Genomic DNA, 115,343 nt, shown 5'->3' on the forward strand with positions numbered 1-115,343 from the left:
CTGATCGTGACGGTTAGCCGTGAGTTTGATGAAACTCCTGTAGCCTTGACTCCGATCGATGACTACATGTTAGAGGATTGTAATGCTGAATGGCCTGCAACTCTGACCACTAGCTGGACAGACAATTGCGGTGTAGGCGGAATGACCAGTGGAAACCTTGACTCCGATGGTGGAGGCGAAGTAACCACCGATGGCTGTATCCAAAGAAGGGATTACACTTTTAGTGTCACCGATGACTGCGGAAATTACTCAGAACTGATCGTGACAGTAAGCCGTGAGTTTGATGAAACTCCTGTAGCCTTAACTCCGATCGACGACTACATGTTAGAGGATTGTAACGCTGAATGGCCTGCAAACCTGACCACTAGCTGGACAGACAATTGCGGTGTAGGCGGACAAACCAGTGGAAACCTTGACTCCGATGGTGGAGGCGAAGTAACCACCGATGGCTGTATCCAAAGCAGGGATTACACCTTTAGTGTCACCGATGACTGCGGTAATTACTCAGAAATGGTTGTGACTGTTAGCCGTGAGTTTGATGAGACTCCTGTAGCCTTAACTCCGATCGACGACTACATGTTAGAGGATTGTAATGCTGAATGGCCTGCAAATCTGACCACTAGCTGGACAGACAATTGCGGTGTAGGCGGACAAACCAGTGGAAACCTTGACTCCGATGGTGGAGGCGAAGTAAGTACCGATGGTTGTATCCAAAGCAGGGATTACACCTTTAGTGTAACCGATGACTGCGGAAATTACTCAGAAATGGTTGTGACAGTAAGCCGTGAGTTTGATGAGACTCCTGTAGCCTTGACTCCGATCGACGACTACATGTTAGAGGATTGTAATGCTGAATGGCCTGCAAATCTGACCACTAGCTGGACAGACAATTGCGGTGTAGGCGGACAAACCAGTGGAAACCTTGACTCCGATGGTGGAGGCGAAGTAAGTACCGATGGTTGTATCCAAAGCAGGGATTACACCTTTAGTGTAACCGATGACTGCGGAAATTACTCAGAAATGGTTGTGACAGTAAGCCGTGAGTTTGATGAGACTCCTGTAGCCTTGACTCCTATCGACGACTACATGTTAGAGGATTGTAATGCTGAATGGCCTGCAAACCTGACCACTAGCTGGACAGACAATTGCGGTGTAGGCGGACAAACCAGTGGAAACCTTGACTCCGATGGTGGAGGCGAAGTAAGTACTGATGGTTGTATCCAAAGCAGAGATTACACCTTTAGTGTAACCGATGACTGCGGAAATTACTCAGAAATGGTTGTGACTGTTAGCCGTGAGTTTGATGAGACTCCTGTAGCCTTGACTCCGATCGACGACTACATGTTAGAGGATTGTAATGCTGAATGGCCTGAAAATCTGACCACTAGCTGGACAGACAATTGCGGTGTTGGCGGAATGACCAGTGGAAACCTTAACTCCGATGGTGGAGGCGAAGTAAGTACCGATGGTTGTATCCAAAGCAGAGATTACACCTTTAGTGTAACCGATGACTGCGGAAATTACTCAGAACTGATCGTGACGGTAAGTCGTGAGTTTGATGAAACTCCACCCGTCATTATTCCTCCTATGATTGAAACCGTCTGTGAATCTGAAGTACCGGAAAGCCTGACTGCTTCCTGGACAGACAATTGTTCAGATGGCGGAGATGACCTGATTGCTTACCCGGTAATGGTAGGATCAGATGAATGTTCCGAGTCTTATGAATATACGTTCTCTGTAACCGATGACTGTGGTAATTCAGCGGAAGAGACCATCACTGTAGTTCGCGAATTCGAACTGCTTGGTGAGTGTGAAACTATCTTCGGTTATGATGAAGATTCAGCCACTTGCTTCTCCGAATACGGATTCAGTCGTTGGGGTTGGACTCATTTGATCGCTGAAAATAGTGGATCAACTACATTCGACCTGTATGCGGGCGCCGCACAATGTATGATTGGTAAAGGTTCATTTGCCGGAACGGCGACCATTACCTATGAAGACGGTTATGTAACCGTTGAATACAACATGGCATCTAATTACGTATTGAATGAAGCTCATGTGTATATTGGTTGCGAGCCTGTTCCTTCCTTGAAAAATGGAAAAGAAACGGTAGCTCCGGGTCAGTATCCATTCAATCCTGATCTCGGTGGTGGTGTTCACAACTACACAGTTGGTCCTGTTGCTGCAGAAGGCGATGTTTACGTCATCGTGCACGGGGTAGCATGCGAAGTGCTATGTCAATGCACTGATGGTGGAACTATCTTCAATGGTAACGACGGAGGTCAATCCTTCGACGGAGCAGAGTTTGAATGTGATGATAGTGAAACTGTTTCTAATGGAAATAACGGAAATGGAAACAATGGTAAGAACAATACGAAAGTTGCCTCTGCCAAAGTGAAAACATTCCCGGTTCCGTTCAAGGAAACCGTAAATCTGCAATATGATTTCGATTATACTTCAGATGTTACTATCGAGGTGTTCAATATGAGAGGAAATCACCTAAGAACCTATACCGACAGAAATGTCACAAAAGGTTCTGTGACCAAACTTCAGGTAGACTTCGCGATGAAAGCGAATCAAATGTATATCCTGAAAGTAACTACAGATAGAGAAACGTTTGTTGAACAAATTGTCTCCTCTAAAAAGTAGGATTTTAACTAACCACTAAAAAAGAAAGCAGCCTGAAAAGGCTGCTTTTTTAGTTCCTCAAGAAGTTAGTATCTAAAACTTTTTAGGCTTCCGGCAGGTCTCCATCACCTTTGGTAGGCAGTTCGGTAGATCCCATCAGGTATTCATCTACACTCCTTGCGGCCTCGCGCCCTTCAGATATCGCCCACACTATTAGCGATTGTCCGCGCCGCATATCACCGGCCGTAAAGATATTAGGGACATTGGTCTGGTAATTATTTTTAGCTTTAATATTAGTCCTTTCATCTACCTCTAATCCTAATTTTTCGCTCAACGTTTTTTCTGGACCCGTAAAACCTAGCGCTAAAAGTGCGAGATCACATGGCCACTCTTTCTCGGTACCAGCAATTTCTTGCAAACGAGGTCTTCCTTCTTCCTGGATCCACTCGACTTCAATGGTTTTCAAAGCCTTCAGGTTTCCTTCATTATCTGTAATAAATTCTTTTGTTGAAATGCTCCAGTTTCGTTCTACACCTTCTTCATGAGAAGAAGTTGTCTTTAGAGTGAATGGCCAGTAAGGCCAGGGACTTGCGTCTGTTCGGGTTTCCGAGGGCATGGGCATGATCTCAAAATTTGTGACAGATTTTGCCCCGTGTCTGTTGGAAGTACCCACACAGTCAGATCCAGTGTCTCCGCCTCCTATCACGATCACATGCTTATCCCTGGCATTTAAATCAGCAACAGGCTCCGCGAGTCCGTCAACTATCTGGTTATTTCTTTTAAGGAAATCCATAGCCTGTACGACCCCATTATTTTCAGCTCCGGGAATCGGGAGTTCTCTTTTCCTGGTTGCTCCGCCACAAAGCACTACGGCATCAAAATTCTTCAGTTTTTCAACCTCATAATTCACTCCTACGTTTACATTTGTCTTAAACTCTATGCCTTCTTCTTCCAGAATTTCCAGTCTGCGATCGATCACGCGTTTCTCCATTTTAAAATCGGGTATACCGTAACGCAATAAGCCTCCTATTTTTTGATCTCTTTCAAAAACGGTGACAGTATGTCCGGCTCGGTTGAGTTGTTGAGCCGCGGCGAGTCCCGCAGGGCCCGATCCTACCACGGCGACTTTTTTGCCGGTCCGGGTTTTCGGGGGGGTAGGTGTGATCCATCCTTCCTTAAATCCGCGTTCAGGAATATATTTTTCGATGAGTTCAATGGCCACAGGAGGTTTTATGATTCCCAAGACACAGGCAGATTCACAAGGTGCGGGGCAAAGTCTCCCGGTAAACTCCGGAAAATTATTGGTGGAATGCAAAATATCCAGCGCTTTCTTCCAGTCGTTCTTGTAAACGGCATTATTAAAATCGGGAATAAGATTGCCTAACGGGCAACCGCTATGGCAAAAAGGTATTCCGCAGTCCATACAACGGGCTCCCTGCTCCTGTAGCTCTTCCTTTGACATTTCCTGGGTAAACTCTTTGTAATCATTTAGCCTTTTTGAAACCGGTTCAGTCTTTTCTTCTTTCCGTTTATATTTTATAAATCCTTTTAACTTGTCCATTCTTACGCTGTTTTTAATTCCATTTCTTCATTGCTCCTTTTTTCTTCCTCCAGCATCTTCAGGGCCTTCTTGTATTCCACAGGCATTACTTTTACGAATTTTGAAGATTTGCTCTCCCAGTCGTTAAGTATCTCTTTTGCAATGTCACTGTTGGTGTATTTTTGATGTCTTTTAACGAGGCTTTTTAGTTCATGCAGATCTTCTGCGGAAGGTTTTTCAAGTTCGATCATTTCCATATTGAAATTGCGATCGTCCAGTTCATTGTTGGAGTTGTAGATATAAGCGATTCCGCCGCTCATTCCTGCACCGAAGTTGCGACCGATCTTTCCGAGGATTACGGCAATACCACCCGTCATATATTCACAGCCGTGATCTCCAATTCCTTCTATGACGGCCTTGGCTCCGGAATTACGGACGCAAAAGCGCTCTCCACCGATTCCGTTTATGAAGGCTTCTCCGTTTGTAGCACCATAAAGAGCCACATTCCCGATGATGATATTTTCATTGGATCTGAAAGTCGCTGTTTCCGGTTTCCTGACTGAAAGAGTTGCGCCGCTTAATCCTTTTCCAAAATAATCATTGGTGGTTCCTACCACATTCAGGGTGAGGCCTTTTGTTGAAAACGCACCGAAGCTTTGTCCTGCGGCCCCGGTAAAATTCAAAGTGAGTGTGTTTTCCGGAAGGCCTTTAGCGCCGTGGATCTTTGAGATCTCGTTGCTTATCACGGCACCGGTAGTTCGATTCACATTCGAAATTGGAAAATCCAGGCTCATTTGCTGTTTTCGATAGATGGCCGGATGGGCCACTTTCAGGATCTTAAAATCCAGCACATCGTCCAGGCGATGATTCTGTGCGGTGGTATTATACAGGGGCATGTCTTTCGCTACTTTTGGTCGATACAGGATGTTTGAAAGATCAATGCCCTGTGCTTTGTAATGATCAATAGCACGGTTCATGTTGAGTTTCTGGCTTTGACCTACCATTTCATCGACCGATCGGAAACCAAGATCTGCCATGATCTGCCTCAATTCCTGGGCAACGAAATACATGAAGTTGATCACGTGTTCGGGAGTACCCTTGAAATTTTTCCGCAGTTCGGGGTCCTGGGTGGCGATTCCTACCGGACAGGTATTGAGATGGCATGCGCGCATCATAATACATCCTGAGGCTACAAGCGGAGCAGTTGAAAAACCAAATTCTTCAGCACCCAGCAGACAGGCGATCGCAACATCGCGTCCTGTTTTTAGCTGTCCATCGCACTCTACAACGATCCTGTTCCTAAGATCATTCAGCAATAAAGTTTGTTGTACTTCGGCTATTCCAAGTTCCCAGGGCAGTCCTGCATGCCGTAAGGAGGTGAGGGGAGAAGCTCCTGTTCCGCCGTCATAACCTGAGACCAGTACTACATCGGCTTTAGCTTTCGCAACCCCGGCGGCAATGGTGCCAACTCCAATCTTGGAAACCAGCTTCACGTTGATGCGGGCTTCCCTGTTGGCATTTTTAAGGTCGAAGATAAGTTGGGCAAGATCTTCAATGGAGTAAATATCGTGATGCGGAGGAGGGGAGATCAATCCTACATAAGGCGTAGAATTACGGGTTTTCGCGATCTCCGGATTTACTTTTGAACCAGGTAGTTGCCCACCTTCGCCCGGTTTTGCACCCTGGGCCATCTTTATCTGTATCTCCTGCGCATTTGTCAAATAGTCTATAGATACCCCAAACCTTCCGGAGGCCACTTGTTTTATTGCCGAGTTCCTCCAGTTCCCGTCTGAACTTTTGTGGAAACGATCGGGGTCTTCGCCGCCTTCTCCGGAGTTGCTTTTCCCTTTCATCCGATTCATCGCAATTGCCAGATTTTCATGAGCCTCTCTGCTAATAGAGCCAAACGACATGGCGCCGGTTTTAAACCTTTTTACGATCTCGGTCCAGGGTTCCACTTCTTCTAAAGGAACCGGGTCAAGGTTCTGAAACTTGAACATCCCCCTTAGCGTCATCAGGTTTTCACTTTGCTCATTGATGAGCTTAGAATACTCCTGATATGATTTCAAATTGTTCTGCTTTACCGCCTGCTGAAGTTTAGCAACGGTGCCGGGATTGAACATATGCCGTTCCCCGTTTCTCCTCCAGCGATAATCACCACCGGTTTCAAGGTCAAGACCTGTAACTTCTTCAGAAGTTTTAAAGGCTTTTTTATATCTCTTTTGTATTTCTTTCTCTATTTCATAAAGACCAATTCCTTCAATCCTGGTGGGCGTACCGGTGAAATATTTTTCCACGAATTTCTTATTGAGCCCCAGGATCTCAAAGATCTGTGAACCGCGGTAAGAGTGGAGCGTTGAAATTCCGATCTTGTTCATGATCTTAAGGATTCCCTTTCCAATGGCAGTATTAAAGTTCTGCACGGCCTCTTCCGGGTCTTTGAATTCAAGTTCTTTTTTATCAACCAGGTCATAAATGATCTCATTGACCATGTATGGGTTGATTGCGCTTGCTCCATAGCCAAAAAGGAGAGCAAAATGGTGAGGTTCCCTGGGTTCTGCAGATTCAACTACAATATCAAAGGATGACCTGCGCTTTTGCTTACTCATGGTGTGATGCACAAAGCTGCAAGCGAGAACGGAAGGAATGGGAGCTAATTTGGAATTAATATTCCTGTCTGAAAGGATAATAACGTTACAAGCATCATCAATTGCTTTGTTGATCTCGGTTATCATTGCTTCGAGGCGCTCTTCCAAACCGTTCACTCCTTTTTCGGCTTCGTAAAGCATTGAAATACTAACCGATTTAAACCCCGGCTTGTCAATATATTTGATCTTGTCAAGATCCTCGTTAGAAATAACCGGATTCTGTATCAATAACCGCTTGCTATGCTCAGGGGTGATTGTGAAAAGATTTCTGTCCTCCCCAAGGGAAAGGCTGATATCGGTAACGATTTCCTCTCGAATCCCATCAAGTGGGGGGTTGGTTACCTGCGCGAACAATTGTTTGAAGTAATTAAAAAGTAACTGTGGCCTGTCTGATAGTACTGCCAGAGGAATATCCGCGCCCATAGAGCCGATAGCTTCCTTAGCCTGGGAAGCCATTGGGCTTATGATCGTGCTGATATCTTCAAGGGTATATCCAAATAATTTTTGCCGGGTCTTGAAGTCTACTTTTTCCACAGGGGTCTTGTTTCCTGTATAGGAAACATCTGCCAGAGGAAGTAAATTTTTATCAAGCCATTTTTTATAAGGTCTTTCTGAAACTATTTTGTTTTTAACTTCCTTGTCTTCTATGATCCTTCCCTCGTTCATATCTACAAGGAACATTCTTCCCGGTTCCAGCCGCCCGTGTCTCTCTACATTTTCGGGCGCTATCTCAACGACTCCGGTTTCCGAAGCCATCACCACGTATCCGTCCTTGGTAACCGTATACCTGGAAGGGCGCAGACCATTCCGGTCCAAAAGGGCCCCTATGTAATGCCCGTCTGTAAAAGGTATAGAGGCAGGTCCATCCCACGGCTCCATGATACAGGAGTTATATTCATAAAAGGCCTTTTTGTCTTCAGGCATCAAGGGGTTCTTCTCCCAGGCCTCAGGCACCATCATCATGATAGCCTCCGGAAGTGAGCGTCCGGTATGAAGCAGTAGTTCCAGGACAATATCCATAGAAGCGGAATCTGATTTTCCTTCCGCTGCAATAGGAAGAAGTTCTTCCATGAAGTCTCCAAAAAGTTCACTTTTAAAGAGTTCCTCTCTAGCCTTCATTCTGCTTAGATTTCCTCGAAGTGTATTGATCTCTCCATTATGACACATATATCTGAAGGGTTGGGCGAGATCCCAGCTTGGAAAGGTATTGGTTGAAAATCGCTGATGTACCAGGGCAAGCTTGGTAACCAGTTCCGGGTCATTCAGGTCTAGATAATACTTGTTGATGTCTTCGGGCATCAGAAGCCCTTTATAGATAAGAGTGGTAGTTGATAAGCTGGGAACATAAAAGGAATTAGCTTCCGAAAGTTCCGATCTCCTGATCTTATGTTCTGCGATCTTTCTTGCGGCAAATAGACGGGCATTGAATTCTTTTTCAGAAATATTTTCCCCTTTGCCAATAAAGATCTGTTGTACGTTTGGTTCACTGCGAGCGGCGACACTTCCCAGGCAGGAATCCTCAGTGGGAACCTCTCTCCAACCCAATATTTCCAACCCTTGCCTCAGAATCTGTTTTTCAAATTCCTGCTGTATAAGTTGCCGTTGATTCATGGAAGGAGGCAGAAAAATCATTCCTACGGCATATTCTTTGGGCGCGGGAATATTAAAACCACATTTCTTTTTAAAAAAGGCGTGAGGAATTTCAATTAAAATACCTGCTCCATCTCCGGTTCTTCCATCGGCACTTACTGCTCCCCTGTGCTCTAATCTCACAAGGATATCAAGTGCCTTGTGAATTATATCATTTGTTCTTTTACCTTTTAAATTGCAAATAAATCCTGCGCCACAATTATCACGTTCAAATTCGGGATGGTAAAGCCCCTGTTGTTTTTTCGGCATATTTCACTTTAATTATTCATTCTTATTGCTGGTAAAATAGCCTTTTTGATGATTAAATAGAAGTGAAATAGCTGTTTTTATGCAAAAAATTCAATAATATGATTTAAAACTGATATAATTTTCAATTTGATATTTTTACTGCTTAATACTGGGAATTTTACAATTCCAAAAAACAGGAGAAATAAAAAAGTCCGACTTGTTAAAGCCGGACTTTCTGAAAGTATTTTTTCTGAAAAATTAGTCTCTCAATATACTTCTGGAGATAACGATCTTTTGGATCTCTGAAGTTCCTTCGTATATCTGGGTGATCTTCGCGTCTCTCATCAATCGCTCAACATGGTACTCTTTTACATATCCGTTTCCACCATGTACCTGTACTGCTTCAACAGTGACATCCATAGCGGTTTGAGAAGCGAACAGTTTCGCCATTGCCCCTGAAAGGTCGTAGTTCTCACCATTGTCCTTGTCACAGGCAGCTTTCATTACAAGGTGTCTTGAAGCTTCAATAGAAGTGTGCATATCTGCCAGTTTAAAAGCGATAGCCTGGTGGTTCATGATCTCTGTACCGAAAGCTTTTCTCACCTTAGAGTATTCTTTGGCCAGTTCATAAGCTCCGGCAGCGATTCCAAGTGCCTGGGCTGCGATCCCGATACGTCCTCCTGAAAGGGTCTTCATGGCGAACTTGAATCCGAAACCGTCTTCCCCGATCCTGTTCTCCTTTGGAACTTTTACATCGTTGAAGTTCAAAGAATGTGTATCACTACCGCGGATTCCAAGTTTTTGCTCTTTTGGTCCGATCTCAAAGCCTTCCCATCCTTTTTCAACGATAAAAGCGTTGATGCCTTTATGTTTTTTCTCCCTGTCTGTCTGAGCGATCACAAGGTAGAAATCTGCAGTGCTTCCATTGGTGATCCAGTTTTTGGTTCCATTAAGAACGTAGTGGTCATCCTTCTCAATAGCGGTTGTCTTTTGAGAGGTTGCGTCACTTCCTGCTTCCGGTTCAGAAAGACAAAAAGCACCTATAGATTCACCGGTAGCCAGTTTGGTAAGGTATTTTTGTTTTTGTTCTTCAGTTCCGAATTTCTCAAGTCCCCAGCATACCAATGAATTGTTCACAGACATCACAACAGAAGCCGAAGCATCTATTTTTGAGATCTCTTCCATGGCCAGTACATAAGAAACGGTATCCATTCCGCCACCACCGTACTCGGGTGAAACCATCATTCCAAGGAAACCAAGTTCGCCCATCTTTTTGATCTGCTCCTTTGGAAATTCCTGTTTTTCGTCTCTTTCTATTACGCCGGGAAGTAATTCATTTTTTGCGAAGTCACGTGCCGCGTCACGTATCATTATATGCTCCTCTGTTAGCTTAAAATCCATTCGGTATGTTAGTTTAAAAAATATTCAATTTTCGTGTGCAAATATACCGTTTTGAGGCCAATTTTTCAATTAAGTAACTTATTTTTACCGTGATGATTAAAAATTACTACAACGTTTTAGGAGTAATGTCTGGAACCTCGCTGGATGGTATCGATTTGGTACATGTAAAATTTCAGAAAGATGATAATTGGACTTATGAGATTTTAGTAGGGGAAACCATTGAATATGAGACTGAATGGCAAAAAAGGCTTTCAGAAGCACTTCATTATAATGATCTGCGATTGCTGGATTTTAACGAAGACTACACCTCATATTTGGCCGATGTGATCTATAGCTTTCTTCGGAAGCATGAGATTACTGAACTGGATGCCGTCTGCAGTCATGGACATACGATCAAGCATGAACCTGAAAACGGATTCACCTTACAGATCGGAAATCTTCCGAAGCTGGCAAAATTGTTAGGGCAAACTGTGGTTTGTGACTTCAGGGTTCAGGATGTTCAGTTAGGCGGGCAAGGCGCTCCTTTGGTACCTATAGGTGATGAATTGTTATTTTCGGAATATGATTACTGCCTGAATTTGGGCGGGTTCGCCAATGTTTCTACTAATAGAGATGGAAAGCGGCTGGCTTATGATATCTGCGCTGTGAATACGGTTATGAATTATCTGTCGGCCAAACTTGAACTGCCTTATGACAAGGGTGGTCAGATTGCTGCTTCGGGAAAAGTGGAGACCGGACTCCTGGAAAAGCTGAATTCTTTGCCTTTTTACGATCAGGCACCTCCCAAATCCCTGGGGATAGAATGGGTAAATAAGAACATACTTCCCTTTTTTGAAGATGTCGCATCTGTAGCTTCGGCTTTACGCACGTATACAGAACATGCCGCCATGCAAATTGCCAGGGAGCTAAAAGGAGATGCTTCGGCAAAAGTGTTGGTCACCGGCGGAGGCGCTTTCAATGATTTTCTGATCAATGAGATAGAAAAGAGGACTAAGGTCGAGGTGGTAATTCCTTCCGTAGAAGTTATCGATTTTAAAGAAGCCCTGATTTTCGCATTTTTGGGAGTGCTGAAATTAAGAGGGGAAAATAATGTTTTGAGCTCTGTGACAGGAGCTTCAAAAGATCATTCCTCGGGAGTGGTTTTTAATCCTTAAATCATGATCAAAATCAAGTTTTACGAAGTTTAGTTTTTTATATTTGTATCAATTTTTAATAGTATTATGAAAGATTTATTGAATTTATATCAAAATAAGGCCCCTGAAATTGTATTTAATTGGAAAGATCCTGAAACTGATGCGGAAGGGTGGACAGTAATTAATTCCCTTCGAGGAGGTGCTGCCGGGGGTGGTACCAGAATGAGAAAAGGTCTGGATATGAACGAAGTACTTTCACTGGCCAAAACCATGGAAGTGAAGTTTACTGTTTCGGGTCCTGCCATTGGAGGAGCGAAATCTGGAATTAACTTCGATCCTAATGACCCTCGTAAAAAAGGCGTTTTGGAACGTTGGTATAAAGCCGTTTCCCCACTTCTGAAAAGTTACTACGGAACAGGTGGAGACCTGAACGTTGATGAGATCCATGAAGTAATTCCTATTACTGAAGATTCCGGAGTATGGCATCCGCAGGAAGGTGTCTTTAACGGTCATTTCAAACCAACCGAAGCAGATAAGATCAACAGAATTGGTCAGCTGAGACAGGGCGTTATAAAGGTGCTTGAAAACAGTACTTTCTCGCCTGATGTTTCCAGAAAATATACCGTTGCCGATATGATCACCGGGTATGGAGTAGCGGAAGCTGTAAGACATTATTATGATATCTACGGCGGTGATGTAAAAGGTAAAAGAGCCATCGTGCAAGGTTTTGGAAATGTTGGTTCTGCTGCAGCTTATTACCTGGCTCAAATGGGAGCCAAGGTTGTTGGTATTATTGACAGGGATGGCGGACTTATCAATAAAGACGGTTTTTCTTTTGAAGAAATCAGAGACCTGTTCCTTAATAAGGATGGGAATACTTTAGTGAGTGATAAAATGATCCCTTTTGATGAGATCAATGAAAAGATATGGGAACTGGAAGCGGAGATCTTCGCTCCTTGTGCCGCTTCAAGATTGATCACCAAAGACCAGATCACTAGAATGATCGAAACTAAACTGGAAGTGATCTCTTGCGGGGCAAACGTTCCGTTTGCTGATAAAGAGATCTTCTTCGGGCCGATCATGGAATATACAGATGAGCGGGTAAGCCTTATCCCTGATTTTATATCTAACTGCGGAATGGCCCGTGTATTCGCGTACTTCATGGAGCGCAGAGTACAAATGACAGACGAGGCTATTTTTAAGGATACTTCAGAGATCATTAAAAAGGCGATTGAGAATGTGCATGACAGGAACAGCGATAAGACGAACATTAGCCGAACAGCTTTTGAAATAGCACTAAAAAAACTAGTGTAAAATGAATCTGTCATGATCCCCATCATCATAGTTACCTTTTTCCTGGGGTATCTGTTGATAACCCTGGAGCACCCTTTAAAACTTGATAAAGCGGTATCAGCACTTTTAATGGCCACGATTATGTGGGCCTTTCTTTCTTACGGATTTCACCAGGGCTGGCTTTCAGTCATGAACACCCACGGGGATATCTTCAATATTAATGGCGAAAACCCGGCTATACAACAGCTGGGTTTTAAAGCCAATCTCATGCATCATTTCAGCAGTATCAGTGAGATCCTTTTTTTTCTTATTGGAGCCATGACTATAGTGGAGATCGTAGATCTTCATCGCGGTTTCGGGATCCTGAAAAAGGCAATTACTACCACTAATAAAGTAAAATTACTCTGGATACTGGGCTTACTGGCTTTTGTGCTGTCAGCGATCATAGATAATTTGACCGCAACCATTATTCTGGTAACCTTGTTGAGAAAATTGGTTCCAAAAAGAGATTATAGGGTTTGGTTTGCCGCTATGATAGTTATCGCTGCTAATGCCGGGGGTGCCTGGTCCCCTATTGGTGATGTGACCACCACCATGCTTTGGATCAATAACAAGGTGACAACTTCCGGCCTTTCTGAACATGTAATTCTTCCGGCTGTCATTTGTTTTGTGATACCATTTGTATTAGGCTCCCGATTAAAAGCCTTCAGAGGAGAAACTGTATTGAAAACTAAGGTTTTACTGGATGATGAGACTCAGCGATTATTGAGCAGTAAAAAAATGCTGTATACAGGGCTTGGCGCTATTTTGTTTGTACCTGTATTCAAGGTGGTAACAGGTTTGCCTCCTTATGTTGGAATGTTGTTCAGTTTAGGTTTTGTTTGGCTGGTTTCAGAATATGTTAGACCGGTAAAGAACTTAAGTACGAATGATAAATATCTGTATTCCACGACAAAAGCCCTTTCAAAAATTGAATTTTCAAGTATCCTGTTTTTCCTCGGAATATTGCTGGCGGTAGCTGCCCTGGAAAGCATGGTGGTAGGATCTATTGCAGGGCAGCAATCAGGTGCTTTACTATATGCCGCTCACTCTCTGTCACTGGCCATTCCAAATATGGACTTGATCGTCGTTATCCTTGGGATCTTATCTGCGGTTGTTGATAATGTGCCGTTGGTTGCGGCTGCCATGGGAATGTATGACTTCCCGGTAGATAACCATATATGGCATTTTATTGCCTATAGTGCAGGAACTGGAGGTAGTCTCCTGGTAATTGGATCGGCCGCTGGCGTGGCTGCCATGGGTATGGAAAAGATCAAATTCATGTGGTATCTTAAGAATATCGGACCATTGGCAATGATAGGTTTTCTGTCGGGAGCCATTAGCTTCATGCTGAACGTTTTCTTTTTTCAGTAACCGCAATTTATTCTCCCTGATTAATTGGATAATTTCCAGGCCTGAGTATCTTTACAATTATATTCGTAATCTTGCGTTACATTAAAAAACCTAAATCGAACACATGCTATACTTTTTTCAGGAAGATGGTCTTGCTCAGGCAGCACAGGATGCAGAACCTATAGTGGAAGAAAAAACCCTTTCTTTATTTGATTTGTTTCTCAGCGGCGGAGTCGGTGGGCAAATTATAATCGGAATTTTATTCATTTTACTTTTTGCGGCGGTCTATATTTACTTCGAAAGGCTTTTTGCCATTAAAGCTGCTTCGGAAACTGATAGTAATTTCATGAATCAGATCAAGGATAGCGTCGTAAACGGAAATATCGAATCTGCGCGTATTCGTTGCGCACAGGCAAATTCTCCTGTAGCCAGGCTAACCGCGAAAGGTCTTGACCGAATAGGGAGTCCTCTTGAAGATATTAATACGGCTATCGAGAACGCCGGCCGTCTGGAAGTATATAAACTTGAAAAGAATGTAAGTATCCTTGCTACAATTGCAGGAGCTGCCCCAATGATCGGGTTCCTTGGAACGGTGATCGGGATGGTGATCGCATTCCATGAACTGGCTACGAGTAGTGGACAGGCAGAAATGGGAGCTTTGGCTGAAGGTATCTATACGGCTATGACAACTACGGTTGCCGGGTTGATCGTGGGTATAATCGCTTATATTGGCTATAACCACCTGGTGGTGAAAACAGATAAGGTCGTACACCAGATGGAGGCGACCGCTGTAGATTTCCTTGATCTTCTAAACGAACCTGCATAATATGAATTTAAGAGGTAGAAATAAGATCAGTCCGGAATTCAGCATGAGTTCCATGACCGATATTGTATTCCTTCTATTGATCTTCTTTATGCTTACTTCTCCGGCGATCACCCCGGAAGCTTTAGATCTTATCCTCCCAAAGGCGAAAGGTAAGACCACCACAAAGCAGAATATTTCAGTAAGCATAACCAAAGACCTGCAGATCTATATTAACAAGGAACGAGTGAGCAATAGCGCCCTGGAAAGAAGGCTGAAAGCCGAATTATCGGGCGTGGAAGATCCTACGATCATTCTCAGAGCTGAAGAAGGCGTGCCAATTGAAAAGGCCGTGAATGTGATGGATATTGCCAACCGAAACAAGTACAAGATCGTTCTGGCGGTAAAGCCCGAATAATTTGCCCTTTTAGACGTCACTGCTAAAAGTGGAACCAAGTTTGCTACTACAACTTTAGAAAATCAATCAGGTGAAATTACTGGAAACAAAGCATGAGAAAAAGTCTTTCGCAATAACTGTGGTCATCCACGTATTGCTGATACTTCTATTGCTATTCTTCGGGTTCACCTATCTGGATCCGCCACCAGAAAGCGGGATCGCCATTAATTTCGGTACATCAGATGTTGGTTCAGGCGTAGAACAGCCTGTCGAGAAGATAAAAGCCGCTCCTCAAAAGACCAGTTCTGAAGTAACGCCTGTTGAAACAGCGATCAAAGAGGAAGTGGTAACTCAGGAGGTGGAAGAGGCTCCGGTGGTTGAAAAGAAAAAGGAAGACCCGGTAGTTCAGAAAACTGAGAAACCGGTAAAGAAGATCGAGGAACCTGCTAAAAAGCCTGATCCAAAACCAGACAAATCCACTACCGATGCTTTAAGTAGTATCTTAAACGGTCCTGAGAGTGACGGGAAAGCATCCGGCGGGGAAGGAGATGATCAACTGGCAGGTGATAAAGGAAGTCCCGATGGTGATCCTAATGCCAAATCTTATTACGGGTCTGGTATGGGAATTGACGGTGACGGTAACTACAGGCTGGGAGGAAGAAAGGCCCTGAATAAAGAGAAATTCGTGCAGGATTGTAATGAGGCCGGGGTAGTGGTGGTTCAAATTGAAGTTGACCGCTCCGGACGAGTCGTGCGCGCTGTACCCGGAGTAAAGGGTACTAACAATAATGCCGCCTGTTTAATGGATCCTGCAAAAAGAGCCGCCCTGGCTACCCGTTTCAACAGCGATGCTAATGCTCCTGCAAAACAGGTAGGAACCATTATCTATAATTTTAAACTTTCAGAATAACTTGATGAACTATCAGGAAACTGTTGACTGGATGTTCCGGCAGTTACCCATGTACCAACAGGTGGGTAGCAAGGCCTACAAGGTCGATCTTTCAAATATTAAAAAACTATCTGCTCATCTACAGGAGCCACAGCATAATTTTAAGACTATTCATGTTGCCGGTACTAACGGTAAGGGCTCTGTTTCTCATATGCTGGCTTCTGTTCTTCAGGAAAGCGGTTACAAAGTGGGATTATACACTTCACCGCATTTGAAGGATTTCAGGGAACGGATCAAGATCAACGGCAAGGAGATCGGTGAGAATTCTGTCGTTAAGTTTATCGCTGATAATAAAACTTTTTTTGAAGCCAACCAGTTATCCTTTTTTGAAATGACAGTAGGTATGGCCTTCCAGTATTTTTCTGAAGAGCAGGTTGATATAGCGGTTATTGAAGTGGGGTTGGGCGGCCGACTTGATTCTACTAATATCATTACTCCGGAAATTTCTGTGATCACCAATATTGGTTTAGACCACACTGCAATTCTTGGAAATTCGCTTGAGGTCATCGCTTCGGAAAAAGGCGGGATCATTAAAAAAGAAGTTCCTGTGGTCATAGGAGAATACCAGGAGGAGACATGCCCGGTTTTTGATAAGATTGCAAAAGATCTTGGTGCTCCTTTATTTCTGGCTGAAGATTACACCGGAAGGTTATTTCAAACAGATCTTAAGGGAGCGTATCAGCAAAAGAATGTCAGGACTGTTTCATCTGCCTTAGAAGTTCTCCGGAACCTTAATTGGAATTTACCCGAAGAGAAAGTAGAACTGGGGCTCAAAAATGTAGTTGAGAATACCGGTTTAAGAGGCCGTTGGGAAGTTTTGAGAGATAACCCCAAAGTAATATGTGATACGGCCCATAATAAAGAAGGATTGCACTATGCCATGGCGCAATTGCTTCAGGAATCTTACAGGCAGCTTTTCCTGGTTCTTGGGGTTGTTAATGACAAAGATCTGGACGCGGTTTTACCACTTTTCCCTAAAAATGCTAAATATTTCTTCTGTCGGCCTAATATTCCAAGAGGTTTGGAAGCAGGCATTTTGAAAGAGAAAGCCGAAGATTGTGGTCTTTTTGGTCGAGCATATGATTCGGTTTCAGATGCTTATGAAGCCGCGTTAGGTCTGGCATCGCAAGGTGATGTGATCTATGTTGGAGGTAGTACTTTTACGGTGGCAGAAATTATTTGATTTTTTTGATTTTATTCTTTGCAGAAATGAAAATGTAGTCTATATTTGCATCCGCATTCAGAGAGAGACATTCTCTCAAAAAATGCGAAAGTTCAAAAATTTAATGTAGGGCAATTAGCTCAGTTGGTTCAGAGCACCTCGTTTACACCGAGGGGGTCGGGGGTTCGAATCCCTCATTGCCCACAAAAAAAGGCTTCCTTTCTGGAGGCCTTTTTTGATTAAATTTTTAGTACATAACCTTAGAAGGGCAATTAGCTCAGTTGGTTCAGAGCACCTCGTTTACACCGAGGGGGTCGGGGGTTCGAATCCCTCATTGCCCACAAAAATTAAGACTTCCCTTTCAGGAGGTCTTTTTTGATTAAATTTGCGATATTTGATTTTTAGAGGGTGATTAGCTCAGCTGGTTCAGAGCACTACCTCGACAAGGTAGGGGTCACTGGTTCGAACCCAGTATCACCCACAAAAAAGCCTCCAATTTGGAGGCTTTTTTATTGTATTCTATTAGTGGTCACTAATTCTCCCGATAACTATCGGACAGTATCACCCACAAATTAATTTTATAAAGTCTTGTAAGTATTCATCTTATAGGGCTTTTTTGGTTTTAGAGGTGTAATAAGGGGCGGGATAAGTTTATTGGTGATTCCTGAAAAATGTTGTCCAGAATTTCTTCATAAGGGCAGGTGAGCCCAAAATACACTTCATTCTTATTTATAAATTCATACTGACAAAAAGAATAGAATACTGTCATCTGTCAGAAAAATCTTAACATATACTGACAGGATTTAAAGTTTCTATAACATACAGGTAGGAAAAACCAAAAAAAAGCCAAAATGGCAGTTTCACCAATTTGGCATACATGTAGCGTTACCAGCTATAGTTTTTTGACAAAAGAGTATTAGTCGTAATCTTTTACGGAGGCTTACAATCTTTTTAAAATAGCGGTATTTTGCTCTTAATGTATTTTTTCGTCGATAACAATGGGACGTTTATCTGGCGACAAATGTAAAAATAATTTGTATAAAAAAATGTTAAAATAAATAAAAACTTAAAGTTCAAGAGCTGTAGACAAAAACTGAATATCTAGAAATAAATGTAAGACATAAGGGCTTACGTAGAATAATAATAATTTTAAAAAATACAGAAATATGAACTTTTCAAGTTTTTATAATATCGGTAATCAACAGCCGAATTTAGAATTTGTTGATGTAAGGTTGAATCGAGATAACATGTTATTTCTTGATCCCAGATTAATTGAATTACATAATGATCCCTTCTCGAAGAGGATGCAGGAAAGAATTGCAGTATTCTGGGGAGAATTTATTAAAGCAGTAAAGGCTAAAAATAGAAAAAAAACCTATGAGATTTTAGGAGGTTTAAAAGAGCCGGCTGAAACTAGATTGGGTTATGCCAATGACAATAGTAGAGGGAATGCGGTGGCGAGGAAACTCAAGCCCAAGATGATAAAAGCCATAGAGCAGAATAAAGCTGTTATGAGTGGAGTTCTCAAACACTTTTGTGATATTGAGTTGTTTATTGAAGACGTGAGTTCTGACAGAATCTCTGATATAACCACCAAGATTATTAAGGATGTATTGATCGAATTTACTCAAGAACAATGTAAGCTTTATAACATCCCTATGAAGTCGGTGTGGCAAGAGGATATTTTTGATCATAACAAGGTTGAATGGGTGAAACGAAAAGTTTTATTGCCAATTTACTTTGGAAAACCTGTTATTCTTGTTCCTAAAAACATAGTGCGTCTTGAAGGTGTTGCCGGTCAGAACTTCAAATGTTTTTATAGGTTTGCAGTACGGAATTTTATTCAGTATGACCATTCAATGCTGGAAGATGTAAGTGGCACAGGTAGAGGTGGTAAAATTCTTCTTAGGGATGTTCAGTTGGAGCATCCAATATCCAAAGAATCCCTTTCCAATTGGGTTCTAAAATACGGAAAGCTTTTGGTCGACTATAAGTCAGATATTTTGACCGATCGATTAAGAGTTTTAAGTGACCGGGAAATTATGAACATAGTCTATTCCGAAGATTTGTTCCAAGCAGGTTAAGCTAAGCAGTGATTCTAGAAAAGGCAGGCAAATCGATGTCTGCCTTTTTTATTTAATTCCTGTAACTATTTTTATTATCCAATCTTTCATATAGTTTAAGAGTTTGCCTGTTAAGATCAATCATTTTCACATTCAGAAATGGTCTTTCAATATAATCTTTTCCTTCAAATTCCTTAAGAACTGCATTTAAACGTTTGAATTGATCTGTAAACTCCGTAGTAGTATAAAAGTCTGTGTATAGCTCAGAAACGCGTTTAGAGCAGTTCCAGACCTGACATTTAAACTCTGGATTACATTTTCAAGTTCCCTGAAAAGGCCTTTTAAAAAGCTTTTCAGTTTACAAAAATTCCAGGGTGCGTTCCAGGGCCATGCCTCGTGAGCCTTTAATCAGGATGATCGCATTGTCGAGTTGCCAGGGCTTGAAACCTGCGCTGAAATCCTCGAAGGTCCTGAACTTGGTTATGTCGTTTGAAGTTGAGGTCCTGTAAAAATTCTCTCCAACAAGGAAGATCCGGTGAATATTAGACCTCTCCAGTTTATCGGCAATTGCCTGGTGTTCTTTTTCCGCTTCGGGTCCCATCTCGAACATATCCCCCAAAATGGCCACTTTATTAGTGGTGTCCATGCTCTCCAGGTTCTCAATAGCCGCTGCCATGCTGGTTGGATTCGCGTTGTAGGCATCCATTATGATCTGGTAGTTTTCTTTCGAAATGATCTGGGATCGGTTATTTCCAGGAATGTAATTTTCCAGCCCTTCCCTGATCAGTTTTTGTTCTACCTCAAAAAAGGTGGCGATGGTATAGGCGGCTGCCATGTTCTTGGCGTTATAACTTCCGGTAAGTTTACTTTGAACATGCAGACCATTCACTTTTATGCCGGCGAAGGAGCCATTTTGGGTATAGGCAACTTCTACATCTGCTTCAGAAGATTCCCCGAAAGTAAACACTTTTGAATAGCTGGTTTCCTTTTGTTGAATGGGATCATCGATATTCAAAAAGATTGTTTTTTCATTCTTTTTCAAATATTGATATAGTTCGCTTTTACCTTTTATCACCCCCTCGATGCCTCCAAAGCCTTCCAGGTGGGCTTTTCCGAAGTTTGTGATATAGCCATAATTGGGTTTGGCGATGCCGCACAGGAACTCTATTTCCTTTTGATGATTGGCTCCCATTTCTACTATTCCTATCTCTGTTTCCCTGTTCATTGAAAGCAGGGTTAGGGGAACCCCAATATGATTGTTTAGGTTTCCGAAGGTTGCTTTGGTTTTGTATTTTTTGGATAGTACTGAATTAATAAGTTCCTTACTCGTGGTTTTTCCATTACTTCCAGTTAGACCTATTATAGTTAGTCCTAATTTTTCACGATGATACGTGGCTAGGTCCTGTAGGGTACTTAGAACATCATCAACTTTTAGAAACCTTTCATTAGGTGTTTCAGGATCTTCGTCAATAACAGCGTATTTAGCTCCTTTTTTCAGTGCTTCAACGGCAAAAGTATTTGCATTAAAATTCTCGCCTTTTAAGGCAAAAAACATACTGTTTTCTGTTATTTTTCGGGTGTCTGTGCTTACTCCTGAACACTCCAGGAAAAGCGGATAAATTTCTTCTTTCTTCATGCTTTAAAGCTATAAAAAAAGCCCTAACAGAATTAGGGCTTTGTGATATTATATAGCGCAGGGTCTAATTACCTGCTGACTTGTTTTTTTGAAGGGATTTTGAACCTACTCGAGACATTGCATTTCTAAACCCAATATAATCTGTTGCCATATCTTCTGGGAAATATCTTCTTTGAGCCGGATCAAGCCAGTAAGCTCGGTCTCTCCATGAACCTCCTTTATAAACTCTTACGTGGTCGTCAATAAGGGTTGTTCTTGGAGCCTTGTCATATTCCAGCTTGCTTTCTCCTTCCTCACTGATAGTCGCTGTGTGAATAGGAGAGTTATACATTCTCTTATTAGGATCTTCATTTTCCTCAAACTGATTGTAGTAACGAGAGGAACTTTTGTCTCCATCACGGAAGTTTCTGTTGTCACTTTTATTGAAGTTAGGTCTTAAATAAGTGTCTTCTTCGGTAAGTGGAACGGTCGCTATTTCTCCCGGAAGATTTCTTGCTACGATCTTTCCGTTGCTTAGAGTGTCATATTTGATTTCATCAACTCCAAGAACTTCTACTGTTCCGTCTTCTGAAATTGCGTTTCTGGTATAAACATTTCCTCTATAGTAGTTGAGGTCGTTAAATTCATCATCAACTATAGGGCGGTAAACATCGGCTACCCATTCTGCAACGTTTCCGGCCATATCGTACAGTCCGAAATCGTTTGGTGCATAAGATTTAACTTCAGCTGTAATATCAGCTCCATCATCACTCCATCCGGCGATACCACCGTAATCTCCGTCTCCTTGTTTGAAATTGGCCATTTGATCTCCTCGAGCTTTAGCATCAGAAGATCTGGTGTATTGGCTGTCCCACGGATATTTTTTTCTTCCGCGGTAAGCATTGTAGCTTCTTAACTCAACAAGGGCAAGTGCAGCATATTCCCATTCCGCTTCAGTTGGAAGTCGGTATTCAGGTAAAAGCACTCCGTGCTTGCGTTGTACATAAAGGTTAGTACTGTCTTTGGTGATGAAGCGGTCTGCTTTATTTCCTCCACGGATTAAACTATCCTTACCGCCATACACTTTGCTTGGCGCATTCAGGTAAGTTTCTGTGTTAAATGATTCACCCGGGGTGGCCGCGTAGCGGGCGCCCTCAAGAGTGAAGCCTTCTTTTTCAAGGCGGGCCTCATTTACTCTATCTGTTCTCCATTTACTGAATTCCACTGCCTGGATCCAGCTAACTCCAACTACGGGATAATTCGCGTAGGCAGGGTGGCGCAGGTAGTTTCGTACCATTGTTTCGTTGTAACCCAGGCGGTTTCTCCAAACAAGAGTATCAGGTAAAGCACCTGTATATATGTTTCGGTATCTTTCTTCGCTAGGAGGGTATACACGTTTTAGATAATCAAGGTACTCAAGATACATAAGGTTGGTTACCTCGGTCTCGTCCATGTAAAAAGATTGAACGTGCTGCTGAGTTGGTGTGTTGTTCCAGTCGTGCATCACGTCATCCTGTACGCGACCCATTGTGAAAGTACCACCTTCTACAAATACTAGTCCCGGACCGGTATCCTGCTCATCAAAATCTGAGTTGTAGTTAAAACCTCCTTCTTTGGAATCAATATCCCAGCCGGTGGCACGGGAGTTATTTTTGTAATTATCAGATTTATTACAACTGAATAATCCAATACTTACAGCGATGACGAAAAACGCTTTAACAGCAACGGTATTTCTCATATTCTCACTTTCTTTTGTAGCAATTCTGGCTTTGCAATATAATAATTAACGTAAAACTTTCAAGTTTATTTTAACAGCAACAGGTTGTTGTAGTTACCTATAAAACCTGAAAGTGTCACCGCTTAATTTCTTTAAATTCAATGATGGATCCTTCAAAAATGTTCCTGAAGTTCAACCATACATAAGAAACAAAAGTAATTGTTTTTTCTAACTTACTCATATTTCTTTAAAAACGAAAGATAATAGGCTGGTCATTATATGTTTGTGAATAAAAATTTTTAATTTAAAGTGAGGGAACGTGATTTTTATTTTCGAAATCTGTATGATAATCCTTTACAGATAATTGATTTTGAGGATTTTTGTCGTGTTTAATGGCCTTTTGAAAGAATTTACTGATTAAATTATAAGCTTATGCTAAATTTTGCGTTATCTAGAAGTAAAGCCAGAAATTGCAATAATTGATTAATTTGTAGATGGAATTCAGGTATATTTGTTAATTGTTAAATACTCCTATGAAAAAATTATCACTCTTTTTAATAAGTGCAGTTTTTCTTTTTAACACTAAATCTTTTGCACAGGAAGAGCAGGATCGTGTGATCACAACCGCAGTTCCATTTCTGCTAATCGCTGCTGATGCCCGAGGGGCAGGTATGGGAGATCAGGGAGTGGCTACCAGGGTAGATGCCTTTTCTCAACAATGGAATCCTGCTAAATACGTTTTTGCAGAAAGTCAGCAAGGTTTTGGTGTGACCTACACTCCTTATTTAAGTGAGCTGGTAAGTGATATATTTCTTGGTAACATTACCTATTATAATAGGATAAATGAGCGCAGTGCTTTTGGTGCCAGTTTTAAATATTTCAGCCTTGGAAATATAGAGGCGAGAGAAAATCCCGAAGATCTGCCTTTAATCTTGAGTCCTAATGAATTTACACTGGACCTTTCTTATGCTTTGCGTTTAAGTGATCATTTTTCCATGGCTGTAGCCGGTCGTTATTTAAGGTCAGATCTAAAGTTGGCTCCGGTTGATCCTGATGCAACTGCGGCGAGTACTTTTGGAGTTGATGTAGCTGCTTTTTATCAAAGTATGCCTATAGACTTCACTAAATTTGACGGGCGCTGGAGAGCGGGATTGAACATCTCTAACATAGGTCCGAAAATTAAATACGACGAGGGAGGTCAGGAAAACTTTATTCCAACCAATCTAAAATTAGGAGGAGGTTTTGATTTTATCCTTGATCCATCAAATACTGTGGGGGCTTACCTTGAATTCAATAAATTACTGGTTCCTACTCCTCAAGATTTTGATAATGATGGGGATATAGATTCTGAAGATAATGAAGAGTATAATTCCATTGGTGCAGTAGAAGGAATTTTCAAGTCATTTGGGGATGCTCCTGATGGTTTTAGTGAAGAACTTAAAGAAATTACCTGGGCTTTTGGAGCCGAATATTTATACGAAGATATTTTCGCTCTCAGAACCGGATATTTCCATGAAAGCCCTGAAAAAGGGTCGCGTGAATTTATCTCCTTTGGAGCCGGATTCCGGTATACCGTTGTAAATATTGATATTTCCTATTTATTCTCTACTTCTGAAGTGGTTAGTCCTTTAGAAGGGACCCTGCGCTTTGGTCTCACCTTTAATTTTGGTAGAGAATACAATGAAATTAATTAGCCGGCAGAAACTAATATGTAATTCTTTCAATATTAGTTAACTTTGCTTCCGCTAAAAAGCAGATAATACTCCCGGGCTTCTAAAGTTTCGGGATCTTTTATCTTCAGAAACTAATAAAATGAAAAAAATCACTGTAAGTGCAGATCTTGAGTTATATGACTCGGTAAATGAATTACCGAAGGATGTTCAGGATCTTATGGAGCTGGCTATCGAGGCTAGAGAGCATTCTTATTCTCCATATTCCCAATTTAAAGTGGGGGCTGCAATTTATCTTGAGAACGGAGAGGTGATCTCCGGGAGTAATCAGGAAAATGCTTCTTATCCGGCAGGGCTATGTGCTGAGAGGACAGCTATCTTTTATGCTGGCGCAAAATATCCGGATGTGAAGATGATTAAAATGGCACTTTCTGCCAGATCTGCCACTCACGAAGTAACTACGCCCACCCCTCCGTGTGGTTCTTGTAGGCAGGCAATTGCTGAATATGAGGTGAAGCAAGATCAACCTATAGAGATCTACTTTATGGGAGAAAAAGGAAAGGTGGTGAAAGCCAATTCGATTTCAGATTTATTGCCGCTTATTTTCGATAGTTCCTATCTTAAGAAATAAGTGAAATTTTTTAGAGAAGAAACTGTTTTCCATTCCTTTTGAAAATAGTATTTTTGTGGTTCGCTTGGAGCAAGCATAGGCTTGCATTAAAAATTAGTTGTTAATGAAGAAAATTACAAAAGCCACTTACCTGAAGTGGTACGAAGACATGCTGTTCTGGCGTAAGTTTGAAGATAAACTTGCGCAGGTTTATATTCAGCAGAAAGTTAGAGGTTTCTTACACTTATATAATGGACAGGAAGCTATTCTTGCTGGTGCATTACACGCGATGGACCTGAATAAAGACCGAATGATCACTGCTTATCGAAACCACGTGCAACCTATTGGTATGGGTGTTGACCCGCGCAGGGTGATGGCAGAGATGTATGGAAAAAAGACGGGTACTTCTCAGGGAATGGGAGGTTCCATGCATATTTTTTCTAAAGAGCACCGTTTTTATGGTGGTCACGGTATTGTAGGAGGACAGATTCCTTTAGGAGCCGGCCTTGCGTTTGCCGATAAATATTTTAAAAGAGATGCGGTTACCCTTACCTTTTTAGGAGATGGTGCTGCACGTCAGGGATCCCTACACGAAACCTTCACCATGGCTGTTAACTGGAACCTTCCAGTTGTATTCTGTGTTGAGAATAACGGTTATGCGATGGGGACATCTGTGGCGCGTACCTCTAAAAGTACAGAGATATATAAACTGGGATTAGGATATGATATGCCTTGTGCGCCTGTTGATGCTATGAATCCTGTAAAAGTTGCTGAAGCTCTTGATGAAGCGATTACCAGAGCCAGAAAAGGCGAAGGGCCAACTTTCCTTGAGTTGAAAACGTACCGTTACCGTGGACATTCCATGAGTGATGCTCAAAAGTACCGTACCAAAGAAGAGGTGGCTGAATATCAAAAGATCGACCCTATCACTCAGGTGAAGGATGTCATTAAAGAGAAAAAGTACGCTACAGAAAAAGAGATCAAGGAAATTGATAAGAGAGTAAAAGATCTTGTTGCGGAATGTGAAAAATTTGCTGAAGAGTCTGAATTCCCTGATATCCAGACAATGTACGATGTAGTGTACGAACAAAAAGATTATCCGTTTTTACCCCATAAATTAGATTAAATTATGGCTGAAGTAATAAATATGCCACGTTTGAGCGACACCATGGAAGAAGGTGTTGTTGCAAAATGGTTAAAACATAAGGGAGACAAAGTTGAAGAAGGAGATATCCTTGCTGAGATCGAAACCGATAAGGCGACCATGGAATTTGAGTCCTTTTACGAAGGAACATTGCTCCATATTGGTATTGAAGAAGGAGAAACTGCTCCGGTAGACACGCTTTTAGCTATCATTGGAGAAGAAGGGGAAGATATTTCCGGGCTTCTTAATGGTGGAGGTACAGCTTCCGATTCTGCTGAAAATTCTTCTGAAGCAAGAGAAGAGACTGCTGAAGAGAAATCATCTCAGGAAGAAGAGAATTCTGAAGCAGGTGAAATTCCTGAAGGTGTTGAGGTTGTGAAAATGCCACGTTTGAGTGACACTATGGAGGAAGGAACGGTTGCTTCCTGGTTAAAGAAAAAAGGTGATAATGTAGAAGAAGGAGAGATCCTTGCCGAGATCGAAACCGATAAGGCTACCATGGAATTCGAATCTTTCTATGACGGTACCTTATTGTATATTGGTGTTCAGGAAGGGGAAACAGCTCCGGTCGATAGCATTTTAGCGATCATAGGACCTGAAGGAACAGATGTTTCTGCTATCCTTGAGGGCGGTGGAACTAAAGCTAAAACTGCTGCGCCTAAAAAAGCTGAAAAAGAAGAATCTGAAACTAAGGAAGAGACTAAAACTTCTGAAACCACAAAAACTACCCAGGATGGAGGGCGCATATTTGCTTCTCCTTTAGCTAAGAAAATGGCTGAAGATTTGGGTATCGATCTTTCAGATGTTAAAGGATCAGGAGAAAATAATAGGATCGTTAAAAAGGATATTGAGACTTATAAGCCTTCTGAAAAAGCTGAAGCTAAACAAGCTGCCCCTGCCGAAACCAAAGAGGCTCCTGCAGCAGCTCCTCAGGCATATGTTCCTGCAGGGGAGGAGAGCTTTGAAGAGGTTAAGAACTCTCAAATGCGTAAGACCATCGCGAGAAGGCTTGCCGAATCTAAGTATAATGCGCCTCACTATTACCTGACCATCGAGGTTGATATGGCAAATGCCATGACAAACCGTAAGCAGATCAATGAACTGCCAGATGTAAAGGTTTCCTTTAATGATATCGTGATCAAAGCTACCGCAATGGCCTTGAGAAAACACCCTAAAGTGAATTCTCAATGGACTGGAGATACGACCAAGATCGCTAAGCACATTCATATGGGTGTTGCTGTAGCAGTAGATGAAGGTCTTGTAGTTCCTGTACTTCCTTTTGCTGACCAAATGAGTATGACTCAAATTGGAGCTAATGTGAAAGAATTGGCGGGAAAAGCGAGAAATAAAAAGTTACAGCCTCAGGAAATGGAAGGAAGTACCTTTACTGTTTCTAACCTGGGAATGTTTGGGATCACTGAATTTACAAGTATTATAAATCAGCCAAACTCTGCAATTCTTTCTGTTGGAGCTATCGTTGAAAAACCGGTGGTTAGAAATGGACAGATCGTAGTAGGAAACACCATGAAGTTAACATTGGCCTGTGATCACAGGACTGTTGATGGTGCTACCGGAGCTGCATTCTTAGAGACACTTAAGAAATATCTTGAGAATCCGGTGACCATGCTTGCATAAGTAACGGACTTACCGATATATAAATAGAAAATCCCGCCTTTAGCGGGATTTTTTTATCTTTAGGCGCAGGAGAAAATCTCTTCATGTCGGTGGATTTAGGTCTTTTAGACCTTTTTTAAAACCTTGACATGAATGCTTTCTTTTAATTTTTAAATCATCCAAATGAAAAATATAGTGATAACCGGAACCAGCAGGGGAATTGGCCTTGAAATGGTCAAAATACTTTCTGATGCCGGGCATAGAGTCCTTGCTCTTTCCAGAAATGAAAAACCGGTAAATGACCTTGAGCTTGAGAATGTACATGCATTTTCATTTGATATCACTTCAGAAAAACAGCTGTCACAGGTTTCAGATTATATAAAGAAAAATTGGGTAGGAGTGGATATTTTGATCCACAATGCCGGTGCGATCATCAATAAACCTTTTGAGGAGATCACTTCCGAAGAATTTGAAAGGGTCTATAAGATCAATGTTTTTGGAGTGGCAGCCCTTACCAAAAGTGTTCTTCCCTTTATGAACAATCAGGGTCATGTCGTGACCGTTAGCAGCATGGGCGGTGTGCAGGGAAGTATGAAGTTTCCGGGACTGTCAGCCTACAGTTCCAGTAAAGGAGCAGTGATCACGTTAACTGAACTTCTGGCTGAAGAATATAAAGGAAACGGACCTTCTTTTAATGTTTTGGCTTTGGGAGCGGTGCAAACTGAAATGCTGGAGGAAGCCTTTCCGGGCTATAAAGCTCCTTTGCAACCTGATGAGATGGCAAAGTACATTTCTGATTTTGCCCTCACCGGAAATAAATTTTACAACGGAAAATTACTTCAGGTTTCAAACAGTACGCCGTAATAGTATGAAGCATATTCTTGAAAAGTATATTCCAAGCCATTCCGTTGAACCTATTTTCGGACTAATTGAAGCAAATCAAATTCACCTGAAGATCGTAAATGAGCGCAAGACTCGGCACGGTGACTACAGGAGAATGCCTCACGGAGGGCATCAAATTACCGTAAACGCGAGTCTTAATAAATATCGCTTTTTGATCACTCTGGTGCATGAGATAGCTCATTTGATCGCTTTTGAAAGATTCGGAAGGCAGATCAAGCCACATGGAATTGAGTGGAAAAGTACCTTTCAAAAACTGATGCTGCCCTTTATAAGACCGGAGATCTTTCCTGCGGAATTACTTCCGATTATCGCGAAGCATTTCAGAAATCCAACCGCCAGTAGCGATACCGATGCGAGACTAGCCGTGGCTCTAAAGAGTTACGATGAAGGGACCGACAAAAATTATGTTTTTGAGGTGCCTCACGGAAGCATATTCAGGATCTATAACGGAAAGGTCTTTAAAAAAGGAGAGCGAAAGATCAAACGCTATGAATGTGTGGAGGTGAAGACAGGCAGGATTTACCTTTTTCAGCCAAATGCTGAAGTTGAACTATTGAAAACGGCAAACTGACCGTTTAAAAATGAAAAAAATGAACAAGAATAATTTTGCCATTTTGATGGCGGGGGGAGTAGGATCTAGATTCTGGCCGGTAAGTACGGCAAGGCAACCTAAACAATTTCGTGACCTTTTAGGATCAGGAGAAACTTTGATTCAGACCACCTTCAGGAGACTTACTAACCTGGTGCCTGCAGAGAATATTTATATCCTGACTAATGAAAGTTATGATGGGCTAGTAAAGGAGCAACTTCCACAGGTTGCCAATGAACAGATAGTTTTGGAGCCTGTAATGCGTAATACGGCACCGGCCGTATTGTTAGCTGCTTTAAAAATTCAGAAGAAAAATAAGAACGCGGTGATGATCATGGCGCCCAGTGATCATTGGATAGAAGATGAAGCAGCTTTTACAGAAGATATTAAGGTAGCTTTTGAAGCCTGCCGGAATGAGGATAAAATAATAACTCTGGGGATTAAGCCCAGCTTTCCGAATACCGGATACGGATATATTCAGTTTGACGCTACTGATGCCGGGAAGATCAAGAAAGTTGAAAAATTTACCGAAAAACCGTCTTTTGAAAAGGCTAAGGAATTTTTAAAGCAGGGAAATTATCTCTGGAATGCCGGGATCTTTATTTGGAATATTGATTTTATTACAAGGTCTTTTCAAAGAAACCTTTCTGGCATGTATGAACTCTTTCTTAAAGGGAATGACATTCTGAATACTTCTGAGGAAATGGATTTCATTAAGGAAAACTATCCCGCGGCTTCAGACATTTCAATTGATTATGGAATTCTTGAAAAAGAAAATAATATTAACGTTATTCCAGCTACTTTTGACTGGAATGATCTGGGAACCTGGGGATCTCTTTATAATGAGGTTGAAAAAGATGAAAATGAGAATGCAGTATTGAATGCACGGGTAGTGGCAAGAAATGCAAAAGGAAATATTCTCAGTTCTAATTCCAACAAGGTGATTGTCGTTGATGGTTTGAAAGATCACATTGTCGTAGATGAAGAAGAAGTGTTGATCATTGTTCCAAAGGAAAAAGAACAGGAGATAAAGCAGATCAGACAAGAAGTTCAGGATAAATTCGGAAATAATTTAGGATAAAGAATGGATAACAATACAAGTACCGGTTCTTCTATGCCGGGTTCGGAAGCCAGTGGCAAGTCGATCCTGAGAGAGATTAAGAAATTTCTCCTGGAGCTGCTTGACATACATGAGGATACAGACCGTGATACTACCATGGAAGTGGTGAAACGAGATATTTCCTTTAAAGGCCATAACGCATGGATCCTTGTATTTTCCATTTTTGTAGCCTCCATTGGGCTGAACGTTAGTAGTACGGCGGTTGTTATTGGTGCCATGTTGATCTCACCGCTGATGGGGCCTATCGTAGGTATAGGTTTCTCAGTAGCTATAAATGACGTTGATACTTTAAAAAGATCATTGGTAAACCTTGGAGTGATGGTGGGGTTAAGTGTGCTAACTGCTTATCTCTACTTCCTGGTCTCCCCTATAAAAGAAGCAACTCCAGAACTTATAGCCCGTACGTATCCTACAATACTTGATGTTTTGGTTGCTATTTTTGGTGGTGCTGCCCTTATCATTGCCAAAACTAAAAAGGGAGCGATCGCTAGTGTTATTATGGGTGTTGCAATTGCTACAGCTCTTATGCCTCCTTTATGCACAGTGGGATATGGACTCGCAATTAGAAACTGGGAATTTGCCGGGGGAGCTCTTTATTTGTTTTCCATAAATTCTGTTTTCATAGCGCTTTCCACTTTCGTGATTTCCAAGTTGCTGAATTTTCCATTAGTGAAATATGCCAATAGTCGCCGCAGAAAAAATACTGCTCGTTTGGCTTCCCTGATCGCCATTCTTGTGATGATCCCAAGTATTATTTTGTTTGTAAATCTTTTACGGGAGCAGGTATTTCTTAGTAAAACCAAGGAATTTGTTCAAAATGTGATCAAATATCCAGGCGCAGAAGTTGTAAAATACAATCAGGATTACAAATCAAAAGTGGTGGATATTTATTTGATAGGTAAACCGGTTCCTTCCGCTGAAATAGAACTTTGGGCAAGCCAACTGAAGGAGATCCCTGAGTTGAAAAATACTGAGCTCGAAGTGCACCAGGGAAGTGATCAGAGTTCAGAAATGGCCGAAAGACTTTCAAGTGAGGTGAAGGCCGGGATCTTAGAGGATCTATACTTGAACAACCAAAAATTGGTCGAGGACAAGGATGCGCGAATTAGATTACTGGAACAGGAGCTTTTGAAATATCGTACCAGCGGGATACCATTTGAAACCATCAGTAAGGAAGCTAAGATCAATTATAAGAGCCTGCAGGAGCTTAGTTATGCGAATAATCTGGTAACCAATTTTTCGAAGATAGACACCGTTCCTACCTTCAATGTGCGTTGGGATAATTCACTTTCCAGTGCTTCGCGGAAAAATGAGATGAATAAACTACGCCAGTGGTTGGAAGTTAGACTGGCTCTGGATACTCTTTCAGTTCTATCTCTCAATTAAGCTTAAAGGCCTTGAAGTTGAGCTTTTCTAACTTTTCGGAAAAGATCTGAAGAGTACACAAATTCGGTTACCGCTTTATTGTCGGTCTTAAAAATGACATTTTTGTCACCTTCCCATTCCAGACGGCCGTTCTGCAGGAAAACGATCTTTTCCCCAATCTCAAGAACAGAGTTCATGTCATGGGTGTTAATTACCGTGGTAATGTCATACTCGCGGGTGATCTCGAGAATAAGGTTGTCAATTACGGTTGCGGTTTGAGGATCCAATCCTGAGTTAGGTTCATCACAGAACAAATACTTTGGACGGTTTACAATTGCTCTCGCAATCGCTACCCTTTTCTGCATTCCTCCACTGATTTCTACAGGATATTTTTTCTGTTGGGCTTCAGCAAGATTCACGCGGTCTAAAACCTCTTTTACACGCCTCATCATTGACAAACGGCTTTGTTTTGTGAACATCTGAAGAGGAAACATGACATTTTCTTCTACCGTCATGGAGTCAAACAATGCTCCACCCTGAAAGACCATTCCCATTTGACGTCTTAATTCCCTTTGTTTCTCATCTGAAAGTGAAGAATAAGGGTCATTGTCATAAAGGATCTTTCCGCTGTCTGGTCTGAATAAACCCAGTAAACACTTTAAAAATACCGTTTTACCGGCTCCGGACTGACCTATGATGAGGTTGGTCTGCCCTTTAGGAAAAACCGTACTTATACCCTTTAGAATTTCTTCCCCTTCAAACGCCTTCTTAATATTCTGAACTTCTATCATGAGCTAAGTAATAATTGGGTTACTACATAATTTGCAATAATGATGACCACACTCGTCCAAACGAAAGAGGTAGTACTGGCCTGACCAACCTCAAGAGCTCCTCCTTTCATGTAATATCCATGGTAAGAAGGAATGGTAGCCAGCAAAAGACCGAATAAGAATGTTTTTACGAATGCATAAACCAAATGAAATGCAATGAAATCATCCTGCAGACCTCTTATAAAGTCCTGTGAGGTTACAAACCCTCCCAATGTTCCGGCCATGTAAGCCCCGAAAATTCCGAGGAACATAGAAATCGCGATCACGAACGGATAGGTTAGCATTGCAATGATCTTTGGGAATACCAGGTAATTAAGAGAGTTGATCCCCATTACCTCCAGCGCGTCAATTTGCTGTGTTACCCTCATGGTTCCAATACTTGAAGTGATATATGACCCAACTTTTCCGGCCATAATGATCGAAATAAAAGTTGGGGCAAATTCCAGGATCACAGATTGCCTTGCGGCAAAAGCGATCAGCGTTCTGGGAATAAGGGGGTTGTTGAGGTTAAGTGCTGTTTGAATTGCTACCACACCACCTATAAAGAAAGAAATGAAAGAAACGATTCCCAGGGATCCGATTATCAAATCATCTATTTCTTTAAAAATGAGGTTGGTTAAGACTGATCTTTTAGTCATTCGGCCGAAAACGCCCTTAATCATTAAAAAATACTCGCCAATAGATTGCAGGTAGCCCATTTGAAAATTTTGTAACCGCTAAAATACTAATTTTTTCAAGCAAAGTATTTAAGCTTGGCTTAATCTTTAAACTTCAGGATAATTGTATTTTTGAGGTCATAAAACATTTTCTAATGAATCATTTTTTTAAATTTTTATTAAGCGTTTTTATTGTGCAGGGTCTTTCCGCACAGAATGTCAATCAGAATAGCTTCGAGGTAGAAAATGATCTTCGGGTTCAGCCTAAATTGGTGGTGGGGATCGTGGTAGATCAAATGCGATATGATTACCTCACCCGCTTTTGGGATAAATTTGGTGAAGGAGGCTTTAAAGAACTGGTTTCTGAAGGCTTCAATTGCCGGAACAACCACTTTAATTACGTCCCAACTTATACCGGCCCCGGTCATGCTTCGGTATTTACCGGTTCGGCACCCGAATCTCACGGAATTATTTCTAATAACTGGTTCAATAAGTTCGAAGATGAAATGGTCTATTGCGTGGGTGATCCCGATGCTGATCCTATAGGAACAAAATCAAATGCCGGAAAAATGTCACCGCACAGACTTATTACTACCAGTGTTGCCGATGAAAACCGGTTGCATACTCAAATGAGAGGGAAAACAATCGGTATTGCTTTAAAAGACCGTGGTGCGATCCTTCCGGCAGGACATACTGCCAATGCTGCTTATTGGTTCCATGGGCAGGATGAAGGGAAATGGATCACCAGTTCCTTTTATGCAATAGAACTTCCCGCCTGGGTTCAGAAATTCAACGACTCCAAAATGGCTGAATCATACTTGAGAACCTGGAACACCCTTCAGGATGTAAATACATATGTTGAAAGTGGAATCGATATCAATGAGTTCGAAGGTGGTTTTGATGGAAAGAAAGGTACAGGTTTTCCTTATGATCTTGCCAAACTTCAAAAATTGAATGGTGGCTTTGATCTTTTAAAAGCGACTCCTTTTGGGAACAGCCTTACTGCTGATTTCGCTATTGCAGCTATCGATGGAGAGAACCTGGGGAAAGATGAGATCACAGATTTTCTAACGGTTAGTTTTTCTTCTACAGATTATGTAGGCCACAATTTTGGAGTGAATTCAAAAGAGATCCAGGATACATATCTTAGACTCGATCAAGATCTAAAGAGATTTTTGGAGGCTTTGAATGATAAAGTAGGAGAGGGGAATTATACGCTTTTCCTCACTTCAGATCACGGGGGAGTTCATGTGCCATCTTATTTGGAGTCAGTTAAAATTCCTGCCGGTTATTTTGATAATCAGCAATTCAAGGCTTCTTTAAACGATTATTTAAAGCAGGTAACCGGTTCTGATGAGCTCATAAGCAACATTTCAAATAACCAGATTTTCTTTAACTATATAAAAGTTGGAAAGAATAATCTTGACAGGGCGTCTCTACAAGACGCAATTGCGCATTTTGCCTTGCAATATGACCAGGTGCACCAGGTTTATACACGGGAGCAGTTGGAGGCTACAAGTTATACTGAGGGTATGGCGTCTGCCATAGATCATGGTTTTAACCAAAAACGAAGTGGTGATGTGGTATTGGTTTTGAATCCTTCTGTGATTTCCTATTCCCGTACAGGTTCAACACACGGAAGTGGTAATAATTATGATACGCACGCTCCTCTTATCTTCTACGGAAAAGGGATCAAAAAAGGGAATACTCTGGAAAGAACTGAGATCGTTGATATAGCTCCTACTATTTCTGCATTGTTGGGAATTTCATTTCCTAACGGCTCAACTGGAAGCCCTATTCTTCAGGTTTTGGAAGAGTAGGTTAGAACAGCTTAGCGAACATTCTTTTATATCGGAGCCTTCTTATGAAGGCTCCTTCTTTTTTGGTTACCAGGAAAGGTGTTTTTTCTTTTCGGGCTTTAAAAAAACCGTGGAGGTAATCTCTGAACAGTAGCAAATTTCCTTTTTTTAATGCAAGTTTTGCTGAAGCTATAAAAGTTATAATGAAGCCATATCTCAACTTGTAAAAAGCTGCCCCTTGTTTAAGCTTTGCTTTTTTATTGTACGTAAAGCCGGTGGGACGAAGATGTTTCACTTTCAGGTTCTCGTCTGTTACTATCTTCCATCCGTGGTACCGGGCCAGCAGTTCATCTACCGTATCCCAGCCCATCGAAGGCTTCAGGCCACCAATGTCTTTAAAGCATTCCTTCCTGTAGGCTTTTAAAGCCCCTCGAATGTGATCCTTGTCGGTTAGGCTTTCCAGTGCCCAATCCCCGTTTTTCTGAATGTAACAAAATCCGCCAGCCATTCCTGTTTTGGAGTCAGCCTCAAAAATTCTATGGATGGTTTCCAGGTAATTTTTCGGGAAGATAAGATCAGCGTCGAATTTACAAATGATGTCAAAATCAGTTACCCGGTCCAGGCCCTTTTGAAATGCATTGATCACTTTGCTTCCCGGAAGATGCGCTTCGGAAGAATTGGTTTTCACCAAACTTATAAAAGAATGCTTTTCAGCGAAATCTGCGGCTACGGTCGCAGTTGAGTCAGAGGACTGATCATCAACCACAACGATCTTTTCCGGAAGCAGGGTCTGTTCAGCAAGAGATTGAAGAGTCTTTCCGAGGAAAGTTTCTTCATTATGCGCCGGAATAACGATACAGATCTTCAAAAGATATTTTTTGAGTTGCGGCTAAATTACAAATTTCCTTTTTCAGAAGATTACTGGAAATTTTAGGCAGATTACTTTTTTCGCTCGGCGTAAACGGCGTAGTAGCGAGGTGTGAAAAGCCTCAAAAAGGGCCTTATTCCCAACTTTTTCACGGGGTTGGTCCACTTATGTCTTTTTTTGATCTCCCATCCCGCTTTTTCAAGAAGCCAGTCAAACTGCCAATCTTCAAATTCATGGTAGTGACGGTCCCATTTATCGGTTTTGCTGCGATAGGCAGGGGAGAACCAGAGTCTTAAAGGTACGCTGGCAACCAGCTTTTCTGCCTGAATGTCTCTGAGTATATTAAAAGGTGAAACCAGGTGTTCAAATATTTCAAAAGCGGTTACAACTTCTGCATCGCTTTTTTGAACACTCTCAGTATTGAGATCCAGGTCTTCGCCGTTAGTATTGGAAACCTCATAACCGTGTTTTTCCATAAGTTCTGAAAAAGGGTTTTTTACACCCAGATCCAGGACTGTGGTTTTGACAGGAACAACTTTTTCTAAGAATTCAATGGTTTCCTTATATCTTCTATTCGGAAATGTCTTTTCGTACATCTTAGAATTGATAGACGATCGCATTGATGTTCATGCCCGCTCCAACGCTGGCTAAAATGATCACATCTCCTTTGTTGATCTCCTGGCCCTCCATTTTTCCTTTTACGATAAGATCAAGAAGAGTAGGAACGGTTGCAACGCTACTATTCCCCAGTTTGTTTATGCTCATTGGCATAATTCCTTTAGGGGCAGTCATGTCAAAAAGTTTGTAGAATCTTTTAATGATCGCCTCGTCCATTTTTTCATTAGCCTGATGTATAAGGATCTTCTTGACATCTGTAATAGATTTCCCGCTTTTATCAAGACAAACCTTCATGGCTTCAGGAACATGGCTTAACGCGAATTCGTAGATCTTTCTTCCATGCATTTTGATATAACGACGCTCTTCTTTAGCATTAAGGTTATTTGATTTTCCGAAGAAAATAAAATTGGCTTCTTCAAAAGAATAGGTAGCGCTTTCATGTGCCAGGATACCTCCCTCGTCTTCTGAAGCTTCTACAACAGTAGCTCCTGCGCCATCAGAATAGATCATGGAATCACGATCGTGCTTATCAACAACCCTGGAAAGTGTTTCAGAACCAACCACGAGACATTTTTTAGCCATCCCGCTTTTAATGAAAGCTTTAGCCTGGATCATGGCTTCCACCCATCCCGGGCATCCAAAAAGAATGTCATAAGCTACACATTTCGGGTTTTTTATCCTGAGTTTATGCTTTACTCTTGTCGCTATGCTTGGAACCGTATCGCTTTGAACATCATTATGTAATACATCCCCGTAGTTGTGAGCCACAATAATATAATCCAGAGTTTCAGGATCTATTTTTGCATCTTCGATTGCTTTGTTGGCCGCCAGATAAGCTATATCAGAATTATTAAGTTCCTGGTGAATGTATCTTCTTTCATGAATTCCTGTGATCGCTTTGAATTTTTCGATGATCACGGAGTTTGACTGACTAAAAGCAGTTCCATCTTCATATAGGAATTCGTGTTTTTGAAAATCTGAATTCTTCTCTATTCTGTTGGGTATGTAACTCCCAACCCCTGTTATCTTTATGCTCATTATTTCTTTTTATGGGGGGTAAACACCTCAAAATTAATAAAACCAATCTCGGATTCTGCCCTTTTAACTAAATAAAATTTTCGATTTATGGAATCATTATTTTAATTCAAAAATTCCACCGGTCAATTCATAACTCCTTAAAAAAGAGGCTGTGTTGTTAAGGATTGGTTAAAGGTAAAAAATCATCGGATATAAAAAAACCGAAGGATACTCTCCTTCGGTTTTAATATTAATCCTTATTTCTATTCTTCCATGTACTCTTCTATGGGAGCACAGGTACACATTAAATTCCTGTCCCCGTAAGCTTCATCGACTCTTCTGATTGCCGGCCAGAACTTATTTTCTGAGACGTAATCTAACGGATAAGCGGCTTTTTCTCGGCTATAAGGGAAGTTCCACTCATCTGCTGTCAGCATAGCTAAAGTATGAGGTGAATTTTTAAGCACGTTGTTAGGTTCGTCTTCCGAAGCTTCATCGATCTCCTTACGAATTGAGATCAATGCGTCACAGAATCTGTCCAATTCAGCCTTGCTTTCACTTTCTGTTGGCTCGATCATAAGTGTTCCTGCAACCGGGAAGGAAACCGTAGGCGCGTGGAAACCGTAATCAATCAATCTTTTTGCGATGTCGGTCACTTCAATTCCCTTAGCTTTGAAAGGACGGCAATCCACGATCATTTCGTGAGCTGCTCTTCCACATTCACCACTGTAGAGGGTTTTATAATGCTCTTCTATTCTAGCCTTTATGTAGTTGGCGTTCAAAATGGCATATTGAGTTGCTTTTTTGAGGCCTTCACTACCAAGCATGGTAATATATCCATAAGAGATAAGGCATACCAAAGCCGATCCCCATGGTGCTGCGGAAATCGCTGTAATGGCAGAATCTCCTCCCGTTTTCACTAATGGACTGCCTGGTAAGAACGGTACCAATTGCTCGGCTACACAAATAGGTCCAACCCCAGGTCCACCTCCTCCGTGAGGAATTGCAAAGGTTTTGTGTAGGTTAAGGTGGCAAACGTCAGCACCGATCTCTCCCGGGCTGGTAAGTCCAACCTGGGCGTTCATGTTTGCACCATCCATATATACTTGAGCGCCATTTTCGTGGGCTATCTCGATGATCTCTTTTATTGCCTTTTCAAAAACCCCATGCGTTGAAGGATAAGTTACCATTAAAGCGGCCAGGTTATCCTTGTATTTGATTGCTTTCTCTCTAAGGTCTTCTACATCAATATTCCCTTTATCAGTAGACTTGGTAACCACTACTTTCATTCCGGCCATTACGGCAGATGCTGGGTTAGTTCCATGTGCTGAGGAAGGGATAAGGCAAATATTTCGGTGTGAGTCACCTCTTGATTCATGGTAAGCTCTAATCACCATAAGACCAGCATATTCACCCTGCGCACCTGAGTTTGGCTGAAGAGAAGTTCCGGCAAATCCGGTGATTTCATTAAGTTGTTTTTCAAGTCTTTTTAGAACGATCTGATATCCTTCAGCCTGCTCAACAGGAGCAAAAGGGTGAAGGTTACCCCATTGAGGATAACTGATAGGTAACATTTCAGAAGCTGCATTCAGTTTCATGGTACATGATCCTAATGAGATCATGGAATGGTTCAAAGAAAGGTCTTTGCGTTCCAATTTTTTAATATATCGCATCATGTCGGTTTCGGAATGATACGAGTTGAATACCTCATTTTTAAGGAACTCGGTTTTACGCTCTACAGCCCCAGGAATTCGGTTCTCTTCGGAAAGTTCAGAAACTTTAAAAGATTCTTTTCCTGCAGCTTCAGCAAAGATCGAAATGATAGTGTTCACATCATCCAGATTAACCGATTCGTTTAGAGAGATTGCAACTGCATCCTCTGAAGGATAATAGAAGTTCACTTCATTTCTCTCTGCGATTTCCTTGATTCTGGCTGCATCAGCTTTAATCAATAGTGTATCGAAGTAAGAGGAGTTAAGCTGAGAATATCCTAGTTTTTCAATGCTTTCCGCAGTAGTTACGGCAAGCTTATGAACACGGGTTGCGATATGCTTAAGGCCTTTTGGTCCATGGTACACCGCATACATACCAGCCATTACGGCAAGTAGAACCTGTGCGGTACAAATATTTGAAGTCGCCCTGTCTCTTTTAATGTGCTGCTCACGAGTTTGGAGAGCCATTCTAAGGGCAAAGTTTCCGTCAGTATCTTTGGTTACCCCAATGATCCTTCCCGGAATATTTCTTTTGTATTCCTCACGTGTCGCAAAATAAGCTGCGTGAGGCCCGCCATAACCTAATGGAATTCCGAAGCGCTGAGAGGTTCCCACTACTACGTCAACACCAAATTCTCCCGGGGCACGTAATTTTACAAGTCCAAGCAGATCTGCGGCTACGGCAGTTTTAATATTATTTTCTTTTGCTTTCGCGACAAATTCCGCGTAGTCAAAAACATGACCTAGTTTTCCCGGGTATTGTAAGAAAGCTCCAAAGAAATCAGTCGAAAAATCGAAAGCTTCATGATCGCCAATTACCAGCTCGATATCAAGTGGGATGGCACGTGTTTTCAGAACATCAATGGTTTGAGGAAGTACTTCTTCTGAAACGAAGAATTTGTTCACTCCTTTTTTCTTCTGGTCACGGTCTCTTATTTCAAACAATAACGACATTGCTTCAGCTGCCGCGGTAGCTTCGTCAAGAAGAGAAGCGTTTGCTAGTTCCATTCCGGTAAGGTCTGCAATAACGGTCTGGAAGTTTAATAAAGCTTCCAGTCGGCCTTGCGCGATCTCAGCTTGGTATGGCGTGTATGCAGTATACCAGCCCGGATTTTCCAGAATATTTCTCTGGATCACGGCAGGAGTTATTGCCTGGTGGTATCCCAAACCAATATAAGATCTAAATATTTTATTTTTGGCAGCCAGAGCCATACTGTGAGCAAGGTATTCATGTTCACTCATGGCAGGGGCCAGGTCAAGATCCTTTTTCAGGCGAATATCATCAGGAAGGGTCTCGTAGATAAGTTGGTCCATAGAGTCTGCACCAACTGTTTTAAGCATGTCCTGAAGGTCATTTTCCCTGGGACCTATATGTCGGGAGGCGAAAGAAAAAGTGTTCATTAAATAAAAGTTGTGTTTTGAGTTGCGAAATTACGGATTTTAAACCTATTTTTTAATGATTTAAGCTCGAAGTATTGTTAACTTTTGGAGAGTTGAATAAGGAAACCGGAGGTGACCAAAACAAAATAATGAAAATACTAAAACAACTTTTCGATTTTTATATAAACAGCAGTATACATGTGGCATTAGCAGTAGTGTCACTCTGTGTTGTATCTTATGTGAATTTTGATTTTTCACCTGATTCAGATCTGCTGCTTTTTGTTTTCTTCGGAAGTATTACAGGGTATAATTTTGTGAAATATGCAGGTATCGCCAAACTGCATCATTCCAGCCTCGCAAAGGGACTTAAAATCATCCAGATTTTCTCCTTTTTCGCATTCCTGTTTTTACTTTGGAGTGCCTGGAATATGCAAGTTGAAATTCTTTACTGGACGGCATTTTTTGGGTTTTTTACTTTATTATATGCCTTGCCCGTACTGAGTAAGAAAAGGAACCTTAGAAGTATTTCGGGTATAAAGATCTTTGTCATCGCCTTTGTATGGGCAGGGGTAACTGTAATTTTGCCTTTTATTGAGGGAGGTGGAATTATAGGTTCGGAGGTGCTTCCTGAATTTGTGCAGCGGTTTTTGCTGGTGTTGGTTTTGATACTGCCTTTTGAGATACGCGACCTTAAATATGATCTTCAGCAATTAGGCACCATTCCACAGAAAATGGGAGTCACCCGAACAAAAATCCTCGGTTTTGTGATGCTTGCGGGTGTTTTTCTGATCGAGTTTTTAAAGGACAGTGTTTCACGGGCCTCAATAAGTGCTTTGGCGTTCATTATTCTATTTACCGCCGGTATGATCTGGAAATCGAGAGAGCAACAGTCACAGTATTTTTCGGCTTTTTGGGTAGAAAGTATTCCGATATTCTGGATGTTTATCTTGTTGTTACTTAGAAGTTTCTGATTGCGTTTCCATGCGTTGCCTTAGAAGATCTTTCTCTTCTTTAGTACAGGATTTGAGGTCAGCTTTCTTTATAAGCTGCGAGAGTTTGTGGTTCTTATGATTATAATCCTTACATGGCTTACAAAAAAAAAGGTGTAACCTAAGTTTGACCTTGTCACTGAAGCTAGCCTCCTGATATTCTGCTTTATTGCAATAACTTGCTGCATCTTCACACTTAAGGCCTAATAAACTACTTATACTCATCACTAAAACCAGTTTTTTTCTAAACAATTAGCCAGAAAAGTTCTGGCTCTGTGTATTATTACCCATAGATTAGACGGTGTAATTTTGTATTCATTACAGATTGCTTCCGTATCAATTCCCTCAATTGTTTTCATTTTAAATATCCTGGCCTGTTTTTTAGGAAGTTGATCCATGCAATCAAGAATAGCCAAACCCAGTTCTTTATTCTCCATTTCATCCTCGGCGGTTCTGTCTGAAAGGTCGGCAACTTTTTCTTCTAGCCACTCTCCCTCAGCCTCTCCATCGGGAAGCGTCACTTTTACTTCTGCTTTACCTTTATTAGAATTGATCTTTCGGTAATAATCAATGATCTTCCTTTTTAGGATAGATATGAGCCAGGTGCGTTCACTAGCATCTCCTTTAAAATTTTTCATGGAATTGAGTGCCGCCAAAAATGTTTCTGAAATGAGGTCATTGGCTACTTCCCGATCATTTACCCGCACAATTGTATAATTGAACAGGTAATCGGCATAACGGTCAACCCATTTATCAGGATCTAGTTTGTTTTTGGCCATTTCATTTCGAACTCTTCTTTAAAATTAGCAAAAGATGTGCGAATATTTTGAAGAAATGGCAATTGTTTTAACCTGATTCACAAAGTTTTATGTAGGATTTTACTTCTTCGGAAGTAATCCGGCTCGACGAAGTAATGCTTCCGGAGCAGGCTCTTTTCCGCGGAAACGTTTATACAGAGTCAGTGGATGTTCTGTTCCTCCCTGGGAAAGGATTGTATCCCTGAACTTTTGTGCGGTTTCCCTGTCGAAAATGCCTTTTTCGGAAAAATATTCGAAGGTGTCTGCATCGAGAACTTCAGCCCACTTGTATGAGTAGTAGCCTGCAGCATATCCTCCCTGGAAGATATGCGAGAAAGAAGTGCTCATGCAGTTTTCCTTCACATCTGGAAACAGCTGGGTGGGTTCAAAGGCCTTCTCTTCGTGGTCTTTTACATTGTCGATCTTAGTTGGGTCAATACTATGCCAGTCCATATCAAGCATCCCAAAGCTAAGTTGTCTAAGGGTAGCCATTCCTTCATGGAAGGTAGCCGACTTTTTTATCTTCTGAATAAGTTCATGGGGAATGACTTCCCCGGTTTGGTAATGCTTTGCAAAAAGTTCAAGTGCATCTTTCTCGTAGCACCAGTTCTCCAGTACCTGGCTGGGAAGTTCGACGAAATCCCAGAAAACGTTGGTTCCTGAAATACTTGGATAGATAGTATCTGCAAGCATGCCGTGAAGGGCATGACCAAATTCATGGAATAAAGTGGTCACCTCGTTAAAGGTTAATAAAGAAGGTTCATCCTCTGTGGGTTTTGTAAAATTACAGACTATGGATATATGAGGTCGTTCGTTCTTTTCACTTTTGCGATACTGGGACTTGTAGGATGTCATCCATGCACCGCCTCTTTTTCCCTCTCTTGGGTGGAAATCTGCATAGAAAAGAGAGATGTCTTTTCCATCTTCATCTGTAACCTTATAGGTATTAACTTCCGGGTGGTAGGTGTCAACATCAAAAACTTCCTGGAATTTCAATCCATATAAACGTTCAGCAACCATGAAGACTCCCTGGATCACCTGGTTGAGTTCAAAATAAGGTTTTAGCTGCTCATCGTCCAGGTCAAACAACTTCTGTTTCAATTTTTCGCCAAAGTAAGCTGCATCCCACTTTTGAAGTTTGTCAATCCCTTCAAGATCTTTTGCAAAACTTTCGAGTTCTTCAAATTCCTTTTCTGCGGCCGGTTTTGCTTTTTCAAGTAATTCCTGCATGAATGATTTTACCTTCTCTGGCGTTTCAGCCATTCTCTCTTCCAGCTTGAAATGAGCATAGGTAGGATAACCAAGAAGTTTGGCTTTTTGATAACGAAGTTTTACGATCTGTAATACGTTTTCCTGATTGTCATATTTATCCCTGTGGAATCCTTTTGAACCAAATGCTAAAGCCATCTCCTTTCGTAAATCACGGTTTTTGGCGTATTTCATGAAAGGCAGGTAGCTTGGATAATGCAGATTGAATACCCAGCCTTCCTTGTTTTTTGACTTGGCGAGCATTTTTGCAGCGCTTATCACACCCTTTGGTAAGCCCTCTAAATCTTTCTCATTGGTAAGATGTAATTCATATCTATTCGTTTCGGCAAGTACATTTTCCCCGAAACTCAGGCTCAGGGTCGCAAGTTTTTTGTCGAGCTCCCTTAATTCTTTCTTGCCTTCATCAGTTAAGTTCGCCCCATTGCGGGTGAACATTTTATATTTCTTCTCTAGAAGCGTGCTTTGTTCTATGCTGAGGTCAGAATTTTCCTGCTTATCGAAAACTTGCTTCACTCTTTCGAAAAGTTCCGTATTCTGAATGATATCATTCTTAAAATCAGTCAGTACCGGAGAGATTTCCTGAGCTAATTGTTGTATTTCATCGTTGGTCTCAGCAGAATTCAAATTAAAGAAAATGCTGGTGATCCTATCTAGTTTACTCCCAGCAAATTCAAGGGCTTCGATAGTATTTTCAAAAGTGGGCTCCTCTTTTGAATGGGTTATTTTTTCAATTTCCTTTTTGGCAAGATCGATCGCTTCGTGAATAGCCGGTTGAAAATGTTCCGTTTTTATTTTTGAAAAGGGAGCAGTTTCAAAAGGTTGAAGAAGTGGATTAGTTGATGCCATATTTTGTTAATTTTTATCTATAAAAACAGAACTCTTAACGAAAATTTCTGCTTTTACTGATGAGAAACAATTTTTTTTTATTTACTTTAACAGTCCTTAGGGTATAGATAAGAAATAAAGAATAGTAGCCTTTAGGTTTTTGATTAATATATTTAGAATGGTTAATAAATACTATTAAAACAATTAGAAGCTACTGTAAGCCACGTGAAAACGTGGCTTTTTTATTTCTTCAGGTTCTTAGCGCCTTCAATAACTTTTTCCTTCAGGCCTTCTTTATATTCAAGGACTTTATTGAGAACATTTTTGTCAGCACTTCCAATTATTTGAGCTGCCAGAATTCCCGCATTTTTCGACCCGTTTAAGGCTACGGTGGCAACCGGGACTCCCCCGGGCATTTGTAAGATGGAAAGTACCGAATCCCATCCGTCTATAGAGTTGCTTGATTTTATAGGAACTCCAATTACCGGAAGAGGGGATAAGGAAGCGATCATCCCGGGAAGGTGGGCTGCACCCCCTGCTCCGGCAATGATTACCTGGATACCGCGTGTATGGGCATTTTTACCGTAATCAAAAAGTTTTTCGGGAGTTCGGTGAGCTGAAACGATGTCAACCTCCGTTTCGATCCCAAAACTTTCTAAAATATCAACAGCCTCCTGCATTACAGGAAGGTCGCTGGTACTGCCCATTATTATTCCGACTTTGCTCATCTTTTGTTTTTTAGATTAGTTCGTTTCCTATGACTTTTATGGTGGCCTTTACTTTTTCAGCAATGGCTCTCGCTTCATTAAGATCTTCATTAACTATGGTAACATGACCCATTTTTCTGAAGGGGCGTGTGATTTTCTTTCCATAGATATGAGGGGTTACCCCTTTAAACTTCAGGATTTCGGAGATATTTTCATAAATGACATCACCTGTGTAGCCTTCTTCGCCAACCAGATTCACCATAACCCCACCAACTTTGCTATCTGTGTTTCCTAGTGGAAGATCGAGAATAGCTCGAAGGTGTTGTTCGAATTGATTAGTGAAACTGCCCTCTATGCTGTAATGGCCACTGTTATGAGGCCTCGGCGCTACTTCGTTCACCAGGATCTGGTCATCTTCTGTCTGAAACATTTCAACGGCCAATAGTCCTACGTGTTCAAATGCTTCGGAAACTTTTTTGGCGATCTCTCTTGCTTTTTCTGCCACGGAAGTCTCTATCCTCGCCGGACAAATAACGTATTCCACCTGATTTGCTTCAGGGTGAAACTCCATTTCCACAACCGGATAAGTATTTACTTCGCCTGAAGGGTTTCTGGAAACAATAACTGCCAATTCATTTTTGAAAGGGATCAGTTCTTCTGCAATACAAGGGGTTTCTGGTAAGTCTTCCAACGCCTCTTTATTTTTTATCACTGCGACACCCTTCCCGTCATAGCCTCCGGTGGTACTTTTCCAAACAAAAGGCAGGACGGTTTCTTCATTTTCGACACTGCTTAAAAGTGCCTTTTTAGAATCGAATTTTTTAAAAGGGGCTGTTGGAATCGCATTTTCTTTATAAAAAGATTTTTGAATTCCTTTATCCTGGATCTTTTTTAGCGTATTAGAGGAAGGATATACTTTTTTGCCCTCCTGTTCCAGTTTGATCAGAGCCTCTACATTTACCGATTCTATTTCAAAAGTAATGACATCAGCTTGCCTTCCGAATTGGAGTACCGTCTCGTAATCCATAAGATCGCCCTGGGAAAAAGAGTCGCAGGCAATGCGGGAAGGTGCTTCGGCGCTGGGATCCAGTACCAATGTTTGAATATCAAATTTTCGCGTTTCGTAGAGCAGCATTTTTCCTAACTGGCCGCCACCTAGAATTCCGAGTTTAAAATCTGAAGAAAAATAATTGTTCATCAGGCTGGTGTTTCAGCAAAAATAATTTTAAAATTCTGAATTGCCGAAAGATTCAGATATAAATGCCCTTTATTTTGGGCTAATGAGTTGTCAGGAATATGTATCTTTGCTACCCAAAAATAAATTTGGTTTGGTACAACTACACGATTTGAAATTTACGCCCTTTATTTCTGAAGCCGAGATCAACGTTGGGATTGAAAAAGTGGCAGCAAAGATCAATGAAGATTTTGAAGGAAAAACTCCTGTGTTTCTGGGGGTTTTAAATGGTGCTTTTCTCTTTGCTTCTGAAGTGATCAAGAGATTTAAAGGAGATTGTGAGGTGAGCTTTGTAAAGTTGAGCTCTTATGAAGGGACTTCCACAACCGGTGCGGTGAACTCTTTGATGGGGCTTACCCAGTCCCTGGAAGGTCGTCATGTGGTGGTGATCGAAGATATCGTGGATACGGGAAATACCCTGGAAAGTCTTGATAAGATCCTAGAAGCTGAAAAGGTGGCGCAATACAAGATCGCAACGCTTTTCTATAAACCAAATTCTTATAAAAAATCTTTGCCCATTGATTACGTTGGAATGGAAATTCCCAATGACTTTATCGTGGGCTACGGCCTGGACTATGACGGACTTGGTCGAAATCTTACTCAGGTATACAAACTTAAAGAAACAAAGATGACAAACATCGTGTTGTTTGGCCCTCCGGGAGCCGGAAAAGGGACTCAAGCTACCATTCTTAAAGAAGCTTACAACCTAAAACATATTTCTACCGGAGATGTTTTTAGGTTCAATATTAAAAACGAGACCGAATTGGGAATGATGGCCAAGTCTTATATGGACAAAGGGCAATTGGTTCCTGATGCAGTGACCATTGATATGCTCAAAGCTGAGGTTCAAAAAGACCTAGATGGAAACGGTTTCATCTTTGACGGTTTCCCAAGAACTGTTGCCCAGGCTGAAGCTCTTGAGGAATTATTGAATGATGAAGGGACCGAGGTAAGCGCGATGATCGCATTGGAAGTGGAAGATGATCTTTTGGTTCAACGTTTATTGGAAAGAGGGAAGACCTCCGGAAGACCTGATGATGCGAATGAAGAGGTCATTAGAAGAAGAATAAAAGTATACTACGAAGAGACTGCTATTTTAAAGCAGTTCTACCTGAAGCAGAATAAGTATTTTGGAGTGAATGGGGTAGGTAGTATTGAAGAAATAACAAATAGGTTAAAAGCGGTGATCGATCAACTTTCTTAGTTGACGATATATCGCAATCAAAATATAAGGTAAGGCACATGACTGAAGGGAATTTTGTAGACTATGTAAAGATCCATATTAACTCCGGAAACGGGGGAAAAGGTTCTGCCCATTTGCATCGTGAAAAATATATCACCAAAGGTGGACCAGACGGTGGAGATGGAGGTCGTGGAGGTCATGTTGTCTTGAAAGGGAACAAGAATCTTTGGACCTTATTTCACCTAAAATTCAAAAGACACGTAAAAGCTGGGCACGGAGAACACGGAAGTAAACAACGAAGTTCCGGTGCCGACGGGGAAGATCAATATATTGAAGTGCCTTTAGGTACTGTGATTCGCGATACCGAAACTCAGGATATACTTCATGAGATCACTGAAGATGGACAGGAAGTGGTCATTGCTGAAGGTGGAAAAGGAGGCTTGGGTAACTGGCATTTCAAGTCATCTACAAACCAGACTCCAAGATACGCTCAGCCGGGAATCCCGGGTGAGGAGAAAGACATTACCTTAGAGCTTAAAATATTGGCCGATGTCGGATTGGTAGGATTTCCTAATGCCGGGAAATCTACATTGCTTTCTGTGATCACAGCAGCAAAACCAAAGATCGCTGATTACGAGTTCACTACTTTAAAACCGAATCTTGGGATCGTACAATACAGGGACTTCAAAACTTTTGTTGTTGCCGATATTCCCGGGATCATTGAAGGCGCTGCAGAAGGTAAGGGGATTGGTCACCGATTCCTGCGTCATATTGAAAGAAACTCTACGTTGCTTTTCCTTATTCCTGCAGATGCCAAGGATATTACAAAGCAATATGAAATTCTTGTAGATGAGTTAAGGCGTTACAATCCAGAAATGCTGGATAAGGATCGCCTTATTGCCATTTCCAAAAGTGATATGCTGGATGACGAATTGAAAGCGGAATTGAAGGAGGAGTTGGATAATGCTTTTGATGTGCCTTATATGTTCATTTCTTCTGTTGCCCAGCTGGGCTTGACCGAACTTAAAGATAAGCTTTGGGAAATGCTTAATAAAGAAGTTGAATAGGTAACTTGTTCATATTGAGCGTGTTTTTTCTTATTTTTAAAGGAAAAGCACGCCATGAAAATCTTCAAATATCTTTTTTTACTAATATTCATTGCCTCCTGCAATGCGCCTCAGGCTGTTTATGATTATGATGAACAGGCTAATTTTTCTACTTATAGATCCTACGGAATTTATCCCGACCTAAGGACCGGGCTTAGTCAGCTTGATGAACGCAGGTTGATAGAGAGTATAGACCGCGCCATGAGGAGCAAACAATTATCCGCTTCAGAAGATCCTGATCTTCTTTTAAATATTTATTCCGAAGAATTCAGAAAGGAAAGTGATTCCCGCCTGGGAATTGGTGTGGGAGGTACCGGAAGAAATGTTGGAGTAGGTGTGAGCGGCGGAATTCCAATTGGTGGTACAGAAACCTATCTTCGCCTCACTTTTGACCTTATTGACGCTAATACGAATGCTCTTGTGTGGCAGGCAGTGGTGGAAAGTGTGTTTGATCTTGATGCTTCGCCTGAAATGCGCCAGCAAAAATTTGATGCCATCGTGGAAAAGGCTCTTAAAGGATATCCTCCAAAAAGGTGAAATTACAAAAATTTAAAAAGCCCTGAATTATCAGGGCTTTTTCATTGGTTGGTTAGTTAGAGGAAGCTAGTTCATAACTTTGAATTCGCTTCTTCTGTTTATTGCATATTCCTCCTCAGTACACATGTCTGGTTTGGTGCAATTATTTAATGGCATAGTTTCGCCATATCCTTTTGAAGACAATCTGCTTCGGTCAATCCCTTTGCTTACGATATATTCCAGTGTGGCAGCTGCCCTTCTTTCAGAAAGATTTAAATTGTATTCATCAGGTCCTCTGGCATCAGAATGTGAACCTATCTCCAATTCTAATTTTGGATAGTCTTTCATGATGTTTACAACCCTGTCAAGAACTATTTCAGCTTGCGGTAGAATTTCAGATCTGTCAAAGTCAAAGTAAATATTAGCAACATCACGTAATTGTTGTGCTCCTGTCACTACATTTTCTTCGACCAATTCTTTAGCGACCACCTCTTCCGGCTCAGTTCTAACGATCTCTTCTCTGATGAAAGAGTAGAGGCTTTCAGACCCATTGTCAACAGATGCGAAATAACCTTTGTCGTCCCCGGGTTTTATCACGAAGGCGAAATCATCATACCCGCTATTAACCGTTCCGCCAAGGTTTTGCGACTCAGTATAGGTTCCGTTTTCCACGTCGGTTCTAAAGATATCCAGGTTACCGAATCCGGTTCTTCCGTTAGATGAAAAGTAAAGCACATCTTCACTACTCATAAAAGGAAATTGTTCCCTATGAACTGTATTTACATTTGGTCCTAGGTTCTTTGGTTCTCCATAAGTTCCGTCCTCATGAACGTCTACCACGAAAATGTCAAAAGATCCCATGGTGCCCGGCATGTCACTTGCAAAATAAAGTTTCTTGCCGTCTGCGCTTAAAGAAGGGTGTTCGGTAGAATATTCGTCACTGGCGAAAGGAACACGCTGCACATTTGTCCATTCTCCGTCAATCAATTCTGCACGGTAAATACTAATATGCGCAACCTTTATTCTTTCGTTGTCTGCTCTCACACGTTCCTCATTGGTTCTGTTGAAGAACATAACGGTATTGTCTGCATTAAAAGTAGCCGAACTTTCGTGGGTGTCAGTATTGATCTCACCGGGGAACAGTTCCACGTCGCTCATTTCTCCGTCAGCTGACATTTCAGCTGTAAAAAGATCAAGGTATGGTTTCTTGTTCCAGATGTAAATAGGTCTTTTCTCATTACGGGTAGATGCGAAAACCACGCGATCACCCATGTAAGCGACTCCAAAATCTGAAGAAGAATTGTTCTGAGCTAATTTTTGAACTCTGAAAGAATGAGGTGCTACAGTGTCAAGTTCTTTGGCAAGCTTGCGTAAACTTACTTCTTTCTTGAAATACTCGCTAAGAACTTCATCTGCTTCCTGATGTTTACCCATTGCTCTAAGAGCATGTCCATATCTAAACCTGTATTCCGGGGCAATATTGCCGTCAAAACGGTTAAATAGTTCTTTATAATTACCTTCAGCACTTAACATTCGGTTAGTGTAGAAATAAGAATCTGCCAGGTTTTGCAGCACATGCTGGTCCTTGTCAGAAATAAGCCTGTACACTTCAGAAGCATCCATATAAGCTCGTTCCTTAAATAACCTGTCAGCTTTACTTACACTAACATTTTGAGCAAATGCCGAAAAGCCTATTACTGTGATTAAAAGTGTTGTGTAAAATCTCTTCATATAGTTTTTTTAAAAGAATCTTGGTGACTTATTGTAACCTCTTGAAAGTATATCCAGATCGAACAAAATCATGATCTCATGTGAACCGTCGTTATAATCACCTAATACAGATGTAGTGTAATCATAAGCATATCCTACTCGAAGGTCTGGCGTAACTCTGAAATTTACCAATCCGCTTACGGCGTCATCTAGCCTGTAGGCAACACCGGCTTCGAGGCGGTTGTATAGCAAAACGTTTGCGGTCACATCTAATGATAAAGGTGCATCTTGTACGCCTCTTAACATGAACGCAGGCTTTACTTTGAAATCTTCGTTGATATCAAATACATACCCCCCGGTTAGGTAGAAGTGAACATTCTCTTCACCTATCCCAACTAGGCCTTCATTTTCTTCAATGTGTTTTGAAGTTAACAGGTTTGGTGCAGATAATCCTATATAGTAATTATCTTCGAACCAATAAGCCCCAACTCCAAAGACCGGAAACGCCTCATTCATGTCCCTCATGGCCGGATCTGTACCTTGTTGTGGAGTACTAAGGCTGGTAAGGTCGGCATCGAAGAAATTAACTCCCCCTTTTATTCCCAGGGAAAGTTTAGCTGTTTCTGTTACCGGAAGCACATATGCAAAGTTTGCAGTAATGTTATTTTCCTTTTCAATATCCCCGATTTCATCGTGCACTATGGTCACCCCTAGCTCTACTCTTTTAGATAAAGGAGTTTGAGCGAAAACATTGATAGTTTCCGGTGCACCTTCCATACCGGCCCACTGGTTGCGATATATCAAACCGGTCCTTAACAAGCCTTCTTGGTCTAAGGCATAAGCCGGGTTAACCACACTCATGTTATACATGTATTGGGTGAAGTGTGGATCTTGTTGAGCATTACCCTCAAAGGAGAGGAGGGCAATACTAACAACGAATAAAAATTTTATAATTGAATTTTTCATACTATTCTAATGTTTCAAATTATCTGGTTAGATACAAACGTCCTTGTGTAGGCTTGGTTTCACCGTCATTATACTCAATTACGTAGAAGTAAACACCTACCGGCACTTCCTTGCTTCCTATCGCTCCTTCTGTAGCCACACCATTCCATGTGTCGTTAGAAGCATTCCCTTTAAAGACAGGCTGTCCCCATCTGTTAAAGATCTTGATGCTGAAGTCAGGATATTGCTCCCCGATAAAGTTCACCTCGAAAACGTCATTTATGCCATCTCCGTTAGGACTGAATGCTTCAGGGATAGGAAGCGGGCATTTTTCGAGTTCTGCTGTTACAGCCAATCTTTGAGAGCTTTCACATCCCGTAGCAGTATCTGTAAGTGAAGCGTAATAGATAGTTCCGTTCACCAATAATTCAGAAGTGCTTAAAACACTTCCACCTGTTGGCGCATCGTACCAGGTCACATTTGAATCGTTCATTGCGATATCCCCAATGGTAGGTTGATCTACCATACAGAAGATATTTCCACCCGAAACCATGGTCGGGGTTGGAGCGTCATTAATTATTACCACGGCAGTTGCTGCATCAGACTCACATCCTTCCGGACTCATTTGTGTTGCGTAATAGTTACCACTAACTAAAACATCTGTTGCCGCAGCAGGTGTTGTTAATGCGGCATCTGTATACCATTGAACCGTGTTGCTGGCATCCGGAGTTACAGGAAGGTCAGCTACGGTAAGTCCAACAGAAGCACATTCTTCCACATCTGAAGTTGCAGGAGCTCCGGGAACCGCGTTAATTGCTACGGTAATAGTAACACTTGCATCTGCACAGGTGGTTGTGGATGGAACGGTATAGGTGTAATCACCGGCAATATCAACAGCCGGGTCAAACATAAAGGTTCCGCTTGCTAAAGGAGGGTTGATTGTTCCATTAGTATCTGCTTCTCCTAAAATGGATGGATCGATCATGCTTACTAGATCAAATTCTGCGTCATTCGCGCAAACAGCTACGGGAGTATCTACTCCTGCGTTTGGAGAGTCTAAAATGGTAACTGTTACCGCTGTTCTTGCTGTACAGGTACTACTTGCATTTCCGGCGTAATAAACTGCCTGGTCTTCAAGTTCTGTAGTTGGATCAATCGGAGTGTTGTCTGTTGGATCAGCACTGGCGTACCAAACGGCGTGTGATGGTAAAAGATCACTTACCCTTGGGAAATCTGCTCCCGTACCATCATCTACAGTTTCACAAAATTCAGGAGTAATGTTAGCAACTATAGGGCAAGCTTCGGCTACAAAAACCGTGGAAGATGATTCGCAGCCATTAGCTCCTACCGTGTAAGTAAAGGTGGAAGGGGCTAAATCTACAGCCGGATCAAAATTCCCACTTACAACTGTTCCGTCTTCAGCAGTCCATACCCCTCCTGTTGCAGGAGTGCCGCCTAACGCTGTGAACAGGTCTATTACTGTATTATCACCTTCGATCAACTGGTAAGTAGCACTTGTTCCTGAATCCGGAGATTGGTTTACAGTAATAGTAAAGTCAGCTGAATCTGTACAGGAGCCTGTAGTTAACGTATATTGAGTGGAAAAAGTTCCCACCGGGTTAGTACCGAAATCGGCACCAAGGGTTTCCAGAGGCGGATTAAAGGTTCCGCTTTGATCTCTGTCGGCTATAAAGGAATTAAATACAGCAATAAGGTCATCTCCGGTAGTGAAATCTGCACTACAGTAGGTCTCACTTACCGGTTCACCGGCATCAGGTGCTTCAGTAACAGTAACGCTTACGGTATTTACCGCGTCGTCACAGTAATCATCTCCTGCTACCGTATAAGTAAAGTCGTGTGTTCCAACTCCCCATACTGCAGGATCAAATGAATTTGCTGTAAGCACCGGCTCAAAAGTTCCTCCCGCATCAGGGGTTCCTGAGATCTCATTATAAAGATCAAAGGCAGGATCGTTCGCGCAATAAGTTAGCTCTGTTGCAGTACCTGCATTCGGTGCTTTGGAAATTGATGCTATCACTCTTGCAGTCGTACAGCTTCCGTCTTCCAGTGCAAGAAAATATTCTGTTGCATGAACTAAGGCCTCGGTTGGATCCAGAGGTGTAGTAAAAGTAGTGTCTGCATACCATGTTCCGTCAGCCGGAGAAAGATCTGCTACGGTAGCATTATCGGTTTCGCAAAAATTTTGGGTTTCGTCAACAACTGTTAATGGGGAAACGGTTACTGTAACGGCAAGTCTGTTTATACTGTTACATTCAGTACCAATTGCCGATAAGTAATAGGTTTTACCATCTACCAATGGAGTGTTTATACTTAATTCTGTCACCGATGTTTCAGAAACAAAATAGCGATTGTCTGTATTGGTGACTATATCTCCAAGGGTCGGGTTATTCGCCGCACAGAAAGTTTGGGTTGCCTCACCAGTTGGTGCAGGTTCACTAATTAACTCAATTTTTACGCTTTGACGGTTAGTTCTACAAGATCCGTAAGGATTTGCCTGGTCTACCCAATAGGTTGCACCGTTTACCAATTCGGTGTTATCTGGCAGGACTGTAGAAGAATTCTGGCCGTCATACCATTGGATGGTTCCCGATTCATCTGCGCTTGTGCGGATATTACTTAAGTAGATATCTGGATTGTTGACATCGGCAACACAAAAAGTTAAAGATGGTAATGATTGTTTTGTGGTTTGCGACTTGTTGTCATTGATACCAAGAATTTCAGGCTGGCTATAAATAGTTACCGTTACTTCTGAACGACTTCCAGCACAGCTCGCAGTATTTGTTCCTGCGTAATATATTGTGTTTGTAGCTAGAAGTTGAGTGTCAGCAAGGGGTGTGGTTGAAGTTTGATCTGCATACCACACAACATCTGTGCCCTGTGCGCTAAGATCCTGGACTTCCGGAATAGCGGAATCACAAAAATACTGCTGGTTTCCTGCATCGGATAAATTTTGATCAACTGCAGTAGGACATGTTGTTTGTCCGTACAGGGCTGATCCGCTGATTAATAGTAAGGTAAAAAGGAAGAAAGGTAATCCATTTTTCCTTGGAGTAAAATTTCGCATAGGCTCTAAATGTTAAGGTTGTTCACTTTTTGAATTGGGTTCAAATTTATAGCAAAGATTAAAAAAAAACCTTAAACTACTGTTAAGTTGAGGTTTAAAGGCAGCACCCTTTGTGATGGTGCTAATTTGCTGATGTAGGGTGGGTTAAAAGTACAAATATAATTTTAATATAATATTATTAAGAATTCTTTTACAAAGAGTAAGTTAAAATAATACAACGAAATCGAGATCCTTGATCTTCAGTGTATAAAATACCCGCCATACAGTTTCCTTTTTTTACTCGATTGCTTTCAATTATCTTTACGCCAAAAGACATTTTATGCGCATACATTTTATCGCGATTGGTGGCAGCGCCATGCATAACCTCGCACTTGCCCTTCAGGAAAAAGGAAATGACGTAACCGGAAGTGATGATATGATATATGAACCTTCCAGGTCAAGATTAGAAAGAAAAGGCTTGTTGCCAACTGAATATGGCTGGTTTCCTGAGAAGATCAGTTCAGATCTTGATGCAGTAATATTAGGTATGCATGCTAAGGAAGATAACCCTGAACTACAACGCGCAAGGGAACTGGGTTTACAAGTATATTCCTATCCTGAATTCCTGTATGAACAGTCTAAAGAGAAAACAAGGGTTGTAATTGGCGGTTCGCATGGTAAAACTACCATTACCTCTATGATACTACATGTTTTGAACTATCACAATAAGGAGGTAGATTATATGGTAGGGGCACAATTAGAAGGTTTTGACACCATGGTGCATCTAACTAAAGAAAATGATTTCATCGTCCTAGAAGGAGATGAATATTTATCTTCCCCTATAGATCGCAGGCCAAAATTCCATTTATACAAACCTAATATCGCCTTGATCAGTGGGATTGCCTGGGACCATATCAATGTGTTTCCAACTTTCGAGGAATACCTTGAACAGTTTAAAATTTTCATAGACTCTATTGTTAAAGGCGGAATCCTGGTCTATAATGAGGAGGATGAAGAATTGAAAAAGTTAGTCGACCAAACCACCAATACAATTAGAAAACACCCTTATAGCGTACCGGAATATTCTGTGGAAAACGAGGTAACCATGCTGCAAACTCCGGAAGGGGATATGCCGGTGGAGATATTTGGAAGACACAACCTTCAAAACCTTGCAGGTGCTAAATGGATCTGTCAGCATATGGGCGTGGATGAAGAAGATTTTTATGAGGCTATCGCGACATTTTCCGGGGCTTCAAAAAGACTGGAAAAGGTGGCTGAAACTCCAAAAACGGTAGTTTTTAAAGATTTTGCTCACAGTCCGTCAAAGGTGGCGGCGACAACCAAAGCGGTCAAGGAACAGTATTCCCTGCGAAAAGTGGTGGCGTGTCTGGAACTCCATACATACAGCAGTTTGAATGCAGAATTTTTAAGTCAATACCAAAGTGCTCTTGATAGTGCTGACGTGGCGGTAGTCTATTATTCTCCTGAAGCAGTAAAGAACAAACGTTTGGAAGAAATTTCCGAAGAACAGATTTTTAAGGCTTTTCAAAGAAACGATCTAATCGTTTATACTAATTCTGAAGATTTCCAAAATTTCCTAAGATCTAGTGATCTTGACGATTCTGTTCTATTATTAATGAGCAGTGGGAATTATGGTGGATTAGATTTTGATGAAATATCAAATTGGATTAATTAGGGCGGGTCTTATGTCTTTGATTTTCATATCTTTAAATAAAAGATATCAATGCGAGACGGAGATCAGACTTCATTCACTATTAAGAATTGGGCACACGATGACCGTCCCCGGGAGAAACTTCTGAATAAAGGTCGAACTTCTTTAAGTGATGCTGAGCTTTTGGCGATCCTTATCGGTTCGGGTAGCCGAAATGAGTCGGCTGTTGATCTTTGTAAAAAGATATTGGCTCGTTCAGAATTCAGCTTAAATGAACTGGGGAAACTCAGTGTGAACCAATTAATGGAGTTTAAGGGAATTGGTGAAGCAAAGGCTGTGACCATAGTGGCAGCCCTTGAACTTGGGAGACGCAGACGAACCGAAGAGGCGCTGGAAAAAAAGAAAATTTCATCAAGTAATTCGGTTTTTGAATTGATGCAGCCTATTATAGGAGATCTTCCCCACGAAGAGTTTTGGGTCATTTATCTTAATAACTCCAACAAAGTCATTGACAGATTTCAGTTAAGCAAAGGTGGAATTACCGGAACTCTGGTAGATGTCCGGCTTGCTTTAAAAAAGGCACTTGAGCTCGGTGCTACTTCTATTATACTGGCTCACAATCATCCTTCCGGTGCTCTTAGTCCAAGCAGCGCTGATAAACAATTAACCCAAAAGTTGAAAACTGCAGGAGAGAGTCTTGATATCAAGATCCTCGATCACTTAATTGTCACAGAGAAATCCTATTTTAGCTTCGCCGATGAAGGCTTGCTTTAATTTCTGGCTGTATGCTTTTAATCTATACACAAAAGATCACCCCGCGTATTACGTATGTGTTTAAGCATGTCTGTACCCGTATTTTGGGGATCCAGGTGGGCTTCACCTCCAAGATCGAAGAGTTTGTAGCGCATGAGGGGATGAAGTTGTCGTACGGAAAACAGAGCCTCGCAAACGAAGTCTTTATTCAAAACGTTGATCTTCTGTTGGAGCAGGGGATGACAGATCTGGAAGTGAAAGTGCAGCAATGGGATGATGTTCCTTGTTTTTTTTCTGTGTCAGATAACAGTTCACTCCCGTTCGATATTTTTGCAGCTTCCTTTTTCCTTTTGAGCAGGTATGAAGAATATTTGCCACATGTTAAGGATATAGAGGGAAGGTTCCCTGCTTCGGAAAGCCTTGCTTTTCAGGAAGGATTTTTAGAGAAGCCCGTTATAGATATTTGGGCTTATAAATTCAGGGAAGTACTTAAAGAGAAATTTCCTGTTTATGATTTTCCTGAAAGAAAATACCTTACAGAAAATATAATATCTGTTACTGAAGCTTACTGTTATAAAAAGAAAGGTGCGGTAAGGGTCTTGCTTGGTTTTTTGGAGGATATTTTTCAGCTGAAGGCTAAATATGTGCTTCACAGGATCCAGGTAATGATGAAGTTGAAACGGGATCCTTTTGATGTTTATGACAGAATACTACGGTTTCTTAAAAAACATGGTATTCCCCTGAAGTTTATGTTTCAGGTAAGTGATTTTTCAACTCACGACAGGAATATTAACCATAACAGGCTGGAATTTCAAAGTTTGATAAAGTCGGTGGCAGATTATGCCGAAGTGGGGTTGCAACCCGGTTTTTTCGCTAATCAAAAATTCAGTTTTTTGAAGGAAGAAAAGACGAGGCTGGAAAACATTTTAAAGAGGCCGGTCACCAGTGCTATAAATAATAAATACAATCTGTTGCTGCCAGATACTTACAATCATATGGTGGAACTGGATTTCCAGAATGATTATTCTATGGGCTTTCCTGAAAAAATAGGTTTTAGAGCCGGAACCTGTACGCCGTTCTTGTTCTATGACCTGAATTTTGAGATCACTACCCCTTTACTGCTTCACCCATATGCCATCAATATTCAGGCGATGCAGAAATTAAAAGAAACTGAAATTGAATATAAGGTTCTGGAAATAAAACGACAAGTCAAACTTGTGAACGGTACATTGATTTCAGTCTTTTCAAACCAGGATTTTTCGGAGTACTCTAACGCTAAAAGGAATAGGAATATATTAAAGATCGTAAATGAAATTTACTGAGGTACAACACATATTTTTTGATCTGGATCATACCCTGTGGGATTTTGATAAAAACTCCGGTCTTGCTTTTAGTTCCATCTTTGAAAAGAACAGCATCGCTGTGGAATTAGAAGTTTTTCTGGAAAAATATACTCCCATTAATGCCAATTACTGGAAACTTTATAGGGAAGATAAGGTTACGAAAGCAGATCTAAGATACGGCCGCTTAAAGGAGACCTTTGACAGCCTTGAGATCAATGTCTCCGATGATCAAATTGATCGTCTGGCTATAGATTATATTGAGCACTTACCCAATCACAACCATTTATTGGAGGGGACTATTGAAATACTTGATTACCTGCATCCTCGCTACAAATTACATATTATCACCAATGGTTTCAAAGAGGTGCAACATCGAAAGATGGAAAGCTCCGGAATTCTTAAATATTTTAACAGTATTACCACTTCAGAAGATGTGGGAGTAAAGAAACCGCACAGGCAAATTTTTGAAGTGGCCTTAAAAAATGCTGCTGCACGAGTAGAAGAAAGCATCATGATTGGGGATAACCTGGAAGCAGATGTTATGGGTGCTCAAAACTTCGGAATGCCCGCCATCCTTTATAATTATTACCGTCAGGAGATCCAGGGAGATTTTCATCAGGTGCTGAAAATGAAAGATTTAACTAAATATTTTTAGCAATAACTCTTTCTCAAGTCCGTTAAGATTGTAAATTTGCCCCCATGAAAAATCTTAAAGACTTGTTAAAAGTCCCCCTGCTTTCGATTGTCTTTATTTTAGTATTGACCTCTTGTGTAAAAGATGTCGAATTGGATCAGATAGATGAAATCCAGCTTACGCCTACAGCAGTCATCGATCTTTTAGATTTTACCCTGGAAGCCGATCTTTTAGCTTTTGAACAGCAAGAAACCATTGGTTTTGATCGGGAAGTCACCTTTGAGGTGGTTACAGATGATCTTAAACAAAACGTTACGAGTGTTGACTTGTTTTTTGACACCACAAATTCCCTTCCACGAAAGTTTCAAGCTACTTTATATTTTATGACCGATAGGAATAGGGTTAATCACACTATTTCTTTTGATATACTTCCCGGAAACAAGGAGACTCCTCAGATATCGACTTTGAAGGAGACTATTGAAGGAGAGGCGCTTAACGCTCTTAATGAGTCCAGTAAGATCAAGATCAGGATGGAAATGGATCCGGGTCCCGGTGCTACCGAAGGTCAGCTTCAGCTTCTGTCAACTGCGGCTTACAACTTCGAATTTTAAAAATGAAAACTGGCTGGGTAATTTTATTGCTCCTGACGGTGTTTGGCATTTCAGCGCAGAATAAGCAGTTGCTGTACAATGTGAATTCCCTTCCGCAGAACCTAATGACCAATCCCGGGGGTGAAACCCGGTTTGATATGCATGCGGGACTTCCTTTTTTCTCTCACCTTTCTTTTTCCGCGGGTTCTTCAGGAGTGAGTATGTATGATATTTTTGGAGGGAAGGAGTCAGATGTCAACGAGAATATCAATAATTCTTTAATTTCTATTACTGATAAAGATTTTTTCAGTGTGCGAGATCAGATCGAATTGGTCTTTCTGGGTTGGCGTGATAATAGTCAGAACTATTTCTCTGTCGGAGTATATCAGGAGACCGATGTATTCGCCTATTTCCCTAAGGATATTGCTGTATTGGCCTGGGAGGGAAACCAAAATCAGAAGAATTTCCATCTTTCAGATCTGGCTTTTACCGGAGAAGTGTTGAACGTTTTTCATTTTGGCGCTACTCATTATTTTTCAGAAGACTTGAATATAGGGGTGAGAGGGAAGGTCTACTCCAGTGTTTTTAATGTTAGAAGTGTGGATAATAAAGGGGATTTCTTCTCTTCGGGTAGTTCTGCCAATAATGTCTCCAGACCAATTCTTCGGAAAGTTGATATTCTGGTTAAAACTTCAGGTCTTGATCCTTTGTTGAATTCTGAAACCATGACCGACAAGGAATTGCTTGGGCAGTTTAAGAGTCAGGCGTTTTTAGGGGGTAATATTGGCTTCGGAATAGATCTTGGTTTCACTTATTTTCTTGATAAACACTACCGCATTACCGGAAGTATCCTGGATCTTGGGATGATCAGTCATTCCGAAGATGTCAAAACTTTCAGATATTCAGGGGAATTCGATGCCACGTCTCAAAGTACCCTTGATCCTGATCATCCGGATAGTGGAGAACTTGGGGAATATTTTCAGGAGGAGGAGCTCGGTGATCCATATGTGAGTTTTAGGCCTGTAAAATTAAATGCCTCCATAGATTATGGTTTTGAGGAGGAGTTGGAGCCTTGTAAATGCAGGGAGCCGATTGGCAGGAGGCGGTATTTGAATCATGTGGGATTCCAATTATTCAGTATGAAACGCCCCAAGGGTTTTGTTCATGCAGCTACCCTTTCTTTTGATCGAAAGTTCTCTGATAATTTCTTCGGAAAGCTGACTTACACGGCAGATGCTTTTTCCTTTTCCAACATCGGACTTTTGTTATCGGGAAGATTTTCAAATTTTAATCTTTATCTTGCTGCTGATAACCTTCTGGATTATCCCAATCTGGCCAAGGCCAGAAATGCTTCTGTTCAGGTTGGCTTCCAGTTCATATTTAATAAAGGATGAAAAATGGCATTTTAGGATTGATCTTGATCCTGGGAATTTCTTTCTCGAGTTTTGGTCAGAATCTTGGCGAGTACCGGTATGTAAGTGTTCCCGATAAATTTGAATTTCAGAAGTCAGAAAACCAATATAAGTTAAATGCGTTGACCGCATTCCTTTTTGAAAAATATGGTTTTGAGCCTATTTACAGAATGAGGGTTCCTGCCGGGACAGATCCATGTTCCATTGTAGAAGCCGATGTTATAGATGATTCAGGATTTTTCACGACTAAAGTTTACGTCACGCTAACAAACTGCAGAAATGAACTTGTTTTTACTTCTCAAACCGGGGCAAGTAAAGAGAAAGATAATCAAAAGGCATATCACGAAGCTTTACGGGAAGCTTTTAAATCAATAGAGGCTCTTGAGCACAAATATGAAGAACTGCCTGCTGAGGTCATAATAGATCCTGTAGTAAGTGCAAATGAGCGTTCGAACGTTTCTCCAGATTCTATTGAGGATATTGAAGTGATTGTAGATCCCGTGGTTTCTGCGGAAGAAAGGGATGCATTGAAAAACGAAATAAATAGAGAGAATGCTGAAAAAGCTTCTTTTGAAGATACTTATTATGTAAATGGATCAGAGGTGTATAAGCTCAGTAAATCTCCTTCGGGTTTTGATTTCCTCAAAGAGGCCTCTCAGGAAAAATGGGCGGAACTTGTAAGATCTAACGGGGGGGAGTATTATCACTTCTCTTCAGAAAAAATGAAAGGAATAGCCTTTTTTGACGGGAATGGTTCACTCGTTGTCGAATACATTGAACCGGTTGCCGGCCAGTTGGTCACCCTTATTTTCAGAAAGAGGAATTAATAACCGTATTTATTTTTCCACCGTTTCTTTAAAAATTCACGTTGGGCATTTTCCCTTTGATTATTTCCGGGCTGGAATAAGGTCGTATTGGCGATTGCATCAGGGAGGAATTCTGCTGCAGCGAAATTACCTTCATAGCTGTGGGCGTATTTGTAAGCATCACCGTACCCTAGATCTTTCATGAGCTTGGTAGGAGCATTTCTGATAGATAAAGGAACCGGAAGGTCTCCGGTTTTTCTAACCAGGGTTTGTGCCTCGTTAATAGCTTTATAAGAGGCATTACTTTTAGGCGAAGTGGCCAGGTAGATACAACACTGACTTAAAATGATCCTTGATTCAGGGTATCCAATAGTGGAAACCGCCTGAAAAGTATTGTTGGCCATGATCAAGGCGGTTGGATTGGCATTGCCGATATCCTCACTTGCAAGGATCAAAAGCCGTCTCGCAATGAATTTCACATCTTCACCACCCTCGATCATGCGGGCTAGCCAGTAAACTGCCCCATTGGGATCACTGCCTCTGATCGACTTAATGAATGCCGAAATGATGTCGTAATGTTGTTCTCCTGTTTTGTCATAGAGAACCGTGTTCTTCTGCACCTTTTTGAGAACCATTTCATTGGTGATCTCAACTTCGTCTGAATTTTCGGAAGTCACCAGTAATTCAAAAATGTTTAGGAGTTTACGGGCGTCTCCTCCGCTTAATCTTAATAAGGCTTCAGTTTCATTGAGCTTGATCTTTTTTAGCTTGAGGATCTCATCCTCCTTCATGGCGCGATCCAGCAATGCGATAAGATCGTCTTTTGAAAATGAGTTTAATACGTATACCTGGCTTCTCGAGAGTAATGCGGGGATCACTTCAAAGCTCGGATTTTCGGTAGTGGCTCCAATCAAAGTGACCCAGCCTTTTTCCACTGCGCCTAAAAGTGAATCTTGTTGGGATTTACTGAATCTGTGGATCTCATCTATAAACAGGATAGGATTTTTGGTGGTAAACAAGCCTTCACTTTTCTTGGCTTTTTCGATCACCTCCCTAACATCCTTTACCCCGCTACTGATCGCGCTTAAGGTGAAAAATGGCCTGTCAGATTCGTTGGCGATAATATTAGCTAAAGTTGTTTTTCCTACTCCCGGTGGCCCCCAAAGTATCATACTGGGGATAATGTTATTCTTGATTTGTTGGCGAAGGGCGGCATCAGCTCCCACAAGATGTTGTTGACTTAAATAGTCATCTAAGGTACGGGGGCGTAAACGTTCAGCTAAAGGTTTATTCATGCTGTAAAAATACAAATTTGGCAGGGGAGGATGAAATTATTGAGTTCTTTTAAGATTTCATTTCATGACTTCATGTCACAAAAATGTTCGGTCCGGTGTTCTTGGTTATAGGAACCGCTTTTCTTGGCAGAAAAGAAAATATTGGCTACTTTTTTGAGATGAAATCTCATATGAAAAGAAAAGTTGAGCATCACGATCCATTTGTGTTCACTCCGGGTGTTCTAGGTTATCCATTGGCCTTTGTTTTGGCTATTTGGATCGTATTTTGGATCGAGATAAGATTTGGTTTTGATTTTACCAATTTCGGGGTGTACCCAAGGACTTTGGAAGGTTTACGAGGAATCCTGGCTTCTCCTTTCATTCATAGTGACATGGAACATCTCTTCCATAATACTATTCCCTTGTTAGTTTTATCTACCTCTCTATTTTATTTTTACAGGAAACTGAGCTGGAAGATCCTTTTATACGGGCTTCTTGTAACCGGGATCTTAACATGGTCTATTGGCAGGCCTGCATTTCATATTGGAGCAAGCGGTATAATATATATGCTTGCCGGGTTCTTATTCTTTAAAGGAATATTTTCTAAATACTATCGTTTGGTTGCTCTCTCGCTCATCGTAGTATTCCTATACGGGGGATTATTATGGTATGTAGCGCCTATTGATCCCAAGATCTCCTGGGAAGGTCATTTATCCGGTTTGGTTACCGGGCTTCTCTTTGCTCTTGTTTACAAGAAAGATATCGTGATTACTCCAAAATATGAGTGGGAGAAAGAGACCTATAGGGAAGAAGATGATCCGTTCATGAAACATTTTGATGAAAACGGGAATTTTATTGAGCATCTTAAGGAAGAAGATGAAGATCCTGAATACATCTATCACTTTCGGAAAAAAGAGGATCCCTCTGAATAAAAACTCTTATGGCTTAGAGGCGCTGACGTACCACTTCATACAAAAATGCTCCGCAAGCTACCGAAACGTTCAGTGAGCCAATAGTTCCCATTAATGGAAGTTTAGCCTTCTCGTCCACGATCTTTAATACCGATGGGGAGATGCCTTTTCCTTCATTTCCCATTACAAGAGCTAAAGGTTGTGAAAGATCTTTAGAGTAGATAAGGTCATCTGTCTTTTCTGTTGCTGCTACCACTTTGATATCTGAAGACTGCATGTAGTAAATAGCATCTTTAATGTGATCTACTTTTATTATGGGCACTTTAAAAATAGCACCTGCTGAGGTTTTTACGGTATCAGCCGTTACCGGAGCGCCGCCTTTTTTCTGAATGATTATTCCATCCACTCCACAACATTCTGCGGTACGAATGATAGCTCCAAAGTTCCTTACATCATCTATCTGATCGAGAAGCAGGAATAGGGGAGAAGTTTTTTTCTCTAAGGTCTGAGAAACTACTTCTTCTAAACTGGCGAATTCTACCGGTGATATTTTAGCTACTACTCCCTGGTGGTTTCCTTTTGCCAACCTGTTAAGTTTCTCTACGGGGACGTAGGAAATATTATAGCTCTCCTGTTTAAGATGTTGCTGTAATTCCTGGAAAAGGTGACCGCTAAGTCCTTTTTGAATAAAGATCTTGTCTATGGTCTTGTTGTTCTGAAGGGCTTCAATAACGGCTCTAATTCCGAAGATGGTAGTTGTATCTGTCATGCAACAAAGATAGATTTAAAATTTATTTTTCCTGAAGAATAAAAAAACCATCTCTAGTTGAGATGGTTCTTATTATAAAATGAAAGTGTTGTCTTAAATCATTTCGACGGCTTTCTTTAAATTTTCCACTCGTTTAATGTTTCCGCTTATTTGATCTTTTTCTGCCGGAGTCAATTCCAAAAGTTTATAGATCTTTTTCTTGCTATTTGGAACTTCGATCAACATGTTAGTGTCGGTCATGAAATAGAGTTCATCTTTAATCGCTATCTTCTTTTCATAAAGGCCTAAAGAAGTGCTAGACTGCACATCTTTTATTTTAAGTTCATAAATGCGTACAAGGTCAAATTTATTCCCATTGGCTAACACCTCAACGTAATTTTTACTTCCAGGGGTAGTCATGTTTGGATTAGGGATAAAACTTTGTTCCTGTTTAATAACTTCTAAAATCACCTCTTTTTTGAGAAAATACACTTCATTATCAACCTTCATTTCAAACTTATCTGTAAACAGGTTATAATTACAAGGTAAACTGAAATTAAGTCCTTCCTCCTTTAGGTTGGTTCTCACTACACAAGTTGGCCAATCGTCAAACAGGTAAACATCTCCTCTTATTTTATCTGAGTATTCACCGGCATATACCTTATCAATACGTTGTAGGGCAAAATCATCTATATTATTTGATAACATATTACCAAGGGGACCAGTATCCCTTTGGACCTGAGAATAACTAATTGAGGTTAAAAGAAAAATAACAAACAGAATTTTTTTCATTGAAATAAAGATTAAGTGATTTATGATTTTGCTTTCGGAAATATAATGTTTTATTTCAAAAGTAGATAATTTCATATCTAAATCCTTAAAAATTTAGTGTTTTAGAAACTGAATTTTTAAAGTTGGTTTTAATTTTAGCGACTGCTGTAATAAAAAAAGGGTTGCCAGTATAGGCAACCCTTTAGAGTATAAGGAGATATATCGAATTAGTCTATATCCCAGAAAATTGTGTTAGTCTTAGTGTCTCCACCAATTGCTGAAGCTGCTGCCTCATAACCTGATGGGTTAAGAGTTGCCTCAGATGCCGGGTACAGGAATCTTGTAGGAATATCTCCAAGGGTCATGCCTTCCGGTGCTTGGAATGGAAGAGAATCTAAAATTCTCCAGGTTGTCCAACCTTCAAATGCGTTATTGTAAAGCGCGATCCATTTTTGTTTAGCGATTTTTGCTAAATCATCTCCTGGAGCCGTTGCCCAAGCAACATCTGGCTGAGCTAAGTACGCTTGAGCCTGAGCTTCAGTAAGACCCCACTCCAAGAAAGAAGCGGTAACACCTGCTTCGTAATGTGCTTGAGCAGTTCCCCCTACACTATAATTACGAGCAACAGCCTCAGCTAATAAGAAGTGTACTTCAGAAGCAGTGATAATATCACCGTCTAAATCAGGTTGCTCCAATATAGTTCCAGGTAATGAGAAAGAAGAAGGGGAGTTAGCACTTCCGTACACTCCTCCAATGTACTCTCCATTCACTGACTGGAAGTAAACTTCTAGTCTTGGGTCATTTAATGACTTTAACTCATCTACAAAAGTATCGGCACCCACGAAATCAGTACGTCCACTTTGAACCAATGTTACCCATAAAGGATTTGTGTTAGGAGCTCCACCGAAGTATTCAATAGCGAAGTTGTCACTATTATCAAGGATTAAACTTCCCGCAGCTGCACTTTGAGCAAGTTGGCCATCACGAATTCTCATTGCTAATCTAAGTTTAAGAGAAGTAGCTGCTTTCTGCCATTGAGAAACATCTCCATTATAAACCGGGTCTGCCACGGCATCAAATCCTCCAGATCCGTTCATTCCTGCAATTGCAGCATCTAATCTGGTAAGTAGATTACCGTAAATAGTAGCAGCATCGTCATAAGACGGAGATGGATTTGTTGGGTCTAATGCATCTGTATAAGGTACATTTCCGAAAATATCAACCAATGCAGAGTAAGCATAAACTTGCATGAACTCTATTTGAGCAAGCTTTACCTGGTCAGGTGACGCCTGAGCACTGATTATTTCTTTTGCTCCTTTTAGATCCTGTAATACATCACGGTACACAATATCCCACATGTTTCCTCCAATATTACGGGAAACCTGGTTGTATTGACTTTCATCTGGGTATGTGGTTTGTGCCCAATACTGTGCATATAACCTAAACACATTGACGTTTACGCTTCCAGTATGCATAAGGTCAAAGAAGTTTCGGGTCCCGTTTGTAAAAAGACCTTCTGCAGGAACTTGCGTCGGGTTCTTTGTATCTCTGTTAAGGTTTTCATCAACATCACACGAGGTAATCATGAAACCTAAACATAATATTGTTATAAGTGTTTTTTTCATTTTTTCTTAAATTAAAATTCAAAGTTTACAGATAATCCAACTGTGCGTAATGTTGGGTAAGATCCAGAAAGGTATCCTTGAGCATTTCCAGCACCTAAACCAGATTCTGGATCTGCGAAAGGTACGTTCTTGTCAATGATCCAAAGGTTTCTTCCTATTAAAGAAATATTACCTGAATTCATCATGTCTCCAAACCATCTTTTAACAGGTAGCTTGTAGGTGAATGCCAATTCTCTTAGTTTCACGTAAGATGCATCGTAAACTGTTAAAGCAGCCGGGTTTCTACTTGAGTTACCCCAGTAAAATGCACCACCGTAAAAATCAGCTCTTGCTCTGGTAGTGTTTGGCTGACCATCTTCAGTCACACCTTCGTTAAGAACACCTCCGCCATCGGCAACCGCGTCTCTAACTGGATTTCCTAATTCATTAAGTCCAGCAGTATAATATGGAAGACCGGTTCCTTGACCGTAGTGTAAATCCAAAGAGTAAACATCTCCACCTTGTTGAACATCGATCAGGAAACTTAAAGTTAGATCTTTGTAAGATATTTTGTTTGAAACACCACCTGTCCAGTCTGGATTAGCATCTCCAATTACCTGATCAGCCACTGCTTTGTAATAACCACTAGAGTTTACAACTCTTTGACCATTCAAGTATTCAAACCCAGTACCTCTTAAAGTGTTATAAGGCTGACCTACGGTGGCATTTAAAGAAACACCTCCTTGGTAGCGATTCAATACTAGGTTTGTCTGATCTCCGTAAAGGTCAACTACAAGGTTGTCATTTTTAGCCCAGTTTACATCTATTGTCCAGTTGAAATCATCGTTAGTTACCGGTACTAAATGTAATCTTGTTTCAACACCTTTGTTCTGAAGCTCTCCTGCATTTACCCATCTAAATCCGAAACCGGTGGAAGTGGATAAAGATACTGGCATTAACTGATCTTCAGTATTCTTTTTGTACCATGTAACGTCAAGTCCGATTCTATTGTTAAATAGTCTTGCTTCCAGACCTACCTCAATTTCTTTAGTTCTTTCTGGTACAAGTTCTGAGTTTTGCTTAGTTCCAGGGAATGAGAACATTCCTGCTCCTCCAAAACCTTCATTGATATCATAAGTGTCAAATACGTTGTTAGCAGGAAGGTCATTACCAACTTCTGCATAACCAGCTCTTAATTTACCAAAGCTCAACACATCTGATTCAAATAAGTTTGAAAAGATCAAAGAAGAACTCACGGCGTAGTAGTTATACTCGTTGTTATCAGCTGGTAAAGCCGAGGAAATATCATAACGATCTGTCAAATCAAGGAAAATAGTGTTGTTATATCCTAAAGATGCCTGAGCGTAGAATCCGTTTACTTGCTTTTCTCGTAGGTTTTCTACTGGCTTAGGGTTAGAGTTAACAGAGTTTGATAAAGAATAAAGTCCTGGTACAATAAGTCCTCCGGCAGTAGCCTGGTGATAGAAGCTGTTCTTCGTTCTACGAACGTTCATACCAGCTACACCGGCAACGCTAAATTCACCGTCATCACCAAAATCGTGATCTACGTTTAACATTAAATCATAGTTGTACTCGGTGAAATCGATATCTTTTCTGTCATAACCAGAAGATTCAGTATCTCTAAGAACTCCAAATGGAGCACCTACAGATCCAACTGCTCTTCTTTCCTCTCTCAATTCCTTATAGGTATCTACCGCTGCTTTAGCAGTAATATCTAGCCAATCTGTTGCAGAATAAGTTGCGAATAAGTTCCCGTAGAAACGGTTTCTGTTATCTGTCTGGTAGTTCTTGTAACGAGTCCAGTAAGGGTTATCCCAATAGTGTGGCTGTAAATAAGATCCTCCTAAAGCACCTTCGTGGTTCCAGGAAATGTTTTTTCCTGTCTGTTCAAAGATCTCTCTTTGAGACTCCATGTCCACGTTTACCTGCCACCACTGTCTAAACTGTGACATTAAGTTATCACTGTATCCAGTAGAGTTCCTACCGGTAGTTCTCTGTACAATGAAGTTAGCAGAAGAACCAGCTCTTAATTTGTCATTAATTTTCAAATTACCATTAAGGTTGAAAGAGTTCTTGTTCAAGTGCTGGTTTGGAAGCATACCTTCCTGATCATAATTTGTATAACCAAGTCTGTAATCCATTCTGTCATTTCCTCCGGCTACCGCTACAGAGTTAACAAACTGCATAGAAGTTTCGAAGAAATCTGCCGGTGTAGTTGCTCCTGCAACATATGGTCTAGGAGTTAAATAATTTGCGTGCTCAGGTACGAAAGCATCCCATTGGTAAACTACAGAACCATCTAATGGCGCACCATAAGATGCATCATCGTAAGTTGGAACTACAAGGTCAGCCGTTCCGTCACCATTCATGTCAATATCTTCAAAGTATCCTGTAGATCCATAGTATGGTCCATAACCTGCACCATATTCGTCTTGATACTCTAGGAAAGTGTCTTTGTCGATCTCACCTACGGTAACACTTGAGCTTACTGTAACTCTGGCATCACCTTTCTTACCTTGCTTGGTGGTAATGATCACAACCCCGTTCGCACCTCGAGAACCATAAACTGCAGAAGCAGCGGCACCTTTAAGTACGTTGATCGATGCGATGTCCTCTGGGTTAATATCAGACGCTGCGTTACCGTAGTCATAACCTGTACTACCACGTTGCTGAGAAGCAGTGTTGTTAATGTTGTTCGAGATTGGAATACCATCGATAACAAATAACGGCTGGTTGTTCCCTGTCATGGAGCTTACCCCACGAATTAGGAAGTTGGCAGATCCACCAAAGTTGTTGTTGGCTTTGATCTGTACACCACTTACTTTACCAGAAAGGTTGTTAATAACGTTATCAGTCTTAACTGTAGAGACATCATCTCCTGCAACTTCCTGAGTTGCATAACCAATAGACCTCTTTTCTCTTGAAATACCAAGAGCTGTTACCACAACTTCTTCTAATTGAGCAGCATCTTGTTGTAATACTACATCAATCTTGTCGTTGTTGGCAACAGTGTACTCTGCGGTTTTCATTCCCAGGAAAGAGAATACCAAAACTTCGCCTTGACTAGCCTCAATTGAGTAGTTTCCGTCAAAATCAGTTTGTTGACCACGAGTGGTACCTTTTACTAAAACGTTAACCCCTGGTAAAGGCATACCGGAGTCGTCCGTCACCGTACCGGTGATTAATTGTTGTTCCTGTGCAAAAGTTATTTGCACAACTAACGCCAGTAATAGCGTTAGAATTCCACTAAACTTTGTTTTCATTTTTAAGATTTGTTTGAATTAGCCAATGCCAAAAATGATAATTAAATGTTAAGCAGGCAACTTTTTGCCTCAAAAATTTTTCTTTCCTCCGTATTATGAAGCAAAATTTAGGGTTTTGTTAACTTTTAATAAGTTTTTATGAGATTGCTTCATTATGGAAATCTCAGTCAAACTTTATTTAATCGGTAATTTTTTAAATATACGCAATGATATTGCTCAAAAAATGAGGAAATCTAATTTTATGAGTGTTTGAGTGGGAATTTTAAAATTAGGGAATGGTAAATCACTTCAGGTTTTAAGGGGGTATATAATAAGGAGTGAAAAGGAGGTTGTATAATAACGAGTGAATGAGTGGTTTTTCTTGGATCTGATTATTCTATTTCAGGATAAAAATCAACTCTTCTGAAAATTAATGAATTAAGATTTGAATAATTAGGTTTTATTTCTACCTTTGCAGACCTTTTAAAAAAGGGAATATTATAAAACAATAATTAGTGTAAAAGAAATTATGCCAACAATTTCACAATTAGTACGAAAAGGAAGAGCCAAGATTACCAAGAAGAGTAAATCGGCTGCTTTGGATTCGTGCCCTCAAAGACGAGGTGTTTGTACGCGTGTTTACACAACTACTCCTAAGAAGCCTAACTCTGCAATGCGTAAAGTTGCAAGGGTAAGGTTGACCAATGGAAAAGAGGTGAACGCATACATACCTGGTGAGGGGCACAACCTACAAGAGCACTCGATAGTATTGGTTAGAGGCGGAAGAGTAAAAGATTTGCCTGGAGTTAGGTATCATATCGTTCGTGGAGCTTTAGACACCGCTGGTGTAGAAGGTAGAACACAGCGTAGATCCAAGTATGGTGCAAAACGCCCTAAAAAGTAATTAAAAACTTTTAATGTAAAGAAATGAGAAAAAGACAGGCGAAAAAAAGGCCACTTTTACCAGATCCAAAGTTTAATGATCAGTTAGTGACGCGTTTTGTTAACATGATGATGTGGGATGGTAAAAAATCTGTTGCCTTCAAAGTTTTCTATGATGCAATCGCTATCGTAGAAGAGAAAAAACAGGACGAAGAAAAAACAGCTCTTGAGCTTTGGAAAGATGCTCTTTCTAATGTTATGCCTCACGTAGAAGTGCGTAGCCGTAGAGTAGGGGGTGCTACTTTTCAAATCCCAATGCAAATAAGACCAGACCGTAAAGTGTCAACTGCTATGAAGTGGTTGATTAGTTATGCTCGTAAGCGTAATGAGAAATCAATGGCCCAAAAATTAGCTGCCGAAGTTTTGGCTGCAGCTAAAGAAGAAGGAGCGGCTGTGAAGAAGAGGGTTGATACCCATAAGATGGCTGAAGCGAACAAAGCATTCTCTCACTTTAGATTCTAGAACATGGCACAAAGAGATTTAAAATTCACAAGAAATATTGGAATTGCTGCGCATATTGATGCCGGTAAAACGACGACGACAGAACGAATCCTTTTCTATACGGGAATCAGTCACAAAATTGGTGAGGTTCACGATGGTGCCGCAACTATGGACTGGATGGAGCAAGAGCAGGAGCGTGGTATTACAATTACCTCTGCTGCGACTCATTGTAAGTGGAATTACCGTGATCAGGAATATACTGTAAACATTATTGATACCCCGGGACACGTTGACTTTACTGTAGAGGTGGAGCGTTCTTTACGTGTGCTTGATGGTATGGTTGCTTTGTTTAGTGCGGTTGATGGGGTTGAGCCTCAGTCTGAGACTGTATGGAGACAAGCAGATAAATATAGAGTTCCTCGTTTAGGATTTGTAAATAAAATGGACCGTCAGGGATCTGACTTCTTTAACGTGTGTAATCAGGTTAGAGAAATGTTAGGTGGAAATCCTGTTCCATTGCAAATTCCAATTGGGGACGAGATTGATTTCAAAGGGGTTGTTGATTTGATTTCAAAGAAGGCAATCGTTTGGAATGAGGAGGACTACGGGATGACTTACGATACTATCGAAATTCCTGCGGAACTTGAAGAAGATGTAAATAAATATAGAGCTCAGTTAGTTGAGGCGGTTGCTGAATATGATGAGGCTCTTATGGAGAAGTTCTTTGAAGATGAGGACTCAATTACAGAAGACGAGATTATTGCTGCTTTAAGAGCTGCTACGATTGATATGTCTATTATCCCAATGATGTGTGGATCTGCCTTTAAAAATAAAGGAGTTCAGGCAATGTTGGACGCTGTAATGCGTTACCTTCCTTCTCCGGTAGATGTTGAGGCGATTGAAGGATTCAATCCTGATACTGATAAAGAGGAAAGCCGTAAGCCGAATGTGGATTCTCCATTCTCAGCTTTGGCATTTAAAATTGCTACCGATCCTTTCGTAGGGCGTTTGGCATTCTTTAGAGTTTATTCCGGAACACTTGACGCAGGATCATATGTGTTGAACAACCGTTCTGGTAAAAAAGAGCGTATTTCACGTATCTATCAGATGCACGCTAATAAACAGCAGCCAATCGATAAGATTGAAGCTGGGGATATTGGTGCAGCTGTTGGATTTAAAGATATTAAGACTGGAGATACTTTAACAGATGAGAAACACCCGATCATTCTTGAATCGATGTCTTTCCCTGATCCTGTAATTGGTATTTCTGTTGAGCCTAAAACTAAGGCTGATGTTGATAAAATGGGCATGGCTTTGGCGAAACTTGCTGAAGAAGATCCAACTTTCCAGGTTAAGACTGATGAAGCCTCTGGTCAAACTATCATTTCAGGAATGGGTGAGCTTCACCTTGAGATCCTTGTAGATCGTTTGAAAAGAGAATTCAAAGTTGAGGTTAACCAGGGTCAACCTCAGGTTGAGTACAAAGAAGCTGTTACTAAGACTGCAGATCACAGAGAGGTTTACAAGAAACAATCTGGTGGACGTGGTAAATTTGGTGATATCGTATTCAAATTAGGGCCTGCTGATGAAGATTTCAAAGGACCTGGTCTTCAGTTTGTTGATGAGATCAAAGGTGGTCGTATTCCTAAAGAATTTATTCCTTCAGTAGAAAAAGGTTTCAGAGAAGCTATGAAAAATGGACCTCTTGCAGGTTTCAACATGGATACTTTGAAAGTAAATCTTATTGATGGGTCTTTCCACCCTGTGGATTCTGATCAGCTTTCTTTCGAATTGGCTGCTAAAATGGGATATAAAGAAGCTGCTAAAAAAGCAGGTGCTGTTATCCTTGAGCCAATAATGAAAGTTGAAGTGGTTACTCCTGAAGAGAACATGGGGGATATAGTAGGAGATTTAAACAGACGTCGTGGACAGGTGAACAACATGTCTGACAGATCTGGAGCTAAAGTTATCAAAGCTGAAGTTCCGCTTTCTGAGATGTTTGGTTATGTAACTACTTTACGTACCCTTTCTTCCGGACGTGCAACTTCTACTATGGAATTTTCTCACTATGCTGAAACTCCTTCTAACGTTTCTGAAGAAGTGATTAAAGCAGCAAAAGGAGCTAACGATTAATTATCAGGAAAATGAGTCAAAAAATCAGAATAAAACTAAAATCTTACGATCATAACCTGGTAGATAAATCTGCCGAGAAAATCGTAAAAACCGTAAAAAGTACGGGTGCTGTGGTAACTGGGCCAATTCCATTGCCAACACACAAGAAGATATTTACTGTATTGCGTTCTCCGCACGTGAACAAAAAGTCTAGAGAACAATTTCAATTAAGCTCTTATAAGAGATTACTTGATATTTACAGTTCATCTTCTAAAACTATTGATGCCTTGATGAAACTTGAATTGCCAAGTGGAGTAGAGGTTGAGATTAAAGTGTGATGAAGCACTTGGTTGCGAATTAGGTTCGTGACCTATAACATGTCCCGAGCAGTTAGCAAGGGAAAAACGGAGAAAAATACATTCAGGATTGGAAGTGTTTTTCAATCCTGAATATTTTTAAATAAATAATTTAATAACTAATAATTAATTATGTCTGGGTTAATAGGAAAAAAGATTGGCATGACCAGCATTTTTGACGAGAACGGAAAGAACATTCCTTGTACCGTGATTGAAGCAGGACCATGCGTAATTACCCAAGTCAGAACCGAGGAGGTTGACGGGTACGAAGCTCTTCAACTTGGTTTCGATGACAAAAAGACTGCTAATAAAGCTGCCACTGGGCACGCTAAAAAAGCCGGAGCCGCAGCAATGCGCAAAGTCGTTGAATTCAAGGGATTTGAAGGAGAGCACAAATTAGGTGATACCATTACCGTTGAGCATTTTACTGAAGGCGAATTTGTAGACGTTTCCGGTATTTCAAAAGGTAAAGGTTTTCAAGGTGTTGTTAAGCGTCACGGATTTGGTGGTGTTGGACAAGCGACTCACGGTCAGCACAACCGTTTAAGAGCTCCAGGTTCTATTGGTGCTGCGTCATATCCTGCGAGAGTATTCAAAGGAATGCGTATGGCCGGAAGAATGGGTGGCGATAAAGTAAAAGTAGAAAACCTAAGAGTTTTGAAAGTGGTAGCTGATAAGAACTTGCTTGTTGTTAAAGGAGCGGTTCCAGGTCACAAAAACTCTTACGTAATCATTCAGAAGTAATGGAAGTAGCAGTTTTAGATATTAAAGGAAAAGAAACAGGTAGAAAGGCAAACCTTTCTGACGCTGTTTTTGCAGTAGAGCCTAATAACCATGCTGTTTATCTTGATGTAAAGCAATACCTGGCTAACCAACGTCAGGGAACGCATAAAGCGAAAGAGCGTGCAGAGATCGCAGGTTCAACTCGTAAGATCAAGAAACAAAAAGGTACCGGTACTGCCCGTGCGGGAAGTATCAAGTCTCCTATTTTTAAAGGAGGGGGTAGAGTTTTTGGTCCAAGACCAAGAAACTACTCGTTCAAATTGAACAAAAACCTGAAGAGACTGGCAAGAAAATCTGCCTTGTCTATGAAGGCGAATGACAACTCTATTATGGTTGTGGAAGATTTTTCTTTCGATGCTCCAAAGACTAAGAATTTCATTGATGTATTGAAAGCCTTAGGGTTAGAAGGGAAAAAATCTTTGATAGTGTTGGGTGACTCAAATAAAAACGTATATTTGTCGTCACGCAATTTAAAGACCTCTGAGGTTGTAAGTAGCTCAGAATTAAGCACTTACAAAATTTTAAATGCAAATAATATTGTGTTTTTAGAGGGGTCTCTAGAAGGAATTGAGTCGAATTTAAGTAAATAAGCATTATGAGTATCTTAATAAAACCTATTATTACAGAGAAGGCCACAGCAGATAGCGAGCTTAATAACAAGTACGCTTTTGTGGTTGATAATAAGGCGAATAAGATTGAAATTAAAGACGCAGTTGAGTCTGCTTATGGTGTTTCAGTTACTAAAGTTCGTACTATTAATGTCCGCCCAGACAGAAAAACCCGTTACACAAAGACGGGTGTTGTTACTGGTAAAACCAGTGCTTTCAAAAAAGCGCTAGTACAGGTGGCGGAAGGTGAAACTATTGATTTGTATAGTAATCTCTAAGATTAAAAAATGTCAGTTAGAAAATTAAAACCGATCACCCCTGGTCAGCGATTTAGAGTAGTAAACGGATTTGACGCGATTACTACTGATAAGCCGGAGAAGAGTTTATTGGCTCCGAACAAAAGATCAGGAGGTAGAAACAGTCAAGGAAAAATGACCATGCGCTATATTGGTGGTGGTCATAAAAAGCGTTACAGGATCATCGATTTCAAAAGAGACAAACAGGGAATCCCTGCTACTGTCGCTACTATTGAGTATGATCCAAACAGAACTGCTTTTATCGCGCTATTGAATTATCAAGATGGTGAGAAACGATATATTATTGCTCAGAATGGACTTCAGGTTGGGCAAAATGTAGTATCTACTGCTGATGCTGGTGCTCCTGAAATTGGGAACGCTATGCCATTGGCAAATATTCCATTGGGTACTATTATCTCTTGTATTGAGTTGAGACCTGGACAGGGAGCTGTAATGGCTCGTTCTGCTGGTGCTTTTGCTCAGTTAATGGCGAGAGAAGGAAAATACGCAACTATCAAATTGCCTTCTGGTGAAATCAGAAGAGTATTAGCTAGCTGTATTGCTACTATTGGTGCTGTTTCAAACAGTGATCACCAGTTGTTAGTATCAGGTAAGGCTGGTAGAAAGAGATGGTTGGGTAGAAGACCAAGAACAAGACCGGTAGTGATGAACCCTGTTGATCACCCAATGGGTGGTGGTGAAGGACGTTCTTCCGGAGGTCACCCACGTTCTAGAAAAGGTTTACCTGCTAAAGGATTCAGAACCCGCTCTAAAACGAAGTCGAGTAATAAGTATATTGTAGAACGTAGAAAGAAATAATAAGATATGGCACGTTCATTAAAAAAAGGACCTTACGTTCACTATAAGTTAGAGCAAAAAGTTGCTCAGAACACAGAGTCTGGGAAAAAAGCGGTTATTAAGACCTGGTCAAGGGCTTCAATGATCACTCCTGATTTTGTAGGGCAAACTATCGCTGTGCACAACGGACGTCAATTCGTTCCTGTGTATGTTACTGAGAACATGGTAGGTCACAAATTAGGTGAATTTTCACCAACAAGATCTTTTAGAGGTCATGCTGGTGCTAAAAATAAAGGTAAAAAATAATTGAAGCTATGGGAGTTCGTAAAAGAGAAAGAGCAGAGCAAACGAAAGAAGCTAAGAAGCAGATAGCTTTTGCTAAACTGAATAACTGCCCTACTTCGCCAAGAAAAATGCGCTTAGTGGCGGATTTGGTTCGTGGTGAAAAAGTAGAAAAAGCGCTTCATATTTTGAAATTCAATTCTAAGCATGCGTCTAAAAGTTTGGAAAAACTTTTGTTGTCAGCTATTGCTAACTGGCAAGCTAAAAACGAAGATGCAAGCATTGAGGATGCTGAATTGTTTGTAAAAGAGATTCGTGTAGATGGCGGAAGTATGTTGAAGAGACTTCGTCCGGCACCACAGGGTCGCGCACATAGAATTAGAAAGCGTTCCAATCACGTTACTATAGTGCTTGGGGCTAACAATAATACACAAAGCTAAGTAAGAGTATGGGACAGAAAACAAATCCAATCGGGAATCGCCTTGGTATCATTAGAGGATGGGAATCCAACTGGTACGGAGGAAATGACTACGGCGATAAATTAGCCGAAGACGATAAGATTAGAAAATATATCCATGCTCGTCTTTCTAAAGCGAGTGTATCCAGAGTAATTATTGAGCGTACGCTTAAACTTGTAACCGTTACTATCACCACAGCCCGTCCTGGTATCATTATTGGTAAAGGCGGTCAGGAGGTAGACAAGTTGAAAGAAGAGCTTAAGAAAATTACCGACAAGGAAGTTCAGATCAACATCTTTGAAATCAAAAGGCCAGAACTTGACGCTCATTTAGTAGCTTCTAGTGTTGCAAGACAAATTGAGAATCGTATCTCTTACCGTCGTGCAATTAAAATGGCTATTGCGGCTGCAATGAGAATGAATGCTGAAGGAATCAAAATCGAAATTTCAGGTCGTTTAAACGGGGCTGAGATGGCGCGTTCAGAATCATACAAAGATGGTCGTATTCCATTGTCAACATTTAGAGCCGATATTGACTATGCTTTAGTTGAAGCCCACACTACTTATGGTAGATTGGGTATTAAAGTATGGATCATGAAAGGTGAGGTATACGGTAAAAGAGAGCTTTCTCCACTTGTTGGCATGGCCAAAAAACAAGGAGGAAAATCCGGTGCCGGACGAGGTGGTGCTAACAAATCACGTCGTAGAAAGTAATTTTTTAAAGTAAAGAAAAATGTTACAGCCTAAAAGAACAAAATATCGCAAAATGCAAAAGGGCCGCATGAAGGGAAATGCTCAAAGAGGGCATAGACTTTCAAATGGAACTTTTGGGATCAAGTCTTTAGACTCAAATTTTGTGACTGCAAGACAAATAGAAGCTGCGCGTATTGCCGCTACTCGTTATATGAAAAGGGAAGGTTCACTTTGGATTAAGATATTTCCAGACAAGCCTATCACTAAGAAACCTCTTGAGGTACGTATGGGTAAAGGTAAAGGTGCCGTTGAATATTGGGCAGCAGTTGTAAAACCTGGAAGAATACTTTTTGAAATAGGGGGAGTACCTTTTGATGTTGCAAAAGAGGCATTGCGTCTTGCAGCTCAAAAACTACCTGTGAAAACTAAGTTCATTGTAGCTAGAGATTATCAAGCTTAATAAGACACGTTATGAAACAATCAGAAGTAAGAGAATTGTCTGTAGCAGAATTACAGGAAGAACTTGGTAAGTCAAGGAAAGCATATTCCGATCTAAAAATGGCTCACGCAGTATCGCCATTAGAGAACCCAATACAGTTGAGAACTGTAAGAAGATCTATAGCGCGTATTGCTACAGAGTTAACTAAAAGAGAACAACAATAAGTGTTATTCTGCTGAAAATGGAAAAAAGAAACTTAAGAAAAGAACGTATAGGTGTTGTTACCAGTAATAAGATGATGAAATCTATTGTGGTTTCTGAAACTAAAAAAGTAAAACACCCCATGTATGGAAAGTTCGTTTTGAAAACGAAGAAATACGTGGCACACGACGAAACAAACGACTGTAACATTGGAGATACTGTAAGGATCATGGAAACTCGTCCTTTGAGTAAATCTAAATGTTGGAGATTAGTAGAAATAATTGAAAGAGCGAAGTAATTATGGTACAACAAGAGTCTAGATTAAGAGTTGCTGACAATACCGGAGCTAAAGAAGTTTTAGTGATTCGTGTATTGGGTGGTACAAAGAAGAGATACGCTTCTGTTGGAGACAAAATAGTTGTCAGTGTAAAAGAAGCTACACCTAATGGAAACGTGAAAAAAGGTGCAGTTTCAACAGCAGTTGTTGTTCGTACCAAAAAAGAAGTGCGTAGACCAGACGGATCTTATATCCGTTTTGACGACAACGCGTGTGTTCTTCTTAACCCAACCGGGGAAATGAGAGGAACTCGTGTTTTTGGTCCTGTAGCACGTGAACTTCGTGATAAGCAATTCATGAAGATTGTATCATTAGCACCAGAAGTGCTTTAATACAGATAATAAAATGAAAAAGCTTAAAATAAAAACAGGAGATACTGTAAGAGTTACTGCCGGTGATCATAAAGGTCAAGAAGGAAAAGTAATGCAGGTGATCCTGGAGAAGAATAAAGCAATTGTGGAAGGTGTGAACATGGTTTCCAAACATGAGAAGCCAAGTGCTGCCAATCCACAAGGAGGAATCAAAAAGAAGGAAGCTCCTATTCATATTTCCAACTTGTCTCTTATTGACAAAAATGGTGAAACCACCAGAGTTGGTTATAGAGAAGAGGATGGGAAGAAAGTAAGGTTTTCCAAAAAATCTAATGAAGTAATTTAGTTATGGCGTACGTACCAAGACTTAAACAAGAGTATAAAGAGAGAATTATCTCTGCTCTTACAGAAGAATTCAGCTACTCTAACGTAATGGAAGTTCCAAAACTTCAGAAAATAGTTTTGAGCCGTGGAGTTGGAGCCGCTGTAGCAGATAAGAAACTTATTGACCATGCTGTAGATGAATTAACAGCTATCACCGGTCAAAAAGCCGTTGCGACCATTTCTAAAAAAGACGTTGCTTCTTTCAAACTTCGTAAAGGGATGCCAATTGGGGCGAAAGTTACTCTACGAGGAGAAAGAATGTATGAATTTTTGGATCGTTTGATCACTTCAGCACTTCCACGAGTTCGTGATTTTGGAGGGATTAAAGCAACCGGTTTTGACGGAAGAGGAAACTACAACCTTGGTGTTACCGAGCAGATCATTTTCCCTGAGATCGATATTGATAAGGTGAACAGAATTAATGGTATGGACATTACTTTTGTTACTTCTGCCAATACCGACAAAGAAGCAAAATCGTTGTTAACTGAACTAGGATTACCTTTTAAAAAGAATTAATTATGGCTAAAGAATCAATGAAAGCCCGTGAGGTGAAGAGACAAAAATTGGTAGATAAGTATGCTGAAAAGCGCAAGGCCTTGAAAGAAGCCGGTGACTACGAAGCACTACAAAAATTACCAAAGAATGCCTCTCCAGTTCGTTTGCACAACCGTTGTAAATTAACCGGAAGACCTAGAGGGTATATGAGACAATTCGGAATTTCTCGTGTAACATTCAGAGAAATGGCGAACAACGGATTAATTCCTGGGGTTAAGAAAGCTAGTTGGTAGAATTATAAATTGGATGAAGGTTCGGGTGTTCCGAAAACCACTTCCGCAAATTGAAATAGATGAATACAGATCCTATTGCAGATTATTTAACAAGAATTAGAAACGCGGTAGCGGCTAACCACAGAGTGGTCGAGATTCCGGCTTCTAATCTTAAAAAGGAAATAACAAAGATTTTATTCGACCAGGGATATATTCTTAGTTACAAGTTTGATGACTCATCCGCTCAGGGAAGCATCAAAATCGCTCTTAAGTATGACAAATACACCAAAGAGCCTGTGATCAAGAAAATTCAGCGAATAAGTAAACCTGGTTTACGTAAGTATGCCGGTGCCAACGAGCTACCTCGAATCTTAAATGGTTTAGGTATTGCAATTGTTTCTACTTCTCACGGTGTGATGACTGGAAAACAAGCGCAGCAAGAAAAAGTTGGTGGTGAGGTATTGTGCTACGTTTACTAATATTTAAAGACGAAACGAAATGTCAAGAATAGGTAAAAGCCCGATCACAATTCCCGAAGGTGTTACAGTAGACCTGAAAGACGGAGTTGTTACGGTAAAAGGAAAATTAGGAGAACTTACTCAAAAGATCGAAGACATCGATGTGAAAATCGAAGACGGAGTGATCACTTTTGAGCGTGCTTCAGATAAAAAAGATCTTAAGGCAAAACATGGTTTATACCGTGCTTTGATCAGTAACATGATCGAAGGTGTGTCTAACGGCTACACGAAAGAGCTGGAATTAGTTGGTGTTGGTTACAGAGCTTCTCACCAGGGTCAAAAATTAGACCTTGCAGTTGGGTTCTCTCACAACATTGTATTAGATTTGGCCCCTGAAATTAAAGTGGAGACAATTTCTGATAAAGGTAAAAACCCTATCGTGAAATTGACTTCTTACGATAAGCAATTGGTAGGCCAGGTAGCTGCGAAAATTCGTTCTTTCAGAGCACCAGAACCTTACAAAGGAAAAGGTATTAAGTTCAAAGGAGAGCAATTAAGAAGAAAAGCAGGTAAATCAGCTTAATAAGTTTAGTTATGGCAGTGTCAAAACAAGATAGAAGAAATAAGATTAAGAAGAGAATCCGTAAGGATATCGTTGGTACTGGAGCCCGTCCAAGATTATCAGTATTTAGAAGTAATAAAGAAATTTATGCTCAAATAGTGAATGACGTGGATGGAACCACTATGGTTGCCGCTTCTTCAAGAGATAAAGATGTTGCTTCTCCAGAAGTAAACAAGAAAGAACAGGCAGCTTTAGTTGGAAAAGCTATTGCAGAAAAAGCCTTGAAAGCCGGAATAGAAACCATTTCTTTTGATAGAAGCGGTTACTTATATCACGGAAGAGTAAAATCATTAGCAGAAGGTGCTCGCGAAGGAGGACTTAAATTCTAGAAGATATGTATCAGGATTATAAAAACGTAGAACTTGTAAAGCCGGGTGGACTTGAATTAAAGGATCGTCTGGTTGGTGTACAACGTGTTACTAAGGTTACAAAAGGTGGTAGAGCTTTTGGTTTTTCTGCTATTGTAGTTGTAGGTGATGAAAACGGGGTTGTTGGCCACGGGTTAGGAAAATCTAAAGAGGTAGCAGATGCTATTTCAAAAGCAGTAGAAGACGCAAAGAAAAACTTGGTACGTATCCCTTTGAATAAGGGTACGCTACCTCACGAGCAAAAAGGGAAATATGGAGGTGCAAGAGTTATGTTGTTGCCTGCAGCTCCCGGTACCGGAGTAATTGCCGGTGGTGCGATTCGTGCGGTACTTGAATCTGTTGGAGTACATGATGTACTTTCAAAGAACCAGGGGTCTTCAAACCCACACAATGTGGTAAAAGCGACTTTTGATGCTTTATTGCAATTGAGAAGTGCCGAAACTGTTGCTAAACAGCGTGGTATTTCACTTGAAAAGGTTTTTAAAGGATAATAACAAGGAAAAATGGGAAAGATTAAAGTTACTCAGGTAAAAAGTGCAATCAAACGCACTCAAAACCAAAAACGTACTTTGGAAGCACTTGGCCTTAAGAAAATAGGTCAAACTGTGGAGCACGAGAATACGCCAAACATCCTTGGTATGGTAAGTAAAGTAAAACACTTAGTTTCCTCTGAGGAAACCAAATAATAAATTCACATGGATTTAAGTAACTTAAAACCTGCAAAAGGTTCAGTTCAAAGTAACAATAAGCGTGTTGGTCGCGGTGAAGGATCTGGGAAAGGTGGTACAGCCACTCGTGGTCACAAAGGTGCCAAATCACGTTCTGGTTACTCTAGAAAAATAGGATTTGAAGGTGGTCAAATGCCACTTCAAAGACGTGTGCCTAAATTCGGGTTTACTAACATTAACCGTAAAGAATATCAGGGAATAAACCTTGATACTCTTCAAAGATTGGTTGATGAAGGTAAGATCAATGATACTGTTGATATGGCAGTATTGGTTGAAAACGGATTGGCCGGTAAAAACGAATTAGTTAAGATATTAGGTAGAGGAGAATTAAAAGCTAAGTTGAAAATATCTGTTCATAAATTTACTGCCTCAGCGAAGCAAGCTATTGAAGCTGCAGGAGGTGAAGCTGTTACTTTATAATAGATAAGCAATGAAATTCATCAATACAATTAAGAATATCTGGAAAATCGAGGAGCTAAAAAACAGAATTTTAGTGACCCTCGGTTTGTTGTTGGTGTATCGTTTTGGAGCACAAGTTGTGCTTCCTGGGATTGATGCGTCTCAATTAGCTAATTTATCTTCTCAAACTGATGGTGGCCTTTTAGGTCTTCTAAATGCATTTACAGGAGGAGCATTTTCGAATGCTTCTGTATTTGCACTTGGTATTATGCCGTATATCTCTGCTTCCATTGTGGTGCAATTGATGGGAATCGCGGTTCCTTATCTTCAGAAACTTCAAAAAGAAGGAGAGAGCGGGAGAAGAAGAATCAATCAAATTACACGTTGGTTGACGATCGCAATTACCCTTGTTCAAGGGCCTGGTTATATTTATAACCTTTTTGCGACACTTCCATCAAGTGCGTTCTTGATCGACAGTAATGTAACTTTCGTTGTATCTTCTGTGATCATCCTGGCTACAGGTACGATCTTTGCGATGTGGTTAGGTGAAAAGATCACTGATAAAGGTATTGGTAATGGTATTTCCTTATTAATTATGGTAGGTATCATTGCAACCTTGCCTCAGGCGTTCATTCAGGAATTTGTATCCAGAGTATTCGAATCCAATGGAGGTCTTATTATGATCTTAATTGAATTAGTGATTTGGTTCACTATCATCCTTGGAAGTGTTATGTTGGTGATGGCTGTGAGACAAATACCGGTTCAATATGCCAGAAGAACTGCTTCTGGTGGTTATGAAAAAAACGTATTTGGTTCAAGACAATACATTCCTCTTAAGTTAAACGCTTCAGGGGTAATGCCGATTATCTTCGCTCAGGCGATCATGTTTATTCCGGCTGCGGTAGCAGGACTTTCACAGTCTGAAACTGCTCAGGGAGTGACTGCCGCTTTTAGTGATATATTCGGATTTTGGTATAATCTGGTGTTCGCGTTGTTAATCATTATTTTTACGTACTTTTACACCGCGATTACAGTGCCTACCAATAAAATGGCTGATGATTTGAAGCGAAGTGGAGGTTTCATTCCTGGGATTCGTCCGGGGACTGAGACAGCTGAATTTTTAGACAGAATTATGTCGCAAATTACCCTTCCGGGTTCTATATTTCTAGCGATTATCGCAGTGTTCCCTGCGATCATTGTTTCACTGCTTGGAGTGCAGCAAGGATGGGCTTTGTTTTTCGGCGGTACGTCGTTATTGATCATGGTAGGAGTTGCAATTGATACTATGCAACAGGTAAATTCTTACTTGTTGAATAGACACTATGATGGTTTAATGAAAACCGGTAAAAACAGAAAAGCAGTAGCATAATATGGCAAAACAACCGGCGATAGAACAAGATGGAACAATCATTGAAGCATTGTCAAATGCTATGTTCCGAGTGGAATTAGAGAATGGTCATGTAGTGACCGCACATATTTCAGGTAAAATGCGAATGCATTATATTAAGTTATTGCCTGGGGACAAAGTGAAATTAGAAATGAGCCCTTATGATTTATCTAAGGCTCGAATAACTTACAGATACTAATAACTATGAAAGTTAGAGCATCAATTAAAAAAAGAAGTGCCGAGTGCAAGATTGTGCGTAGAAAAGGCAGACTTTACGTAATTAACAAAAAGAATCCAAAATTTAAACAAAGACAAGGGTAGTTATGGCTAGAATTGCAGGTGTTGATATACCAAAACAAAAGCGAGGCGTTATAGCATTGACCTATATCTTCGGAATTGGAAAGAGCAGAGCTCAGGAAATTCTTAAGGAAGCCAACGTAGAAGAAGGGAAAAAAGTTTCAGACTGGAACGATGACGAGATCGGAAGAATCCGTGAGGCTGTTGGTGAATATAAGATCGAAGGAGAATTACGTTCAGAAGTTCAATTGAGCATTAAGCGATTAATGGATATTGGAAGTTATAGAGGGATTCGTCACAGAGCGGGACTACCGTTAAGAGGACAAAGAACCAAGAATAACTCCAGAACTAGAAAAGGAAGAAGAAAAACAGTTGCTAACAAGAAGAAAGCAACTAAATAATAAGTAGGATGGCAAAAGCAAAAGCAACTCAAAAGAAGCGTAAAGTTAATGTTGAGTCTATTGGAGAAGCGCATGTTACTGCTTCTTTCAACAACATTATTATTTCGTTAACGAACAAGAAAGGTGACGTTATTTCTTGGTCTTCTGCCGGTAAAATGGGCTTTAGAGGATCTAAGAAAAACACCCCTTATGCAGCTCAGTTAGCTGCTGAAGATGCGTCTAAAGTAGCTCATGAAGCTGGTTTACGCAAAGTGAAAGTATATGTGAAAGGACCGGGTAATGGTAGAGAATCTGCTATTAGATCCCTTCACAATGCAGGAATTGAAGTAACTGAGATCATCGATGTTACTCCATTACCACACAACGGATGTCGTCCTCCTAAAAGACGTAGAGTTTAATTAATAAGTATAAATAATAGGGAAGGGTTAACGGTTATCGAAGGACAGACCTTAATTCATAACCACCTTCTGTTAAATCAATTTTTAAATGGCAAGATATACTGGTCCTAAGACTAAAATAGCCCGTAAATTCGGAGAAGCTATTTTCGGAGATGATAAGTCTTTCGAGAAAAGAAATTATCCTCCAGGGCAACACGGTAACAACCGTCGTCGTGGTAAAAAATCTGAATACGCTATCCAGTTAATGGAAAAGCAAAAAGCTAAGTACACTTATGGTATCTTAGAACGTCAATTCAGAAACATGTTTGAAAAAGCAACACGTGCACAAGGTATTACCGGTGAGGTGCTTTTACAATTATGTGAGTCTCGTTTAGATAACGTTGTATACAGAATGGGTATTGCCCCTTCAAGACGTGGTGCAAGACAATTAGTTTCTCACAGACACATTACCGTAAATGGTGAATTAGTGAATATTCCTTCTTACCAGTTAAAGGCAGGAGATGTAGTTGGTGTAAGAGAGAAGTCAAAATCCTTGACTGCCATCCAGGATTCATTAGCTAATTCTAGCAGTGTGTATGAATGGATCACATTCAACAATGAAACAAAACAGGGAACCTATGTTTCTGTACCTGGAAGAGTGCAAATTCCGGAAAATATAAATGAACAATTCATCGTCGAATTATATTCGAAATAATAATTCACAGAAGTCGTAATATGGCAATATTAAATTTTCAGAAGCCCGATAAAGTTATAATGATTGATTCAACCGATTTCGAAGGGAAATTTGAATTTCGCCCTTTGGAGCCCGGTTATGGATTGACTGTTGGTAACGCTTTAAGGAGAGTTCTCCTGTCTTCACTTGAAGGGTTCGCTATTACTTCGGTTCGCATCGAAGGAGTAGAGCACGAATTCTCAACTATCCCTGGGGTAGTAGAAGACGTAACCGAAATTATTCTTAACCTGAAACAAATCAGGTTCAAGAGGCAAATTGACGAAATAGACAATGAAGCCGTTACAATTTCTGTATCTGGCCAGGACCAACTTACCGCTGGTCATTTTCAAAAGTTTATCTCAGGTTTCCAAATCCTAAACCCAGATCTTGTGATCTGTAACATGGATAAAAAGGTTAACCTTAACATGGAAGTGACTGTTGAAAAGGGTAGAGGTTATGTTCCTGCTGAAGAGAACAAAAAAGCCAACGCTCCTTTAGGTACTATCTATACTGACTCTATCTACACTCCGGTGAAGAACGTGAAGTATAGTATTGAAAACTATCGTGTTGAGCAGAAAACTGATTATGAAAAATTAGTTTTCGAGATCATTACAGATGGTTCTATTCACCCTAAAGATGCATTGACTGAAGCTGCCAAGACTTTAATTCACCACTTTATGTTGTTCTCTGACGAACGCATAACGTTGGAAGCTGATGAAATTGCTCAGACTGAAACATATGATGAAGAATCTCTTCACATGCGTCAGTTACTAAAGACCAAGTTGGTTGACATGGACCTTTCAGTAAGAGCATTGAACTGCTTGAAAGCGGCTGAAGTTGATACCCTTGGTGATCTAGTATCATACAACAAAAATGACCTGATGAAGTTCCGTAACTTCGGAAAGAAATCCTTGACCGAACTTGAAGAGTTGGTTAACAACAAAGGATTGAATTTCGGAATGGATCTTTCAAAATACAAATTAGATAAAGACTAAATTTTCCATTTGTCATTCCCGTTGCTCCGGCAACGGGGATCTCTTGGCATTATAGAAAAGAAAAATGAGACACGGAAAAAAAATAAACCATTTAGGTAGGCAAACCGCTCATCGCAAGGCGATGTTGGCGAATATGGCTTGTTCCCTAATTGAGCATAAACGTATTAATACCACTGTTGCTAAAGCTAAAGCTTTAAAGCAGTTTGTAGAGCCTTTAGTAACCAAGTCTAAAGAAGATACTACTCACAATAGAAGGATTGTTTTTAGTAAACTGCGTGACAAAAACGCTATTACTGAACTGTTTCGTGAAGTAGCTCCTAAAGTAGGTGATCGTCCGGGAGGATATACCCGAATCATCAAGTTAGGAAACCGTCTTGGAGATAACGCTGATATGGCGATGATCGAATTGGTAGACTTCAATGAGATCTACAATGTAAACAAACCTGAGAAGAAGAAGTCAACTCGTAGAGCTGGTAGAGGTAAGAAAGCCGAAACTGCACAGTCGACTCCTGAGGCTACTGAGAAGAAAAGCAATGAAGGTAAAGAAGAATAAGATGATTTTTTCTTCATAAATTTTAAAAGGATAAGCTTCTAAAGCTTATCCTTTTTTTATATCATTTAATCACATGTTCGCCTATTTTATAATAGGCTTAAAATTGGTAAATTACAAAGTCTTAAAACCGAAATATTTTTATGAAATATCAATCTAGAAAAAAAGCTATTGTGTTGCTTGAAGATGGAACCATTTTTCACGGGAAAGCTGTGGGAGATCAAGATGGGAAAGCTTTTGGGGAAGTTTGTTTTAATACCGGAATGACCGGATACCAGGAAATCTTTACAGATCCCTCTTATTTTGGCCAGATGATGGTTACTACCAATCCACATATTGGTAACTACGGTGCAAATGAAGACGAGAAAGAGGCTGAAAAAGCTCAAATCTCTGGATTGATCTGTAAGAACTTTAGTTATTTCGAATCGAGGCCTGCTTCAGATGAAACTTTGAAAGAATTTCTCGACAGAAGTAACCTGTTTGCGATTTCTGATGTTGATACCAGGGCGCTTGTAACCTATATTCGTGAAAATGGTGCCATGAATGCCGTGATCGCCACAGATTTTGAAGACCTGGACGCTTTGAAAAAGGAACTTTCTGAAGTGCCTGATATGAATGGGCTGGAGTTAGCTTCCAAAGTTTCAACTAAAGAACCTTATTTTTTCGGAAGTGAAACTGCAACTTATAGAGTAGCTGTGCTCGATGTGGGTGTCAAGAAGAACATTTTAAGAAACCTTGCAAAGAGAGATGTATACTGTAAAGTTTTCCCTTATAATACTCCTTTCTCAGAAATGAAGAAATGGAATCCTGACGGTTATTTGATTTCTAATGGTCCAGGGGATCCAAAACCTTTGAAGGAGGCTATTCAGACGGCTAAAGATATTATTGAGGCCAATGAGCCTCTTTTCGGAATTTGCCTGGGTCATCAAATTATTGCTTTGGCTAATGGGATTTCCACTTATAAAATGCATCATGGTCACAGAGGGATCAACCACCCGGTAATGAACCTTATTACAGGTAAAGGGGAGATCACTTCGCAAAATCACGGATTTACCGTGAGTGAAGATGAATGTGCAGCACATCCCGATGTGGAGATTACGCATACGCATTTAAATGATAACACTCTGGCCGGATTTAAAATGAAAAATAAGAACTGTTTCTCGGTGCAATATCATCCTGAGGCAAGTCCTGGTCCTAACGATTCTCATTACCTATTTGATGAGTTTATCCAGAATATGACTAAAGAAAATGCCTAAATATAATCCCCGCAAAAGCGGGGATTTATTTTTTCGTAAAACTATATCGGTTTCGTTGATAAAAATCCATAAAAGCCACTGAACTAAAGGTCTGGAGCCTTAAAATTTTTTGGAAGTATTCGTATCTTGCAGCTACTAATTTGAAAACATAAAATTATGAGTATTATTATAAATATACATGCCAGACAAATTTTTGATTCCCGTGGAAATCCAACCGTGGAAGTTGATGTTGAAACTGAAAACGGAGTAGTTGGAAGAGCTGCTGTTCCTTCGGGAGCATCAACCGGGGAACATGAGGCAGTTGAGCTTAGAGATGGCGGAACTGACTACATGGGAAAAGGTGTTTCTAAAGCTATCAAGAATGTTAACGAAGAGATCGCAGAAGAACTATTAGGTTATTCTGTGTTCGAACAAAACCTGATCGATCAAACCATGATCGAGCTTGATGGCACTCCTAATAAATCTAAACTGGGTGCAAACGCCATTTTAGGTGTTTCTCTTGCAGTTGCCAAAGCTGCGGCTGCAGAATTGAACATGCCACTATACAGATATGTAGGTGGAGTTAGCGCAAATACCCTTCCGGTTCCAATGATGAATATCATCAACGGTGGTTCACATTCAGATGCTCCTATCGCATTCCAGGAGTTCATGGTGATGCCGGTTAAAGCAAAAAGTTTTTCCGAAGCATTGAAAATGGGAACTGAGATCTTCCATAACCTGAAAAAGGTGCTTCACAAAAGAGGTTTGAGTACTGCTGTTGGTGATGAAGGTGGTTTTGCACCAACTCTTGACGGAACAGAAGATGCTTTAGATACCATTTTAGAATCTATAAAAAATGCAGGTTACACTCCTGGAGAAGAAGTAATGATCGCTTTGGACTGTGCTGCTGCGGAATTTTATGTAGATGGGAAATATGATTACACCAAATTTGAAGGTGAATCAGGTAAAGTGAGAACAAGCGAAGAGCAGGCAGATTACCTTGTATCTTTAGCTGAAAAATATCCTATTATTTCTATCGAAGATGGAATGGATGAAAACGACTGGGATGGTTGGAAAGCATTAACTGAAAAGGCCGGCGGAAAGGTTCAGCTGGTTGGAGACGATCTTTTTGTAACGAACGTTGAAAGGCTGTCTAAAGGAATTGAGAATAACATTGCAAACTCAATCTTGATTAAAGTAAACCAGATCGGAACTCTTACTGAGACTATTTCCGCTGTAAATATGGCTCATAATGCCGGTTATACTTCTGTAATGTCTCACCGTTCTGGAGAAACTGAAGATAATACGATTGCAGATCTTGCAGTTGCGCTAAACACGGGTCAGATCAAAACAGGATCAGCTTCAAGAAGTGACCGTATGGCTAAATACAACCAACTTTTGAGAATCGAAGAAGAGTTAGGTACAATGGCTTATTTCCCGAAGGAAAAAGCATTTAAAGTGAAGAGATAGTCACAAATCATATTATTTTAAAAGGCCTTTCCTTATGGAAGGCCTTTTTTGTTTTGTAGAAACTGACCCTCATCATATTTTGAATGCACTTTAAAAATTAGATTTAGAAATTCTGGGTTTATTTATTGCTTTGATTCGCGCTTTTTCGAAAAGTAATTCGTTTAAAACTACCCGTAAACCCTGATCTTTTGGCTTGAAGGAATATGTTGTAAACCCCAAAAAATAGCTGAGAATTTTGTAATTTAGCAATCCTTAAAATAAAATTCACGAAAATTCATAAATAATATGTCAAAAGTAGCTACTATAGAAATTGAGGGAAAAAAGTATGAACTGCCAATGGTAGTTGGAACTGAAAATGAAATTGCTCTTGATATCATGAAATTAAGAGCAGAAACCGGAGCCATTACTCTAGATCCGGGTTATAAGAATACAGGTTCTTGTGAGAGTGCCATTACTTTTCTGGATGGAGAAGAAGGTATTTTGAGATATCGAGGATACTCGATCGAAGAACTGGCTGAAAAAGCCGATTTCCTTGAAGTGGCTTATTTGTTGATCTTTGGTGAACTTCCAAATAAAATTCAACTTCAAAAATTCAATACAGACATATTAGACCAAAGTATTGTCAACGAAGATATGAAAACTGTGTTGCACGGTTTTCCTGATTCTGCTCACCCTATGGGTGTTTTGTCTTCTTTGACAAGTGCTTTAACTGCTTTTAACCCAAAGTCAGTTAATGTAGAGTCAGAAGAGGATATGTATAAAGCGATCGTAAAGATCCTGGCAAAATTCCCGGTGCTTGCTGCATGGACTCTTAGAAAGAAGAACAATCAAACCCTGTTTAATAAAGACACGAATATTGGGTATGTAGAAAGCCTTCTTAAAATGATGTTCCAGGAAGGAAGTAAAAATTACAAACCTAATAAGGTGGTTGTAAATGCTTTAGATAAATTATTGATCCTTCACGCAGATCATGAGCAGAACTGTTCTACTTCCACAGTAAGAATAGTAGGTTCGTCTCATGCCGGATTATTCGCATCTATTTCGGCAGGAGTTTCTGCCCTTTGGGGGCCACTTCATGGTGGTGCTAACCAGGCGGTGATCGAGATGCTTGAGGAAATTAAAGCAGATGGTGGTGATACTTCCAAGTTTATCGCTAAAGCAAAAGACAAAGATGATCCATTCAGATTGATGGGCTTTGGACACAGAGTGTACAAGAACTTTGATCCCCGTGCTAAGATCATCAAAAAAGCTGCTGATGAAGTGCTGGGGCAACTTGGAGTTGAAGATCCAATCCTTGAGATCGCAAAAGGTCTTGAAAAAGCCGCTTTGGAAGATCAATATTTCATTGACAGAAAACTTTATCCTAACGTAGATTTCTATTCAGGAATCATTTACCGTGCAATGGGTATTCCAACCGAAATGTTTACCGTGATGTTCGCTGTTGGACGTCTTCCTGGATGGATCGCTCAATGGAGAGAAATGAGACTTCGTAAAGAACCAATTGGACGTCCACGCCAGGTTTATATTGGTGAAACTCATAGAAAATTTAAAGAAATCGAGAACAGATAATAACTGACTTCTTTATAAAAAAAAAGCTTCATAAGAAATTATGAAGCTTTTTTTTGTTTCGAGGCGATCAGTTTTCCGCAGGAGTATGTAGAGAGGTGCGGGTAGAGGTCACGTAATCCTCCCCCTTTTTGCGGGTTACCAGCATGATCTCATATTGTTTGTAATCCTCAGGAATGATCACTTCAACTTCAGGCTGCGAGCCCAATTTCTTTATAGCTAGATGATTTCCGAACCTGTCCGTTTTAATGAGGTTCCATTCAAACTTATATTCTTTGTTGGAATTTTGAACAATCCATTCCTTGCCGTCAAATTGTGCAGCATGATACCTATAGATCTGGCCAGGATATAACTGCTCAGCAGGCTTCAATATCCTGCTTCTGAAAAGAGATTTTTCAGGCACTTTCTTTTCATTCCAGATAGCCGTAATGTCTTTAAGAATCTGTTTTTTTCTACCTCTGAAGTCCACCAGTCCGTCAAAATTTATCCAGTTACTTTTTCGTTCATCCTGCCAGTTTTGAAGGATCAAATCCTGATTTACGAATCTTTCAGAATTTTCAACTATCAAATTTGGAGTAATACTGCTGATGAATACATCCCTGCCCAATCCTTTCATCTCTTTGATCTGGTTTTCTAAAAACGTTGTGTCTTTGACAATCAAACCGTAGCTGTCTACAGGTAGATGTTCGTGGATCTGGTCTATAAGGAATTCGGTATCCAAATTAAACTGAAGATCAACAGTAATTGACTTCTCCGGGGAGATTTGTTTTATCCTTTGAGTTAGATCCTGAAGCCAGTTTAAATACGCGGTGCGTTGATTAAAGAGTAATGGCTTTTGGTAGTGTTGCTCCAGATCGAGTAGAAAGGAATAACTGATCACGTGATCTAGATCTTTTAATTTTTCCACCTTGTTCAAAATCTCTTGTTTGAGTTCTTCTTTTTCTGCCGTGTCATTTATGAAATCGAGGGATTGATCGATGTTAAACTGATAAATGAGCTGCAAGTCAAATTTTTCAGAATACAAGAGAAGGTTGTGATCATAAATATTACCTCCGGTTATTTGAATGGTATTAATTCCCGAACTTTTAAGGTTTTCAAAATCTTTTGAGATCACTTCTTTAGTGACCGCGTAATAATTATTCATCCAGTTTGTGCCTTTTTTGTATCGCACACCTCGAATGTCAAATCTGCTAATTGGATTTCTCTCCTCCGGAAGGCTTACCTTCTTTAATTCCTTTTCCGAACCTTGTGCAGCCTCTCCTGAAAATTCTTGTTTGAAGGAGTCCCATGAGTTGATCGTCCAATCCAGTTTACCATCTTTAAGCCATTTATTTTTTGGAATATTCTCATCTACAGAACTATTAAAGAAAACCAATGCCTTAATATTTTCATGTGAGGAATTAATAGAGTCCACCGCATTTGTCAGCCAGCTCTCCTGGTTGTTTTGACCTAATTTTAAAGATCCGAACTCTGCCAGCATGATAGGTTTGCGGGTGAACCAGTATAGCTTATTTTTAAAAGGTTCGTAGAGCTTGTTGAATGGCAGGACTTCTCCATTTTCATTTAAAGGTCCGTAATTCAACATGGTCAGTCCTATCCAGTCTACGTATTGATCTCCGGGATAGTAATTGTTCATACCTTTCGGTTTCCACGGATTCCAGACAAAAATGGCTTTATGAGCACCTTCCTTTTTCATCAGTTTATGAACATATATCCAGGCTGCTTTTAATTCTTCCGAAGTATTGTTGCCTGCTTGGGACCAGGGATACTGAGGGTTGTCAAATTCATGTGCGAACCTTAGGAAGATCGGTTTGTCATAAGTCTTCAGGATATTTGCAAACTTTATAATGTAATCATCGAAAAAACCGTCAGTAATATGCTTGAAAACCTTCTTCTCTTCTGAAAGATCCCGCACCGTATCGTTAGAAGCTAAGGTTGAAGCCCACGGTTCCCAGGTGATCATAGGAATTGCATTTTTTTGATAAATAGAATCCATCAGTTGATGAGGGAACTTGTTCACGCTTTCATCGGTCCAGGCGAGGTAAAATGAAATGATGTCAAAATCGATATTTTCGCGGGATTCAAGTTCATTGATCGCTTGAATGTCTGATATTCCATTTCCTTCGGAAGGTTGAAAGATCCCCAGGTATTTTTCGCTATGTTTCTTTGAAAAAGGTACATAGACCTCATCCCATTTCAATTGATCATGTTCATTTTTAAAGCTCATAGAGGTAATAAGAATTAGAAGCAATAATGGAAGAGCTACTGTCCTGGTGCCTTCAAAAGCCAGATTGGCCAGGCGGTAAAATCCATGTTTGAAACTTGCTAAAACGCTAAGTGATTTTTTGTGAAGCCGAGTGCGAAGAATTTTATTCTGATTGGTAACCCTCACGGCTATGTATATACCGAACATCATAATAAGAGCATTGAAAAATGCAAACCCCGACATGACAATTGAAAATGGGGTGAGATCTTGATATAGGCCAAAAACAATTGCGAAAATAGAGACCAGGGCTACTATGGCATTTGGCAAAATGATCTTCATGTTCGTGTTGAATTCATCCTCTTTTGGTGTTGGTAAATACGGGACTTTCTTATTTAAAATAGTGTAAACCAGTCCCAGAATATAGATCCACCAGGTATTTATATGGAGAAGCCCGCCAACCAAATGAAAGCCTCTTTCCTTTTTTTCGATCACCCACTTCTGAATAAAGGTTCTTATCAAAATTGAACTTGCCGCAACAGGAAGTAGTACCAGTACAAAATCTATAATGTTTCCTTTCCAAGGGGTTGTAGAAAGTAATAGGGAAAGAATTGGGATGAGGAAGGTGAACAATATGATCACACCACTCAGGTAATGCATGGGTAAAATGCCGTAGTGAATTCTTTGCCTTCCGGTTAATTTTGAAAAGATTTTCGGAAAAACCTTTACCCATAGGTCAAAACTTCCCCGTGACCATTTTAGTTGTTGCTTAAAGAAATTAGTGAGATTAGATGGGGCAAGTCCTTTAGCTAGAACTATAGGAACATATACAGCCTTCCAGCCTTTAGCATAGAGTAACATTGCGGTATGCATATCTTCACACAGCCCGGGCGCATGACCGCCAATACTATCTAACGCCTCTCTTCTGAAAACACAGTTTGCCCCTATGGCATTTACTGCTCCATAAGCGTTCAAGGTCATCATCATTGGTCCGTAAAACTGAAATGTTTGCTCAGCCGCACCCCGGGCTACAAGGCTTTCTTTGATATTATAGTAAGACTGCACGATCTGTACGAAACCGATCTTAGGATCTGAAAAATGTGGTAAGATAGGGTCTAGAAACTCAGGTTCAGGAATATGATCAGGATCCAGGATCACGCAAATGTCACCGGTGGCATGCTTTTTCAAAGCATTATTAATGTTACCTGCTTTGGCATCAATGCGATTATCGCGAGTAACGTGAACGATCCCGTTCTCTTCACAGAATTGTTTCAAAAAAGGATCATCTGCTTCATCACATAAATAAGTAGTATGAGGGTATTTTATATTTTTAATAGCCTTTAATGTGGTGGTGATCATTTTATAGGGCTCTCCCGGAAAATAGGTCGTAAGGACATCGACAGTCAGGTTTGGCGTCACTTTCGGAGTTTTTGGAACCGAAATGTTTGAATAATTATACCACATGTATAGTTTTTTGAGCACACCATAAAGAATGATAGAGCTCAGCATGAAAAATAAGAGGGAGTTAGTCCTGTGTTCCGGTTTGAAGAAAAAGACCAGAAAATTCAAGATACTAAATACCCCCAGCAGGATCATAAATTTGATCATGCGGGATTCATTTGGGGTGGGAGCTTTTATATTATTCCTCATTGGCCGGGTTTAGTACGTAAAAAGGAATATTGGATGTTGAGTAATTATTTTCCTTATCAAAAACATACACAAAAAGCCTGTAGGGACCTTCTTTTTGAGGGGTGGTAAATTTTATTTTTGAAGATGATATTTTTGGTGTTAACTGTTTTAGAACAGGCTGGTCTTTCTCAATGTCACTCCAGGCTTCCGGTCTTATCTCCCAGGAATATTCCAAAGAATCAACCTTTTTGGAAAGCATTACTACCTCTGCCTCTGCTTGTATGCCGGGAGTAAGAATAATACTTTCAGGAGAACCCCTGCCATTAAGGTAGGCGTAGTAGATTTGAGGTCCGGCATACTCTAAAGGTTCATTATTCCATAAATTCTTTAAAGTGTGGAAAGATTCACTTCTTTTACCCTCTTCGGAAAATATGCTGAACCAGGTGTGTGTGCGTTCCTGTTTATTACCCCAAAAGAAGACAACGCTTCCCATGCAATTGGAGGCATTCATTACTTCTGAAGCATATCGTTCGGCCAGAATTTCTGAAGTTTTGCTGCTGGTTTGTTCAATGGGAGCACCCCAATTTGTTTTGTCCTCCTCCCACGGTCCATTCACGCCCCATTCGGTGATAACATAAGGGCCATTCCAGATCATATTGAAAGGTTTCATTCTGTCATCTAGGTTGGTGAGATTTCCGAAGGAATTGATCGATATTAGATCGAGATCAGGACTGCGCATAAGGATACTCGCAAGCCGTCTTCGGTTTCCACCAATGACAGCTGTACTTACAGGGTGATCTGGGTCTGTTTTCTTTACCAGGTCAACCAGGGAATTATAACTGCTGAAGAATTTTACGTCTTTGTGAAAAGTAGGATAATATAATTCATTCCCGAGATTCCAGTAGAGTAGCGCCGGATGGTCCTTAAATTTCCTGATCAACGAGGCTATCTTTTTTTTAGGAACACTTAGATCCTTCTCATAGAATTTAGATCCGTCTCCATATTTAGGCAGGGGGATATCTACAATTACCGCCAGCCCATATTCATGTGCCTTATCCAAAGTCGACTTAAGATTTATAGTATCATAAACCCTAATGGTATTCCCGCCGGCTTCTTTGAGTTCCCTAAAATGGGAATTCCCTGCTGCTCCTTTGATTTGAAACGGTTCATTATTACGGATCAATTTATAGGAATTACCATCATGCGCAACATACACCTTTGCCGAGGTGTTGCTTGTAGACGCAGGTTTTGTACATGCCAAAGCAATAAATATCAAAAAACCTGCGATATGTATAGTTCTGAGTGGGTTCCGGTATTGCAAAATTAACAGACCTTTGAGGCTATTGCTAATATATGAAAAGTAATAGGAAGGAATAAGTTAGAGAAATTATAAAATAACGGGTAGAGAAAGCGAAATTTTGGTTTGTTATTTGATATTATAAGATCTTGTGAGTGCATTCCTGTAAATCTTTATTCAGTTGAAAATATGGAGGTCAGGGGGCTTTTTCTATATTTGCAAAAATTTTGGCACGATGAAATTAAATGTTAAAAATGAGACGTCCAGATTAAGAGCTGTAGTACTTGGAACTGCTGAAGGTATAGGAGGCGTTCCCAGTCTTTCGGATGCATACGATCCTAAATCTGCAGAACATATAAAGGCCGGGACTTATCCCAAAGAAGATGACATGGTTAGAGAGATGGAAGCAGTGAAGAATGTCCTTGAAAAATATGATGTGAAAGTATATCGGCCAAAAGTGATCAATGACTATAATCAAATTTTCACCAGGGATATAGGTTTTGTTATTGATGATAAGTTTGTGAGAGCTAATATTCTGCCAGATCGGGAGCAGGAGATCGAAGCGATCTCTCACGTTCTTGAAAAGATCGAGAAAGATAAGATCATAAAGTTGCCCGAAGATGCCCATGTTGAAGGGGGAGATGTCATGTTGTATAACGACCATATATTCGTTGGCACCTACTACGGGGAGGATTATTCAAGTTTTATAACTGCTAGAACCAATATGAAAGCGGTTGATCATTTGAAACAGCATTTTCCCGACAAAGTGGTGAAGCCCTTCAATCTTAGAAAATCAAATACTGAGCCTAGAGACAATGCCCTTCACCTGGATTGCTGTTTTCAGCCGGTTGGTAAGGATAAAGCTATCCTGTATAAAGGTGGATTCTTAAATGAAGAGGAATATGAATGGCTGGTGGATTTCTTCGGAAAAGAAAATGTTTTTGAGATCAGCCGTGATGAGATGTACAATATGTTCTCCAATGTTTTTTCTATTTCTGAAGATGTGGTGATCTCTGAAAGGAATTTTACCCGTCTTAACACCTGGTTGCGTGAAAATGGTATTACTGTTGAGGAAGTACCATACGCCGAAATTGCAAAACAGGAAGGATTACTAAGGTGTTCAACCCTACCCCTAATTAGGGACTAAATAAAATAAATGAGACAAATTACAGATACAATTTTAATGGTGAGACCGGTAGCATTCAGAATGAATGAGCAAACTGCCGTAAACAACTATTTTCAGGAAGGTCTTCAATTGGAAAATGAAAAGATCAACCGCAAAGCCCAGGAAGAGTTTGACGCTTTTGTGGCTAAACTGCGCGGTGTGGGAGTGAATGTAATTGTGGTGAACGATGATGAAAAACTCGACACCCCTGATTCTATTTTTCCGAATAACTGGGTGACTTTTCACGAGGATGCCACAGCCGTTCTTTTCCCGCTTTTTGCAGAGAATCGCAGAAGAGAGCGTCGAGCAGAGATCTTTGAGAAGATCGAAGAGGAAGGATATGAGATCAAAGACGTTATAGATTATACCAGTGCAGAAGAGGAGGAGCTTTTTCTCGAGTCTACAGGAAGCATGATCCTTGACAGGGTTAATGAGAAGGCTTACTGTGCGCTTTCTCCGAGGGCCAGTGAGGAATTACTGATCGAGTTCTGTGAGGACATGGAATTTACGCCGGTGGTCTTTAATGCCTACCAGGATGTAGATGGCAAGAGAATGCCTATTTATCACACCAATGTGATGATGTGTCTGGCTGAAAACTTCGCGGTGATCTGTCTGGATTCTATCGATGATCCAAAAGAACGCAAGAATGTTGTAAAACACTTGAAATCTGACGGGAAAGAGATCATAGAGATCTCAGAAGCCCAAATGCATCACTATGCAGGAAATATGCTGCAGGTTTCCGGGAAAGACGGAAAAAAATACCTGGTTATGAGTGAATCTGCCAGGCAAAGTCTTTTGCCAAATCAGGTAGCGGCTATTGAGAAGCATTGTGAGATTTTAAGCAGTGATTTGGAAACCATTGAAACGTGCGGTGGCGGAAGTGCTCGTTGTATGATGGCGGAAGTTTTCCTTCCGAAGAAATAAAAAAATTAAAGCCCTTGAAAAAGGGCTTTTTTAATGTCTTTACATAATATCCTCAATTCTGGGAAAAGAGGTGTCAGTCTGGTAATTCTTAACCTTCTTTACAAATTTATGAACATCATCCTGGTCAGCTCCTGCCCATATCTTGATAAAGTAGTGATCCTTGTAAAATGAATATTCTTCAGCTTTGCCTTTATAGATCTTGAGTTTAAAAAATGGGATAACCAGGGAGTACATGTCATTCTTGGCCCTGAAACTTATGATAATTCCCTTAGGCCGCATTTCAAAATTGCAAAAGATCTGTTCCTCGTGAAGAACCATAAGATTATAAAGATCAATGCTGGCAGCGGTCACCGCAATATTTGATAGCACGGTTCCTTCCAGTTCCTTCCTTTTTTCGAGGTTAAAAGGTTTCCCTATTGTATCGGAAATTAATTCTTTTTTCTTGGCTAGATCCTGGGAGACATTCAGCAGCATTTTCTTTTTTCTTTAAAGGTAAGCATTTGCGTCCAAACCCTTTAACTAAGCTGATTTTTCTGTTATCTTTGCGGTTCCTTAGCCCTGGAGGGGCGCTTTTAAAAACAAAAGAGAATGAGTGTTCAAACGATACTTGCAGATCAGGTAAAAGAAGCTGTTAAAAATATACATAATGTAGAGCTGGACTCTGTTGAATTTCAGGCCACACGTAAAGATTTTGAGGGAGATATCACCCTTGTTACTTTCCCTATGCTTCGCCAGATCAAAACAAATCCGGTGAAATTGGGAGAATCCATTGGAGAGTATTTGGTTCAAAATAATCCTGAGATCGAAAAATTCAATGTGGTACAGGGATTTTTGAATATCGTTCTTGCTGATAAACTTTATCTGGATTTCTTCGGAAATATGAAGGATGACGAGAATTTCGGAAAAGTTCCGCAAGGGGAAAACACCATAATGGTAGAATATTCATCTCCCAACACCAATAAACCATTGCATTTAGGACATATCAGAAATAACCTTTTGGGATACTCTGTTTCTGAAATTCTTAAAGCTGCCGGAAATAAAGTATACAAAACCCAGATCATCAATGACCGTGGGATCCATATATGTAAATCCATGTTGGCATGGCAACGTTTTGGCCATGAGGAAACACCTGAAACATCCGGCTTAAAAGGAGATAAACTGGTAGGAAACTATTATGTGAAATTCGACAAAGCTTATAAAGAAGAAATTTCTTATTTGGTGGCCCAGGGAAAGACCGAAGAAGAAGCCAAGGCTGAAGCCCCAATATTAAAAGATGCTCAGGAAATGCTGAGAAAGTGGGAGGCCGGCGATGATGAGGTTGTGACACTTTGGAAGAGAATGAACCAGTGGGTATATGATGGTTTTGAAGAAACATACAAGAAACTGGGAGTAGATTTTGATAAGAATTATTACGAAAGTGAAACCTACCTTTTAGGTAAAAATGTGGTTGCTGAAGGTCTTGAAAAGGGTGTTTTTTATCGCAAGGATGATGGCAGCGTATGGATAGACCTTACAGATGAAGGTCTTGATGAAAAGATCGTTTTAAGAAGTGATGGCACGGCGGTCTACATGACCCAGGATATTGGTACTGCCATTCAACGAGTAGAAGATTTTGCTATTAACGGAATGGTCTACACGGTAGGAAATGAGCAGGATTATCACTTTAAGGTGCTGTTTTTGATCCTTAAGAAATTAGGTTTTGAGTGGGCAGAACACTTGTATCACCTAAGCTATGGTATGGTGGATCTTCCTTCGGGAAAAATGAAAAGCCGTGAAGGTACCGTGGTAGATGCAGATGATCTTATCCAAGAAATGGTAGGTACCGCCAAAGAGATTTCCGAAGAATTGGGAAAACTTGAAGGCTATTCTGAAGAAGAAAAAGAGGAGCTTTACAGGATCATTGGTCTTGGAGCATTGAAATATTATATCCTGAAGGTTGATCCTAGGAAAAGAATTCTGTTCAATCCGGAAGAATCTGTAGATTTCCAGGGAAATACTGGGCCTTTCATTCAGTATACCTATGCCCGAATTCAGTCGATCTTAAGAAAAGCAGATTTGGATTACAGTGAAACCATTTCAGATTATACGCTGAATGACAAAGAAAAGGAGCTCATCAAACAGTTGCAGTTATACCCTGAAACTGTAGTGCTGGCTGCCGAAAATCATAGTCCGGCTTTGATAGCGAATTATACCTATGAGCTGGTAAAGGAATTCAACAGTTTTTACCAGAATGTTACTATTTTAGGGACTGAGGATCTTACTGAGAAGAAATTCAGAGTGCAGCTTTCAAAAGCTGTGGGAGATGTTATAAAATCTTCTTTCGCTTTGCTTGGAATCCAGGTTCCGGAAAGGATGTAGGCTGCGAAGAAAAACTTTTCACTTCAGCCTCAAATCATTAAATTTGCAACTGCCGTAACAGGCGGTACTTAAATAAACAAGAGAGAATATGTTTGATAGTTTAAGCGATAAATTAGATAGTGCTTTACACGTTCTTAAGGGACATGGGCAAATTACCGAGGTAAACGTAGCCGAAACCTTAAAGGAGGTGAGACGTGCGTTGGTCGATGCCGATGTAAACTATAAAATTGCGAAGGAGTTCACTAATACGGTTAAGGAAAAAGCCTTAGGTCAAAACGTACTTACTGCTTTAAAACCGGGACAGTTAATGGTGAAGCTGGTCAAGGATGAATTGACCCAGTTAATGGGAGGTGATGCCGAAGGGATCGATCTTTCCGGAAACCCTTCTGTTATCTTAATGTCAGGTTTGCAGGGTAGTGGTAAAACCACTTTCTCAGGGAAACTCGCTAACTATCTTAAAACTAAAAAATCCAAGAATCCGTTGTTGGTTGCCTGTGACGTGTATCGTCCTGCAGCGATCAATCAGTTGCATGTAGTAGGGGAGCAGATTGGAGTTGAGGTATTCAGTGATGAAGGAAATCAAGATCCGGTTGCTATTTCAAAGGCAGCCATAGCTCATGCAAAACAGAACGGAAATAATGTGGTGATCATCGATACCGCTGGTCGTTTAGCGATCGATGAGGCGATGATGACCGAGATCGCGAATATTCACCGTGCGATCGAGCCTAATGAAACCCTGTTTGTGGTTGACTCCATGACAGGTCAGGATGCTGTTAATACTGCAAAGGCATTTAATGAAAGATTGAATTTTGACGGGGTGATCCTTACCAAACTAGACGGGGATACCCGTGGTGGTGCGGCTATCTCGATCAAATCTGTAGTAGATAAGCCTATCAAGTTCATTGGTACGGGAGAAAAGATGGACGCGATTGACGTGTTCTATCCGTCTCGTATGGCAGATCGTATCCTTGGGATGGGAGATGTTGTATCTCTTGTGGAAAGAGCGCAGGAGCAGTATGATGAAGAGGAAGCGAGAAAACTTCAGAAGAAGATCGCTAAAAATGAATTCGGATTTGACGATTTCCTGAACCAGTTACAACAGATCAAGAAAATGGGATCTATGAAAGATCTTATGGGTATGATCCCTGGAGCCGGAAAAATGCTGAAGGATGTTGATATTGATGATGATGCCTTCAAACATATTGAAGCGATCATTCATTCCATGACCCCTGAAGAAAGATCAAAGCCGTCCCTGATCAATGCAAGTCGTAAGAAACGAATCGGAAAAGGATCAGGAACATCTGTTCAACAGGTCAACCAGTTGCTCAAGCAATTTAACCAAATGAGCAAAATGATGAAGATGATGCAAGGTGGCGGTGGCCGTAAGATGATGCAGATGATGAAGAATATGAAATAAGCTAATACCAGTTTTTAAATAATTATCAATCGCTTGCTCTTAAATTTAGAGCGGGTATAAAAATCATCACATATGACTATTCTCGACGGGAAAAAAGTTAGTAATCAAATCAAAGAAGAGATTACTGAGGAAGTTCAAAAAATGAAAGACCGCGGAGAAAAGGTGCCACACCTTGCCGCGATCATTGTTGGGAACGACGGGGCTAGTTTGACATATGTGAATAGTAAGGTAAAGGCTTGTGAAAGGGTAGGATTCGAATCTACCATGGTGAGGATGCCCGGTACGACCAGTGAACTTGAACTTTTGAAAAAGATCAAGGAGCTTAATGAAAATGATGATATCGACGGTTTTATTGTTCAGCTCCCTTTGCCCAAACAAATAGATACCCAAAAAGTATTACTTACTGTAGACCCCGATAAGGATGTAGACGGTTTTCACCCAACCAACTTCGGAAAAATGGCGTTGGATATGACCAGCTTTATTCCGGCAACACCGTTTGGGATCCTTGAATTGTTAGAACGATATAATGTAGAGACCGAGGGTAAGCACACTGTAGTAATTGGTCGAAGTCACATTGTAGGAAGGCCAATGAGCATACTTATGGGAAGAAAAGGATTTCCAGGGAACTCTACCGTCACCTTAACTCATAGTCATACCAAGAACATTACTCAAATCACCTCACAGGCAGATATCATAATTACAGCTTTAGGTAATCCCGGCTTTTTAAAAGCCGAAATGGTCAAAGATGACGTAGTGATCATCGATGTCGGGATCACAAGGGTAGAGGACGAAACCCGCGAAAGAGGGTATCGTATAGTGGGAGATGTTGATTTTGAAAATGTAAGCAAAAAAGCATCTTTTATAACTCCTGTTCCGGGAGGAGTTGGTCCAATGACCATAGCCATGCTTTTAAAGAACACTCTTCTTGCCCGTGAAATGCACAGGCAGAAAAGTGCTGAGGTTTAATCATTTGATTTTTTAAGCTGATCTGGCTTCATCGATCTTCCAGTCCAGGTAAGAATGTAGATCTGTTTCAATAAAACGGATCACGATGGTGAAAATAGCAAAATCATCTATGTATCCCAGTCCCGGTATGAAGTCGGGAACCATATCCAGTGGATTGAATACATAGAGTAAAGCGAAACCAATCGCACCAATAGTGAACCATGGAACCTGCTTGAAATTTCCTTTTTTGTAATCCTGTAGCATCCCGAACATGATCTTACCCATTTCGGAATATTTTTTTAAACCCGAACCGGCGAACTTTTTATCGATGGCTTCTTTGTTGGTCATGACCATGTCAATATCATCGTCCTTGATCTTTGAAACTTCAGAGTTTACATAATCTTCATTAATTTTCTTTTTCGCATCTTCTAACATCACAATAATTTTTTAGATTAAATTTTATCTTCTGTTTTTCCGTATTCGTGCTTGTATATCTTTAAGATAAGTAAAAATAGCGAGATAAGAATAGGTCCGAAGATCAAACCTATGAACCCGAAAAGGGGAACTCCAACAACTACCCCAAAAAGGGTGATCAATGGATGTACGCTCGCAAGCCTGTTCAGAATATAAAGTCTCAAGACATTATCTGTTATTCCTACTATTACAAACCCGTAGATCAGGATAAAGATCCCCTGCCATTGCATTCCCTGGGATAGCAATAGTATGGCGACGGGCACAATTCCAATGGCTGTACCCACGAAAGGAACCATTGCCCCTAAAGCAGTAATGACAAACCAGAATAAAGGATCAGGTACACCCACTATCAAAAATCCAATCAAAGCGACAAGACCTTGAAAAAAAGCAACTAAAGGAATTCCCAGGGCATTTGATTTTACCAACTCATCACCTTCCACACCAATCACTTTCAGGTTGTCTTCGCCAAGTGGGATATAAGAGATCATTAATTTTTTAAGTTCATGCCTGTGAATGAGCATGTAGTACAACATGAAATACATGATCCCAATTGCGATAAATGCATTAAAGGTACCAACCCCCAGGGATTGAAGGTTATTAGAAAGCCAAGTGGCAACACTTGAGGAGTCAATCGTTCTGCTCAGGTCATATCCAAAATAAATTTCAGCCTGATCGAACTGCTCTTTTATAGCCTGGAGTACTTTTTCTGAATTTGCGACCGCTTTGCCTATTTTTGAGGTAAGCATCAAGATCGTAAGAGTGATGGGGACAAGTATACCAATGAAGGAGAGGAAAATTAGATAAGAGGCGGCCATTACCGGCTTCCATCCTTTCTCTACCAGTCGTGACATTTTTTTTCTAAGGATCACATGCAGGGTGATCGCACCGAGCACTCCTGAGAGGTAAGGAAGAATCTCCTTAAAAATTAATACCAGTAAAAAGAGAATAAGCAGTAAAACAAATAGCTGGCGTACTAAAGACGGTTTTATTCTGTTCATGTAATGCTTATAAAGCTGTTATTTTGCAAACAACTGGTCAATATTTTTGAAGGCTTTAAATTCTAGGGCATTTCCAGATGGGTCGTTAAAGAACATAGTCGCCTGTTCTCCCACTTTGCCTTCAAATCTTATGTAGGGCTCGATAATAAAAGATATGTTTTTTTCTTTTAAGGCTTCGGAAAATTTCTGAAAAGTATCCCAATCCAGTACTACTCCAAAATGAGGAACAGGAACTTCTTTTCCATCAACCGGATTACTGGCAGCATTTTTTTCACCCGAAGGTTCTTTGTAGTGGATCACCAATTGATGCCCAAAGAAATTAAAATCAACCCAATGATCGCTGCTGCGTCCTTCTTCGCAGCCTAATGTTTCCCGATAAAAAATTCTGGCTTTTTCAAGGTCGTTTACCGGAATTGCCAGGTGAAAGGGTTGAATTTTGTCCATATGTTAATGATTTCTAAGTGCTTTGATTAGTTCTTGCTTGTTCATTTTTGAGCGGCCTTCAATTCCTACCTCTTTAGCTTTTTGATACAGTTCATCTTTGGTGCGCTCCTCATATTTAGAAGCTTTTCCGCCCTTGTTTCCGGAATTGGATGTGTTTGCAATACGGGCAGCTTTTTCCTTGCTGGCATCTTTGTCCCTTAAAGCCTCATACTGGTCTTCATTTTTGATCCTGTTGTTGTTAGCTCCCATTTTTCTTTTAAAAATAGGCAGTTAGGCTCAAAAAGTTGCTTAATTCTCTGTTAAGATTCCCGTTTCCGTCTTCCCGGCTTTTTCAAATTCTTTTTAATTTCTGAAGTTCGGGAGCTTTTCTTGTCAAATTTTTTTTCTGATTTTGGGACAGTATTTTTCTCCACTTTTTCATCCTTCAGAAGGGATCCTTCCTCGGTCTTTGTGGATTCTCCCAATAACTTGTTCAAGCCTGAAAGTTCTTTTTCTGTAAGCTGTCTATATTGACCTACCGGAACATCAAGAGGGATGTTCATGATACGGGTTCTCTTCAGTTTAACCACTTCATATCCCAGGTATTCGCACATCCTTCTAATTTGGCGGTTCAACCCCTGTGTAAGGACGATCCTGAAAACAAATTTACTCAGTTGTTCCACCTCACATTTACGAGTTACGGTTTCCAGAATTGGAATTCCGTTAGACATTCGCTGGATGAAATCATTAGTGATCACACGATCTACAGAAACGATATATTCCTTTTCATGATTGTTTCTCGCACGTAAGATCTTGTTCACTATATCCCCGTCATCGGTCATGAGAATAAGGCCTTCGCTGGGTTTATCAAGTCGTCCTATAGGGAAGATCCTAGTCGGATAATTGATATAATCAACGATATTCTTTTTCTCTTTAGGATTGGTTGTGCACACGATACCAATTGGTTTGTTGAAAGCCAGGTATACATTATCCTTTTTAGGAGGGACGATAAGTTCACCATTTACCCTTACTTCATCATCAGGATGAACCTTTGTTCCCATTTCAGGAACCTTGCCATTGATCGTTACCCGCCCTTGCTCAATGAGAGTATCTGCTTTTCTGCGTGAACAGTAGCCTACTTCGCTGAGGTATTTATTGAGTCGGGTAAGATTTTCTTCTGCCATATTTTTAATTCAAAAACGTTATTAATCCCAGTCGATCATGAAATACTTGATCTTAGCATCGTCCGGGATCTGGGAAGCCTGTATACGCATCTGGGTGTCGTATCTTAATTCGGCAGGAAGTTGTTTTTTATCAATGGTCACATAAATGTTGAGGTCATCAATAAATATTACTGCAGCACTAAGGGTGTTTTCAATTCTTGAGATATTGTAATTCTCTACGATATCTTTGAATGTGCTTTCGGTATTCAAGCCTTTTGCGGTTTTAAAACGCGAATCAAGAACCTGAATGAAACCAACGGTACTGGTAGAGTCGAATGCCTGAACCGGTTCCATCAAAAGCATTTTTTTGCCCTTTTTGTCATATACCTCTATCTCATTATTGCTTTTGTATAACTCGCCTTCGTTCACCTGCTTCACGATAGAATCTTGTGAGAAAACAGAATCCAGGTCTTTGATCTGAACATCTTTCGTTAATTTACCAATGCTACTGGCGCTGATAAGAAAAGGATCCTGCTCTTTATCGCAGGAAATAAATATACTTGAGGTAATTAATAAAAGTAAAAGACCTTTTTTCATGATATTTTAATAGGGTTTGTTTAATTATTCCAAAACGCTGATGCCTCTCAAAACTTATGTGGCAGGCACCAAATTAAAATTTTTATAAAAGTATGAATTGTCGGTGGAACCTCAGAATAGAATACACACAGAAATGTTTTTTGCTATTGTACAGCCGGACTTAAAAGCTGAATAATTCCATTTTCAGCATTTATTTCAGCTTGAATTCCATTAGGGATCATTGCATTGTCATCTATATGTCCGATCATAGCTCCCGAAAATGCTGGAATTCCCAAAGGTTTGATATAATGGTCAATGACCTCTTCCATGGTTAGGGAGCCGTAGCCGCTGCCCCCCGGGTCGCAATCATTGCACTTCCCAAACACGAAGCCTTTGATCTCCTTCAGGACTCCGCCTAATTGTAATTGTGACATCATTCTGTCAACCGCGTAAATTTTTTCTCCTATATCTTCAAGATACAGGATCTTATCTTTCCAGTTTTTCGGAAAATATTCGCTTCCCATCAACCCGGTTAGAACAGAAAGATTCCCTCCCAAGAGTTCTCCTTTTGCAGTACCCGGCTGGATGGTTCTTATGCGATTCTTGGTTTGTGCCAGTTCATTTCCTTTATCTGAAGGATTTTTATAGGTCACTGCTTCTCCATTAAAAAGTAATTTCTGAAGATAGGAATAGGCAAACGGATTCCAGGTTGAAACTGCTACAGGTCCGTGGAAAGTGACCAGGCCGGTCTTTTCGAAAATGGCCAGGTGTAAAGCTGTAATGTCACTGTAGCCTATAAAAATCTTCGGATTTCTTTTAATTACCCTGTAGTCAAGTTTTTCCAGGATCCTTGCAGAGCCTGATCCGCCACGGAGAGCGATAATGGCCTTTACTGAATCATCTTCGAACATGCTCATAAGCTCTTCAGCTCGCTGCTCATCGGTACCTGCCAAATGACCGTATCTACTCTTTGAAAAGTTCCCGAATTTCACTTTTAAGCCCATCGCCTCAAAGGTTTCTTTGGCGATCTCATAAGGTTCAGATTCAAAAATGGCACTTGCGGGGCTTACTATACCAATAGTGTCACCTGCCTGAAGTCTTTTTGGGATCTTAATTCTGTCATCTGAAAATTCCAGCCCTTCCGAGGGATTGAAAATATTTAAGGGTAGCGCCAGGCTTCCGATTCCAATGTTCTGAATGAATTTTCTTCTTTCCATAATTTTCTTCTTCAGGTTATTTCAAGTTTCTGATATTTTCGATGATCTTTTCCATTTCGGCTTTTAGCGCAGAAGAAGGGACCATATAATTACTGTTCATAAAGCTAATAATAAGAAGCTTTCCCTTTTTGGTGATTAAGTATCCGCTCAGGCTGTAATTATTGCTTAAAGATCCTGTTTTAGCATAAATAAAAGGTTGTTCATTTTTGAACTGACTTTTCAAGGTTCCCGAAACGCCTCCTGCGGGCAGTAATTCAAATAAGCGATCCTGTGGTACCTCTTTCAGTATTTTTTCAAGGAGCCTGACCATATTGCCCGGAGTTTGCAGGTTATACCTAGATAGTCCTGAGCCGTCTACCCACTTTGGTTCCTGCGGAAGGTCTTTCAGGAAATTTTCCTTCATATGATCAATGGCAATCTGTGTTTTTAACGAGTCCGAAATTTGGTTGGCTGCGAGCAAAAGAATTTGTTCAGCTATGAAATTATCGCTTTGCTGAAGCAACCTTTTGTACAGACTGTCTGTAGGGATGCTGTAAAAGGTCTTTTCCAGGTTTACATCCGGATCATTGTGAAGGATCTCAATATTCCGTTGAAGTGAATCTTCAAGGATCTTTATCGCCAGTGCTTCTGAAGTATTAAAAGGAACGCTTCGTTCAGAATCGGTTTTTTCAGGATTTACTGTGTACCTGAAAATATTTTGATGACGATCTCTTTTCACGCCAGAACGCTCGGATTTCGTTTTATCCAACAATGTTGAATCTGAAAATATTTTCGGATAAGCTTCCGGAATAGATTCGGCATTTTTAAAGGAGAAAATGACCGTATTGCCCGCTACTGGCAATGAAGATTTTTCCGCAGAATAATAATAATTGTAATCATCCCAGGCCCAGCCTGGTCCTAAGCCGCTTTCCGAATAAATAGCAGGCATAAAAAATAAGTTCTTGTCACTATGCTTTAAAAAATCGATAACAGATGATTCCGGCAGATCTTTATGAAGTAGAGAAGGATCTCCGGTGCCTGTAAAGATCAAAGAATCATTGTTGATCGTGTAGCGAATGGCTGGAACCGAGTCGCCTAAAACCTGTAAACCGGTATAAAAAGTAAATAGCTTCGTGTTCGAGGCGGGGATAAAGTATTTTTTTGAATTGTATTCGTAAACCCACTTTTTGGCTCCAGGATCATAAATTGCCAGTCCTGTAAAACCATTTTCAAAAACTTTTGAAGAAGTAATGTCTAGATTAACTGTTTTGAGAAGCTCCCTGTTTCCAGAGCAGGAGCTCATCAAAAAAACAATAACCAATAGCGGCCATAAAATATGATTAGAGTAAGAGAAATATTGGCCTTTCAAGAGTAGTTTTTATAGATGTTTCTCCTCAAAAATAGAAAAAAAGCGGCTTTTGCGAAGTCGTGACTCAAGTTATCGCAAAAAGATTTCTGCCTTTAGCTTTTTGGTTATCTTTGCAGCCTATGAATGAGAAGGAATTGAATGAATTAGTTGCGGCCGGGAAAATGCTTCCTTTGATGGAAGAATTTTACACCATCCAGGGAGAAGGATTTCATAAAGGAACCGCTGCATATTTTGTAAGAATCGGAGGCTGTGATGTTGGATGTCACTGGTGTGATGTAAAAGAAAGTTGGAATGCCAAACTTCATCCACCAACACCTGTTGATACCATTGTTGAGAATGCTGTGAAGCACAGTAAAACGGTTGTAGTTACCGGTGGGGAGCCACTTACCTGGGATATGACCGAATTGACATCTGGTTTGAAGGAAAAAGGTGCCAAGATCCATATTGAAACTTCAGGAGCTTATCCAATGACCGGTACCTGGGACTGGATCTGTCTTTCTCCGAAAAAGATAAAGTTACCTACAGAAGAAATTTACAAGGTAGCGAATGAGTTAAAAGTAATTGTTTTTAATAAGCATGACCTGATCTTTGCTGAGGAACAGGCTGCTAAGGTTAATGATAATTGTATTCTTTATTTGCAACCCGAATGGAGTAACCGGGAAAAAGTGATCCCTATGATTGTCGATTACGTGATGAGCAACCCTAAGTGGAAGGTTTCACTGCAAACACATAAATACCTGAATATACCATAAAAGAAAAAACGCCCTGAAAAGGGCGTTTTTTGATCTGTATATTTTTAAATGACCTAGATCTTCTTGAAAGGTACTTCCACATATTGATTATCCCAACCAATCTGTAGCATGGCCCCGTTAGGGATCTCTTTAAATGCCATAGAAAGGGCTTCAATTCTGGTAGAAGATTTTTTGACTGGTACCGTTATTCTCGCGACATCTTTTTCTACATGGTAGTCATAAGCACCCCAAATATTGGTGCTGTTATTAAGGATGATCGTCCATTGATTCTTATCAGGGATAGTGAACAAGGTGTAAGTTCCTTTTTTGATCTTTTCACCCTGTACGGTCATATCCTGATACAAGGTTATTTCAGTGGCCTCATTGGCTCCGGTTCTCCAGACTTCCCCATAAGGAACTAATTTTCCGAATACCTCCCTGTCGCGAGCCTGAGGTCGGCTATAAAGCACCCGGGCAAGAGGTTCGTTATTTTCTCCTCTGAATAAAACTACATCCAGTGGACTTACATCCAGTTTTGAAAAGTTCGGGCCGTCTTTATCTTTTGTCGTTTCAGGTTTTTCTTTATCCTGTGCCTGGAGTTGAGGGATTCCTAAACATCCAATAAATAATGCGATTACTATAAGTGATCGTTTCATAAAAGGGTTTTTTTAATTAATAATTTAAATATACTTTGGTGAGTTTCATTTTTCAGTTAATGGTTTCTATAATATTCGTTAAAAATAATTAAAAGGAATCATTTGATCGGAACCTTGATATTTTCTATAAATAACTCATAGGATTTAGAAGTTATTATCTGTTTATAAGCAGATGGTTTTCCTTTCATGAAAATTGAGATTAAAAATGACTTAATATCAACTATATCAGTCTGATCCTAAATTGACTGGGATTAATTAAAATGATTTCGCGAGGTTCCTTTTCCACAAAAATTGTTGATAACTTAGAAGGTTTGTTGCCTGTTAAAGTGGGAAAAAAGGATGCTTTTTGGTATATTTGTTCGTTATAGGATTTGACAAAATTTTAACGAATTTAAGTATGAGCGAAGAGGTTAAAAGAAGCGGTTATTCGGCCGATAGTATTCAGGCGCTTGAGGGGATGGAGCATGTGCGCATGCGTCCTTCGATGTATATTGGGGATACTGGAGTTCGAGGATTGCACCACCTGGTTTATGAGGTAGTGGATAACTCGATTGATGAGGCCCTGGCTGGGCACTGCGACACCATTAAGGTGACCATTAATGAGGATAACTCTATTACTACTGAAGATAATGGTCGGGGAATACCTGTAGACCTGCATAAAAAAGAAGGAGTTTCTGCTCTTGAGGTTGTAATGACCAAAATTGGAGCCGGAGGTAAATTCGATAAGGATTCATATAAAGTTTCCGGAGGACTCCACGGAGTTGGTGTTAGTTGTGTGAACGCACTTTCAGATCACCTTAAGGCTACTGTGTATCGCGACGGAATCATTTGGGAGCAGGAATATGAGCGAGGGAAACCCTCCTATCCTGTAAGATCTGTTGGTGAAACTTCAGAGAATGGAACGATCGTGACTTTTAAGCCAGATGCTTCCATTTTCCAGCAAACCACGGTTTATAGTTATGAGACTCTTGCCAGCCGTATGCGTGAACTGGCATTCCTGAATAAAGGGATTAGAATAACGCTTACAGACAGAAGAGAGAAAGATGAGAATGGGGAGTTTGTTTCTGAGGTATTTCATTCAGAAGAGGGGCTTAAGGAATTTATCCGTTTTCTGGACGGAACCAGAGAGTCTATCATTAATGATGTGATCTCTATAGAGGGGGAGAAGAATGATATCCCGGTTGAGGTTGCGATGGTATATAATACCTCGTTTAATGAGAACCTTCATTCTTACGTAAATAACATTAATACACACGAGGGAGGTACTCACCTTGCAGGTTTCCGAAGAGGTTTGACCACCACCTTGAAAAAATATGCAGATGCTTCCGGAATGCTGGATAAGCTGAAGTTTGAGATCTCAGGAGATGATTTCAGGGAAGGGCTTACCGCGATCGTATCTGTAAAAGTTTCTGAGCCTCAGTTTGAGGGTCAGACAAAGACGAAACTTGGTAACCGTGAAGTTACTTCAGCCGTATCGCAGGCGGTTTCTGAAATGCTGGAGATCTATCTGGAAGAGAATCCTAATGATGCGAAGATCATCGTTCAGAAAGTGATCCTGGCAGCGCAGGCAAGACATGCAGCCAAGAAAGCTCGTGAGATGGTGCAGCGTAAAACCGTAATGAGCGGAGGTGGACTTCCGGGGAAACTTTCAGATTGTGCTTCCCAGGATCCTCATGAAAGTGAAGTTTTCCTTGTTGAGGGAGACTCTGCGGGTGGAACGGCCAAACAGGGTCGTGACCGTCACTTCCAGGCTATTTTGCCTTTAAGAGGTAAGATCCTGAACGTGGAAAAAGCCATGAGTCACAAGGTTTTTGAAAATGAAGAGATCAAGAATATCTACACTGCTCTTGGGGTGACCATTGGTACCGAAGATGACAGTAAGGCTCTAAACCTTAGCAAACTTAGATATCACAAGATCGTGATCATGTGTGATGCCGATGTTGATGGTAGTCACATTGCTACCTTGATTCTTACATTCTTCTTTAGATATATGAAGGAATTGATCGAAGCAGGTCACGTTTACATTGCGACGCCGCCGCTTTACCTTGTTAAAAAAGGAAGTAAAAAGCGTTATGCTTGGAATGATAAAGAACGTGATGAGATCGCGAATTCTTATAGCGGGGGAGTAAGTGTTCAACGTTATAAGGGTCTTGGAGAGATGAATGCTGAGCAGCTTTGGGATACGACCATGAATCCTGAGTTCAGAACTCTTCGCCAGGTAACAATTGATAATAGTAGTGAGGCTGATAGAATTTTCTCTATGTTAATGGGGGATGAGGTGCCGCCTCGTAGGGAGTTCATCGAAAAGAACGCGGTCTACGCGAACATCGATGCCTAAAATACTTAAAACCCGGAGTTTGGCTCCGGGTTTTTTATTTCCTTTTATATTTGTCACTTTTTTAGATAAAACATACTACTTATGAAAAAGATTTTACTTGTTTCAGCAGTAATGCTATGCAGTGTCCAGACCTGGGCACAGGACAACCTGGGCCGACTTTTGGCTGCGGGAATCGAGGACACTAAGACCTTTGCTACGGAATATCTGCGTCCCGGAACTCAGGCGACGGTTTTCAACCTTTCCAATGGTTGGTATCAATCTGCTGAAGTTAAAAATGTTCTTGGATTTGAATTTTCAATAATCGGAAATGCAGCCGTGAACCTGGGGGATCACCAGTCCTTTAATATGAGAACTGCCGATTATCAAAACATCCAGTTTGTGGATGGTTCTTCGGAAAAAGACGTCTCCACACTTTTGGGTCATAACCCTGAACCTGTAAACGTATACCTCGAGTATGATACTCCTTTTGGAAAACAACAAGCCGAAATTACCCTTCCTGACGGGCTGGCTGCGGCAGGCGTTGAAATGGTACCGGCAGCTTTCCTGCAGGCGCGTTTAGGGGTGTTTAAAGGAACCGAAGTGAAAGCGCGTTACTTTCCGAAGGTGAATTATGACAATGTTCAGGCTGAACTTTATGGGGCGGCTGTTCAGCATGAGATCACCAGCTGGTTGCCGTTGGATTTGCCGGTTGCGGTTTCCGGTCTTGTAGGTTATACCCGAATGAATGGATCTTATGATTTTACCGAGCAGAGCTATTTAGATGGAGAGAACCAAAGGATCAAGACTAATATGGATTCCTGGTTATTTTCAGGGATCGTTTCTACTAACCTGCCAGTTATCAATTTTTACGGAGGTTTAGGATACATGACCGGCTCTTCAGATTCGGCCATGTTGGGAACTTACATTATCAGGGATGAAAATACCGGGATCGTGATCGATGAAGTAGAAGATCCTTTCACTATCGTAGATGATATTAACGGGATTAAGGCGAACCTTGGGATGGCCTTGAAATTAGGGTTCTTCAAGATCACCGGAGATTATAGTTTTCA

At 40.6% G+C, this 115,343-nt stretch carries 107 protein-coding genes, 3 tRNA genes and 1 pseudogene (1 of these 111 only partly in view); 76 read left to right on the forward strand and 35 right to left on the reverse strand.

The features are described 5' to 3' along the window. Positions 1 to 2,649, forward strand: a 2,649-nt coding sequence (locus tag ACFQ1G_RS12945; RefSeq protein ID WP_380740202.1) for a T9SS type A sorting domain-containing protein, incomplete at its 5' end; no start/stop codon positions are given. Positions 2,650 to 2,731: 82 nt separating this feature from the next. On the opposite strand, the gene ACFQ1G_RS12950 is transcribed toward ACFQ1G_RS12945, so the two are convergent. The 3 genes from ACFQ1G_RS12950 to ACFQ1G_RS12960 all read right to left on the reverse strand — a co-directional run bounded on the left by ACFQ1G_RS12950 (position 2,732) and on the right by ACFQ1G_RS12960 (position 10,095). After that, a complete protein-coding gene (locus ACFQ1G_RS12950; protein WP_380740204.1) occupies positions 2,732 to 4,189 on the reverse strand; it encodes a glutamate synthase subunit beta in 1,458 nt (485 codons plus the stop codon). A gap of 2 nt (positions 4,190 to 4,191) precedes the next feature. Next, on the reverse strand, positions 4,192 to 8,715 hold the full coding sequence (gltB, locus tag ACFQ1G_RS12955) for a glutamate synthase large subunit (protein WP_380740206.1): 4,524 nt from the start codon (positions 8,713 to 8,715) through the stop codon (positions 4,192 to 4,194). Between the two features lie 237 nt (positions 8,716 to 8,952). Next, on the reverse strand, positions 8,953 to 10,095 hold the full coding sequence (locus ACFQ1G_RS12960; RefSeq protein WP_380740208.1) for an acyl-CoA dehydrogenase: 1,143 nt from the start codon (positions 10,093 to 10,095) through the stop codon (positions 8,953 to 8,955). A gap of 92 nt (positions 10,096 to 10,187) precedes the next feature. Between ACFQ1G_RS12960 and ACFQ1G_RS12965 the strand changes: the two genes are divergently transcribed. The 11 genes from ACFQ1G_RS12965 to ACFQ1G_RS13015 all read left to right on the forward strand — a co-directional run bounded on the left by ACFQ1G_RS12965 (position 10,188) and on the right by ACFQ1G_RS13015 (position 19,307). Beyond that, positions 10,188 to 11,249 (forward strand): anhydro-N-acetylmuramic acid kinase, encoded by a 1,062-nt coding sequence (locus tag ACFQ1G_RS12965; protein ID WP_380740210.1) that lies wholly within the window; start codon positions 10,188 to 10,190, stop codon positions 11,247 to 11,249. Positions 11,250 to 11,315: 66 nt separating this feature from the next. Then, positions 11,316 to 12,542 carry a Glu/Leu/Phe/Val dehydrogenase dimerization domain-containing protein gene (locus tag ACFQ1G_RS12970; RefSeq protein WP_380740212.1) on the forward strand — a complete coding sequence of 409 codons (1,227 nt, stop codon included), beginning with the start codon at positions 11,316 to 11,318 and terminating at the stop codon, positions 12,540 to 12,542. Between the two features lie 12 nt (positions 12,543 to 12,554). Then, complete coding sequence (gene nhaD / locus ACFQ1G_RS12975) at positions 12,555 to 13,934, forward strand: sodium:proton antiporter NhaD (protein WP_380740214.1); 1,380 nt, start codon at positions 12,555 to 12,557, stop codon at positions 13,932 to 13,934. Positions 13,935 to 14,037: 103 nt separating this feature from the next. Continuing rightward, on the forward strand, positions 14,038 to 14,739 hold the full coding sequence (locus tag ACFQ1G_RS12980; protein WP_380740216.1) for a MotA/TolQ/ExbB proton channel family protein: 702 nt from the start codon (positions 14,038 to 14,040) through the stop codon (positions 14,737 to 14,739). 1 nt (position 14,740) lies between these two features. Further along, positions 14,741 to 15,133 (forward strand): ExbD/TolR family protein, encoded by a 393-nt coding sequence (locus tag ACFQ1G_RS12985; RefSeq protein ID WP_380740218.1) that lies wholly within the window; start codon positions 14,741 to 14,743, stop codon positions 15,131 to 15,133. 70 nt (positions 15,134 to 15,203) lie between these two features. Beyond that, complete coding sequence (locus tag ACFQ1G_RS12990) at positions 15,204 to 16,022, forward strand: energy transducer TonB (protein ID WP_380740219.1); 819 nt, start codon at positions 15,204 to 15,206, stop codon at positions 16,020 to 16,022. A gap of 4 nt (positions 16,023 to 16,026) precedes the next feature. Beyond that, a complete protein-coding gene (locus ACFQ1G_RS12995; protein WP_380740221.1) occupies positions 16,027 to 17,244 on the forward strand; it encodes a bifunctional folylpolyglutamate synthase/dihydrofolate synthase in 1,218 nt (405 codons plus the stop codon). Between the two features lie 108 nt (positions 17,245 to 17,352). Next, positions 17,353 to 17,427, forward strand: a tRNA-Val gene (locus ACFQ1G_RS13000). A 62-nt stretch (positions 17,428 to 17,489) separates the two neighbouring features. Further along, positions 17,490 to 17,564, forward strand: a tRNA-Val gene (locus ACFQ1G_RS13005). A 65-nt stretch (positions 17,565 to 17,629) separates the two neighbouring features. After that, positions 17,630 to 17,704: transfer RNA gene (locus ACFQ1G_RS13010), tRNA-Val, on the forward strand. A 685-nt stretch (positions 17,705 to 18,389) separates the two neighbouring features. After that, the gene (locus ACFQ1G_RS13015; RefSeq protein ID WP_380740223.1) at positions 18,390 to 19,307 is read left to right on the forward strand and encodes a hypothetical protein; all 918 of its coding nucleotides are present in this window, start codon (positions 18,390 to 18,392) and stop codon (positions 19,305 to 19,307) included. A 337-nt stretch (positions 19,308 to 19,644) separates the two neighbouring features. On the opposite strand, the gene ACFQ1G_RS13020 is transcribed toward ACFQ1G_RS13015, so the two are convergent. Further along, entirely contained in the window at positions 19,645 to 20,922 is a 1,278-nt protein-coding gene (locus tag ACFQ1G_RS13020) for a UDP-N-acetylmuramoyl-tripeptide--D-alanyl-D-alanine ligase (RefSeq protein ID WP_380740225.1), read from the reverse strand. 64 nt (positions 20,923 to 20,986) lie between these two features. Further along, positions 20,987 to 22,639: a gliding motility lipoprotein GldJ gene (gene gldJ, locus ACFQ1G_RS13025; protein ID WP_380740227.1), complete on the reverse strand. Its 1,653-nt coding sequence runs from the start codon at positions 22,637 to 22,639 to the stop codon at positions 20,987 to 20,989. A gap of 512 nt (positions 22,640 to 23,151) precedes the next feature. Between gldJ and porV the strand changes: the two genes are divergently transcribed. The 8 genes and pseudogenes from porV (at position 23,152) to ACFQ1G_RS13065 (ending at position 31,654) form a co-directional block, all read left to right on the forward strand. Beyond that, complete coding sequence (gene porV, locus ACFQ1G_RS13030; RefSeq protein WP_380740228.1) at positions 23,152 to 24,312, forward strand: type IX secretion system outer membrane channel protein PorV; 1,161 nt, start codon at positions 23,152 to 23,154, stop codon at positions 24,310 to 24,312. A gap of 103 nt (positions 24,313 to 24,415) precedes the next feature. Beyond that, positions 24,416 to 24,919: pseudogene (cdd, locus tag ACFQ1G_RS13035) on the forward strand (cytidine deaminase); the annotation flags it as partial. A gap of 103 nt (positions 24,920 to 25,022) precedes the next feature. Continuing rightward, positions 25,023 to 26,024: a pyruvate dehydrogenase (acetyl-transferring) E1 component subunit alpha gene (gene pdhA / locus ACFQ1G_RS13040; protein WP_380740230.1), complete on the forward strand. Its 1,002-nt coding sequence runs from the start codon at positions 25,023 to 25,025 to the stop codon at positions 26,022 to 26,024. A gap of 3 nt (positions 26,025 to 26,027) precedes the next feature. After that, the gene (locus ACFQ1G_RS13045) at positions 26,028 to 27,677 is read left to right on the forward strand and encodes a pyruvate dehydrogenase complex dihydrolipoamide acetyltransferase (RefSeq protein ID WP_380740232.1); all 1,650 of its coding nucleotides are present in this window, start codon (positions 26,028 to 26,030) and stop codon (positions 27,675 to 27,677) included. A gap of 162 nt (positions 27,678 to 27,839) precedes the next feature. Beyond that, positions 27,840 to 28,520 carry an SDR family NAD(P)-dependent oxidoreductase gene (locus tag ACFQ1G_RS13050; RefSeq protein WP_380740234.1) on the forward strand — a complete coding sequence of 227 codons (681 nt, stop codon included), beginning with the start codon at positions 27,840 to 27,842 and terminating at the stop codon, positions 28,518 to 28,520. A gap of 4 nt (positions 28,521 to 28,524) precedes the next feature. Continuing rightward, positions 28,525 to 29,130 carry a SprT-like domain-containing protein gene (locus ACFQ1G_RS13055; RefSeq protein WP_380740236.1) on the forward strand — a complete coding sequence of 202 codons (606 nt, stop codon included), beginning with the start codon at positions 28,525 to 28,527 and terminating at the stop codon, positions 29,128 to 29,130. A 19-nt stretch (positions 29,131 to 29,149) separates the two neighbouring features. Beyond that, positions 29,150 to 30,229: a mannose-1-phosphate guanylyltransferase gene (locus ACFQ1G_RS13060; protein WP_380740238.1), complete on the forward strand. Its 1,080-nt coding sequence runs from the start codon at positions 29,150 to 29,152 to the stop codon at positions 30,227 to 30,229. 3 nt (positions 30,230 to 30,232) lie between these two features. After that, a complete protein-coding gene (locus ACFQ1G_RS13065) occupies positions 30,233 to 31,654 on the forward strand; it encodes a DUF389 domain-containing protein (RefSeq protein ID WP_380740240.1) in 1,422 nt (473 codons plus the stop codon). Between the two features lie 2 nt (positions 31,655 to 31,656). Here the strand turns inward: ACFQ1G_RS13065 and ACFQ1G_RS13070 are convergent, their stop codons facing one another. After that, positions 31,657 to 32,424, reverse strand: coding sequence for an ABC transporter ATP-binding protein (locus ACFQ1G_RS13070; RefSeq protein ID WP_380740241.1), 768 nt, complete (start codon positions 32,422 to 32,424; stop codon positions 31,657 to 31,659). Continuing rightward, complete coding sequence (locus tag ACFQ1G_RS13075) at positions 32,421 to 33,161, reverse strand: MlaE family ABC transporter permease (protein WP_380740243.1); 741 nt, start codon at positions 33,159 to 33,161, stop codon at positions 32,421 to 32,423. Before ACFQ1G_RS13075 ends, ACFQ1G_RS13070 begins: the two co-directional genes overlap by 4 nt. A gap of 113 nt (positions 33,162 to 33,274) precedes the next feature. On the opposite strand from ACFQ1G_RS13075, the gene pafA reads away from it, so the two are divergent. Next, positions 33,275 to 34,939, forward strand: coding sequence for an alkaline phosphatase PafA (gene pafA / locus ACFQ1G_RS13080; protein ID WP_380740245.1), 1,665 nt, complete (start codon positions 33,275 to 33,277; stop codon positions 34,937 to 34,939). A gap of 1 nt (position 34,940) precedes the next feature. Here the strand turns inward: pafA and ACFQ1G_RS13085 are convergent, their stop codons facing one another. The 4 genes from ACFQ1G_RS13085 to gcvP all read right to left on the reverse strand — a co-directional run bounded on the left by ACFQ1G_RS13085 (position 34,941) and on the right by gcvP (position 40,534). Further along, the gene (locus tag ACFQ1G_RS13085; protein ID WP_380740247.1) at positions 34,941 to 35,786 is read right to left on the reverse strand and encodes a glycosyltransferase; all 846 of its coding nucleotides are present in this window, start codon (positions 35,784 to 35,786) and stop codon (positions 34,941 to 34,943) included. A 71-nt stretch (positions 35,787 to 35,857) separates the two neighbouring features. Beyond that, on the reverse strand, positions 35,858 to 36,382 hold the full coding sequence (locus ACFQ1G_RS13090; RefSeq protein ID WP_380740249.1) for a methyltransferase: 525 nt from the start codon (positions 36,380 to 36,382) through the stop codon (positions 35,858 to 35,860). Between the two features lies 1 nt (position 36,383). Continuing rightward, complete coding sequence (locus ACFQ1G_RS13095) at positions 36,384 to 37,442, reverse strand: 3-oxoacyl-ACP synthase III family protein (RefSeq protein WP_380740251.1); 1,059 nt, start codon at positions 37,440 to 37,442, stop codon at positions 36,384 to 36,386. Positions 37,443 to 37,684: 242 nt separating this feature from the next. Further along, positions 37,685 to 40,534, reverse strand: a complete 2,850-nt coding sequence (gcvP, locus tag ACFQ1G_RS13100) for an aminomethyl-transferring glycine dehydrogenase (protein ID WP_380740252.1) — start codon at positions 40,532 to 40,534, stop codon at positions 37,685 to 37,687. A gap of 128 nt (positions 40,535 to 40,662) precedes the next feature. On the opposite strand from gcvP, the gene ACFQ1G_RS13105 reads away from it, so the two are divergent. Then, positions 40,663 to 41,484, forward strand: a complete 822-nt coding sequence (locus ACFQ1G_RS13105; protein WP_380740253.1) for a hypothetical protein — start codon at positions 40,663 to 40,665, stop codon at positions 41,482 to 41,484. Between the two features lie 245 nt (positions 41,485 to 41,729). On the opposite strand, the gene ACFQ1G_RS13110 is transcribed toward ACFQ1G_RS13105, so the two are convergent. From ACFQ1G_RS13110 to ACFQ1G_RS13125, 4 genes are all read right to left on the reverse strand, one after another. After that, on the reverse strand, positions 41,730 to 42,281 hold the full coding sequence (locus tag ACFQ1G_RS13110) for a sigma-70 family RNA polymerase sigma factor (RefSeq protein WP_380740255.1): 552 nt from the start codon (positions 42,279 to 42,281) through the stop codon (positions 41,730 to 41,732). A 99-nt stretch (positions 42,282 to 42,380) separates the two neighbouring features. Continuing rightward, entirely contained in the window at positions 42,381 to 44,414 is a 2,034-nt protein-coding gene (locus tag ACFQ1G_RS13115; protein WP_380740257.1) for a M3 family metallopeptidase, read from the reverse strand. 221 nt (positions 44,415 to 44,635) lie between these two features. Beyond that, positions 44,636 to 45,121 carry a 5-(carboxyamino)imidazole ribonucleotide mutase gene (gene purE, locus ACFQ1G_RS13120; protein ID WP_380740259.1) on the reverse strand — a complete coding sequence of 162 codons (486 nt, stop codon included), beginning with the start codon at positions 45,119 to 45,121 and terminating at the stop codon, positions 44,636 to 44,638. Between the two features lie 10 nt (positions 45,122 to 45,131). Continuing rightward, positions 45,132 to 46,298, reverse strand: a complete 1,167-nt coding sequence (locus tag ACFQ1G_RS13125; RefSeq protein ID WP_380740260.1) for a 5-(carboxyamino)imidazole ribonucleotide synthase — start codon at positions 46,296 to 46,298, stop codon at positions 45,132 to 45,134. A 130-nt stretch (positions 46,299 to 46,428) separates the two neighbouring features. Between ACFQ1G_RS13125 and ACFQ1G_RS13130 the strand changes: the two genes are divergently transcribed. Genes ACFQ1G_RS13130 through ACFQ1G_RS13140 form a run of 3 tightly spaced genes read left to right on the forward strand, consistent with a single transcriptional unit; the run spans position 46,429 to position 49,160 of the window. Beyond that, positions 46,429 to 47,538, forward strand: coding sequence for an adenylate kinase (locus ACFQ1G_RS13130; protein ID WP_380740263.1), 1,110 nt, complete (start codon positions 46,429 to 46,431; stop codon positions 47,536 to 47,538). Positions 47,539 to 47,576: 38 nt separating this feature from the next. Next, positions 47,577 to 48,584, forward strand: a complete 1,008-nt coding sequence (gene obgE / locus ACFQ1G_RS13135) for a GTPase ObgE (protein ID WP_380740265.1) — start codon at positions 47,577 to 47,579, stop codon at positions 48,582 to 48,584. A 54-nt stretch (positions 48,585 to 48,638) separates the two neighbouring features. After that, entirely contained in the window at positions 48,639 to 49,160 is a 522-nt protein-coding gene (locus ACFQ1G_RS13140; protein WP_380740267.1) for a DUF4136 domain-containing protein, read from the forward strand. Positions 49,161 to 49,226: 66 nt separating this feature from the next. On the opposite strand, the gene ACFQ1G_RS13145 is transcribed toward ACFQ1G_RS13140, so the two are convergent. Genes ACFQ1G_RS13145 through ACFQ1G_RS13155 form a run of 3 tightly spaced genes read right to left on the reverse strand, consistent with a single transcriptional unit; the run spans position 49,227 to position 54,879 of the window. Continuing rightward, positions 49,227 to 50,870, reverse strand: a complete 1,644-nt coding sequence (locus ACFQ1G_RS13145) for an OmpA family protein (protein ID WP_380740269.1) — start codon at positions 50,868 to 50,870, stop codon at positions 49,227 to 49,229. A 9-nt stretch (positions 50,871 to 50,879) separates the two neighbouring features. Then, the gene (locus ACFQ1G_RS13150; protein WP_380740272.1) at positions 50,880 to 51,815 is read right to left on the reverse strand and encodes a PorP/SprF family type IX secretion system membrane protein; all 936 of its coding nucleotides are present in this window, start codon (positions 51,813 to 51,815) and stop codon (positions 50,880 to 50,882) included. 19 nt (positions 51,816 to 51,834) lie between these two features. Further along, positions 51,835 to 54,879, reverse strand: coding sequence for a gliding motility-associated C-terminal domain-containing protein (locus tag ACFQ1G_RS13155; RefSeq protein ID WP_380740274.1), 3,045 nt, complete (start codon positions 54,877 to 54,879; stop codon positions 51,835 to 51,837). 319 nt (positions 54,880 to 55,198) lie between these two features. Here ACFQ1G_RS13155 and ACFQ1G_RS13160 point away from each other — a divergent pair, with 319 nt between their 5' ends. Genes ACFQ1G_RS13160 through ACFQ1G_RS13190 form a run of 7 tightly spaced genes read left to right on the forward strand, consistent with a single transcriptional unit; the run spans position 55,199 to position 62,089 of the window. Continuing rightward, complete coding sequence (locus ACFQ1G_RS13160) at positions 55,199 to 56,554, forward strand: UDP-N-acetylmuramate--L-alanine ligase (RefSeq protein WP_380740275.1); 1,356 nt, start codon at positions 55,199 to 55,201, stop codon at positions 56,552 to 56,554. A gap of 48 nt (positions 56,555 to 56,602) precedes the next feature. Next, on the forward strand, positions 56,603 to 57,304 hold the full coding sequence (gene radC, locus ACFQ1G_RS13165; RefSeq protein ID WP_380740276.1) for a RadC family protein: 702 nt from the start codon (positions 56,603 to 56,605) through the stop codon (positions 57,302 to 57,304). Between the two features lie 11 nt (positions 57,305 to 57,315). Then, the gene (locus tag ACFQ1G_RS13170) at positions 57,316 to 58,605 is read left to right on the forward strand and encodes a polysaccharide deacetylase family protein (protein WP_380740278.1); all 1,290 of its coding nucleotides are present in this window, start codon (positions 57,316 to 57,318) and stop codon (positions 58,603 to 58,605) included. Next, on the forward strand, positions 58,592 to 59,281 hold the full coding sequence (locus tag ACFQ1G_RS13175) for a YjjG family noncanonical pyrimidine nucleotidase (RefSeq protein WP_380740280.1): 690 nt from the start codon (positions 58,592 to 58,594) through the stop codon (positions 59,279 to 59,281). Before ACFQ1G_RS13170 ends, ACFQ1G_RS13175 begins: the two co-directional genes overlap by 14 nt. 44 nt (positions 59,282 to 59,325) lie before the next feature. Beyond that, positions 59,326 to 59,871 carry a hypothetical protein gene (locus ACFQ1G_RS13180; RefSeq protein ID WP_380740282.1) on the forward strand — a complete coding sequence of 182 codons (546 nt, stop codon included), beginning with the start codon at positions 59,326 to 59,328 and terminating at the stop codon, positions 59,869 to 59,871. 2 nt (positions 59,872 to 59,873) lie between these two features. Beyond that, on the forward strand, positions 59,874 to 61,244 hold the full coding sequence (locus tag ACFQ1G_RS13185) for a DUF5723 family protein (protein WP_380740284.1): 1,371 nt from the start codon (positions 59,874 to 59,876) through the stop codon (positions 61,242 to 61,244). Beyond that, positions 61,241 to 62,089 (forward strand): hypothetical protein, encoded by an 849-nt coding sequence (locus ACFQ1G_RS13190; protein ID WP_380740286.1) that lies wholly within the window; start codon positions 61,241 to 61,243, stop codon positions 62,087 to 62,089. The genes ACFQ1G_RS13185 and ACFQ1G_RS13190 overlap by 4 nt, the downstream gene beginning before the upstream one ends. Here ACFQ1G_RS13190 and ACFQ1G_RS13195 read toward each other — a convergent pair. Further along, a complete protein-coding gene (locus ACFQ1G_RS13195; RefSeq protein WP_380740288.1) occupies positions 62,086 to 63,363 on the reverse strand; it encodes a replication-associated recombination protein A in 1,278 nt (425 codons plus the stop codon). The two genes, ACFQ1G_RS13190 and ACFQ1G_RS13195, sit on opposite strands and share 4 nt — an antisense overlap. A gap of 170 nt (positions 63,364 to 63,533) precedes the next feature. Here ACFQ1G_RS13195 and ACFQ1G_RS13200 point away from each other — a divergent pair, with 170 nt between their 5' ends. Continuing rightward, a complete protein-coding gene (locus tag ACFQ1G_RS13200) occupies positions 63,534 to 64,274 on the forward strand; it encodes a rhomboid family intramembrane serine protease (protein WP_380740290.1) in 741 nt (246 codons plus the stop codon). 13 nt (positions 64,275 to 64,287) lie between these two features. Here the strand turns inward: ACFQ1G_RS13200 and rlmB are convergent, their stop codons facing one another. The 4 genes from rlmB to ACFQ1G_RS13220 form a co-directional block, all read right to left on the reverse strand. Next, positions 64,288 to 65,022 carry a 23S rRNA (guanosine(2251)-2'-O)-methyltransferase RlmB gene (gene rlmB, locus ACFQ1G_RS13205; protein WP_380740292.1) on the reverse strand — a complete coding sequence of 245 codons (735 nt, stop codon included), beginning with the start codon at positions 65,020 to 65,022 and terminating at the stop codon, positions 64,288 to 64,290. Positions 65,023 to 65,115: 93 nt separating this feature from the next. Then, positions 65,116 to 65,793, reverse strand: coding sequence for a hypothetical protein (locus ACFQ1G_RS13210; RefSeq protein WP_380740294.1), 678 nt, complete (start codon positions 65,791 to 65,793; stop codon positions 65,116 to 65,118). A 206-nt stretch (positions 65,794 to 65,999) separates the two neighbouring features. Continuing rightward, positions 66,000 to 67,397 (reverse strand): SusD/RagB family nutrient-binding outer membrane lipoprotein, encoded by a 1,398-nt coding sequence (locus ACFQ1G_RS13215; protein ID WP_380740296.1) that lies wholly within the window; start codon positions 67,395 to 67,397, stop codon positions 66,000 to 66,002. Positions 67,398 to 67,408: 11 nt separating this feature from the next. Further along, positions 67,409 to 70,660 carry a SusC/RagA family TonB-linked outer membrane protein gene (locus ACFQ1G_RS13220; RefSeq protein ID WP_380740298.1) on the reverse strand — a complete coding sequence of 1,084 codons (3,252 nt, stop codon included), beginning with the start codon at positions 70,658 to 70,660 and terminating at the stop codon, positions 67,409 to 67,411. Positions 70,661 to 71,168: 508 nt separating this feature from the next. Between ACFQ1G_RS13220 and rpsL the strand changes: the two genes are divergently transcribed. From rpsL to ACFQ1G_RS13395, 35 genes are all read left to right on the forward strand, one after another. Continuing rightward, positions 71,169 to 71,543, forward strand: coding sequence for a 30S ribosomal protein S12 (gene rpsL / locus ACFQ1G_RS13225; protein ID WP_010230128.1), 375 nt, complete (start codon positions 71,169 to 71,171; stop codon positions 71,541 to 71,543). A 23-nt stretch (positions 71,544 to 71,566) separates the two neighbouring features. Further along, on the forward strand, positions 71,567 to 72,043 hold the full coding sequence (gene rpsG, locus ACFQ1G_RS13230) for a 30S ribosomal protein S7 (RefSeq protein ID WP_093113477.1): 477 nt from the start codon (positions 71,567 to 71,569) through the stop codon (positions 72,041 to 72,043). Positions 72,044 to 72,046: 3 nt separating this feature from the next. Continuing rightward, positions 72,047 to 74,155 carry an elongation factor G gene (gene fusA, locus ACFQ1G_RS13235; RefSeq protein WP_380740301.1) on the forward strand — a complete coding sequence of 703 codons (2,109 nt, stop codon included), beginning with the start codon at positions 72,047 to 72,049 and terminating at the stop codon, positions 74,153 to 74,155. Positions 74,156 to 74,166: 11 nt separating this feature from the next. Beyond that, complete coding sequence (rpsJ, locus tag ACFQ1G_RS13240) at positions 74,167 to 74,472, forward strand: 30S ribosomal protein S10 (RefSeq protein ID WP_010181931.1); 306 nt, start codon at positions 74,167 to 74,169, stop codon at positions 74,470 to 74,472. Between the two features lie 150 nt (positions 74,473 to 74,622). Further along, on the forward strand, positions 74,623 to 75,234 hold the full coding sequence (gene rplC / locus ACFQ1G_RS13245) for a 50S ribosomal protein L3 (protein WP_380740303.1): 612 nt from the start codon (positions 74,623 to 74,625) through the stop codon (positions 75,232 to 75,234). Then, positions 75,234 to 75,863: a 50S ribosomal protein L4 gene (gene rplD / locus ACFQ1G_RS13250; protein ID WP_380740305.1), complete on the forward strand. Its 630-nt coding sequence runs from the start codon at positions 75,234 to 75,236 to the stop codon at positions 75,861 to 75,863. The genes rplC and rplD overlap by 1 nt, the downstream gene beginning before the upstream one ends. 5 nt (positions 75,864 to 75,868) lie before the next feature. Continuing rightward, positions 75,869 to 76,159 (forward strand): 50S ribosomal protein L23, encoded by a 291-nt coding sequence (gene rplW, locus ACFQ1G_RS13255; RefSeq protein ID WP_228915699.1) that lies wholly within the window; start codon positions 75,869 to 75,871, stop codon positions 76,157 to 76,159. Between the two features lie 9 nt (positions 76,160 to 76,168). Further along, positions 76,169 to 76,996, forward strand: coding sequence for a 50S ribosomal protein L2 (gene rplB / locus ACFQ1G_RS13260; RefSeq protein ID WP_380740307.1), 828 nt, complete (start codon positions 76,169 to 76,171; stop codon positions 76,994 to 76,996). A gap of 6 nt (positions 76,997 to 77,002) precedes the next feature. After that, on the forward strand, positions 77,003 to 77,281 hold the full coding sequence (rpsS, locus tag ACFQ1G_RS13265; RefSeq protein ID WP_380740309.1) for a 30S ribosomal protein S19: 279 nt from the start codon (positions 77,003 to 77,005) through the stop codon (positions 77,279 to 77,281). Positions 77,282 to 77,289: 8 nt separating this feature from the next. Beyond that, the gene (gene rplV, locus ACFQ1G_RS13270; protein WP_380740311.1) at positions 77,290 to 77,697 is read left to right on the forward strand and encodes a 50S ribosomal protein L22; all 408 of its coding nucleotides are present in this window, start codon (positions 77,290 to 77,292) and stop codon (positions 77,695 to 77,697) included. Positions 77,698 to 77,705: 8 nt separating this feature from the next. Continuing rightward, on the forward strand, positions 77,706 to 78,428 hold the full coding sequence (gene rpsC / locus ACFQ1G_RS13275; protein ID WP_380740313.1) for a 30S ribosomal protein S3: 723 nt from the start codon (positions 77,706 to 77,708) through the stop codon (positions 78,426 to 78,428). A 19-nt stretch (positions 78,429 to 78,447) separates the two neighbouring features. After that, the gene (rplP, locus tag ACFQ1G_RS13280; RefSeq protein WP_380740314.1) at positions 78,448 to 78,867 is read left to right on the forward strand and encodes a 50S ribosomal protein L16; all 420 of its coding nucleotides are present in this window, start codon (positions 78,448 to 78,450) and stop codon (positions 78,865 to 78,867) included. An 11-nt stretch (positions 78,868 to 78,878) separates the two neighbouring features. Beyond that, positions 78,879 to 79,070, forward strand: coding sequence for a 50S ribosomal protein L29 (gene rpmC / locus ACFQ1G_RS13285; RefSeq protein WP_097056535.1), 192 nt, complete (start codon positions 78,879 to 78,881; stop codon positions 79,068 to 79,070). A gap of 17 nt (positions 79,071 to 79,087) precedes the next feature. Continuing rightward, the gene (gene rpsQ, locus ACFQ1G_RS13290; RefSeq protein ID WP_093113468.1) at positions 79,088 to 79,345 is read left to right on the forward strand and encodes a 30S ribosomal protein S17; all 258 of its coding nucleotides are present in this window, start codon (positions 79,088 to 79,090) and stop codon (positions 79,343 to 79,345) included. 2 nt (positions 79,346 to 79,347) lie between these two features. Then, positions 79,348 to 79,716: a 50S ribosomal protein L14 gene (gene rplN, locus ACFQ1G_RS13295; protein WP_093113467.1), complete on the forward strand. Its 369-nt coding sequence runs from the start codon at positions 79,348 to 79,350 to the stop codon at positions 79,714 to 79,716. A 13-nt stretch (positions 79,717 to 79,729) separates the two neighbouring features. Next, a complete protein-coding gene (gene rplX, locus ACFQ1G_RS13300) occupies positions 79,730 to 80,041 on the forward strand; it encodes a 50S ribosomal protein L24 (RefSeq protein ID WP_380740317.1) in 312 nt (103 codons plus the stop codon). Positions 80,042 to 80,043: 2 nt separating this feature from the next. Beyond that, on the forward strand, positions 80,044 to 80,595 hold the full coding sequence (gene rplE / locus ACFQ1G_RS13305; protein WP_380740319.1) for a 50S ribosomal protein L5: 552 nt from the start codon (positions 80,044 to 80,046) through the stop codon (positions 80,593 to 80,595). Positions 80,596 to 80,597: 2 nt separating this feature from the next. Further along, positions 80,598 to 80,867 carry a 30S ribosomal protein S14 gene (gene rpsN, locus ACFQ1G_RS13310; RefSeq protein WP_380740321.1) on the forward strand — a complete coding sequence of 90 codons (270 nt, stop codon included), beginning with the start codon at positions 80,598 to 80,600 and terminating at the stop codon, positions 80,865 to 80,867. A 59-nt stretch (positions 80,868 to 80,926) separates the two neighbouring features. Next, positions 80,927 to 81,325 (forward strand): 30S ribosomal protein S8, encoded by a 399-nt coding sequence (gene rpsH / locus ACFQ1G_RS13315; RefSeq protein ID WP_380740323.1) that lies wholly within the window; start codon positions 80,927 to 80,929, stop codon positions 81,323 to 81,325. A 19-nt stretch (positions 81,326 to 81,344) separates the two neighbouring features. Continuing rightward, the gene (rplF, locus tag ACFQ1G_RS13320; RefSeq protein ID WP_380740325.1) at positions 81,345 to 81,887 is read left to right on the forward strand and encodes a 50S ribosomal protein L6; all 543 of its coding nucleotides are present in this window, start codon (positions 81,345 to 81,347) and stop codon (positions 81,885 to 81,887) included. An 11-nt stretch (positions 81,888 to 81,898) separates the two neighbouring features. Next, positions 81,899 to 82,255 (forward strand): 50S ribosomal protein L18, encoded by a 357-nt coding sequence (gene rplR / locus ACFQ1G_RS13325; RefSeq protein WP_380740327.1) that lies wholly within the window; start codon positions 81,899 to 81,901, stop codon positions 82,253 to 82,255. 5 nt (positions 82,256 to 82,260) lie between these two features. Next, positions 82,261 to 82,785: a 30S ribosomal protein S5 gene (gene rpsE, locus ACFQ1G_RS13330; RefSeq protein ID WP_029037144.1), complete on the forward strand. Its 525-nt coding sequence runs from the start codon at positions 82,261 to 82,263 to the stop codon at positions 82,783 to 82,785. 12 nt (positions 82,786 to 82,797) lie between these two features. Beyond that, entirely contained in the window at positions 82,798 to 82,980 is a 183-nt protein-coding gene (gene rpmD / locus ACFQ1G_RS13335) for a 50S ribosomal protein L30 (RefSeq protein WP_380740330.1), read from the forward strand. 9 nt (positions 82,981 to 82,989) lie between these two features. Then, entirely contained in the window at positions 82,990 to 83,442 is a 453-nt protein-coding gene (gene rplO, locus ACFQ1G_RS13340; RefSeq protein ID WP_380740332.1) for a 50S ribosomal protein L15, read from the forward strand. Positions 83,443 to 83,452: 10 nt separating this feature from the next. Beyond that, on the forward strand, positions 83,453 to 84,790 hold the full coding sequence (secY, locus tag ACFQ1G_RS13345; RefSeq protein WP_380740334.1) for a preprotein translocase subunit SecY: 1,338 nt from the start codon (positions 83,453 to 83,455) through the stop codon (positions 84,788 to 84,790). A gap of 1 nt (position 84,791) precedes the next feature. Then, positions 84,792 to 85,007 carry a translation initiation factor IF-1 gene (gene infA, locus ACFQ1G_RS13350; protein WP_013073244.1) on the forward strand — a complete coding sequence of 72 codons (216 nt, stop codon included), beginning with the start codon at positions 84,792 to 84,794 and terminating at the stop codon, positions 85,005 to 85,007. Between the two features lie 5 nt (positions 85,008 to 85,012). After that, positions 85,013 to 85,129, forward strand: a complete 117-nt coding sequence (ykgO, locus tag ACFQ1G_RS13355) for a type B 50S ribosomal protein L36 (RefSeq protein ID WP_037325435.1) — start codon at positions 85,013 to 85,015, stop codon at positions 85,127 to 85,129. 2 nt (positions 85,130 to 85,131) lie between these two features. Then, positions 85,132 to 85,506 (forward strand): 30S ribosomal protein S13, encoded by a 375-nt coding sequence (gene rpsM, locus ACFQ1G_RS13360; RefSeq protein ID WP_380740337.1) that lies wholly within the window; start codon positions 85,132 to 85,134, stop codon positions 85,504 to 85,506. An 8-nt stretch (positions 85,507 to 85,514) separates the two neighbouring features. Then, positions 85,515 to 85,904, forward strand: coding sequence for a 30S ribosomal protein S11 (gene rpsK, locus ACFQ1G_RS13365; RefSeq protein WP_029037149.1), 390 nt, complete (start codon positions 85,515 to 85,517; stop codon positions 85,902 to 85,904). A gap of 88 nt (positions 85,905 to 85,992) precedes the next feature. Continuing rightward, the gene (gene rpsD / locus ACFQ1G_RS13370; RefSeq protein ID WP_380740339.1) at positions 85,993 to 86,598 is read left to right on the forward strand and encodes a 30S ribosomal protein S4; all 606 of its coding nucleotides are present in this window, start codon (positions 85,993 to 85,995) and stop codon (positions 86,596 to 86,598) included. Positions 86,599 to 86,618: 20 nt separating this feature from the next. Further along, positions 86,619 to 87,611, forward strand: coding sequence for a DNA-directed RNA polymerase subunit alpha (locus ACFQ1G_RS13375; protein WP_380740341.1), 993 nt, complete (start codon positions 86,619 to 86,621; stop codon positions 87,609 to 87,611). Positions 87,612 to 87,675: 64 nt separating this feature from the next. Next, on the forward strand, positions 87,676 to 88,164 hold the full coding sequence (gene rplQ, locus ACFQ1G_RS13380) for a 50S ribosomal protein L17 (RefSeq protein ID WP_380740343.1): 489 nt from the start codon (positions 87,676 to 87,678) through the stop codon (positions 88,162 to 88,164). 140 nt (positions 88,165 to 88,304) lie between these two features. Further along, positions 88,305 to 89,417: a glutamine-hydrolyzing carbamoyl-phosphate synthase small subunit gene (gene carA / locus ACFQ1G_RS13385; protein WP_380740344.1), complete on the forward strand. Its 1,113-nt coding sequence runs from the start codon at positions 88,305 to 88,307 to the stop codon at positions 89,415 to 89,417. A 156-nt stretch (positions 89,418 to 89,573) separates the two neighbouring features. After that, positions 89,574 to 90,866, forward strand: a complete 1,293-nt coding sequence (eno, locus tag ACFQ1G_RS13390) for a phosphopyruvate hydratase (RefSeq protein WP_380740346.1) — start codon at positions 89,574 to 89,576, stop codon at positions 90,864 to 90,866. 285 nt (positions 90,867 to 91,151) lie between these two features. Next, complete coding sequence (locus ACFQ1G_RS13395; protein WP_380740348.1) at positions 91,152 to 92,435, forward strand: citrate synthase; 1,284 nt, start codon at positions 91,152 to 91,154, stop codon at positions 92,433 to 92,435. A gap of 67 nt (positions 92,436 to 92,502) precedes the next feature. On the opposite strand, the gene ACFQ1G_RS13400 is transcribed toward ACFQ1G_RS13395, so the two are convergent. Beyond that, on the reverse strand, positions 92,503 to 96,285 hold the full coding sequence (locus tag ACFQ1G_RS13400) for a glycosyltransferase family 2 protein (protein WP_380740350.1): 3,783 nt from the start codon (positions 96,283 to 96,285) through the stop codon (positions 92,503 to 92,505). Continuing rightward, positions 96,275 to 97,525 carry a glycoside hydrolase family 2 TIM barrel-domain containing protein gene (locus tag ACFQ1G_RS13405; protein WP_380740352.1) on the reverse strand — a complete coding sequence of 417 codons (1,251 nt, stop codon included), beginning with the start codon at positions 97,523 to 97,525 and terminating at the stop codon, positions 96,275 to 96,277. Before ACFQ1G_RS13405 ends, ACFQ1G_RS13400 begins: the two co-directional genes overlap by 11 nt. A 271-nt stretch (positions 97,526 to 97,796) precedes the next feature. Between ACFQ1G_RS13405 and ACFQ1G_RS13410 the strand changes: the two genes are divergently transcribed. Together ACFQ1G_RS13410 and ctlX are read left to right on the forward strand one after the other, a co-directional pair. Continuing rightward, the gene (locus ACFQ1G_RS13410; protein WP_380740354.1) at positions 97,797 to 98,708 is read left to right on the forward strand and encodes a dimethylarginine dimethylaminohydrolase family protein; all 912 of its coding nucleotides are present in this window, start codon (positions 97,797 to 97,799) and stop codon (positions 98,706 to 98,708) included. 9 nt (positions 98,709 to 98,717) lie between these two features. Next, entirely contained in the window at positions 98,718 to 99,650 is a 933-nt protein-coding gene (gene ctlX / locus ACFQ1G_RS13415) for a citrulline utilization hydrolase CtlX (protein ID WP_380740356.1), read from the forward strand. A 39-nt stretch (positions 99,651 to 99,689) separates the two neighbouring features. On the opposite strand, the gene ACFQ1G_RS13420 is transcribed toward ctlX, so the two are convergent. After that, the gene (locus tag ACFQ1G_RS13420) at positions 99,690 to 100,124 is read right to left on the reverse strand and encodes a hypothetical protein (protein ID WP_380740357.1); all 435 of its coding nucleotides are present in this window, start codon (positions 100,122 to 100,124) and stop codon (positions 99,690 to 99,692) included. A 114-nt stretch (positions 100,125 to 100,238) separates the two neighbouring features. On the opposite strand from ACFQ1G_RS13420, the gene argS reads away from it, so the two are divergent. From argS to ACFQ1G_RS13435, 3 genes are all read left to right on the forward strand, one after another. Continuing rightward, entirely contained in the window at positions 100,239 to 102,008 is a 1,770-nt protein-coding gene (gene argS, locus ACFQ1G_RS13425) for an arginine--tRNA ligase (RefSeq protein ID WP_380740359.1), read from the forward strand. A gap of 88 nt (positions 102,009 to 102,096) precedes the next feature. Next, positions 102,097 to 103,425: a signal recognition particle protein gene (gene ffh, locus ACFQ1G_RS13430; protein WP_380740361.1), complete on the forward strand. Its 1,329-nt coding sequence runs from the start codon at positions 102,097 to 102,099 to the stop codon at positions 103,423 to 103,425. Between the two features lie 72 nt (positions 103,426 to 103,497). Then, positions 103,498 to 104,391, forward strand: a complete 894-nt coding sequence (locus ACFQ1G_RS13435) for a bifunctional 5,10-methylenetetrahydrofolate dehydrogenase/5,10-methenyltetrahydrofolate cyclohydrolase (protein ID WP_380740363.1) — start codon at positions 103,498 to 103,500, stop codon at positions 104,389 to 104,391. 12 nt (positions 104,392 to 104,403) lie between these two features. Here ACFQ1G_RS13435 and ACFQ1G_RS13440 read toward each other — a convergent pair whose 3' ends face one another. The 8 genes from ACFQ1G_RS13440 to dacB form a co-directional block, all read right to left on the reverse strand. Next, a complete protein-coding gene (locus tag ACFQ1G_RS13440; RefSeq protein ID WP_380740815.1) occupies positions 104,404 to 104,805 on the reverse strand; it encodes a DUF1232 domain-containing protein in 402 nt (133 codons plus the stop codon). A gap of 17 nt (positions 104,806 to 104,822) precedes the next feature. Further along, a complete protein-coding gene (locus ACFQ1G_RS13445) occupies positions 104,823 to 105,842 on the reverse strand; it encodes an AI-2E family transporter (protein WP_380740365.1) in 1,020 nt (339 codons plus the stop codon). 18 nt (positions 105,843 to 105,860) lie between these two features. Beyond that, positions 105,861 to 106,286: a VOC family protein gene (locus ACFQ1G_RS13450; protein ID WP_380740367.1), complete on the reverse strand. Its 426-nt coding sequence runs from the start codon at positions 106,284 to 106,286 to the stop codon at positions 105,861 to 105,863. 3 nt (positions 106,287 to 106,289) lie between these two features. Next, entirely contained in the window at positions 106,290 to 106,535 is a 246-nt protein-coding gene (locus tag ACFQ1G_RS13455; RefSeq protein WP_380740369.1) for a DUF7218 family protein, read from the reverse strand. Between the two features lie 50 nt (positions 106,536 to 106,585). Further along, on the reverse strand, positions 106,586 to 107,449 hold the full coding sequence (rluF, locus tag ACFQ1G_RS13460) for a 23S rRNA pseudouridine(2604) synthase RluF (RefSeq protein WP_380740371.1): 864 nt from the start codon (positions 107,447 to 107,449) through the stop codon (positions 106,586 to 106,588). 21 nt (positions 107,450 to 107,470) lie between these two features. Continuing rightward, a complete protein-coding gene (locus tag ACFQ1G_RS13465; protein ID WP_380740373.1) occupies positions 107,471 to 108,025 on the reverse strand; it encodes a hypothetical protein in 555 nt (184 codons plus the stop codon). Positions 108,026 to 108,168: 143 nt separating this feature from the next. Beyond that, positions 108,169 to 109,221: a S66 peptidase family protein gene (locus tag ACFQ1G_RS13470; protein WP_380740374.1), complete on the reverse strand. Its 1,053-nt coding sequence runs from the start codon at positions 109,219 to 109,221 to the stop codon at positions 108,169 to 108,171. A 16-nt stretch (positions 109,222 to 109,237) separates the two neighbouring features. Continuing rightward, on the reverse strand, positions 109,238 to 110,503 hold the full coding sequence (gene dacB, locus ACFQ1G_RS13475; RefSeq protein ID WP_380740376.1) for a D-alanyl-D-alanine carboxypeptidase/D-alanyl-D-alanine endopeptidase: 1,266 nt from the start codon (positions 110,501 to 110,503) through the stop codon (positions 109,238 to 109,240). Positions 110,504 to 110,688: 185 nt separating this feature from the next. Here dacB and ACFQ1G_RS13480 point away from each other — a divergent pair, with 185 nt between their 5' ends. Then, positions 110,689 to 111,321 (forward strand): 7-carboxy-7-deazaguanine synthase QueE, encoded by a 633-nt coding sequence (locus ACFQ1G_RS13480; RefSeq protein ID WP_380740378.1) that lies wholly within the window; start codon positions 110,689 to 110,691, stop codon positions 111,319 to 111,321. A 53-nt stretch (positions 111,322 to 111,374) separates the two neighbouring features. On the opposite strand, the gene ACFQ1G_RS13485 is transcribed toward ACFQ1G_RS13480, so the two are convergent. After that, positions 111,375 to 111,956, reverse strand: coding sequence for a DUF2911 domain-containing protein (locus ACFQ1G_RS13485; RefSeq protein ID WP_380740380.1), 582 nt, complete (start codon positions 111,954 to 111,956; stop codon positions 111,375 to 111,377). Between the two features lie 397 nt (positions 111,957 to 112,353). Between ACFQ1G_RS13485 and gyrB the strand changes: the two genes are divergently transcribed. Then, positions 112,354 to 114,294, forward strand: coding sequence for a DNA topoisomerase (ATP-hydrolyzing) subunit B (gyrB, locus tag ACFQ1G_RS13490; RefSeq protein ID WP_380740382.1), 1,941 nt, complete (start codon positions 112,354 to 112,356; stop codon positions 114,292 to 114,294). Between the two features lie 81 nt (positions 114,295 to 114,375). Next, a protein-coding gene (locus ACFQ1G_RS13495; protein WP_380740383.1) for a DUF6588 family protein crosses the window boundary here: on the forward strand, positions 114,376 to 115,343 show its 5' portion. 43 nt of this gene lie beyond the right edge of the window; the window shows 968 of its 1,011 coding nt (coding positions 1-968); it begins with the start codon at positions 114,376 to 114,378; its stop codon lies off the right edge, out of view.

The organism is Salinimicrobium gaetbulicola (assembly GCF_042676025.1).
In the GTDB taxonomy this organism is placed as follows: domain Bacteria; phylum Bacteroidota; class Bacteroidia; order Flavobacteriales; family Flavobacteriaceae; genus Salinimicrobium; species Salinimicrobium gaetbulicola.

What these genes read in the sequence shown, in the direction of transcription:
- ACFQ1G_RS12950 (WP_380740204.1), bottom strand. Translation starts at nt 4,189, where the DNA reads ATGGACAAGTTAAAAGGATTTATAAAATATAAACGGAAAGAAGAAAAG.
- gltB (WP_380740206.1), bottom strand. Translation starts at nt 8,715, where the DNA reads ATGCCGAAAAAACAACAGGGGCTTTACCATCCCGAATTTGAACGTGAT.
- ACFQ1G_RS12960 (WP_380740208.1), bottom strand. Translation starts at nt 10,095, where the DNA reads ATGGATTTTAAGCTAACAGAGGAGCATATAATGATACGTGACGCGGCA.
- ACFQ1G_RS12965 (WP_380740210.1), top strand. Translation starts at nt 10,188, where the DNA reads ATGATTAAAAATTACTACAACGTTTTAGGAGTAATGTCTGGAACCTCG.
- ACFQ1G_RS12970 (WP_380740212.1), top strand. Translation starts at nt 11,316, where the DNA reads ATGAAAGATTTATTGAATTTATATCAAAATAAGGCCCCTGAAATTGTA.
- nhaD (WP_380740214.1), top strand. Translation starts at nt 12,555, where the DNA reads ATGATCCCCATCATCATAGTTACCTTTTTCCTGGGGTATCTGTTGATA.
- ACFQ1G_RS12980 (WP_380740216.1), top strand. Translation starts at nt 14,038, where the DNA reads ATGCTATACTTTTTTCAGGAAGATGGTCTTGCTCAGGCAGCACAGGAT.
- ACFQ1G_RS12985 (WP_380740218.1), top strand. Translation starts at nt 14,741, where the DNA reads ATGAATTTAAGAGGTAGAAATAAGATCAGTCCGGAATTCAGCATGAGT.
- ACFQ1G_RS12995 (WP_380740221.1), top strand. Translation starts at nt 16,027, where the DNA reads ATGAACTATCAGGAAACTGTTGACTGGATGTTCCGGCAGTTACCCATG.
- ACFQ1G_RS13015 (WP_380740223.1), top strand. Translation starts at nt 18,390, where the DNA reads ATGAACTTTTCAAGTTTTTATAATATCGGTAATCAACAGCCGAATTTA.
- ACFQ1G_RS13020 (WP_380740225.1), bottom strand. Translation starts at nt 20,922, where the DNA reads ATGAAGAAAGAAGAAATTTATCCGCTTTTCCTGGAGTGTTCAGGAGTA.
- gldJ (WP_380740227.1), bottom strand. Translation starts at nt 22,639, where the DNA reads ATGAGAAATACCGTTGCTGTTAAAGCGTTTTTCGTCATCGCTGTAAGT.
- porV (WP_380740228.1), top strand. Translation starts at nt 23,152, where the DNA reads ATGAAAAAATTATCACTCTTTTTAATAAGTGCAGTTTTTCTTTTTAAC.
- pdhA (WP_380740230.1), top strand. Translation starts at nt 25,023, where the DNA reads ATGAAGAAAATTACAAAAGCCACTTACCTGAAGTGGTACGAAGACATG.
- ACFQ1G_RS13045 (WP_380740232.1), top strand. Translation starts at nt 26,028, where the DNA reads ATGGCTGAAGTAATAAATATGCCACGTTTGAGCGACACCATGGAAGAA.
- ACFQ1G_RS13050 (WP_380740234.1), top strand. Translation starts at nt 27,840, where the DNA reads ATGAAAAATATAGTGATAACCGGAACCAGCAGGGGAATTGGCCTTGAA.
- ACFQ1G_RS13055 (WP_380740236.1), top strand. Translation starts at nt 28,525, where the DNA reads ATGAAGCATATTCTTGAAAAGTATATTCCAAGCCATTCCGTTGAACCT.
- ACFQ1G_RS13060 (WP_380740238.1), top strand. Translation starts at nt 29,150, where the DNA reads ATGAACAAGAATAATTTTGCCATTTTGATGGCGGGGGGAGTAGGATCT.
- ACFQ1G_RS13065 (WP_380740240.1), top strand. Translation starts at nt 30,233, where the DNA reads ATGGATAACAATACAAGTACCGGTTCTTCTATGCCGGGTTCGGAAGCC.
- ACFQ1G_RS13070 (WP_380740241.1), bottom strand. Translation starts at nt 32,424, where the DNA reads ATGATAGAAGTTCAGAATATTAAGAAGGCGTTTGAAGGGGAAGAAATT.
- ACFQ1G_RS13075 (WP_380740243.1), bottom strand. Translation starts at nt 33,161, where the DNA reads ATGGGCTACCTGCAATCTATTGGCGAGTATTTTTTAATGATTAAGGGC.
- pafA (WP_380740245.1), top strand. Translation starts at nt 33,275, where the DNA reads ATGAATCATTTTTTTAAATTTTTATTAAGCGTTTTTATTGTGCAGGGT.
- ACFQ1G_RS13090 (WP_380740249.1), bottom strand. Translation starts at nt 36,382, where the DNA reads ATGTACGAAAAGACATTTCCGAATAGAAGATATAAGGAAACCATTGAA.
- ACFQ1G_RS13095 (WP_380740251.1), bottom strand. Translation starts at nt 37,442, where the DNA reads ATGAGCATAAAGATAACAGGGGTTGGGAGTTACATACCCAACAGAATA.
- gcvP (WP_380740252.1), bottom strand. Translation starts at nt 40,534, where the DNA reads ATGAACACTTTTTCTTTCGCCTCCCGACATATAGGTCCCAGGGAAAAT.
- ACFQ1G_RS13105 (WP_380740253.1), top strand. Translation starts at nt 40,663, where the DNA reads ATGAAAATACTAAAACAACTTTTCGATTTTTATATAAACAGCAGTATA.
- ACFQ1G_RS13110 (WP_380740255.1), bottom strand. Translation starts at nt 42,281, where the DNA reads ATGGCCAAAAACAAACTAGATCCTGATAAATGGGTTGACCGTTATGCC.
- ACFQ1G_RS13115 (WP_380740257.1), bottom strand. Translation starts at nt 44,414, where the DNA reads ATGGCATCAACTAATCCACTTCTTCAACCTTTTGAAACTGCTCCCTTT.
- purE (WP_380740259.1), bottom strand. Translation starts at nt 45,121, where the DNA reads ATGAGCAAAGTCGGAATAATAATGGGCAGTACCAGCGACCTTCCTGTA.
- ACFQ1G_RS13125 (WP_380740260.1), bottom strand. Translation starts at nt 46,298, where the DNA reads ATGAACAATTATTTTTCTTCAGATTTTAAACTCGGAATTCTAGGTGGC.
- obgE (WP_380740265.1), top strand. Translation starts at nt 47,577, where the DNA reads ATGACTGAAGGGAATTTTGTAGACTATGTAAAGATCCATATTAACTCC.
- ACFQ1G_RS13140 (WP_380740267.1), top strand. Translation starts at nt 48,639, where the DNA reads ATGAAAATCTTCAAATATCTTTTTTTACTAATATTCATTGCCTCCTGC.
- ACFQ1G_RS13145 (WP_380740269.1), bottom strand. Translation starts at nt 50,870, where the DNA reads ATGAAGAGATTTTACACAACACTTTTAATCACAGTAATAGGCTTTTCG.
- ACFQ1G_RS13150 (WP_380740272.1), bottom strand. Translation starts at nt 51,815, where the DNA reads ATGAAAAATTCAATTATAAAATTTTTATTCGTTGTTAGTATTGCCCTC.
- ACFQ1G_RS13155 (WP_380740274.1), bottom strand. Translation starts at nt 54,879, where the DNA reads ATGCGAAATTTTACTCCAAGGAAAAATGGATTACCTTTCTTCCTTTTT.
- ACFQ1G_RS13160 (WP_380740275.1), top strand. Translation starts at nt 55,199, where the DNA reads ATGCGCATACATTTTATCGCGATTGGTGGCAGCGCCATGCATAACCTC.
- radC (WP_380740276.1), top strand. Translation starts at nt 56,603, where the DNA reads ATGCGAGACGGAGATCAGACTTCATTCACTATTAAGAATTGGGCACAC.
- ACFQ1G_RS13170 (WP_380740278.1), top strand. Translation starts at nt 57,316, where the DNA reads ATGCTTTTAATCTATACACAAAAGATCACCCCGCGTATTACGTATGTG.
- ACFQ1G_RS13175 (WP_380740280.1), top strand. Translation starts at nt 58,592, where the DNA reads ATGAAATTTACTGAGGTACAACACATATTTTTTGATCTGGATCATACC.
- ACFQ1G_RS13180 (WP_380740282.1), top strand. Translation starts at nt 59,326, where the DNA reads ATGAAAAATCTTAAAGACTTGTTAAAAGTCCCCCTGCTTTCGATTGTC.
- ACFQ1G_RS13185 (WP_380740284.1), top strand. Translation starts at nt 59,874, where the DNA reads ATGAAAACTGGCTGGGTAATTTTATTGCTCCTGACGGTGTTTGGCATT.
- ACFQ1G_RS13190 (WP_380740286.1), top strand. Translation starts at nt 61,241, where the DNA reads ATGAAAAATGGCATTTTAGGATTGATCTTGATCCTGGGAATTTCTTTC.
- ACFQ1G_RS13195 (WP_380740288.1), bottom strand. Translation starts at nt 63,363, where the DNA reads ATGAATAAACCTTTAGCTGAACGTTTACGCCCCCGTACCTTAGATGAC.
- ACFQ1G_RS13200 (WP_380740290.1), top strand. Translation starts at nt 63,534, where the DNA reads ATGAAAAGAAAAGTTGAGCATCACGATCCATTTGTGTTCACTCCGGGT.
- rlmB (WP_380740292.1), bottom strand. Translation starts at nt 65,022, where the DNA reads ATGACAGATACAACTACCATCTTCGGAATTAGAGCCGTTATTGAAGCC.
- ACFQ1G_RS13210 (WP_380740294.1), bottom strand. Translation starts at nt 65,793, where the DNA reads ATGAAAAAAATTCTGTTTGTTATTTTTCTTTTAACCTCAATTAGTTAT.
- ACFQ1G_RS13215 (WP_380740296.1), bottom strand. Translation starts at nt 67,397, where the DNA reads ATGAAAAAAACACTTATAACAATATTATGTTTAGGTTTCATGATTACC.
- ACFQ1G_RS13220 (WP_380740298.1), bottom strand. Translation starts at nt 70,660, where the DNA reads ATGAAAACAAAGTTTAGTGGAATTCTAACGCTATTACTGGCGTTAGTT.
- rpsL (WP_010230128.1), top strand. Translation starts at nt 71,169, where the DNA reads ATGCCAACAATTTCACAATTAGTACGAAAAGGAAGAGCCAAGATTACC.
- rpsG (WP_093113477.1), top strand. Translation starts at nt 71,567, where the DNA reads ATGAGAAAAAGACAGGCGAAAAAAAGGCCACTTTTACCAGATCCAAAG.
- fusA (WP_380740301.1), top strand. Translation starts at nt 72,047, where the DNA reads ATGGCACAAAGAGATTTAAAATTCACAAGAAATATTGGAATTGCTGCG.
- rpsJ (WP_010181931.1), top strand. Translation starts at nt 74,167, where the DNA reads ATGAGTCAAAAAATCAGAATAAAACTAAAATCTTACGATCATAACCTG.
- rplC (WP_380740303.1), top strand. Translation starts at nt 74,623, where the DNA reads ATGTCTGGGTTAATAGGAAAAAAGATTGGCATGACCAGCATTTTTGAC.
- rplD (WP_380740305.1), top strand. Translation starts at nt 75,234, where the DNA reads ATGGAAGTAGCAGTTTTAGATATTAAAGGAAAAGAAACAGGTAGAAAG.
- rplW (WP_228915699.1), top strand. Translation starts at nt 75,869, where the DNA reads ATGAGTATCTTAATAAAACCTATTATTACAGAGAAGGCCACAGCAGAT.
- rplB (WP_380740307.1), top strand. Translation starts at nt 76,169, where the DNA reads ATGTCAGTTAGAAAATTAAAACCGATCACCCCTGGTCAGCGATTTAGA.
- rpsS (WP_380740309.1), top strand. Translation starts at nt 77,003, where the DNA reads ATGGCACGTTCATTAAAAAAAGGACCTTACGTTCACTATAAGTTAGAG.
- rplV (WP_380740311.1), top strand. Translation starts at nt 77,290, where the DNA reads ATGGGAGTTCGTAAAAGAGAAAGAGCAGAGCAAACGAAAGAAGCTAAG.
- rpsC (WP_380740313.1), top strand. Translation starts at nt 77,706, where the DNA reads ATGGGACAGAAAACAAATCCAATCGGGAATCGCCTTGGTATCATTAGA.
- rplP (WP_380740314.1), top strand. Translation starts at nt 78,448, where the DNA reads ATGTTACAGCCTAAAAGAACAAAATATCGCAAAATGCAAAAGGGCCGC.
- rpmC (WP_097056535.1), top strand. Translation starts at nt 78,879, where the DNA reads ATGAAACAATCAGAAGTAAGAGAATTGTCTGTAGCAGAATTACAGGAA.
- rpsQ (WP_093113468.1), top strand. Translation starts at nt 79,088, where the DNA reads ATGGAAAAAAGAAACTTAAGAAAAGAACGTATAGGTGTTGTTACCAGT.
- rplN (WP_093113467.1), top strand. Translation starts at nt 79,348, where the DNA reads ATGGTACAACAAGAGTCTAGATTAAGAGTTGCTGACAATACCGGAGCT.
- rplX (WP_380740317.1), top strand. Translation starts at nt 79,730, where the DNA reads ATGAAAAAGCTTAAAATAAAAACAGGAGATACTGTAAGAGTTACTGCC.
- rplE (WP_380740319.1), top strand. Translation starts at nt 80,044, where the DNA reads ATGGCGTACGTACCAAGACTTAAACAAGAGTATAAAGAGAGAATTATC.
- rpsN (WP_380740321.1), top strand. Translation starts at nt 80,598, where the DNA reads ATGGCTAAAGAATCAATGAAAGCCCGTGAGGTGAAGAGACAAAAATTG.
- rpsH (WP_380740323.1), top strand. Translation starts at nt 80,927, where the DNA reads ATGAATACAGATCCTATTGCAGATTATTTAACAAGAATTAGAAACGCG.
- rplF (WP_380740325.1), top strand. Translation starts at nt 81,345, where the DNA reads ATGTCAAGAATAGGTAAAAGCCCGATCACAATTCCCGAAGGTGTTACA.
- rplR (WP_380740327.1), top strand. Translation starts at nt 81,899, where the DNA reads ATGGCAGTGTCAAAACAAGATAGAAGAAATAAGATTAAGAAGAGAATC.
- rpsE (WP_029037144.1), top strand. Translation starts at nt 82,261, where the DNA reads ATGTATCAGGATTATAAAAACGTAGAACTTGTAAAGCCGGGTGGACTT.
- rpmD (WP_380740330.1), top strand. Translation starts at nt 82,798, where the DNA reads ATGGGAAAGATTAAAGTTACTCAGGTAAAAAGTGCAATCAAACGCACT.
- rplO (WP_380740332.1), top strand. Translation starts at nt 82,990, where the DNA reads ATGGATTTAAGTAACTTAAAACCTGCAAAAGGTTCAGTTCAAAGTAAC.
- secY (WP_380740334.1), top strand. Translation starts at nt 83,453, where the DNA reads ATGAAATTCATCAATACAATTAAGAATATCTGGAAAATCGAGGAGCTA.
- infA (WP_013073244.1), top strand. Translation starts at nt 84,792, where the DNA reads ATGGCAAAACAACCGGCGATAGAACAAGATGGAACAATCATTGAAGCA.
- ykgO (WP_037325435.1), top strand. Translation starts at nt 85,013, where the DNA reads ATGAAAGTTAGAGCATCAATTAAAAAAAGAAGTGCCGAGTGCAAGATT.
- rpsM (WP_380740337.1), top strand. Translation starts at nt 85,132, where the DNA reads ATGGCTAGAATTGCAGGTGTTGATATACCAAAACAAAAGCGAGGCGTT.
- rpsK (WP_029037149.1), top strand. Translation starts at nt 85,515, where the DNA reads ATGGCAAAAGCAAAAGCAACTCAAAAGAAGCGTAAAGTTAATGTTGAG.
- rpsD (WP_380740339.1), top strand. Translation starts at nt 85,993, where the DNA reads ATGGCAAGATATACTGGTCCTAAGACTAAAATAGCCCGTAAATTCGGA.
- ACFQ1G_RS13375 (WP_380740341.1), top strand. Translation starts at nt 86,619, where the DNA reads ATGGCAATATTAAATTTTCAGAAGCCCGATAAAGTTATAATGATTGAT.
- rplQ (WP_380740343.1), top strand. Translation starts at nt 87,676, where the DNA reads ATGAGACACGGAAAAAAAATAAACCATTTAGGTAGGCAAACCGCTCAT.
- carA (WP_380740344.1), top strand. Translation starts at nt 88,305, where the DNA reads ATGAAATATCAATCTAGAAAAAAAGCTATTGTGTTGCTTGAAGATGGA.
- eno (WP_380740346.1), top strand. Translation starts at nt 89,574, where the DNA reads ATGAGTATTATTATAAATATACATGCCAGACAAATTTTTGATTCCCGT.
- ACFQ1G_RS13395 (WP_380740348.1), top strand. Translation starts at nt 91,152, where the DNA reads ATGTCAAAAGTAGCTACTATAGAAATTGAGGGAAAAAAGTATGAACTG.
- ACFQ1G_RS13400 (WP_380740350.1), bottom strand. Translation starts at nt 96,285, where the DNA reads ATGAGGAATAATATAAAAGCTCCCACCCCAAATGAATCCCGCATGATC.
- ACFQ1G_RS13410 (WP_380740354.1), top strand. Translation starts at nt 97,797, where the DNA reads ATGAAATTAAATGTTAAAAATGAGACGTCCAGATTAAGAGCTGTAGTA.
- ctlX (WP_380740356.1), top strand. Translation starts at nt 98,718, where the DNA reads ATGAGACAAATTACAGATACAATTTTAATGGTGAGACCGGTAGCATTC.
- ACFQ1G_RS13420 (WP_380740357.1), bottom strand. Translation starts at nt 100,124, where the DNA reads ATGCTGCTGAATGTCTCCCAGGATCTAGCCAAGAAAAAAGAATTAATT.
- argS (WP_380740359.1), top strand. Translation starts at nt 100,239, where the DNA reads ATGAGTGTTCAAACGATACTTGCAGATCAGGTAAAAGAAGCTGTTAAA.
- ffh (WP_380740361.1), top strand. Translation starts at nt 102,097, where the DNA reads ATGTTTGATAGTTTAAGCGATAAATTAGATAGTGCTTTACACGTTCTT.
- ACFQ1G_RS13435 (WP_380740363.1), top strand. Translation starts at nt 103,498, where the DNA reads ATGACTATTCTCGACGGGAAAAAAGTTAGTAATCAAATCAAAGAAGAG.
- ACFQ1G_RS13440 (WP_380740815.1), bottom strand. Translation starts at nt 104,805, where the DNA reads ATGTTAGAAGATGCGAAAAAGAAAATTAATGAAGATTATGTAAACTCT.
- ACFQ1G_RS13445 (WP_380740365.1), bottom strand. Translation starts at nt 105,842, where the DNA reads ATGAACAGAATAAAACCGTCTTTAGTACGCCAGCTATTTGTTTTACTG.
- ACFQ1G_RS13450 (WP_380740367.1), bottom strand. Translation starts at nt 106,286, where the DNA reads ATGGACAAAATTCAACCCTTTCACCTGGCAATTCCGGTAAACGACCTT.
- ACFQ1G_RS13455 (WP_380740369.1), bottom strand. Translation starts at nt 106,535, where the DNA reads ATGGGAGCTAACAACAACAGGATCAAAAATGAAGACCAGTATGAGGCT.
- rluF (WP_380740371.1), bottom strand. Translation starts at nt 107,449, where the DNA reads ATGGCAGAAGAAAATCTTACCCGACTCAATAAATACCTCAGCGAAGTA.
- ACFQ1G_RS13465 (WP_380740373.1), bottom strand. Translation starts at nt 108,025, where the DNA reads ATGAAAAAAGGTCTTTTACTTTTATTAATTACCTCAAGTATATTTATT.
- ACFQ1G_RS13470 (WP_380740374.1), bottom strand. Translation starts at nt 109,221, where the DNA reads ATGGAAAGAAGAAAATTCATTCAGAACATTGGAATCGGAAGCCTGGCG.
- dacB (WP_380740376.1), bottom strand. Translation starts at nt 110,503, where the DNA reads ATGAGCTCCTGCTCTGGAAACAGGGAGCTTCTCAAAACAGTTAATCTA.
- ACFQ1G_RS13480 (WP_380740378.1), top strand. Translation starts at nt 110,689, where the DNA reads ATGAATGAGAAGGAATTGAATGAATTAGTTGCGGCCGGGAAAATGCTT.
- ACFQ1G_RS13485 (WP_380740380.1), bottom strand. Translation starts at nt 111,956, where the DNA reads ATGAAACGATCACTTATAGTAATCGCATTATTTATTGGATGTTTAGGA.
- gyrB (WP_380740382.1), top strand. Translation starts at nt 112,354, where the DNA reads ATGAGCGAAGAGGTTAAAAGAAGCGGTTATTCGGCCGATAGTATTCAG.